The organism is Pseudarthrobacter sp. C1 (assembly GCF_034720455.1).
Classification (GTDB): Bacteria; Actinomycetota; Actinomycetes; order Actinomycetales; family Micrococcaceae; genus Arthrobacter.
The window spans coordinates 103780-212171 of sequence record NZ_JAYESK010000008.1; the positions used below are offsets into that span (position 1 = coordinate 103780).

Below are 108392 nucleotides of genomic sequence, written 5' to 3' on the forward strand. Positions count from 1 at the left end.
CCCCGGGCAGGACGCCCACGAGCATGATGTCCCGCACGATCTCCACAGGGGCGAGGCCCGCAGGAATGTTCTCCACCCGCAGAATTCAGGTCCAGTCGCTTGCCTTGCTCTTGGCAGCGGCGCTGCTCCCGGCCTGTTCCCCGGGCCAGGGCGGCAGCACCCCGACCGGCGGACCCTCCGCATCTCCCTCTTCCTCCGCCACCAGTTCCCCGCAGCCGTCCGGCAGCCCGTCTGCCGACGCCGAGACCTCCGTCCCTGCCCCGGCTCCCGAGCCTTCGCCGGCGCCGTCAGGACCGGGCAAGGGTAACGCCGAACTTGCCATCATCATCGTTCCAGCCGAGGGGGAACCGGAGATCAGCTACACCCTGGTCTGCGCCGACGGTGTCCCGGCTGCTGAAAGCGTCCACCCGGCCGCTGATGCGGCCTGCGCTGCGCTGAAGGAAAACGCCGGGCTGTTAAGCCCCTCCGCTCCGGCAACGGACCAGGCCTGCACTGAACAGTACGGCGGCCCGCAGAAAGCCACCGTGACTGGTGTTGTGGACGGCGTGCCGGTGGACGCTGCCTTCTCCCGCACCAACGGATGCGAAATCAGCGCCTGGGACGCTGCGAAGGATGTCCTGGGTGCCGCCGGTGGAGCTTAAGCTTATGGCGCCGGATGTTTGGCGACCGCTGGAGGAGGCCCACCACCAGCGCGTCAGCCGCTACGCCGACCCCTACCTTGCCCGCAGGTCTGCGGGCAAGAAGCACCCGGTGGAAGACTTCCTGTTCACCTACTACACCCAGAAACCGGGCCAGCTGCGGCGCTGGCACCCCGGCGCCGGGTACGTCCTGGCGGGCAGGGCAGCGGCCGCACGTACGGCCTGGAAGCACTACAGGACGCTCGACGACGGCGAGCTTGCCTTCCTGGGGCTGCCGGAAGGAAGCACCGCGGTCACCTTTGACCGGGACGCTTTTCTTGCCGAACGCAGCGAGGCTGTTGCCTTTGCCGGCATCATCGTGCGGGGGACCGCCGCACGACCGGCCCAGTTCGGCTGCTTTGGCCTGCACGAATGGGCGATGGTCTACCGCCAGGACAAGTTCGACCTGCGCCATGAATACCTCCAGCTGCGGCTGGGTTCGGCAGGCACTGACAAGGTGGTGGAGGACAACAGGATCCGCTGCACGCACTTCGATGCCTTCCGCTTTTATACGCCGGACGCCGTTCCGCTGAATGAGTTTGCGCCGAGCCGGGACAGCCAGCGCCACCAGGAACAGCCGGGCTGCCTCCACGCCAACATGGACCTGTACAAGTGGGCCTACAAGCTGCTGCCGGCCCTGTCCAGCGAACTGGTGATGGAATGCTTCGAGCTGTCCTGGCGGATCCGCGCCATGGACATGCAGGCTTCTCCCTACGACCTGGCGGAGTGGGGCTATCCGGCCATTCCCATCGAGACGCCCCAGGGGAAGGCAGCCTACGTGGAGCACCAGCGCTCCTTCGCCACCGAGGCAGCAGCCCTACGCGAGAGGCTGGCCGTTGCGCTGGACGCACTGTCGCCGACCGTTCCCGGCGTGACCGCATGATCGATCTCACTGTCAGGCTCAAGGAGGATCCAGCCGCCGTCGAGCACGCATTTCGGCTCATAGCCGACGACGGACGTAACCAGCCCGGGAGCACGCTGCCGGACCCCGAAGCTGCCCTCGCAGCCGTGGAGAAGTACGGCGAGGACATCTTTTTTCCCAAGCCCGGACCACCACGCTTGTGCACCCAGCAGTACGGCGGGCCGCAGATCGCCGTGGTCACTGGAATTTTCCATGGCCGCCCTGTCAGTTCCATTTTCAGGCGGACGGACGGCTGCGAAATCGCGCGCTGGAACGCGATGGCACCGCTGCTGGGCAGTGCCGGCGGGGCATGGGGCAACACCTAGGACCCCGATGCGGCACGGCCCTTCACACAAAGCAGGATCCCCGGACGGTTCGACCGCCCGGGGATCCTGTTTTTCCTTACAAGAAGGGGAGGTTCCTATGACGCTGGTACTGCGTCCGCGACCGCGACCTGCGGAGCCCCTGCCGGGGCAGTGGGCGCGGCGCCCACCTGGACGTTGACCCACGTCCTGATGCCGTTCCCGCCCAGGCTGAGCCGCGAAACGTAGGCACCTGCGGACAGGCCGGTCCAGGAAAGCGTGGCGGAGGTGGCGGTGCCGTTCGGGGCCACGATCGGATTCGGGTCCACCGCGAGGTTGCCGGCATCGCCCGCGAAGGTCACTGCCTGGACGGAAGCGGTAGCCGGTCCATTGTCCGGCGTGGAGTACAGGTTGGCCACCACGTAGTACGTGCCCGCACGGGGCGATTCAAGGTCCAAAAACTCGCTGGCCGAAGCTGTCGCCACCTGGGTGGCCGTCAGGCCGCCCGAAGCATTCGGTGCGTAGACCACCATGTCCCAGTCGACGTCGTCCGATTGCGCCTGGACGCCCAGGCGGGCGAAAGAGGCTCCCTCCGGGACTGCCACCTGAAGCAGCGCGTTGTGGGCGTCGTTCCGGGGGGCGTACGCGCCGGGAGTCTTGGAAATGGCCGTTTGGCTCAGCGGAGCAAGCCCTTCCACCCCGACGTTGATCGGGCTGTCCGAACCGGACACCAGTTCCATCGTGCCGGTCCCGCTGCCGGAAGCGGAGCTGAAAGAGAAGGACGGGGCGATCTGCGCATCAACAGGCCGGATTGCGATGGGAGAGCTCACGGTACGCGGGCCCTTCCAGGTCAGGGTGCCGTTGCTGAACTTGCCCACCGGAGCGCTGACGTTCCGGATGGTCAGCGTGACATCGCGGGTCTGGCCGGCCTTGGCGAAGTTCAGTGCGTTCGGCTCAACCTGGACGTTGAATCCCGGCATGTTGACTTCCGGGCGGTAGATTCCTGGAACCAGGGCAGTGAGCTGTCGCTTGACCTGTACTTCCCCAACCAGGCTGCCGAGCGCGATCGACGGAACGTTCAGGTCGCGGGCCGCAATGGAGCCGGCCTGCGGAGCACCGGTGTCCACGCCCTGGCCGTTAAGGAAGCCGAGCCAGTCCTTGATGCCTGAGTTGTAGACCAGGCCCGGATCCAGGACCCGGGTGGAGTCGATGTGGCCGGCGCCGCCCTGGAACGGATCCGTATTGGGCGTACCGTCGGCTTTCACCAGCGGGTAAGCGGTGGTCATCATGGCCGATTTGACCATCGCGGGCGTCCATTTGGGCTGCTTGCTGAGCACCAGGGCGCCGAATCCGGCGATGTGCGGCGCAGCCATGGAGGTTCCGGACATAAAGCCGAACTGGTCACCGTTGTTGCCGATAGTGGAGACGCCGGCAAGGACGTTCACGCCGGGAGCCGCAATGTCCGGCTTCAGCAGGTCACCGCCGGCGGCGAGGGTAGGTCCACGGGAGGAGAACCCGGCGATCTGGGGCGCAGGCGCCGCCGGCAGGCCCGTGAGGTCGCCCTTGACGAGGCTGACTGTCAAGGCGGGGTTGGACTCCAGCTTGGCTTTCAGTTCCAGGCTCTTGGGTGCGTTGACATGAACGGTGGGGAGCACATGGTTGTCCGCATCCTCGGAGCTGCTGGTGAGGTTCACCAGGATCATGCCGACGCCGCCCTTGTCCTGGACTTCCTGGCTCTTGGCCGTCCGGTCCACCACGCCGCGGTCGCAGACCACCACTTTGCCTGCAACCTTGGCCGCATCGAGGGAGCCCGGGGCGCACAGGTTGGCGTTGGTGGCTCCGGCTGCTGCCGCGGCCGAGGCGACGATAACCGCTTTGTCCGCAACCTCGGATTTCATGATCGAAGCTCCGCGGTAGAGCGAGCCGTCCGAGACCTTGACGGTGCCCAGCAGGTCACTGGGGAATGTGGATGCGGCAACCGTGGTCAGCCAGGGTGAGGCGTGGTTGACCGTGGACATCGTGGGCCCGGAGTTACCGGCTGATGCGGACACGAAGACGCCTGCAGCGGCAGCATTGAGGAACGCCAACGCGACGGGATCGGTAGTGTTGTTGTTGTTGCCGGAAATGGAGTAGTTCAGGACATCCACGCCGTCCTTGATTGCGGCCTCCACCGCCTCCACAGAAGCGGAGGAATAGCAGCCGCCGGTGTCCGGGTTGGTGTCCTCCCAGCAGACTTTGTATACCGAGACCTTCGCGGCGGGGGCAACGCCGGAGCTCCTGCCGAAGTTTGCGCCGTCAATCACCTGCTCCACATTCGCGTTACCCGCAGCGGTGGTGGCCGTGTGGGTTCCGTGGCTTCCGACGTCGACCGGGGAGATGAGTTCCTCCGGGGCCCGGTTCTGCGGGGCTACGTATTGCAGGAACGAATCGGCGAAGTACCTCGCGCCAACGACCTTGGAGTTGCACAGGGAGCCGTCGAACGACGCTCCGGTGCCCTGGCCCTTTTGGCATTCACCCTCGAAGGTGGTGCCGTCAGCCTTGAGCATGGCGATCCGGCCTTCCGCGGTGCGGTACGGTACGCCCACCTGGGCCGGGCCGCTCAGGGGCTGGACCGGTTCGCCGTGGAGGAACGGGTTGTCCGGTGCATAGCCCGAGTCGATGACGCCAACCACCACGCCCTTGCCGGCGTTGGCTTCGCCGCCGAACTGCTTGGCCCAGACGCCGTCGGGGCCCGTCAGCTTGAGGAAGTCGGTGGTGGTGTAGTCAGGAGCGTTTTCCACGTCGGGCGCAACCACCATCACGCGCTCATCCTTGGAAAGTTCCATGGCCTGGGCGGCAGTAAGCTCGGCGGTGAAGCCGTTCAGGGCGGCCGTGTACTGCTTTCCCGGGGTCACCCCCTGGCTTGCCGCCACCTCCCGCTGCTGCTTGCGCAGGTGTGCGTTGTAGGCCCTGTAGCTGGCGCTGCCGGAGTCCAGCTTCCGCCCGTTATCGGGCTTAGTTGCGCCCAACCCGGGCGTGCCGCCCTCGTAGGCGGCGGCCGCTGCTTCCGCCAGGACCACAATGTAGCGGCCGTCCTTGAATTCGGCAGGTGCAGTTTCCTTGGCAGCGACTGCCTGATCCAGCCCGGCAGGCGCCGCGGTGGCGGGACTGATGGCCATCGAGGTGAGGAGAAGCGGCAAGCCCACGGCAAGCGCCGCTGCCTTCCGGAATCCCCCGCCCCGAATGGGGCTCTTTCCAGTAGATCTCACGTGCAAACCTTTCACGATGTACCGGCCCAGCCACGGTTGGGGGCCCGAAACGACTGACTTGGCACACGGAATTACAGATCTTGTCATTCCATGAGACCAGTCGATTCAAAGAGTACAGAGTGATAGCTGAATATGACATAGGACACAAAACCAATATTTTGGCCAGTCACACGGGAGACAGGAGACTGCGGCGGAGCATCAAAAAGGGCGCCCCGAAGACGCCCTTACAAGTTCTCAGATGGCAAACGCCTCCCGCTACTGGCGCGGGGTGCGGACCACCTCGCTGATCCACTGCCTGGTCTTTTCATCCACGGGACCTGCCACCCGGTTCTCCCGGGCGAACCGGTCAGCCTTGATCTTCTGGAGCACCATCCGGCCCAGCCCGGCGAACACTGCTGCGGCAACCACTGGCAACAGCAGGGATTTCGAATTCTCAGCCATCCAGCAATCCTAGTGACGCAGGACGCACAACTCCAGAACTCCCGCCGATACCTGTAGTCACGCCGAAATCAACCCCGGAACCACCGTCAATCGCCCGAATACAGGGTGGGGCGCTGCGGCCGGTAGAATGGGCTAGCAAGCTCGCGGAGCGCCCGTCCACAAGGTCTAGGAAACAGTGCCTGGCACAGCATGTCCCAGACACCCCGGTACGGCGTGAGACGGCACCACTCCGCTGCGCCCTTACCCAAGCTCACGCACAGGAGTTACCGGATGCCCCGGATCGTTGTTGACGTCATGCCCAAGCCCGAGATTCTGGACCCGCAGGGGAAGGCGATCGTCGGCGCTCTCCCCCGTCTGGGCTTCACCAGCTTCAGCGCTGTCCGCCAGGGCAAGCGGTTCGAACTGACCGTCGACGGCGAGGTGACCGAGGAAATCCTGGCCCAGGCACGCAATGCCGCAGAGACCCTCCTGTCCAACCCCGTCATCGAGGACGTCGTCAACGTCGAGGTCGTCGAGGCCTGACATGACTGAACTTCCCCTGATCGGCGGCGCAACCGCCGTCGCCGCAGATGCGCGCCTCGCGGACGCGAAGATCGGCGTCGTCACCTTCCCGGGAACGCTCGATGACCGCGACGCTGCCCGCGCAATCCGCCTGGCCGGCGGCACCGCCGTCGAACTCTGGCATGGCGACTCCCAGCTTGGTGACGTGGACGCCGTGGTGATTCCCGGCGGTTTCTCTTACGGCGACTACCTCCGCGCCGGCGCCATTGCCCGCTTCGCGCCGCTGATGTCCAAAATCATCGACGCCGCCAACTCCGACGCCAAGCTGCCGGTCCTCGGCATCTGCAACGGCTTCCAGATCCTCACCGAGTCGCACCTGCTGCCCGGCTCGATGATCAAGAACGACCACCTGAAGTTCCTCTGCCGCGACCAGGTGCTGCGCGTCGAGAACAGCAACACGGCGTGGACCCTGGACTACCAGGCGGGCCAGGAAATCACCATCCCGCTCAAGAACCAGGATGGCCAGTACATCGCGGACGAAAAGACCCTGGACGCCCTTGAGGCTGAGGGCCGCGTGGTGTTCCGCTATGTGGGCTTCAACCCGAACGGCTCACGCCGCGACATCGCCGGCATCTCCAACGCCGCCGGCAACGTGGTGGGCCTCATGCCGCACCCCGAGCACGCCGTGGAGGTCGGCTTCGGCCCCGAGACTGTTGTGTCCCGTGAGACGGGTATCGCCGGGTCCGACACCGACGGCCTCGGTTTCTTCACCTCCGTCCTGAACAAGATTGTGGGAGGCGACAAGTGACCACGGAAACCACCAAGAAGTTCAATATCGACACGGTCGAGCACGCCGCGAAGACGCCGGACACGGAGCTGCCCTGGGCCGAGCTGGGCCTGAAGCAGAACGAGTTCGACGAGATCGTCAAGGTCCTGGGCCGCCGCCCCACCGGCGCGGAACTGGCCATGTACTCCGTCATGTGGAGCGAGCACTGCTCCTACAAGTCCTCCAAGAACCACCTGCGCCAGTTCGGCCAGAAGGTCACCGAGGAAATGAAGAAGGACATGCTGGTGGGCATCGGCGAAAACGCCGGCGTGACCAACCTGGGGGACGGCTGGGCCGTGACCTTCAAGATCGAATCGCACAACTCGCCGTCGTTCGTTGAGCCCTACCAGGGCGCAGCCACCGGCATTGGCGGCATTGTCCGCGACATCATCTCCATGGGTGCCCGCCCCGTGGCCGTCATGGACCCGCTGCGCTTCGGCGCCATCGACCACCCGGACACCGCCCGCGTCATGCATGGTGCAGTGGCCGGCATCGGCGGCTACGGCAACTCCCTGGGCCTGCCCAACATCGGCGGCGAAATGGTGTTCGACTCCGTCTACCAGGGCAACCCGCTGGTCAACGCCCTGGCCGTCGGCGTCATGCGGCACGAGGACATCCGCCTGGCCAACGCCTCCGGCAAGGGCAACAAAGTGGTCCTGTTCGGTGCGCGCACCGGCGGCGACGGCATCGGCGGCGCCTCGGTGCTGGCCTCCGAGTCCTTCGACGACACCAAGCCCTCCAAGCGCCCCGCGGTGCAGGTGGGCGACCCATTCGCCGAGAAGGTCCTCATCGAATGCTGCCTGGAACTCTTCAAGGGGTCGCTGGTGGAAGGCATCCAGGACCTTGGCGCCGCGGGCATCTCCTGCGCGACGTCGGAACTGGCCTCCAACGGAGACGGCGGCATGCAGGTTGAGCTGACCTCCGTCCTGCTGCGCGACCCCACGCTGACCCCGGGCGAGATCCTGATGTCCGAGTCGCAGGAACGCATGATGGCCGTGGTCACGCCCGAGAACGTGAAGGCGTTCGAGGCCGTGATGGACAAGTGGGCCGTGGAGTACTCCTGGCTGGGCGAGGTGACCGATACCGGCCGCCTGATCATCACCTGGGAAGGCGAGGTGATCGTCGACGTCGATCCCCGCACCGTGGCGCACGACGGCCCGGTCTACGACCGCCCGTTCGCCCGCCCCGAGTGGCAGGACGCCGTGCAGGCGGACACCTTCACCGGTTCCGTTCAGGACGCAGGACGCCCGGCTGCCCCCGCTGAGCTGGCCGCGGCCGTCACCGAACTGGTGGCGTCCCCGAACATGTGCTCCAAGTCCTGGATCACCAACCAGTACGACCGCTACGTGGGCGGCAACACCGCCATGGCATTCCCCGACGACGCCGGCGTGGTGCGCGTGGACGAGGAGACCGGCCTGGGCGTTGCCCTGGCCACCGACGCCAACGGCCGCTACACCTACCTCGATCCGTACCACGGCGCGCAGCTGGCGCTGGCTGAGGCCTACCGCAACGTTGCCACCGCGGGTGCCGTCCCGATGGCTGTCAGTGACTGCCTGAACTTCGGTTCCCCCGAGGACCCGGATGTCATGTGGCAGCTCGCCGAGGCCATCCGCGGCCTGTCCGACGCCTGCATGGTGCTGGGCATCCCGGTGACCGGCGGCAACGTCTCCCTGTACAACCAGACGGGCACCACGCCCATCCATCCCTCCCCGGTGGTGGCAGTGCTGGGCAAGCTCGACGACGTTGCGCGCCGCACGCCGTCGGGCTGGCGTGAGGATGGCCAGGCGATCTACCTGCTGGGCACCACCGGCGCGGAACTTGACGGTTCCGAGTGGGCCAACATGCGCGGACACCTGGGCGGCCAGCCGCCCAAGGTGGACCTCGAGGCCGAACGCGCCCTGGGCGAGATCCTGATCAACGCGTCCCGCGACGGCATGATCGACTCCGCGCACGACCTCTCCGAGGGCGGCCTCGCAGCTGCCCTGGTGGAGTCCTCGCTGCGCTACGGCGTGGGTGCCCGGATTGCCCTGCAGGACGTCATGGACCGGGACGGCGTGGACCTGTTCACGGCGCTCTTCTCCGAGTCCCAGGGCCGCGCCGTTGTGGGCGTCCCGCGCTCCGAGGAAGTCCGCTTCACTGACATGTGCACCGCCCGCGGCTTCGCCCACACGCGTATCGGCGTGGTGGATGCGGCCAGCGGCACCCTGGAGATCAACGGCGTGGAGTCCCTGTCCCTGGACGCCCTCCGTGAAGCCCACGAGGGGACCCTGCCGAAGTACTTCGGCTGACCCTCCCCTCCGATCGATTGCTCCGTATTTGTCGTTTTGAACCCTCAGAACGACAAATACGGAGCAGTCGTTTTTAATCGCCTCGACGCCAGCCGGCCTGGATCAACGCCGTCCGGATCTTGGCGACCGCAGGTTTCGCATCGTTGAACATGTGGCGCTTCGAGATCCTTACCTCGGTCCAGCCCAGGGCTGCGTAGCGCTCGGACCGGTCGATGTCCCGCACAATCTGTCCCTCTTCGCCGTGGTGTTCGCCCTCGTATTCGATCCCGATCCGGTACTTCCGGTAGGAGAGATCCGGCTCGTGGTGCCTCATGCCGTCCTCCGAGATGACGGGAACGTTCAGCTCGGGTTCGGGCAGCCCGGCCCGTGCCACGGCCAGCCGAAGCACGGTTTCCTGGGGCGAATCCGAGCCCACCCGGATGAGCTCTATGGCTTCTTTGGCCTTGCGGAGTCCCCGCTTGCCTTTGTGCCGGTTGATCATCCGCTGAAGATCGCCGATGGAACACAACGGCATGTCCCGGCCCTCGAGCTCCGGCCTGGGCACCCGCACACAGCTGTCCCCCATGACCACGAGTTCGTCCACCGTCAGCATCTCCGCCATGTCCAGCCAGGTGCGCTCCGGAGTGGTCACGGGAATTCCATCGACTACCGTCACCTCGTCGCTGTAAAGCTTCATTCTGTGCACGATGACATGCGGCCTGTTAAGGTGGGCCGCACCCTCCGGCCTGATGACGTGAAACATTTCCGGATTCCCTTTCTGCCGGCGTCGCGGCAGGACCAGGATCTCCGCCGCAGTGAGGTGCGAGGCGGCACATCGCACATTGACCTCAAGGAAGGGCCGCACCCTGGCACTCAAGGGGAGCGCCGCCGTCGTGCGTTCCATGCGGATGCCCCTGCCACGGCGCACCAACGACCCGTGACGCCAGCGCCGCGGGGATACTCCTGCGAGCGCCGCATCTGCAAGGGTGAAGGGGCCGGTCCGGAGTTCGTCCGGCAACGGGCGGGGCGTCTTCATCGGTCCATGAGACCAGAATCGGGGAAAGGCCGCAGAAGTTATCCACACCCCTCATCGACTGCTGAGTACTTGTCGTTTTCGCGCGTGAAAACGACAAGTACTCAGCAGCCGATGGGGTTAGTCCTCGCTGTGGTGGTCACGCTGCCGGGCACTGAGCAGTTCCAACTCGGGCCGGGCTGCCACGAAGCGTTCGACGGCGTCCAGCACCTCAATGAGGTGGGCGCGGTCTGCTGCCACCAGGCCGACGCCCACCTGGGAGCGCCGGTACTGGTCGTGATCACCCACCTCGGCAACCGAGACGTCGAAACGCCTCCTGATCTCGGCAAGCAGCGGCCTGATCACGGAGCGCTTTTCCTTAAGGCTTTGGACGTCGCCCAGGAGGATGTCGAATTCGATCCAGCCGATCCACATGCCTTCATGCTATCGAGTGCTCCGTAACTGCCGTTTAGGAGGGCCAGAACGGCAGGTACGGAGCAATCGATGGAGATTAGATGGCGAGCTCGCCCATCTGGTCCCAGCCCTCGCCGTCGAGCTGGCGGCTGATGATCCGGGGTGTTTCGGCAAGCGCCTGGGGCATGTCCGCCATGGCCTGCTTGAAGTGCGGGCTGTTGACGTGGTCTCCGGCGGCGTCGTCCTTGAAGGCTTCCACCAGGACGAACTCGTTGGGGTCCTCCACGCTGCGGGACCAGTCGAACCACAGGTTGCCCGGCTCCTCCCTGGTGGCTTGGGTAAAGTCGGCAACCAGGTCGAGCCACCGCCCGGACCATTCAGGCTTGACCTTGAACTTAACGACAATGAAGATCACGTTGGTGTTCCTTCCGCGGCGAGAGTGCGTGCCCCTTCAATGTACCGGGACGTGACATAGCGCTGCGCCGCGCGCGTGACGATGCCGCCGGCCGCGTAGAACCAGTTGGCAGGTTTGCTGAACGCCCGGATCCGCAGAAACACCTCCCCGCGGGCGCTGATTTCCACCTCGAAGGATTCCTCGCCCCTTGCCGGATGCCCGGGCAGCGTTCCGTACCCGAATCCGGCGGACTGCGGCATGTCCTCCCCGGCCGGTTCCCGGACCCACACCACCTGGCATGACGCGTCCAGCCGGAAGGGCCCGGCGCCGAAGCCGCTCACCACCCGCGCCCCGGGCACCGCCACGGGGGAATCGGCACGGACGCGGAGCCCTGCCCTCCGCTGCAGCTCCCAGCCCAGGATGCCGTCCGCAATGCGCCGGTACACGGCAAGGCCCGTGCCCACCCTGACCTCCTTCAGCACGGTGGGGTAGCCCGCAGGCGCGGTGCCCTGCTCCGTGCTTCCGATGCCGGGATAGTTGAGCGCTCCGGCCGCCCCGCCCTTACTGCCCATCCGCGCCGTCCAGGCGGGCCCAGCCCAGCTGCTCCTGCTGCTTCCTGGTGAGGCCTGCCACCACCAGGTCATAGGAGTCCTCCACCATGTCCCTGATCATGCCGTCCGGCAATGCCCCGTCCAGCTGCACCCCGTTCCAGTGGGTCTTGTTCATGTGCCAGGCCCCGTTAATTTCAGGGTGCGCGGCGCGGAGCTGAACCGCCAGGCCCGGCTCGCACTTGAGGTTCACGTACCCGTCCTTCGTGTCCATTGAGGAGAGCGCGAAAACCTTGCCCCCGTTCCGGCCGTTGCCGGCAACATCGGCGCGGACTTTGAAGACGGCGGTCTCAGGCCCGAACGGATAATCCTCGTACGCGCCGGGGAAGGAGAGGCAGATTTTCCTCAGGGCGTCCGGGTCCATGGAGGAAGCCTATAAAGCCATCGCGTCCGGTGCTAGTCTGCGAAGATGTCACACGATCAGGGGGCCATACCTGTTCTGGACCTGGCGACGGCGCGGCAGGCCGACGGGTCATTCCACCCGGACTTCATCGAGCAGCTGCGTTATGCCACCCATAACGTGGGCTTCTTCCAGATCACCGGCTACGGTGCGGCCAGCGGGCAGGCTGAACACCTCCTGGACGTCATCAGGCGGTTCTTTGACTTGCCGCTGGAAGAACGCATGAAGCTGGACAACCGGCTTTCGCCACATTTCCGCGGCTACACGCGGATGGGCACCGAAGTGACCCAGGGAAGGGCTGACGCCCGGGAGCAGATCGACTACTCGCCCGAACGGACGCCGGTAGCGGAGTATCCGGTGGACCAGCCGTACTGGCTCCTGCAGGGCCCCAACCTCTGGCCTGACGAATCCTTTCCAGAACTCCGGCCCGCCGCCATGGCGTGGGCGGAATTGATGTCCCGGGTGGGGATGGAACTGCTCAGGGCGATCGCCGTTTCCCTGCAGCTTCCGGAGGACTACTTCGACGAGCCGTTCCAGGGGTCGCCGGCATGGATGGGCAAGCTGGTGCACTACGTGGGAGGAGTGGTGGAGGCCGCCGGCGACCAGGGCGTGGGCTCGCACGCGGACTACGGGTTCGTCACCCTGTTGCTCCAGGACGGCGTGGGCGGGTTGGAGGTCCTGCCGCCCGGAGCCACCGAATGGGTTCCAGTGGAGCCGGTACCCGGAGCGTTGGTGGTGAATCTTGGCGAGATGCTTGAGGTGGCCACGGAAGGGTATCTGGCGGCCACCATCCATCGCGTGCAGGCTCCTCCGCCAGGGGTGGACCGCTATTCCGTGCCCTTTTTCTGGTCGCCGCGGCTTGATGCCGTGATCGATCCTGTCCCGCTGCCACCAGAGCTGAAGGCGGCGGCGAGGGGAATCACCGATGATCCGGCCAATCCCCTGCTGTCGTCATTCGGCCTCAACATGCTCAAGGGCAGGATGCGCGCGCACCCGGACGTCACCGAGCGGCACTATCCGGAGTTCTTGAAGCGCTGAAGTCCCTGCGTGTCAGAGGTTGAACTTCCAGGCCTGCTGGGCCGGGCAGCTGTCCATCACGACGTCCAGTCCCGCCGCCTTGGCCCGCTCCGCCGCAGCCTCGTCGATGACGCCCAGCTGCATCCACACTGCTTTTGCTCCCACCGCGATCGCCTGGTCCACCACGGCCCCCACCTTTTGGGAGTTAACAAAGCAGTCGACGACGTCGATGGGCTGCTTTGACGCCGGAATGTCCAGGAGGCTGCGGTACCCGGTTTCGCCGTGGACGGCGTCTCCGGGGAGGTTGACCGGGATGATTTCCATGCCCAGGCGGTCCCTGATGAACAGCGCGGTATCGAAGGCGGCCCGCCACTCGTTGGTGCTGAGGCCAACGATGGCCCAGCGCCCTTTGGTGCGCATCAGGCGTTCAATGACTGCGGGATCGTTAGTGTGGCCCATGGGCCCAGCCTACGCGGAGAAGCAGGCGGCAAGGCCAACACCCCGCCAACCCGGGACCGCTTAGCGAATGAACTTTTCCAGCCACTTGGCCCCCGGCAGGACGTTTGCGACAGTGGAATCAGCGCCTCGCTGTGCTGCTGCCAGCTGCCCGGATTCGGCAAGAATTCCGGATGCAGGGCCAACCCCGCGCCCGGATTCTTCTTCGCCTGCATCCGGTGCGTTGCCAGGGCCGGTGCCCGGGTCCGCCCTGTCCGGCGAAGCAGCATTTGACCCGCCGTTTTGAGCGGCCTCGCCGCCGTTCTTCCCCGATTCCTTCTTCGCCAGGCCCGGTCCGTTAACGCCGGAAGGTACCCCCGAACCGTTCCGGACCTGCCCGGGCGATTGAGGCGAGGAAACCTGCCCGGATCGCTGTGACTGCAGGGTCAACGGAGAATCCTCGGCCAGCGGGGCTTCGTTGCCTGCCAGCCCGGCGTCACGCTGCGCAGGGACGTCGGTTCCGTCATCGCGATTGGCCTTCTGAAGGAACCCTGAGGTGGTGGCCTGGGGCGTGCGGATGGTCCAGGACGGCGCCCAGTCCTTGAGCATCTGCTGTATCGAGAGGCTGCCGGAAGGGGCGGAGCCGGCCGGGCTGGCCGCAACAGTACCCACACCCATGCCCATTCCAGCCACGAGCGCCAACCCGACGATCGTCGGACGGTGTGAACGGAGCCGGCGGCGCCTGCCGAGCTCGTCACCCGGGCCGTCCGCTGTGTCATCGCGGCGCCGGTCGGGGGCATCATCCAGTGCCGCATGAACGGGCGCGCCCAGCAGCGCTGCCAGCCGTCCCGATGGAACCGGCACAGGCAGGTCCGCCAACTGGCCTATGGCGAGGAGCGCGCGGCGAAGTTCCGCGTCCTGTGCCAGGCCTGCGTCGAGGAGCATCTCCTCCGCAACGGCGGCGAGGTGACGCGCTTGTGGTTTCATGGCTTCAGGTACTCCTTCACTTCCGCAAGGTCCCGCAGCTTGAGGAGCGCCCGGCGCTGGAGCTGCTTCACGGACCCCTCGCTCCTGCCCATGGCGTCCGCTGCCTGCTCGACAGTAAGTCCGGCCACAAGGCGGAGGGACAGTACGTCGCGCTGGTCCTGCGGCAAGGAATCAAGCAGTCCAAGGACTTCCAGCGGCGAAATACGCTCAAGGGCTTCTGATTCAGCCGACGAATCTTCCCGCTGGTCCAGCTCCGGCTCAAACGGCAGTTTGGCGGGCATCCGGCTTTGGCGCCGGTGGTCGTCCACCATCCTGGCGTGGGCCACCGAAAAAATGAATGTGCGGAGTCCTGCGGCTCCCCCGTGCACAGAGTCGAGGCGCGGCAGGATGGAAAGGAACACTTCCTGCATGGCCGCCTCCGGATCTTCGACACCCCGGGCTGTCAGGTAGCCCAGGACCTGTGATGCATACGTCCGGTAGACAAGGCTGAAGACGGCTGCCCTGGCGGGCCCGTCCCGCAGGTCCTCGTCTGTCAGGGCATCAGTCACGGACGTAGTGCTTTCAGTCAAAAAGGGGTTCGTGTGAGCGGAGAAGCTGTCCGGCCTGCATAAGGCCCGGTTCCCCGCACAACTTTACCCCTCAGTAATCACCGTCCCGGACCGCCACGCGTACTCCGCCGGTCCCACACGGCAACTGCCCCTGCCCTCGGAAAGTGAAAGAGCCGGCCTGGAACGTGATGGGGGACAAGTTCCAGACCGGCGCTACATAGGGGTAATCGCCCGGAAGGGCGGAAGGGTTACGCGTTTCCGAAAAAACTTTTGGAACTTTTTTGACGGCGGCCCGGCTGGAGGTTCAGCGGGCTGCTGCCGTGGTCCAGCGCGGCGGGTTTGCCTGCCGGCGGGACCCCTGAACGATGGCAAAAGGGTGCGTCCTGGCCGGGACACGCTGGTCTTCGCAGTCGGGCTGCGGCTTTGCGGGGACCGGTGCCGGCGCCGCGGCGGGGGCGGGCCTGGTGACCGCCCCGGCAGGGCAAAGATCGGTGACCAGTCCGGTGCCCGCGCATTCGCGGACGGCGGAGATTCCGGCCGCGAGGGCGGACTTGTCCTCAAAGGGCCCGGATACGGCCATCACCGTTCCATCCGGGGCCAGAAGCCTGAACCTGAAAAACAACTCTGAGTCAACAAAAGCTTCGAACTTTCCGGCCATGATAAATCCTCCCGGTTTGCGGGATCCTGTCCAGCGACGTCTTTGTCACGAACCGGTCCATGCACATCGCTGCGCCTGTGCCCGCGGGTTTGGTCGAACGAATTGGTGATCGCATCACGTGGTGCTGATAAGTCTGTCGTCCAGGTGCCCCGCCCCACAAGAGCTACCGCGTAAACCCTGTGTAAATTGCCGGACTTTTGGAAAAACAAAAGCGGCGGGCACCCGTGTGGGTGGCCCGCCGCCGTCGTAATTCCTGCCCCGGTCAGTCGTTGATGAGGTCGTTCACCACGATGGTCTGGTCCCGGTCCGGTCCCACGCCGATTGCGGAGAAGCGCGTGCCGGACAGCTTTTCAAGGGCGAGCACGTAGTTGCGCGCGTTTTCCGGCAGGTCAGCCAACGTACGGGCGCCGGTGATGTCCTCGGTCCAGCCCTCGAAGTACTCGAAGATGGGCTTGGCGTGGTGGAATTCGGTCTGCGTCATGGGCATTTCATCGTGCCGGACGCCGTCCACGTCGTAGGCCACGCACACAGGGATCTGCTCGATGCCTGTGAGCACGTCCAGCTTGGTGACAAAGTAGTCCGTGAAGCCGTTGACGCGGGAGGCGTGGCGGGCCAGGACGGCGTCGTACCAGCCGCAGCGGCGGGGACGGCCGGTGTTGACGCCGAACTCGCCGCCTGTCTTCTGCAGGTACATGCCCATCTCGTCAAAGAGTTCCGTGGGGAACGGGCCGGCGCCAACGCGGGTGGTGTACGCCTTGATGATGCCGATGGAGCGGGAGATGCGGGTGGGCCCGATGCCCGAGCCAACGGAGGCGCCTCCTGCCGTGGGGTTGGAGGAGGTGACGAACGGGTACGTCCCGTGGTCCACGTCCAGGAACGTCGCCTGGCCGCCTTCCATCAGGACAACCTTGCCCTCGTCCAACGCCGAGTTCAGGACCAGCGTGCTGTCGATGACCAGCGGGCGGAGCCGTTCGGCGAAGGACAGGAAGTACTCCACGGTCTCGTCCACCACCACGCCGCGGCGGTTGTAGACCTTGACCAGGAGTTCATTCTTTTGGCGCAGCGACCCTTCCACCTTCTGGCGGAGGATGGACTCGTCGAAGACGTCCTGCACGCGGATGCCCAGGCGGGCCACCTTGTCCATGTAGGCCGGGCCAATGCCGCGGCCGGTGGTGCCGATGGCACGGCTGCCGAGGAAGCGTTCGGTGACCTTGTCCAGCACCTGGTGGTACGGGGCCACCAGGTGGGCGTTGGCCGAGACGCGGAGCTTGGAGGTATCGGCGCCGCGGGCCTGCAGGCCGTCAATTTCCTGGAAGAGGGCCTCGAGGTTGACCACGCAGCCATTACCGATAATGGGGACAGCGTTGGGGCTGAGAATGCCTGCCGGCAACAGCTTGAGTTCGTACTTTTCACCGCCTACGACGACGGTGTGCCCGGCGTTGTTGCCGCCGTTTGGCTTGACGACGTAATCAACACGGCCGCCCAGGAGATCGGTGGCCTTGCCTTTTCCTTCGTCGCCCCACTGGGCTCCTACGATCACAATTGCTGGCATGGGATCCTCCCCCATTCGTTCGGGCTGCCCGGTTGGCCACAGAGTGGCGGTCCTGCGCAGCGCCGTTCATGAGAATGCCCCGAACGTACCGGCCTTCGCTGGTCCGCGGGGCGGCGCAGCGACGCAAGAGTTCCGGGGCTCTTACCACCCAAGTTTAGCCGATGAGGGACTTTGTCCACTCGTTGGCCGCCGCGGTCCTTCCTGCAGGATAAAAGGCTCCTGCGGGAGGACCGCGGCGGACTGTCAGCGTGGGCTGCTACTCGTCGTCAGCTTCCTCTCCCGGGCGGGAGGCCTGGGTGGCGAGGCTGTCCCAGAAGGAGGTGTCGGCGTCGGCAATTGAACCGTCAGCAATGGCGGCGGCGGTGGCGGTCAGCGTGGTCACGGTCTGCTTGATCAGGTAGCCGTTGCTCCGGAGCCCCAGGGCGTAGCCGTCCAGGTAGTGGTCGGACATGCCGCGCATCTCGAACAGGAGCGTTGCGATCCCGTATTCCACTGCGATGCCGTTGCGGCTGATGGTTTCAGCGCTGCCGCCCACGTACTTGCCCAGGTGGCCCCAGCCGGTGGAATCAACGTTGTGGAACACCACGGCGCCCAACTGCTTGGACTTTTCCACCACGGCCGGATCAGCGTTGGGGGTGGTGGGGTACAGGATGGACCCCGACACCAGTTCACCGTCCCGCTGGCTGCGGGTGCCCTGGTGGTGCAGGTCGATCATGTAGTCCACGTTGTACTTGCGCATCACGTTGTTGTGCAGCGCCTGGGTCTCAGGCTGGACCTTGGCCACGTGGTCCCGGTTGAGGTCAACCTCCTCCGCGTTGTAGCGGGTCATGTTCCGGTCGCCCTTGGCCAGGTAGTCGTCCAGCGGGAAGTTCACATCGCCCATGGCGCCGTCCGCGTTCAGCATGGGCACGATGAGGATGTTCACTCCGTCCAGGACATCCTGCGATTTGCCGGTGCCAAGGTGCTTGACGAACTCCAGCGCACCTTCGGTGGTGAGCTGCTCGTTGCCGTGCTGCTGGGTCAGGTAGAGGATGGTGGGCTTGGCCGGGTCCGAAATGTACTTGACCAGGTGGATGTCCCGGCCTTTCACCGTTTGGCCGATGACTTCCAGCTCCATGGCGGACTGGCGGGCGTCCTGGTCTTTGAGGAACGAGACCATCTGGTCGTAGGTGGCAAGCTTCGATGTGGTGATCTGGCCGTTGCCGTCATAGTTGGGGCCCTCTCCGACGGCGAGCGCGGGTGCGGGCGCAGCTAGGGCCGCCAGGGCCAGGGCTCCCGATACTGCCAGGGTCCTGAAAGTTGCCAGGGTATTTCTCACGGTGCGGTACCTCTTCCGGTGCAGGTGGAGTGCGACCAGCCCGCCATGTCCCCCGTCACGGGCTGTGACAAAAGCCAACCAACCTGGATGAATCCTGTCAATGGATGTGACTGGATCCTGCAGGCAGTTATTACGTTCCGAAAAGAACGGCGTCCGGAGCCATCCCGGGCGGCTTTGGCCAACTGCCAATGAGTATTGGCTCGAAGCGACCGGCGTTTCGTTTGCCTGGGCTTGCTAAACTGGTAAAGGCCGACCAGGAATCGGCCCACCCCAATTAACCGCCGTTGATGAGCTGTGCCACCGTGCGCCCATTTTCGCCGGCGGAAGCACCATCAATCCCCGCAGGAGATCAAGCACTTCATGACAGCCCTGGCACCCGAATCCTTCCATGAGCAACTCCTGAGCCGCCGCTACGAACCCAACGTTGCTGCCGTCAACGAACTGTGCGATTCCCTGCAGGATGCCAAGCCCGGCACCGTGGTGCCCTACGTCGATCCCATGCACGATGTGGACGAGTGCCGCATCATCAGCCTGTACTCGAACATCGGCGAGGCAGACAAGTCCGGTTTCATCACCCCCGGGGACGAGGACGCCGCCACCCGGATGCTGGGTATCCAGTGGAAGCTGGGCCTGCGTCCCGAGTTCGTGATGCCGTGGAACGTCCACCCGTGGCACATCCCGGGCGAGGCAAACGGCAAATTCACCCCGGACCAGATCTCGGCAGGCCTTAAGCCGCTGCTGAAGTTCCTGGCGGTGGTTCCCCGCGCGTCGGTCATCGTTGCCCACGGCACGGAAGCCAACCGCCTGGCCAACCTGCTCCTGAAAACCGAAGTCCCGCTGCTCTGGCGCCGCGGCCTGAAGACGTACAAGGTGCGCTCCCTCAGCGGCCGCGCCTTCGCCGGTTCACCTGCCCGCCAGGAGGAGTACCTCGAGGACATGCGGGTCGCCTACGCGGACGCGATGGCGCGGACAGGGCTGCAAAAGGCAAGCTAATCCGGCTCCGGACCCTTAAGCCGAACGACGGCGGGCGGCCACTTTTCTCGAAAAGGTGACCGCCCGCCGTCGTTCGTTAAACCAACGCGGGGTCGCTAAACGCCGTCTCCGAGTCCCGGAAAGGGCGGTAAGTGACCCCGCGTCGCTGTTGCTAGGAGGCTTCGATGGCCGCCTTGGCCGCCGGGTCGGAATCGTTGAGGAACTTCTCGATCCGTTCCGGCTCCTCCGCTTCGCCAATCGCAGCCGAGGCGCGGCCGAGCGAGTACAGTGCCCGCAGGAAACCCCGGTTGGGTTCGTGCTCCCAGGGAATGGGACCGACGCCCCGCCAGCCGTTGCGGCGCAGCGAGTCCAGGCCGCGGTGGTAGCCCACGCGCGAGTAGGCGTAGGAATCGATGGTCCGTCCTTCTGCCCAGGCCTCTTCCGCCAGCACTGCCCACAACAGCGAGGATGTGGGGTGCTTGGCCACCAGGTCCAGGGCTTCCTGGCCCGCTTCGAGCTGCTGGTAGACCTCAGTCTCGGCAGGCAGGAGCGTGGGCTCGGGGCCCATCAAATTCCTACGGAACTCATCGGACATTCCTAGAAGGTCTTTCCGGCGGAACCGAGCTGCTTGGTGGCTTCCACAACGCGGGCCGCCAGTCCTGCTTCGGCGGCTGCGCCCCAGACGCGGGGATCGTAGGTCTTCTTGTTGCCCACTTCGCCGTCAACCTTCAGGACGCCGTCGTAGTTCTTGAACATGTGGTGTGCCACGGGACGCGTGTAGGCGTACTGGGTATCGGTGTCGATGTTCATCTTGATGGTGCCGTAGGAGACGGCGTCCGCGATTTCCTGGTCCGAGGAGCCGGAACCGCCGTGGAAGACGAGGTCGAACGGGTTGTCCTTGCCGATCTTGGCGCCCACCTGGGCCTGGATGTCCTTGAGGATCTCCGGGCGGAGCTTGACGCCGCCGGGCTTGTAGACGCCGTGGACGTTGCCGAAGGTCAGTGCGGTGATGTAGCGGCCGTTCTCGCCGGCGCCCAATGCCTCAACGGTGGCCAGAGCGTCCTCGACGGTGGTGTAGAGCTTTTCGTTGATCTCGTTCTCAACACCGTCCTCTTCGCCGCCCACGGTGCCGATCTCCACCTCGAGGATCATCTTGGCGGCAGCAGTGCGCTCCAGCAGCTCGCGGGCGATGCGCAGGTTCTCCTGCAGGGTTTCGGCGGAGCCGTCCCACATGTGCGAGTTGAACAGCGGGTTACGCCCGGCCTTGACCTCAGCCTCGGAAGCGGCCAGCAGGGGCAGGACAAAGCCGTCCAGCTTGTCCTTCGGGCAGTGGTCGGTGTGCAGCGCGATGTTCACGCCGTAGTTCTTCGCCACCTCGCGGGCGAACGCCGCGAAGCCCAGCGAACCGGCAACCATGTCCTTGGTGGACGCGCCGGACCAGTAAGCCGCACCGCCGGTGGAAACCTGGACGATGCCGTCGGACTCAGCTTCGGCGAAGCCGCGGAGGGCGGCGTTCAGCGTCTGCGAGGACGTCACGTTCACGGCCGGGAATGCGAAGCCGCCCGCCTTTGCGCGGTCGATCATCTCGGAGTAGATCTCTGGGGTTGCAATGGGCATGCTGACTCCTATGCTGAGGTTCGTCTTTGGGTTGGTAACCCTGGAGTACCGCTTACGGCTAGCACCATCCTAGTCATTTCCGTGCAGCCTGTGCTCCCGGTTACGCCCGCATCCCAAACCCGCAAGCCCGGCGCAAGCTACACGTGCTGGTTGAACACGTGCCGGCGCACCCAGGCGTGCATGGCGATGGCCGCGGCAGAGGCTGCGTTGATGGACCGGGTGGAGCCGAACTGCTCGATGGACAGGGTGGCCACGGCAGCCTCGTGGACCTCCGGCGTCAGCCCGGGTCCTTCCTGGCCGAACACCAGGACGCAGTCCCTGGGCAATTCATACGTCTCCAGCGGCACGGAGTCCGGGAAAATGTCGATCCCGATAATCGCCAGCCCCTCCCCCTGCGCCCAGGCCACGAAGTCCGCCACAGTGGGGTGGTGCCGGACGTGCTGGTAGCGGTCGGTGACCATGGCGCCCCGCCGGTTCCACCGCCGTCGTCCGATGATGTGCACTTCCTTGGCGAGGAACGCGTTGGCCGTCCGCACCACGGTGCCGATGTTGAGGTCGTGCTGCCAGTTCTCGATGGCGACGTGGAAGTTGTGGCGCCTGGAGTCCAGTTCCGCCACAATCGCCTCGTGCTTCCAGTAGCGGTACTTGTCCAGGACGTTGCGGCGGTCGCCGTCGGCGAGGAGATCGGGGTCCCAGTGGTCGCCTTCGGGCAGGACGCCTTCCCAGGGCCCGACGCCGACCTCCGCCTTTTCAGGGGCAGCCTCCTCAGGTTCGGGCTGCTGGGGGTCGGACGTCATGCCGGGCGTTTGGTTCACCCCTCAACACTAGACTGGACCTTTCGGGCTTTCATCACAGGCATCACACGCGGAGGTAGGCATGGCAGACGAGGACAAGGTCAAAGGATCACCGGCGGTATACCGCAGCGGCCAGGAGATTGAATGCTGGCTGACGGACATGGACGGCGTGCTGGTCCACGAGAACCAGCCGATCCCCGGCGCCGCTGAGCTTATCCAGCGCTGGGTGGACACCTCCAAGCGCTTCCTGGTGCTGACCAATAACTCCATCTTCACCCCGCGCGACCTTGCTGCGCGCCTGCGCTCCTCCGGCCTGGAAATCCCCGAGGAGAACATCTGGACCTCCGCCCTGGCCACCGCGCAGTTCCTCAAGGACCAGGTGCGGGGCTCGGAATCCGGAAACCGCGCCTACACCATCGGCGAGGCAGGACTGACGACGGCGCTGCACGAGGCAGGCTTTATCCTCACGGACCAGAACCCGGACTTCGTGGTGCTCGGCGAGACGCGCACGTACTCTTTTGAAGCCATCACCATGGCCATCCGCCTGATCCTCGCGGGCGCCCGGTTCATCGCCACCAACCCGGACGCAACCGGCCCTTCCAAAGACGGACCCATGCCTGCCACCGGAGCCATCGCGGCCCTGATCACCAAGGCCACCGGACGTGAGCCGTACATCGTGGGCAAGCCGAACCCCATGATGTTCCGTTCGGCGATGAACCAGATCGACGCCCACTCCGAGACCACCGCCATGATCGGGGACCGGATGGACACGGACATCATCGCGGGCATGGAGGCGGGGCTCCACACCGTCCTGGTCCTCAGCGGCATCACCCACAAGGACGACATCGCTGCCTACCCCTTCCGGCCGAACCAGATCCTGAACTCCGTGGCGGACCTGAAGAACCAGATCTAGAACACCGTCACCCGGGAGCCGCCGCGCGGCAGCGGGAAGTGCTCATCCAGCAGTTCTTCCAGGATGGGCCGGTAGACGCCGGGGTTCCAGCCCGGGCTCGCATGGGCCGGCCTGGCGCCCTCTGTCTGCAGGGAGCTTGACACCATGTTCGCCTTGAAAGCTACGGCCCAGGCCTCCACGGCGGTCTGGTACCGGACGGTGCGGTCGCTGGGGTTGCCGATGTAGGCCATCTTGGCGCCGCCCAGTTTGTCCGCGAACCGGCTGCCCTCGAAGTGGTAGATGTACGCCGACTCGGACTGGATGAGCACGCTGGACGGGGCGATCGGCGACAGCTGCTCCAGGGTCTGGTCAAGGATCTGGCGCCAGCTCCGTTCGTCCTTATGGATGACCCGCTCCCCCAGCTCGTAGCCGCCGCGGAGGGTGGACGGGAACCGGAAACCGCGCTCATAAAGGAACACGACGCCGTCGAACCAGCTCTGGTCCAGGACGTCGTGCTTGCTGTAGGGGCTGGAATCGAGAACGATGAACTGCACCTCCACGCCATGGATCTCCCGCAGGCGCGCGGCCACCTGGGTGGCCACCATCCCGCCGAAGCTGTGGCCGTAGAAGAACAACTTGGTGAGCTTCTGCGCCCGGACATATTCGATGACCGCAATCACGATCTCGTCAATGTCCAGGCCCTGGTTGGAATACCCGACGGCGGCAAGCCGTGCGCGCTTGTTCAGCGCGCCGCGGAGGGAGTTGAGGATCCACTGGGCTTCTTCCCAGCTCGTCTTATAGCCGGGAAAAAGGAACCAACTGGCATCGCGGTAGTAGAGATCGGCGAAGCCGTCATCAACGGGCAGGATCCTATTGGTCCGGCGCTGTGACTGCACCTGGCGGGTCAGCAGCATGTCCGCAGCGAGCAGTCCCGACGCACCGGCTCCCGACAGGAACCCGCGCCGGGAAAACTGTTTAAGGGCAGCACCTTCCGCCAGCAGCCGGGCCCCCGGAACCCCGGGCCGGTCCTGCGGACTTACCTCCCCCTCATACGGCACGCCTCTACCGTAGGCACACCTGAAGTTACCGCCGCAAGACGGCGCCCGTAACCATTGAGTGACGCCATGCAGCCAGCGGCGCTCAGCTGGCCGCCTGCCCCTCCGAGGCTGGAAGTGCTGCGCCGGAATCCTCCTGGCGTCGCCGCAGCTCTTCTCCGATGTCGTTGTAGCGGCCCAGCAGGTCCGAACCCGGGAACGCTTTCGGGCTGTCCAGCAGGGCAAAGATGGAGTCACTCGCGGTCAGCAGTTCCGCTTCCGAATACTCTTCCAAGGGCCGGCCGCACAACTCTTCCAGGCGGCTGACGGGAACCAGCGGAAGCTCCTCGGCAAGGTCCTCGGCGTCCCCGCACTCGTCGGCCAGCCCTTCGATGAGTGCAAGCCCGGGTCCATCTGGATCGTTGCCCCCGGCCCGATCCCCGGTGCCACGGGAGACATCCAGGGAAACGCCGTCGCCGTAGATTCCAGGCAGCGTACCGGTGTCAATGGCATTCAGGTCGCTCCGCAGGCCGGCGAGGGCGGCGGACTCCACCAGCTCAGCCCCGGAAAGGTCAACGTGGATGTGGGAGCGGATGCCCATCCGCCTGATCCGTCGAATAATGTGGGCAAGTTCGGGCCGGGAGCCTTGATTCAGGCTTCCCCGGACACCGATCCGGACAATGTCGCCGGGGACATCGAGGTTAACAAAGGCATTTAGGGCGCGGTCCATAGGTACTCCAAAAGAGGTGTCTATGGCCGACGGCTCAACCTCGGTAAGCGTAACCTCCCCCGAAGCCCCGCACAACCCGTCAGTAACAAGGAAGGGAGCCTGCTATGCGCTCTGGTCCGCCTGGACTTTCCCCGGTTCCTGGAAGTGGGTCCGGGTGCCGGCACCGCCAACCGAATCAACCAAGGACTTGGCAATGTCCCTCAGCTTGGTGTTCGTGTTGCTGGACGCCTCTGTCAGGATGGCGACTGCAGCCTCCTGGCTGCACCTGTTCTGGGCCATCACGATACCGATCGCGATGTCGATGATGGTGCGGGACTCCAGGGTGGCCCGGAGGTTTGCCGCGCTGTCGGTGTGAAGCGAGAAGCGCACGGCCAGCCGCAGCGCCTGGGAGATCTCCCGGGTGAATTCACGGGCCCTGGCAGTGGCACGCTCATCGAACTTGTGCGGGGCATCGGAGTACAGGTTCAGGGCCGCCTTCGCTTCCCCCTGCAGGTTGAAAGGCAGGGACAGCACGGACCGCAGGCCGTGGGAAGCCACGGCTGTTGCGTAGTCAGGGCCCCAGCGGTTCTCCTCGAACAGGTCCGGAACGTGGACTTCGCGCTCCTCCTGGGCGGCGGTAAGGCACGGTCCCTGCGAGAGCGAATACTGGATCTGGTCCACTTCCCGGGCCGAATCGCTGCTCCAGCCGATGGTGGCAGCCTTGCGGTCGCGGAGCAGCGTGATGCCGCAGAGCGCGTCGTCGCCGTCGCCGGCCATCTGGTGCGCGGAAAAGCGGGCGAGCTCGTTGAGGAAGTCCTCGAAGTCGGCACTCTCCAGGATCAGGTTCTGGACCTGGTCGGTGGTGCTCAAAGGCTGTTCAGGGGGGAGCATGGTGCACGTTCTCCGTACGGGATAGAGGGTTACCGCAAATGATAGAGCAGCCCCACGGCCCGGTCCACACCGCGGGCGGCCCAAGGCCGGCCCGCGAGGCGAACGTAACGGGAAAGGCTAGGAAAGCCCCAGCTCATCCTTACCGAAGGCGAACAGGTAAGGCACACCGGTTTCCGCTTCGATCTTTTCCTTGGCGCCCGTATCACGGTCCACGATGACGGCCACAGCCACCACGTTGCCGCCAGCCTTCCGGACGCCCTCCACGGCCGTCAGGGCCGAGCCGCCGGTAGTGGATGTGTCCTCCAGGACCAGCACTTTCCGCCCTTCAACCGACGGGCCCTCCACCTGCCGGCCCATGCCATAGGACTTCTGCGCCTTGCGGACCACAAACGCGTCGATGGTCCGACCTGCGTCCGCTGCAGCGTGCATGACCGCGGTACCCACCGGGTCCGCGCCCATGGTGAGTCCGCCGGCGCACTCAAAGTCGATCCCGGCGTCGTCCGCCAGGGCCAGCATCACCTGGCCCACCAGCTTGGAGGCCTCGTGGTGCAGCGTGATGCGGCGCAGGTCGATGTAGTAGTCAGCCTCGGCTCCGCTGGAGAGGATCACCTTGCCGCGGACCACGGCGAGTTCCTTGATCAGTTCCAGCAGGCGGGCGCGGGCGGCTGCAGTATCCACTGCAGTGTCACTGGGGGAAGTCATGGACTCCAGTTTAGTGGGGGCGGCCCGGTGTGGATGCTTGAGCGTTGTTGACACGGCTGGCTAGGCTGGTCCCCATGCGCGAACTCCAGGCCAGCATCATCAAAGAAATGGGCGTACAGCCCCGGATCGATCCTGCCGGGGAGGTACGCAAGCGCGTCACGTTCCTGAAGGATTACCTGAAGGCCACCCATACCAAGGGCTTCGTTCTGGGCATTTCCGGGGGGCTGGACTCTTCCCTGGCGGGCAAGCTGGCCCAGCTGGCAGTCGAGGAGCTGGAGGCCGAGGGGGTGGAAGCCAACTTCGTGGCGGTTCGCCTGCCCTACGGCGTCCAGCATGACGAGGAAGACGCCCAGGCTGCCCTCGACTTCATCAAGCCCAAGACGGAGTGGACGTTCAACATCTCCGCGGCGGTTGACGGTTTCGAGGATGAGTTCGAAAAGACCGTTGGAACGGAAATTTCCGACTTCCACAAGGGCAACACCAAGGCGCGGACCCGCATGATTGCCCAGTACGCCCTGGCCGGAGAACACAATTACCTGGTCATTGGCACGGACCACGGCGCCGAGTCCGTAACGGGCTTCTTCACCAAGTACGGCGACGGCGGCGCGGACATCCTGCCGCTGTTCGGCCTGAACAAGCGGCAGAACCGTGCCCTGCTGGCCAAGCTCGGCGCCCCGGCCCGAGTATGGGAAAAGGTGCCCACCGCGGACCTCCTGGACGACAGGCCGGGCCGCACCGATGAGGACGAGCTGGGCCTGAGCTATGACCAGATCGACGACTATCTGGAAGGCCGGGATGTTCCCGAGTCCGTGGCCAAGTCGATTGAAGAAAAGTACCTGCGCACCCGGCACAAGCGCACGGTCCCCGTGACCATCTTTGACACCTGGTGGAAGAGCGAGGGTCCGGAGGAGCCGCGGGCCGGGCTGTAGCCCGCCGCAGCCTCCCCCACCGTCAGGGGAGGCACGACGGCGCGCCGCACCGGGAGGGTTGGTGCGCCGTCGTGCTTTGCCCTGGAAGGCAGGAGGGACTCAGCGGGGCAGGCGGGCCTTCTCGCCGCCCAACTGCTGCGTGATCCGGTGGGCCTCCGCCATCAGCAGGCCGCCCAGTTCTTCCTGCCGGTCGGGCTTGAACCGCGGCTCGATTCCGGTGAGTGAGAGGGCCCAGGCGGGCCGGCCGGCCTGATCGAACACCGCCGCGCCCATGCCCCAGCTGCCTTCCAGGACCAGCCCGGGATTCACCGAGTAGCCCGCCAGCCGGGTCCGGGCAAGGTTGGCCCGGACCAGTTCCTCCGTGTGGGCGGCGGCGAAACTGCCGGCGTGTTCCACCCAGTGGCTGAACAGCTCCTCCTGCTCGGCCTCGGGCAGGAAGGCCATGATTGCTGTGCCCGCGGAGGCCACGCCGAGGGGGAACCGCACGCCCTCGTGCAGCACGAAGGACCGGACCGGAAAGCTGCCTTCCTCACGCAGCAGGCACACCGTTTCGGAACCACGCCGGATGGAGAAGAACGCACTCTCGCCGGTGGCTTCGGCAAGCCGGCGGAGGCTGGGCCTGGCGATGTCCTCCAGCGGAAACCTAGCCGACGCCACTGATCCCATCAGGAGGATCTCGGGCCCTAAAACCCAGTTGCCGCTTCCGGCATCGTGGTCGAGCAGCCCCTCGGAAGCCAGGGAGGAGAGGAGCCGGTGGACCGTGGGCCTCGTGAGGCCTGATTCCTGCACCAGCGCGGCCAGGGACATCCCCTCCGCGCTGCGCCCGACCAGCCGCAGCAATCCGGCGATGCGGCTTACCACTTGGGCTCCCTGCACGGGAAGTTGGCTCATTTCACTCCTTCGATGTCCATAATGTGGATTGTGATCAGCGTACCGTCCACACTATAGAACGGGCTAGTTTCGGCATCCTGCGACCGCCTTGACACCCCCAAAGACTCCCCGTACTGTCCCTTTCCAGACCTACTGTCCACAAAGTGGATGACTGCAGGACACTCAATGAGGAGACGCCATGACCAAACTCCAGCCAACTGCCGCCGCCGCACTGGAAGGGGGCCTGCGGGACGGCATAACCCTGGCTGTGGGCGGATTCGGCCTCAGCGGCATACCCGCAGACCTGATTGAAGCGGTGCGCGATTCCGGGGTGAAGGACCTGACGGTGGTCTCGAACAACATGGGTGTGGACGGCAAGGGCCTGGGCATCCTGATCGAGGCCGGCCAGGTCCGCAAGGTCATCGCAAGCTATGTGGGCGAAAACAAGCTCTTTGCGGAGCAGTCCCTGGCCGGACGGCTTGAGGTTGAGTTCACGCCGCAGGGAACCCTGGCCGAGCGCCTGCGGGCAGGCGGCGCCGGCATCCCTGCTTTCTACACCAGGACCGGCGTGGGCACCCTGGTTGCCGAAGGCAAGCCGCACGAGGTGTTCGACGGCGAAACGTACGTCCAGGAGCGGGCCATCCGGGCCGACGTCGCGCTTGTCCACGCGCACACCGCGGACACGGACGGTAACCTCACGTACCGCTACACCGCCCGCAACTTCAACCCCGTCATTGCAACGGCAGGGCTGCTGACCATCGCGGAGGCGGAAGTCATCGTCGAACCAGGGGCACTGGACCCCAACCACATCGTCACGCCCGGCGTGTACGTCCAGCGGCTTGTCCAGGCCAGCAGCCGGATCAAGGACATCGAGCAGCGGACCGTCCGGCCGCGCGTCATGTCCGTGGATGCCGAACCACTGGCCGTCTGAAAACCGAACCCACCGAGGAGTACACCATCATGGCTTGGACCAGGGATGAAATGGCTGCCATCGCAGCCGAAGAACTGAACGACGGCGACTACGTCAACCTGGGCATCGGCATCCCCACGCTGGTGGCCAACAACCTGCCCGAGGGCGTGCGGGTGGTGCTGCAGAGCGAAAACGGGCTGCTGGGCATGGGACCGTTCCCGTACGAGGGCGAGGAGGACGCCGACCTCATCAATGCGGGCAAGCAGACTGTCACCGTATTGCCAGGCGGGAGCATTTTCGATTCCGCCACCTCCTTCGGCATGATCCGCGGCGGCCACGTGAAGGTCGCCATCCTCGGCGCCATGCAGGTTTCCGGCAGCGGCGATCTCGCCAACTGGACCATCCCCGGCAAGATGGTCAAGGGCATGGGCGGGGCCATGGACCTGGTGGCCGGTACGCCGCGGGTGGTGGTCCTCACCGAACACAACGCCAAGGACGGTTCGGCCAAGATCGTGCGGGAGTGCACGCTTCCGCTGACCGGCCTCGGCGTGGTGGACCGGATCATCAGCGACCTCGCAGTGTTTGACCTTGTGAAGAACGGGCAGGCACCAGGGGGCGGCCGGCAGCTCACGCTGACCCGCCTCGCGCCAGGGGTCACCGTGGAGGAGATCCGCGAAAAGACGGAAGCGGAGTTCGCTGTCGCACTGGAAGAAGCAGCCCTGGAAGGAGCCTCAGCATGAGCCTCAAGGAACAGTTCGGCAAGGATGTCCTGCTCACGGGCTGGGGCCACAGCCGATTCGGCAAACTGACGGACGAGACCCTGGAATCCCTGATCGTCCAGGTGTCCGCCGAGGCCATCAGCAATGCCGGCATCGAGCCCGGCCAGATCGACGAGATTTACCTCGGGCAGTTCAACTCCGGCATGATGCCGCTGGCGTTCCCGTCGTCGCTGGCGCTGCAGGTCTCCCCCGACCTGGCGAACGTCGCCGCCACGCGTGTGGAGAACGCCTGCGCCTCTGGTTCCGCTGCCTTCCAGCAGGGCACCAAGTCGCTGCTGGCGGGCACGGCCAAGACCGTGCTGGTGATCGGCGCGGAGAAGATGACCCATGCGGGCGCCGAAGTTGTGGGGGCGGGTCTGCTGGGCGCCGACTATGACATGGCCGGCAAGGCGTCCACCACTGGATTCACCGGGCTCTTTGCCGAGGTGGCCAAGCACTACGGGAAGCGGTACGGCGACGGGAACCTGGGCGACGTCCTGGGCAGTATCGCCGCCAAGAACCACCGCAACGGCGTGGACAATCCCTATGCCCAGCTCCGCAAGGACCTCGGCGAGGACTTCTGCCGCACCGTCTCGGACAAGAACCCCATGGTGGCCGATCCCCTGCGCCGCACGGACTGTTCCCCCGTCTCGGACGGTGCCGCCGCCGTCGTGCTGTCAACCTCCGCAACCGGCGGTGCCACTGCGCCCGTGCGGCTCGCAGGCTTTGGCCACGCGAACGATTTCTTCCCCGCGGCCCGCCGTGACCCCGTGGCCTTCGAGGCCACCCGCGCCTCGTGGCAGCGCGCGCTGGCGATGGCCGGCGTCGGGCTGGCGGACCTGGACTTCGCCGAAGTCCATGACTGCTTCACCATCGCCGAACTGCTGATGTACGAGGCCATGGGCCTGACGGAGCCCGGCCAGGGCGCCCGGGCCATCGAAGAAGGCTGGGTGTACAGGGACGGCAAGCTGCCCGTCAACGTCTCTGGCGGCCTCAAGGCGAAGGGCCACCCCGTGGGTGCAACCGGAGTCTCCCAGCACGTCATCGCCGCCATGCAGCTCACGGGGACCGCGGGCGACATGCAGCTCGCGGCCCCCCGCCGGGCTGCCGTCCAGAACATGGGCGGCGTGGGCATCGCCAACTACGTCAGCGTGCTCGAGGCCGCCTAAACTCCTAGCCGCGGTGACGGAGCAGGTTGGCGATCTCCGTGAAGCCCAGGCGTTCGGCATTCTGGAGGGGGGTCCTGCCCTCCGGATCGCGGATTTCCGGGTCGGCGCCGGCTGCAAGGAGAAGCCTGACCACCTCCTGCTGGCGGGGACTGCCGCTGTTCAGCAGGATGGCCTCCTGCATGGCGGTCCAGCCCAGGTTGTTGACGTGGTTGACAGGCACGCCGGCGTCGATCAGGATCCGGACAGTGTCCACGTGGCCGTGCTCGCTGGCCGGGATCAGTGCGGTGCCGCCGTAACGGTTGGTGCTGGCGACGTCGGCTCCGGCCGCCAGCGTCAATCTGAGCACCTCGTCGAATCCTTCGGCCCCCGCGTACAGGAAAGCCGAGTCCTGGAGTGCGTCCTTGGCGTTGACGTTCCCGCCGCGGCGAATCAGCTCCCTGACCAACGGGACGTCGTTGGCCTTGGCAGCAGTGACGAGGTCCTGGTCGAGTTGCGCCTGTTCCCCGGCGGACAGGGCCGGCGGGGGAGGCGCGGCGGGCGCCGTTGCAGGAGGCCCCCCTTTCGTGCTTTCAGGGGACGACGGCGGAGCAGCCTGCGGCGGCCGGGCCTCCTTCGGCCCCGCCTGGCACGCCGTCATGGACAAGGCCAGGGAAAGGACCAGGCCAAGCGCCCCGGACCTCAAAACCGGCATCATTCCGCGCCGCCCAGCCTACTGGCCGGCAGCAGCAGCAGCGATGGCATCAGCGCCGGCTGCAGCACAGGCTTCATCCAGGGCACCGTCCGGAGCGCCGCCGACGCCGATGCCGGCCACCGAAACACCGTTAACCTTCAGCGGGAGGCCGCCGGCCAGGAAGAGCGTGCCCGGAAGGTCCGCGATGCTGGGGCCCGTTCCGTTGATCCGCTTGGCGAGCTCGCTGGTGGGGGTCCCGAAGGCTGCCGCCGTGTAGGCCTTCTCCCGGGCGGCCTCAATCGTGTGTTCGGCCGCATTGTCGCCCCGCAGGAGTGCCTGTACGGTCCCGAAGCGGTCCACCACCGCCACAGTCACGAACGGCAGGTTGTCCGCCTGGCACTTAGCCAGCGCGGCCTGGACAGCCTTGGCCGAGGCGCCCACCGAAATGCGGTTCTGCTGCACCACGTTGGCGGGCACAGGCTGGATGTCAACGGCGGGGACGGCCGACGGGGCAGGCCCGGCGCCCGCATTCGCGGCAGCCGTCACCCCGGCGGTCAGGGCAAGGGCGCCGGCGGCTGCCGCGGCGACTACTTTTGTGGACTTTTTCATGGTGTTTCCTTTGGTCGGCCATCGCTTGAAGCGGGTACGTTTTCCATCCTTCCGCCCCGGATGCCTCCTGCCATCGGGCCTTCGGCTGCTTACCGCTGCTCCATAAAGCCAGCCGTATCAGCCAAAAGGCGGAGAGACGCCGCAGGGACCCGGGCAATAACATGGTGGATACCGTTCCTTCCATCCCGAACCGGAATCCCCATGCCCACCCGAGCGTCCGTTCCATCCCCGGCCGAGGCCTCCGCAGAGAGCCAACCACCCTCCCTGGTCCGGTCCAGCACCCCGTCCGCTGTACCGTCCGCAGGCGGCCTGCCGGGCCGGGCGTCCCTGGCCGGCATCGGCTTGGCCGTTCATCTTGGCTTCGCGCTGCTGCTGGTGGCGTCGCTGGTCCGCTACGTGATGCGGCACAGCCCGGCGGACAACCTGATGGTCCTCGGACTGGCCGCCGTCGCCTGCCTGTTGTACGCCGTCGTGGCCGTGCTGGCCCGGCGCGGGCACCCCGGGGCTCCATGGATGTTCGCCCTGGTGGCAGTCTGGGCAGTCCTGGTGGTTGCAGCTCCGAGCTTTGCCTGGTGCTCGTTTGCGCTCTTCTTCCTCAGCCGCTACGCCCTGGCCGGCGCCGCGGCGTACGCCGCGGCTGGAATCACGGCCGCTGCCACCGCTGCCGGCCTGTTCCGGATGAGCGGCGGCACGGACCTGGCCATGCTCCTCGGCCCGCTGGCCGTGGGCGCCATGCTGACGCTCATCTATGACCGGATCCAGCACGACGCCGAGGAGCAGCGCCGCCTTCACGCCGAGGTTTCACTGGCCCAGGAACAGCTGGCGGCGAGCGAGCGGCGCGCGGGCACCATCGCCGAGCGGGAACGGGTCTCCCGGGAAATCCACGACACCGTCACCCAGGGGTTGGCCAGCAGCCTGCTCCTTCTCGAGGCCGCAGGGCGGGCCTGGCCAAGTGACGCGGCGCGGCGGGATCTCCGCGAAGCCACTGCGCTGCTGCGGGGCAACCTGTCCGAAACCCGCAGCCTGGTGCACGAGCTCGCGTCCCCGGGCCTGGACGCGTCCCCGCTGCCCGAAGCCCTGCTCCTCGCGGCACGGCAATATGTTCCGGAGGCCAGGCTCCTCGTCACCGGGGAGCCACGTCCTGTGTCCCCGGAGGTCCGCCACGCGCTGCTGCGGGTAGTGCAGAGCGCCGCCTCCAACATCCGGCTGCACGCCTCCGCGGGCGCAGCCGCCGTGACCCTCGGCTTCCTTCCGGAGGCGGTCACCCTGGACATTTACGACGACGGCGCAGGCTTCGACCCGGCGGCGGCAGCACCGCCGTCGGACGCCGGCGGTTATGGGCTGCGGGCCATGCGGCAACGGGTGGAGCAGCTGGGCGGCGTTCTTTCGGTGCAAAGCGCGCCCGGGGAAGGGACCATCGTGGCCGCCCAGTTGCCTTTGCCCTCCGCCGGACAGGGCACTGCGGACACTGCAGGGGCCCCGGCATGAGAACGATCACCGTCCTGCTGGTGGACGACCACCTGGTGGTGAGGAGCGGGCTGCGGGCCCTCCTGGGGACGCAGCCCGACCTGCAGGTGATCGGAGAGGCAGCATCCGGGGAAGAAGCGGTGGAGCGGGTGCAGGAGCACTCCCCTGCCGTGGTGGTCATGGACCTCGCCATGGGCTCCGGCATGGACGGGATCGAGGCCATCAGGAAGATCCGCCAACGCAACAGGGGCCAGGCGATCCTCGTGTTCACCACGTACGACTCCGACGCGGATATTGTGCGGGCAGTCGATGCCGGCGCCATGGGATACCTGCTGAAGGATGCAGCTCCGGAGGAAATCTTCGCTGCCATCCGGGGAGCGGTCCAGGGCAAGAGCGTCATGAGCCCGCCCGTGGCGTCGCGGCTGTTCCAGCAACTGCGCAATCCGGAGGAAATCCTCACTCCCCGGGAGGCCGAACTGCTGAGCCTCCTCACGGAGGGACTGAGCAACCGCGAACTCGGCCGGCGCCTTTTTATCTCGGAAGCCACGGTGAAGACGCACCTGGCCCACATCTACGCCAAGCTCGGGGTGGACACCAGAGCGGCCGCAATTGCCACCGCCATCCGACGCGAAGGCATGCGTTGACCTCGCCAAATGTTGCCCAACCCTTGCAAGCGCGGCTTCCGCCCCGTACGTTGGGGACTGCGGGGGACGTTCTCCGCGCACTTCGGGCTTATTGCCCGGGGAGAGAATCAGAGTCACACGAAGGAATGCAGCCATGGCAACAGGCACAGTTAAATGGTTCAACGCCGAAAAGGGTTTTGGCTTCATTGCCCCCGATGACGGGTCCGCTGACGTTTTCGCCCACTACTCGGCAATCGCCAGCAGCGGATACCGTTCACTCGATGAGAACCAGAAGGTTGAATTCGATGTGACCCAGGGCCCCAAGGGCCCGCAGGCAGAGAACATCCGCCCGCTCTAAGGCTTAGGTGACCTCCGGCTCTGCCGGGGAAACCCTGTACCAGGCAGCGGCCCCTTCAGCATCATGCTGGAGGGGCCGCTGTTTTGCTCCCCCACGTCAGCCCCGTCGCTTCTCCCCCGATTCCGGCTGGGGTTTGGGACAATTGGAGGGTGACGGGACAGGACCAGGGCCAGGATCCCTGGGAGGAGTTCGACAGGCTGGGACCGGCCGTGCCTGACCGCGTTCCCGGGCACCCCGGCGGGGAACCCCTCGGCTTCGGTTTCCGCACCGGCGTGCGCAGCGCACGCGTCGCCATCGGATTTGCCGTCTACACCCTCGCGCTGGGGACCATCCTGGCCCTGACCGGATGCATCTTTTTCGCCGCCCGCGGGCAATGGCTGCTCGTGGGACTGATGCTCGCCATCGAGGCAGTCTTCATTTTCGCGTTCAGGAGGCTTGTGGCGCAGGCCCGGAACCGGTCAGCCCGGCACCGTCCGCGCGGCCATGGTTTTCCCGAACAACCTGCTTGACCTTGACGCAGCGTCAACCCCTACGCTCGAAGCATGGATGCAGCGGAAGGTAAGGCCGGCACGGACTGGGCCATCCAGGACATCGCCAGGATGGCCGGAACCACCAGCCGTACGCTGCGCCATTACGGCGACATTGGGCTGCTGAAGCCCAGCCGCGTGGGCAGCAACGGCTACCGGTACTACGACGCCGCCGCCCTCCTGCAACTGCAGCGGATCCTCCTCCTGCGGGAGCTTGGGCTGGGCCTGCCGGCCATTGCCGAAGTCTTCCGCCGGCAGACAGACGCGGTCGAAGCGCTCAGCCACCACCTGGAGTGGCTGGGCCAGGAACAGGATCGGCTTTCGCGGCAGATGGCGTCCGTCCGGCAAACAATCGAAACGATTAAAAGAGGAGGCGGGATGGTGGCGGAAAAGATGTTCGACGGCTTTGACCACACACAGTACAAGGACGAGGTGGAGGAGCGCTGGGGCAAGGATGCCTACGCAAAGAGCGATGCCTGGTGGCGGGGCATGGATGCAGCGGGGAAACAGGAGTGGAAGTCCGCTGCTGAAAAGCTCGGCGGCGACTGGATCGCCGCGGCAGGTTCAGGGGCCGCCCCGGATGGCGCTGAGGCCCAGGACTTGGCCCGGCGGCAGGTCGAATGGCTGTCAGCCATTCCCGGGACACCCGCAGCCGGGCAAGGCGGGGACCTCAAGGGGTACGTGACCGGACTGGCGGAAATGTACGTGGCCGATGCCAGGTTCGCCGCCAATTACGGGGGTGAAGAAGGGGCGGCGTTTGTTCGTGACGCACTGCTGGTGTACGCCGACAGGAACCTCCAGGACCCGGCCCCGCCAACAGGAGGGGCCCGCTAGACGAAGGCCGACTTCCCGGTGACGGCACGCCCCACAATGAGGGAATTGATCTCGTAGCTGCCCTCGTAGGTGTAGAGGATTTCAGCGTCACCGAAGAGCTTGCCCATCTCATAGTCGGCACTGATTCCGTTGCCGCCCAGCAAGGACCGTCCCATGGCCACCGATGCCCGGGCAAGCCTGGTGGTGGTGGCCTTCGCCATGGCGGCCTGCGCCATCTCCAGCTTCCCCTCCTCCTGGATGCGGGCCAACTGCACCATAAGCGCCAGCGAGGCGGTGGCATTGCCCAGGATGTCAGCGAGCTGTTGCTGGACCAGCTGGAACCGCGCCAGCTCCCGGCCGAACTGCCGGCGGCTCAGCGAGTAGGCCCGCGCAACGTCGAACGCGGCAAGCTGGATTCCGGCGGCCTGCCAGCCCACCCAAGCGCGGGAGTCCCGGAGCAGGTCGTTCGCCTTGGCGAAGTCGGTGGCCCCGGGCAGCAGGTTGGAAGCCGGGATGCGGACGTCGCGCAGGGTGATGTCTGCGTTCTGCATGATCCGCAGGCCTATCTTGTTGCAGATCTTGGTGGCTGCATAGCCGGGCCGGTCCGTCTCCACAATGAAGGCCTTGACCTGCTGGTCTGCCATGTCCCGGGCCCACACCAGGGCAAAGTCTGCGATGGTTCCTGCACCGATCCAGCGCTTGGCGCCGTTCAGGATCCATCCATCGCCGTCCAGCCTGGCGGACGTCTCCAGCCCTCCGGAGATGTCGGAACCATGGCCAGGTTCCGTCAGGGCAAAGGCCCCCAGGCTGGTAAAGGCTTCCAGTCCCGGCAGCCAGCGGCGCTTCTGCTCCTGGGAGCCCAACTCGTTGAGGGTGCCCACGATCAGTTCATTGTGGATCCCGGCCAGCGCCGAGAGGGACACATCCGCCCGGGCCATTTCCACGTACATGAGGCCCTTGAAAAGAACCGAACTGCCGTCCACCTGAAGCGCGCCGAGGCCATGCCTGCCCAGTTCCACCAGCAGGCCGAAGGGGAACTCTTCGCGGTTCCAATACTGGATGGACTGTTGGCGCACCCGTGCCTGCAGGAATTCGCGGACGCTGAGGAACCTCTCGCGTTCGTGGTACGGCAGGAGGTCCGCCACGTACATCAGGTCCGCGTCAGGAAAAGGCAGCGCGTCGGCGGGACCTTGCGGCTGCACTGGCATAAGTCCCCTCCGCTCACGTAACCGTTGGATGTCCTAGTATATTCACAAGGCCAGGAAAAGTGAGCCACGTCACCACGAGGAAAGGTGTTCCATGCCTGCCCCGCTCTCCCGCGATCCCATTGCCGAAGCCCAGCGGAACTGGGAAGAACACGGCTGGGGAGATGTGGCCGCTCCGATGGCGGCCATAACGGCCATCATGCGCACCCAGCAGATCCTGCTGGCCAGGATCGAGTCCATCCTCAAACCGTTCGGCCTCACGTTTGCCCGCTATGAACTCCTGGCGCTGCTGAGCTTCGCCAGGAAGGGTTCGCTTCCCATGAACAAGGCGAGCGCCCTGTTGCAGGTCCATCCCACGTCCATCACCAATGCAGTGGACAGGCTGGAACGCGCCGGCCTGGTGGCCCGCTTCCCGCACCCCACGGACGGCCGGACCACGCTGATCGAACTCACCACCGAGGGGCGCACCCTGGCCAAGCGTTCGACGGCGGCCCTCAACGCCGAGGTGTTCAGCGCCCCCGGCTTTGATCCCGGCGACGTGGAGCACTTGATCCGGATCCTCCGGGCCTTCCGCCGGAACGCCGGCGATTTTGAGGATTGAGGATCATGCGGGTCTAGGGGAAATTCTGGTCAGCGTCGATACTTTTCCCGCTTGAACCGCCGGACCACGAGGGCGGCCACGGCAATCGCCAGGGCAGCGTAGACCGCGTAGTTCAGGAACTTGGAGTACTGCTCGATGAGCTGGTACTGGGTGCCCAGGAGGTACCCCAGGCCAATCAGTGCCCCGTTCCACAGACCGCTGCCGGCCAGGGTGAACAGGCTGAAGGTGCCCATGGGCATGCGCGATGCCCCTGCCGGGAGCGAGATCAGGCTGCGGATGCCGGGGAGCAGCCTGCCGAAAAAGATCGATGACCTGCCGTGGCGGCGGAACCAGCCTGCCGCGTGTTCAAAATCCTCCCGGTCCACCAACGGAAGCCTGGACAACCCCCGGATGGAGCGCTCCAGGCCCAGCCTGGCGCCAAGCCAATAGAGGAACAAGGCACCGAGGTAGGCCCCAAGCGTGCTTGCCACGAACACCATTACCAGGTTCAGGGACCCCTGCTTGGCAAGGTAGCCGGCCAGAGGCAGGATCACCTCACTGGGGATGGGCGGCACCACAGTTTCGGCGAGGGTAAAAGCACCTACGCCCCACTCGCCAAGCTGCTCTATGGCGCGGGCGGCGACGCCTACCAGGCCGGTGAGGTTATCCGTCGAGCCGCCTGCATCCCCCGCCAATGCCCACATGCCACTCCCCCATCCGGTTCAAGGTTGCCCTGCCTTGTTTACCTTAGGCACCTGTGAACAGGCTGGGACCTATCCTTACCGGTGCCTGAACTCCGGCTGGCGCTTCTCGCTGAATGCCGCCATGCCTTCCTTCTGGTCCTCTGTGGCGAAGAGGGAGTGGAACAGCCTGCGCTCGAACAGGACACCCTGGGCCAGCCCGGTTTCGAAGGCGGCGTTCACGGCTTCCTTCGCCACCATGGCCGCGGGCTTGGACTTTGACGCGATCACATCAGCGGCCTTGAGGGCCTCCTCCACGACATCCTCGGCAGGCACCACCCGGGACACCAGGCCGCAGCGGTCCGCCTCCTCCGCTCCAATGAACCGTCCCGTAAGGATCAGGTCCATTGCCTTGGCCTTGCCCACCGCACGGGTCAGCCGCTGCGAACCGCCCATGCCCGGCAGGACGCCCAGGTTGATCTCCGGCTGGCCGAACTTGGCGTTGTCCCCGGCGATGATGAGGTCGCACATCATGGCCAGCTCGCATCCGCCCCCCAGTGCGAATCCAGAGACCGCGGCAATGGTGGGAATGCGGAGCCTGGTGAAATCCTCCCAGCCGCGGAACCAGTCGGCTGCATACATATCGATGTAGCTTTGGTCCGCCATCTCCTTGATGTCCGCCCCGGCAGCAAAGGCCTTGCCGGAACCCGTGATGACCACGGCTCCCACGCCCGGATCTGCGTCCATGATCCTCACGGCGGACACGAGTTCCTCCATGGTGTCCTTGTTGAGGGCATTAAGCGCGTGCGGCCGGTTCAGCGTCACCAGCCCTACCCGGCCCCGCTGTTCCACGAGGATGTTCGTGTATTCCGTCACTCCGGGCTCCCGTCGTCCTGCGCGGCACTGCGTGCTGCGCTTGGTGGTGCACCGCCTGACGCGTCCTGCAGTGCACTGGTTCTTGAGTTGTCTGGTTCCGCGCCGTCCGGGCGCCCGGACACGTTGCGGATGTCCGTGATGATGCCCGAGAAGTCCCTGCCGGCGCCCTCCCCCGCGGCAAACGTATCGTAGATTTCTGCTGCAAGCGGGCCCATCCGCGCCGCCACCCCGGTGCTTTTGAGCGCGTTGAGGGCGAGGTTGAGGTCCTTTGCCATGAGGGCTCCGGCAAAACCGGGCTGGTAGTCGCGGTTGGCAGGGCTCGTGGGAACGGGGCCGGGGACCGGGCAGTTGGTGGTGAGCGCCCAGCACTGCCCGGACGCTGCAGACGCCACATCAAACAGCGCCTGGTGGCTCAGGCCCAGCTTCTCCCCCAGGACGAAAGCTTCGCTGACGGCGATCATGGAAACACCGAGGATCAGGTTGTTGCAGATCTTGGCAGCCTGGCCCGCGCCGTGCCCCCCGCAGTGCACCGCGCGCTTGCCCATGACGTCGAGCAGCGGACGGACGTGCTCGACGTCCTCGTCCTCCCCGCCGACCATGAAGGTCAGGGTGCCGGCTTCCGCGCCCACCACGCCGCCCGAGACCGGAGCGTCCACTGACCGGTGGCCGGCGCCCACAGCGAGGGCTGCCGCTTCGCGGGCCTCGTCGACGTTGATTGTGGAGCAGTCCAGGAACATGGTTCCGGGCTTCGCCGCCGCCAGCAGCCCCCGTTCTCCGGCGTTGCCGCGGTAGGCATCCAATACATGCCGGCCGCTGGGGAACATGGTGAGGACCACATCCGCGCCGGATACTGCTTCCTCCGCGCTCGCCGCAGTGGGGACGCCGGCGTCCTGGGCGGCTTCAAGGGCTGCCGGCACCACGTCGAAGCCGGTCACGGGGTAGCCGGCCTTCACCAGGTTCACGGCCATGGGCCCGCCCATATGGCCGAGGCCCAGGAACGCCACAGTGTACTTTTCAGGCATGGTCAGGCTCCTTTAGCTGCAGGTCCACGCTGTTAAGGTCCAATTCCCTGCTGCCCAGCGGCTCGAAAAAGCGGGCCACCAGGCCCGGTTCCACCTCGGCCAGGGTGGGCGGCTTCCAGCGGGGGTTCCGGTCCTTGTCCACCACCTGCGCCCGGATGCCCTCCCGGAAGTCCGGCGCAGACAGGAACCGGAGGCCCACGCGGTATTCCTGGGCCAGCGCCTCATCCAGTGTCCTGCCCCTAATCCTGCGCAGGGAGGCCAGCGTGACCTTGACCGACGTGGGCGACTTCGCCTCGATGGTATCGGCGGCCTGCAGGGCTTCGGCGCTCTTGCCCCCTTGGTAGCGGCGCAGGCGCCGCACAATCTCCTCGGCGTCGTCCGAGGCATAGCAGCTGTCGATCCAGTCCCGCTGCCCCTCCAGCACGGAGGGCGGGGCTTCCACCCGGTAACGCCCGACGGCGGCGTCCGCCGTCTCGTCCTCCAGCGCCGCCACCAGGGCAGGCAGCTTTTCGGACGGGACAAAGTGGCTGGCCAGGCCAAGGAACAGGGCGTCCGCTGCGGTCAGATGCGCGCCCGTCAGGGCGGCATGGGTTCCGGCTTCCCCGGGGGCGCGGGACAGGAGGAAGGTCCCGCCCACGTCGGGGGCAAAGCCGATGGTTGTTTCCGGCATCCCCGTCCGGGTGCGCTCGGTAACCACCCGGACGGACCCGTGCGCGGAAATGCCAACGCCCCCGCCCAACACCAGCCCGTCCATCAATGCCACATAGGGCTTGGGATACCGGGCAATGAGGGAATTGACCTGATACTCAGTCTCCCAGAAATGCGCCGTCCTGCCACCGCCCGCCAGCATGTCTTCGTAGATTGCCACGATGTCGCCGCCGGCACAGAGGCCACGGCTGCCGGCGCCCTGCACCAGGACCGTGGCAACGCCGTCGTCGTCCGCCCACAGGGTGAGCTGCTCCAAAAGCGCGCCAACCATCCCCGCCGTAAGCGCATTCACCGCCTTGGGCCGGTTGAGGGTCACCACCCCCAGCCGGCCGCGGCGCTCGAACAGCACCTCGGCGTTGCTGCCTGCAGCTCCGGAGGGGCTCCCGGCACCGTCTGCTGCGCTGTTTGCCATGCTGGCCGCCATCAGCTTCCTTCCGGCATCACGAAGCTGGCTCCGTTGCGTATTCCTGACGGCCACCGCGTGGTCACCGTCTTGGTCTTGGTGTAGAAGCGGAACGCGTCCGCGCCGTGTTGGTTGAGGTCGCCGAATCCTGACGCCTTCCAGCCACCGAACGTGTAATACGCGATGGGCACGGGGATGGGCACATTGACGCCCACCATGCCCACGTCCACCCGGGTGGCGAAATCCCTGGCGGCGTCACCGTCGCGGGTGAAAATCGCGACGCCGTTGCCGAACTCGTTGTCAGTGCACAGCCGCAGGGCTTCATCATAATCAGCCGCCCTGACAACGCTGAGGACGGGACCGAAGATCTCATTGCGGTAGATCGCCATGTCCTTGCTGACGTGGTCGAAAAGGGTGGGCCCTATCCAGAAGCCGTCTTCATGTCCCTGCACGCTGAAGCCCCGGCCGTCGGCCAGCAGCGTGGCGCCTTCATCCACCCCTGCCTGGATGTAGCCCTCGATGCGCTCCTTGGCGGCAGCCGTGACCACCGGGCCAAAGTCCGTGTCCTTGTCCAGGCTTGGGCCCACCCTGAGCGCCTTGATCCGTTCCTGGAGCCTGGCCACCAACCGGTTGGCTGTCTCCTCCCCTACCGGCACGGCCACCGAAACAGCCATGCAGCGCTCGCCGGCTGAGCCGTATCCCGCTCCGATGAGGGCGTCGGCCGCCTGGTCCAGGTCCGCATCAGGCATGACCACCATGTGGTTCTTGGCACCGCCAAAGCACTGCGCCCGCTTGCCGTGGGCCGCAGCCGTGGCGTAGATGTACTGGGCCACGGGGGTGGAGCCCACGAACCCCACGGCTTTTACCCGGGGATCCTCGAGCAGGGCGTCCACTGCTTCCTTGTCTCCGTTCACCACATTGAACACCCCGTCCGGAACGCCCGCCTCGGCGTACAGCTCGGCCAGGCGGAGGGGCACGGAGGGATCGCGTTCGGAGGGTTTCAGGATGAAGGCGTTGCCGGCCGCCAGGGCGGAGCCGGACTTCCACAGCGGAATCATCGCTGGAAAGTTGAACGGCGTGATGCCCGCCACCACGCCAAGGGGCTGGCGCAGTGAGTGGATGTCAATCCCCGGGCCCGCATCGGTGGAGAACTCGCCCTTGAGCAAGTGCGGCGCGCCGGCAGCGAACTCCACCACTTCCAGGCCGCGCTGGATGTCGCCTTTCGAATCGGCGAGGGTCTTCCCATGTTCGGAGGAGAGCAGCCGGGCGAGCCCATCGATGTCCTGGTTGACCAGGTCCACGAACCGCAGCATGATCCTGCCGCGCCGCTGCGGGTTCATGGCCGCCCACTCCACCTGCGCCTTTTCCGCGACAGCTACTGCGTTCTGCACCTCGTCCCGGCCGGCGAGCGGCACCCGGGCCTGGACCTCGCCGGTGCATGGATCAAAGACGTCGCCAAATCGGCCTGACAGGCCGGCAGCATGGTGGCCGCCGACAAAGTGGGAGAGTTCGCGGACCATGACTGCAGGCTCCTTCGCATGTGATCCAGGTCATTCCTGTTTGCGAATATACTCGGACTTCCTACTAATTTCCATACGCGCCGCCCTGGCCCGTGGCAGTGTGGCGGTCTGCGCCGTCGTGCGGCACAGTGGTGCCCGATTCCGGCGGATTGGACTCAACGCGCGGGCGTGTCCGCCCCGTTGTGCCCCGTTTCGGAGCCCTGCCCCGGTCCGCATCTCCGGCGCTCAAGGTAGGTTAGGAACTGTGAAGATTGCTACCTGGAACGTGAACTCCCTCCGTGCCCGCGCCGACCGCGTCGAAGCCTGGCTTCAGCGCAGCGACTGCGATGTCCTGGCCATCCAGGAGACCAAGTGCAAGGATGAAAACTTTCCGTGGGAACTCTTTGAGCGGATGGGCTACGAGGTTGCCCACTTCGGCGTCAACCAGTGGAACGGGGTGGCCATCGCTTCCCGCGTGGGGCTGGACGACGTGGAGCGCACCTTCCTGGACCAGCCCTCGTTCGGCAAGGCCGGCAAGGACCCCGTGCAGGAGGCCCGGGCCATGGCCGCCACCTGCGCCGGTATCCGCATCTGGAGCCTCTACGTCCCCAATGGCCGTTCCCTGGACGACGAACACATGCCGTACAAGCTCAAGTGGCTGGAGAGCCTGAAGACGCACGCCCAGGAACTGGTCACGCAGAACCCCGAAGCCCAGGTGGCCCTGATGGGCGATTGGAACATCGCCCCGTTCGACGAGGACGTCTGGGACATCGACCTCTTCGTCAACAACCGGTACACCCACGTCAGCCCGCCCGAGCGAGCCGCCTTCCACGCCTTCGAGTCGGCAGGCTTCACCGACGTAGTGCGCCCCTACACCCCGGGCCCGGGCGTATACACGTACTGGGACTACACCCAGCTGCGCTTTCCCAAAAAGGAGGGCATGCGGATCGACTTCGTGCTGGCCAGCCCGGCCCTGGCGGCGCGCGTGACCGGCGCTTCGATCGACCGCGAGGAGCGCAAGGGCAAGGGCGCCTCGGACCACGCCCCCGTGCTGGTGGAACTGGCGGACTGATGTCAGCATCCTGGACCCACGTTGGGAGGCCGAGATGACCGGAAACCTCTACCGGGGCCAGGCCGGCCTGCCATTCTCGTCCACCCTGCGTGTCTACGAGCCGCTGGAAGCCTTCCCCGAGGAGCAGCGCCAGGCAATCCAGGCGGAGGGCGCGCGCTCGGCCTCCCGCGCCGCCGTCGAAAATGCGGAACTCCTGGCCTCGCTGGGACGCATCACGCGCTCCGGCGGCGACCCCTTCCCCACGGGACGCACGGACCTGGTCCGTGTCACCACTGCCCCGGCATCATCCGCGGGAACCCCCGGCGAAACATCCGACGACGACAATGCTGACGCGGAGCCGGTGCTGCTGTACTGCCCCAGCCAGTTGGTGCTCAGGGCCGGCCTGGCGGCCAACGCCCTGATGCAGGGCATCCACGGTCCGCTGGCCGAACTGCTGATCCCCGAGGAGCAGCGGGACAAGCATCAGGAACGGATAGACCAGGTCAAAGCCCGCGACGGATCCGTCCGGGTGCACACCCGTGCATCCACTTGGGGGATCCCCTTCAGCTGGTTCTCCCTGTTCATGGAATCGGACCACAAGGACGTGGTGGAGGCCGGCGGCCGGATCGTCACCGTCCGGGTGTGGGCGCCCATTACCGACGCCTTGGAGCGGGCACGCTACGCCGTGGCGAACCTTGCCCTGGCCGCACCGGACCTGGACATGCTGGACGACCTCGCCCAGCTCACCGAATGGCTGGAACTGTTCCACGTCAATTCGATGGTGGAGCTTGACTATGGGGCTGTTGCCGACAAGGTGTACCCGGACGATTCGCCCATGGATATCCGGCTGGGCATTGAGTGCCTCGCCGAGGGGGACATGACCGGCGCCGCTGCAGCCTACCGGCGCCTGGCGTCCCGCTGGATCCCCATCCGCCAGCTGGCGCGCGCTTCCTGACGCCATCCGCGCAGGCCAGTCGTTCAGGACTGGGGCGGCGCCGTGGTCCTTCGGACAATCAGTTCATGGGGCGCGACGGCGGACCGCACGGAGCCGATCTGCCCGTCCAGTTCGTCCAGCAGCATCTTGGTGGCTAGCTCTGCCTGCTCATCGGGCCGCTGGCCAACAGTGGTCAGTCCCATGGCGTCGGCGAAATCGTGGTTATCGATGCCCACCACGGAGAGTTCCTCCGGGACGCGCACGCCGATGCGGGCCGCTTCAAAAATGACGCCCATGGCCATCTCGTCCGAGGCGCAGAAGATGGCAGTCGGCTTTTTCCCCGGCTTGGACCAGAGCCGGCGCAAGGCTTCCTGGCCGCTGCGGACCGTGAAGTCACCCCATTCATCCCACTCGCGGCGGGTGGGGAGGCCGGCGGCCGTCATGACGTCCTTGAACGCAAGGATACGGACCCGGGGAACATCAAAGTTCAGGTCTGTCTCGTCGTCCCCGTGCAGCAGGGCAATATCCCGGTGGCCCAGGTCGATCAGGTGGCGGACGGCAGCAGATGCAGCGGCATAGTCGTCAATGCCGATATAGGCGCACTCTTCGACATGGCCGCCCACCACCACCAGCGGAATGTCGATCTTCTGCAGATGGTCCAGCTCTTCGTGGGTCAGCGCCATACACAACACCAGCAGGGCATCGATCTGCTTATAGACCATGGTCTTGCTGAAAAGCCGCTCCCGGTTGCTCCCGTGTCCACCGAGGTTGAACAGCGAAAGGTTGTAGTTGCGGGCGTGCAGTTCGCGGTCCGCGCCCTCGATGGCCTTGGAAAAGAACCAGCGGCTCACGAACGGGGCAAGCACCCCGATGGTCCTGGTGCGTCCCGTGGCCAGGCCGGACGCGGAGGAGGAGGCAACGTAGCCCAGGTCTCCTGCGACGTCGAGGATCTTTTGCCGCGTTGCCGGGGACACCCGGGGCAGTCCCCGGACCGCCCGGGACACGGTGGCGGTGGACACTCCTGCGGCGGCCGCTACGTCTTCAATGCTGACCCCGCTGTGGCCTCCCCGTTGAGACCTTTCAGTTGTGCGTGCCACGGTGTCCCCTCATGTACTCCCTGCAGGTGTCCGCCCTGCTTAATGCGATACCGCCGTGCCAATCGTATTTTGGACACAGTCGTGCATCGCAGTGTTACCGCGCCGGGTGGACGCCGGCAGCGGATCCAGCTGTATCATCTCCGTTCCGGCAGGCGCCGCCGCAGCCGCACCATTCCGTACAGCGCCAAAAGCATTGCCAGCAGGCCCAGTGCCCAGCCAAGGGCGGGCTGCGCAGTCACCTCCATCCAGACGGTGACCACAAGAAGGACCAGTGCCCAGAAGCCGAGGAACCCGATGATGATGTCAAAATCCTCGCCGGACCTCAGGAGCCGGCGGCCACCCCCCGCCCCCGGGGTGCGGGGGCGGGAAGCGTCGCGTGTCACTTGACCGCACCAGCCGTCAGGCCGGCAACGATCTTGCGCTGGAAGACAAGCACCAGGATCACCAGAGGAATGGTGACAATGGTGCCCGCGGCCATGATGGCGGTGTAGGGGATCTGGTTGGGCTGCGCGCCGGCGAAGCTGGCGATGGCAACCGTGACGGGCTTCGTTGCCTCATTCGACAACTGGCTGGCGATGAGGAATTCATTCCAGGAGGAGATGAAGGCCAGGATCGCCGTGGTGAAGATGGCCGGGGCGGCCAGCGGCATGATCACTTTCCGGAACGCCTGGCCCTGCGTGCAGCCGTCAACGCGGGCTGATTCCTCAAGCTCCCACGGCATCTCGCGGAAGAAGGAGGTCAGTGTGTAGACGGTGAGCGGCAGGACGAAGGAGATGTTCGGGATGATCAGGGCCTGGTAGGTGCCCATCCAGCCGATGTTGGTGAAAAGCTGGAACAGCGGGGTGATCAGGGCAACACCGGGGAACATGGAGGCGCCCAGGATGAACCCCAGCACGAGGTACTTGAACCGGAAGTTCAGGCGTGCCAGTGCATAGGCGGCGAAGACGCCGATCACCAGCGAGATCACCGTGACCGTCACACCGATAATGATGCTGTTGCCAAGGGCCCGGCCGAACTGGTTGCCGAAGGACGTATCGAACGCAGTGGTGAAGTTGTCCATGGTCACGTGCGTCGGCCAAGGCGTTGTGTCGTAGGTGAAACCGACCTCGCGGAACGCCGTCACCACCATCCAGTAAGCCGGTGCAAGGCACCAGATCAGGATCACGACGGCGCTGATGTACGTACGGGCGCTCGCCCACTTTTCCCGGGTCTGGGCGGCCTTGCGGCCCTTGTCCTGCTGCGCCCGCAATGCCGTGGAGGCAGTTGTGGTTGTCATTTCTTCCCCTTACCGGTGGCTCCGCTTTGTTCCACGACGTTCGCACCGAGGAAGCGGACGAAGATGAATGCGACCAGGAAAATGATGATGAACGTAATGGTGGACAAGGCAGCTGCCGAGTTGAACCCTTGCCTGATCTGGTTGATCACCAGGATGGACAGTGTGGTGGTGTTATTGGCACCGCCGGTCAGGATGTAGGGAAGGTCGAACATACGCAGGGCATCCAGGGTGCGGAACAGGATGGCCACCATCAGCGCGGGCTTCACCAGCGGAAGCGTGATGAGGCGGAAGCGCTGCCAGGCACTTGCGCCATCGACCTTTGCGGCCTCGTAGACCTCTGCCGGGATCATCTGCAGGCCGGCCAGGATCAGCAGCGCCATGAACGGCGTGGTTTTCCAGGTGTCTGCGATGATCACTGCCCACTTGGCCGGCCACTCGCTGCCTGTCCACAGGATGGAAACGTTGAACAGCTTGTTGATGATGCCGTTGAAGTCGAACATGAAGAGCCACAGCTGGGCCGTGACAGCGGTGGGGATGGCCCACGGAACGAGGACGGCTGCGCGGACCAGGCCGCGGCCCTTGAACGTCCGCGCCATGATCATGGCCATCCAGAAGCCAAGCACTGTCTCAAAGGCCACGGTGATGACCGTAAAGAGGAAGGTGGTTCCGGTGGCGGTCCAGAACTGGCCGCCAAGGGTGCCCGGCGGGCAAGCGACGGTACCACCGTTCGGGGCGGCACACTGCTGCCCCAGCCAGTTGACGTAGTTTTGGATACCCGCTGGGCCCCCGGCCGTGAACAGCCCGGTGACCGGGTCCAGCCCCGCATCCTTCTGGAAGGACATCACAATGGCGCTGATGATGGGGTAAACAATGACGATGCCCAGGGCAATGATCGTGGGAGCCAACAGCCAGGAGGCCCATTTGCCCTGGCTGAGGATCGCGTTGTCTTCGCCTACACCTTTGGGACCGTGGTGTACATCGGGGGCGCCCGACGCCGGCTTTACCGGCGTCGGGCCCAATTCGGTTGCCATGGCTAAACTACGATCCTGCGCCAGCGGACTCGATGGACTTCTGCATGTCAGACAGCGCGTCCTTGGCCGGCTTCTCACCCTTCAGTGCAGCGTAGGCGTTTTCCTGGATCGCCTGCGTAACAGCCGGGTAGAACGGGGTTACCGGACGGGGAACAGCGTTCTCGATGGAGGTCTTCAGCACCGGCAGGTACGGAAGCTTGGCAACCAGTTCCTTGTCTTCATACAGTGCACCGAAGACCGGAGCCAGCGAACCCTTCGTGGCGAAGAACTTCTGCTGCTCTTCCGCGATCAGGAACTTCACGAAGTCCAGGGAAGTTGCCTTGTGGTCCGAGTAGACGCTGATGGCTGCGCTGTGGCCGCCGAGGGAGGAGGCACCGGGGCCGTCCTTGCCCGGCAGGGCAGCCATGCCCAGCACGTCCTTCACCTTGGAGGAACCTTCAGTGGTGGCCAGGTTGTAGACGTAGGGCCAGTTGCGGAGGAAGAGCAGCTTGCCTTCCTGGAAAGCGCGGCGGCTTTCCTCTTCCTGGTAGGTGATGGCCTCGGCCGGGATGTTCCCGTTCTTGAAGGCCTCAACCAGGTTGTTCAGGCCCTTTTCTGCCTCAGGGGTGTTCAGGTTCGGCTTGCCCTGGTCATTAAGGACGGATCCGCCGGCCGAGTTGATGGCCTCGGAAGCATTGACCGTGAGGCCTTCATACTGCTTGAACTGTCCCGAGTAGCAGCCCATGTTGTTCTGCTTTGCGATGGAGCACATCCCCATCATCTCGTCCCACGTCTTGGGTGCTTCCGGCACAAGGTCCTTGCGGTAGTACAGGATGCCGCCATCGGAAGACACCGGGGCTGCGTACAGAGTGCCCTTGTACGAACCGGCTTCGACCGTGGGTTCAAGCATTCCCTTGGTTTCTACGGCCATCTTGTCCTTGAGGGGCTGCAGCCACCCCTTGGCTGCGAACTCGGCGGTCCACACGACATCCACGCTTGCCACATCGTAGTCAGCGTTCTTGGCCTGGAAGTTCTGTACCAGGTCGTCATGCTGCTGGTCGGCCTGGTCCGTCTGCTCCTTGAACGTGACCTTCTCGTCCGGGTGGGCAGCATTCCACTTTTCGATCAGGGGACGCACCACATTGCTGTTGTCTTTGCCTTGGACGTACGTAATGGGACCCCGGCTGTCTAGGTTCTTTTCGGCGTCGGTACCGCCGCCGCCAGTGGTCCCGCCGCCGCCTCCGCCGCCGCAAGCGGTCAGGGACAGGGCCAGGACACCGGCGGTTGCAGCCGGCAGTAGGAATCTAGGGGTTTTCATTGGCTTGAAGCTCCTCGCTGAGTGACAAGTAAGTCGGCAGTGCGCTTGCTAGGTGAGGTTGATGTGGTGACCATCACACTAGTAAGGTTGCTCGTGGTTATGCAAGCGTTTACATCAAAAAGTTATCTGAGAGGAACCAAATGTCCAACCCGGCCGTTCCTGCCTCCGACGCTTCCCATGAATGGTGGACTGACGCCGTCGTCTACCAGATCTACCCCCGGTCTTTCGCGGACGGCAACGGCGACGGCATGGGCGATTTGCGCGGGGTGATGGACCGCTTGCCCTACCTGGAACGGCTGGGCGTGGATGCAATCTGGCTGTCCCCCTTCTACAAGTCACCGCAGGCCGACGGCGGCTATGACGTGGCCGATTACCGCCAGGTTGACCCCCTGTTCGGGTCCCTGGCGGACTTCGATGCGATGTTGCATGAAACTCACCGGCGGGGCATGAAGGTCATCGTTGACCTGGTCCCCAACCACACCTCTGACGAACACGCGTGGTTCCGGGAGGCCCTCGCTGCGCCGCCGGGATCCCCTGAACGCGACCGTTACATCTTTCGCCCCGGAAAGGACGAAGTACCCGGATCCGGCGACGGCAACCGGGCACCGAACAACTGGAAATCGATTTTCGGAGGACCGGCCTGGACCCGGATCACCGAAGCGGACGGCTCCCCGGGCGAGTGGTACCTCCACCTGTTCGACACGAAGCAGCCGGACCTGAACTGGGACAACCAGGAAGTGCAGGAGGAGATGCGCTCCGTACTCCGCTTCTGGCTGGACCGCGGAGCGGACGGTTTCCGGGTGGACGTTGCGCACGGCATGGTCAAGGAGGCCGGCCTGCCCGACTGGGACGGGGTGGCGGCAATGGTTGAAGGCACCTCGGCTGAGGGCAAAGTGGAGGTGCACAGGGAACCGTCGCTGCCAGGCGATGCGCCCGGCGCACATACCAATGCCGAAGAACCCCACCGCGCCGTATCTCCCGTTTATCCGCCGTCGCCCTTCTTCGACCAGGACGGCGTGCACGCGATTTACCGTGACTGGCACCGCGTCCTGTCGGAGTACGGCAGCGACCGGATGATGGTGGCCGAAGCCTGGGTGGAACCCGCGGAACGGCTGGCGCTTTACGTCCGGCCGGACGAAATGCAGCAGGCCTTCAACTTCGACTTCCTGATGGCCGGGTGGGATGCAGAACGAATGTCAGAGGCGATCGACGCATCCTTAAAGGCCGCCGCAGCCGTGGGGGCACCGTGCACCTGGGTGCTGAGCAACCACGACACCGTCCGCCATTCCACCCGGTTCGGCCTCAAGGATCCCACCACCTTTCCCAAGGGCATCGCAGCGGACGATGAGCAGCCGGATGCCGCCCTTGGACTGGCCCGGGCCCGGGCGGCCACCCTGGTGGAGCTGGCGCTGCCGGGTTCCGCCTACCTGTACCAGGGCGAGGAACTGGGGCTCCCTGAGCACACCACGCTCCCCCCGGAGGCCCGCCAGGACCCTACCTTTTTCCGGACGCAGGGGGCAGAAACCGGCCGCGACGGCTGCCGGGTCCCGCTGCCCTGGGTGGCGGAACTACCTGGTTATGGCTTCTCACAGTCCTTCCAGGGCGAAGCGGCCCCGCCCTGGCTTCCGCAGCCCGAAAGCTTCGGTCCGCTCGCAGCGGACCAGCAGGAAATCGAGGAAGGCTCCACGCTGGAGCTGTACCGGGCTGCACTGGCGTTCCGGTCCGCCCGGAACCTGGGCAAGGGTTCCCTTGAATGGGCCGAGGTCCACGCTCCGGAAAGCGGCCTGCTGGGCTTCCACAACGGAGATGTGCTGGTCCTGGCCAACATGGGCTTTGCCTCCGCGCCCATCCCTGAGGGCTATTCCGTGGAGCTGTCCAGCGGCACGGAGCCGGCCTCGGAATGGGGCCAAATGGATGAGGTGCCCGTGGACTGCGCCGTCTACCTCACCCGGAACTAGTCTTTCAGCGGACGCGCTCGGCCCTGCCGAAGCGCGTCCGCGCCCCGGCGCCGATGTGGATGAGGACAGGAATCTTCCTGCCCACCACGGCTTCAAGGGAATCCAGCAGTTCCGCCACCTCAGCTGCGAGCAGGTGCGGTGCCACGCCCTGCCGGGGTAGGAGCCGCACTTTCAAGGCCGGGGACCCCTTGACGTCATAGGTGACCACAGTGGAACCGGCCAGGTCCGGCCGGCCGGCGAGGGCCTGCTTGAGGGCTTGCTCAGCCACTCCCCCGCTGATCCGGACGTCTCCGGGAACGTCGCCGGGATCGTACTCGGCAGCCAGCAGGTTGGAACGGCCCTTGCCCTGCTGCGCGATCCAGGCAACCATAAGGCCGATCAGCAGGAGGAGGGCCAAGGCCACCACAATCCACAGCCAGCTCTCCGAACGGCCAGGGAGACGGGTGGCGTTGAAGGCGCTGTTGGCTGTGTCCCAAAGGCCCGCGGACCAGGAGTGCCACCACGGCCCGACCGCCGGCACCGCTGCCAGCAGCATCAACAGCACTCCTATGGCCAGCAACTTAAGGCCCAGGACAGCGAGCAGGATCCTGTTGAGGAGGCTCGGCGTGCTGTTCATGCCCCGATCACCCCGGACGGCGCCACGTTAATGCGAACCCCGGGTGCGGGATCGAGCCCCATTGCGTTGAGCTCGTCCTGGACCGCGGCGAGCACGCTTTCCTCCCGGACGGGCACGCCGGACGTTGGCCGGACATTCACCACAACCTGCCGCTGCGAGACCACCACCATCACCTGCTCGGGTGTCACGTTGGCGGCCAGGCGGGCCCGCCGGGCCAACGAGGAGGCGATGACCTCATCATCCACCACCACAGCCGGTCCGGCCCCGGCACGTCCGCCGGGCACCAGAAGGTGCCTGGCACGCCGTCCGGGCAGTACTCCGTTGAGGAAGAAGACCAGGCCAACCATCGCCAGCACGGCACCGATCGCGCCCAGCAGCAGCGGGGAAATCCCTGCGGGCAGGGCAACGATGCGCTGTGCCGCCGCTTGGGGATCGATGAGCCACGGAGGCTCGCCAATAACGTGCACGGCAGCTTCCAGGAGTCCGTACGCGGCCAGCACCATGACGACGACGGCGGCGACAGTTGCCATCGCTGCCCGTGATGAATGGGTTTCCCGCCGCAAAATCCGGACCATGTCCGGCCCGTTTGCCCTGCGGACGCGTGACTGCGGGTTCGAAGCTTCAGCGCTGCTCCCCTGCCGGGTTCGGTTCACTGGACCCGCCCCCCTTGGCTGATCCTGACGCCGCTGATCCTGATATCCACCCGGCTCAGCTGTGCGCCGCTGAGCTCGGCCACGGTAGCAAGGATGTGGGCTTTGGCGCTGACGCCACGGTCCCAGATGGAGCCTCCGAAGGCCTCCACCCGGTTGGGGTCGAGGGCTGCCGCCCGCAGCGGCGGTGCGCTGATCGGCGCGACGAGGGACAGTGCCAGCAGGCCGTCGTCGTCAGCCCAGTCCGCCCTGACGTCCTGGGCGTCGACGCCCAGGGCCTGGGCGGCGGCCGCCTTCGCGAGGCTTGTCAGGGCCTGCGTACTGATCCGGTTGTGGCCGTTGAGCACCTGCGCCCGCACGGCCGGCGCGGGCGAACTCATGAGGATGAGCGCCGGCCGATGATGGCATCCAGCACGCCGCGCAGGTCCAGCTTGCCCTCCGCGGCACGGCCCAGCAGCGCCCCGACCGCCATGAAGAGCAGGGATATAAGGAAGCCCCACAGGCCGAACTGCAGGGACATGAAGGCGACGAACGCGCCCATCGCCATACCGGCTACGGTGAGGTTCACAGCAGTGCCTCCCTTTCGGTAGGGCCGGGGGTAGTTGGCTTTACGGGCGGCGGCACGTAGACGTCAGTGACCTCCACGTTGACCTCGATGACCTGGAGTCCCACCAGTTCCTCCACTGCGCGGTAGACGGAGGCCCGGACCTGGTCTGCGAGGGAGTGGAGGGGAGTCCCGTAGCTTGCCACCAGGCTGATGTCCACGGCCACCTGGGTTTCGCCGACTTCCGCATGCACCCCGGCAGCATGGTCCGAACTGCCGACGGCGTCCCGGATGGCGCCCAGTGCGCGTGACGGTCCGGACCCCAGGGAATAGACCCCGGGGACGGCACGGGCGGCGATCCCCGCCACCTTGGCCACTGCTGTTTCGGAGATCACGGTGCGGCCCAGCGCGGACGCCGGGGCCGGCACGGCGCGGCCCTGGACGGCCGCCTCGGGTTGTGGGTTCTGGTATTCCATCAGGCACTCCCCCTTCTGTTGCTCCCAACCCTATCCCTTGCCCGGGGCTTACGGCAGAAGGCAGGCCCCGCGGGGGCCCGCGGACGGGGCCGGGAACATCAGGTCAAGGGTGGAACATCGCGGCAAGCGTTAAGGGGCAGCCGTTAAGCAGAAAAGCACCAGTTCCGAAGAACTGATGCTTCCCAGTGGTGGCTCCGACCGGCGTCGATCCGGTGACCTTTCGATTTTCAGTCGAACGCTCTACCAACTGAGCTACAGAGCCTAGGTGACTAGTCACCATGAGAGCCGGAATTGCTTCCAACAATCAGAGCGACCCTGACGGGACTTGAACCCGCGACCTCCGCCGTGACAGGGCGGCGCGCTAACCAACTGCGCTACAGGGCCTTGCGTTTCTTGCTTCCGCAGTATCTCTACCGCTTTTTTCAAGGCTTCCAGCCTACCAGACATTTTCTGCCTGCCTGACCAGTTCCTTGCGTACCCCCAACGGGATTCGAACCCGTGCCGCCGCCGTGAAAGGGCGGTGTCCTAGGCCGCTAGACGATGGGGGCCAGAACCCGTTCGGAACAAAATAAAAGGCGTCAAGCGAGGCTTTCCGTCTTTGTCCTTTGCGTTTCTCCGAACTGGACTCTAAAACTATAGGGCCTAGGCAGGAATTATCCAAAATCGGCCAAAACACCGCCGCCGGGCGGGCTGGACGGGCCAAGATGGACGGATGGATCCCGTAGCAGCGCTCAACGAGATTGCCTTCTGGCTGGAGCGCGAACGCGCCGCCACCTTCAAGGTCCAGGCGTTCCGCAAGGCGGCAGCGGCCATCAGCCCGGTGCCGCCGGAGGAAGTGGCCGAGCGTGCGCGCAACGGCCGGCTGAAGTCGATGAAGGGCATCGGCGACCGGACGTACCAGGTGATCCGGCAGGCGGTAGAGGGAGAGGTCCCGGACTATCTCGCCGACCTCCGCGAGAAGGGCGCCCGGCCGCTGGCTTCCGCCGGGGCCTCCATCCGGGACGCCCTGCGGGGCGACCTGCACAGCCACAGTGAATGGTCCGACGGCGGCTCCCCGATCGAGCTGATGGTGGCGGCCGCCGGGGTGCTGGGCAGGGAATACCTTGCCCTGACGGACCACTCCCCCAACCTCACTATCGCGAACGGGCTCTCGGCGGAGCGCCTCCTGCAGCAACTGGACGTGGTGGACGCGATCAACGACGGCATCCGCACCGCGGTCGATGAGGCCCGGGCGGCGGACCCAGTGCGGTTGCTGGCCGGCATCGAGGTGGACATCCTGGAGTCCGGGGACCTGGACCAGGAACCGGAGCTGCTGGACCGCCTGGACATCGTGGTGGCCAGCGTCCATTCAAAGCTCCGCGCGGACAGCCGGACCATGACCCGGCGGATGCTCGGCGGCATCCAGGATCCGCACACCAACATCCTTGGCCACTGCACGGGGCGCCTCGTCGAGGGGTCCCGGGGGACGCGGCCGCCGTCGGACTTCGATGCCAAGGAGGTGTTCGCCGCCTGCGCTGAACACAACGTGGCAGTCGAGATCAACTCACGGCCGGAACGGCAGGATCCGCCGGACGCGCTGATCCAGCTGGCGCTCGAGGCCGGCTGCTTGTTCTCGATCGACAGCGATGCCCACGCGCCGGGCCAGCTGGATTTCCTGCAGTACGGCGCGGAGCGTGCCGAGCGGAACGGGGTCCCCGCCGACCGCATCATCACCACCTGGCCGGTGGAACGCCTGCTGGAATGGGCGGGCTCACGGTAGGCCCGGCCGAGCGGGTCCTACTTGACGGCGTCCGCGAGCTTCTGCCGGAAATCGGCCTTGGTGGTGAGCGTGAGCTTTTCGCCGTCCAGGAAAAAGGTGGGCGTTCCAGTCACGCCGAGCGCCTTGCCGTCCGCAACGTCGGCCAGGATGCGCTCCTCCGTCCCGGGGTCGGCGACGGCGGCATCGAAGCGGGAAAGGTCCAGCCCCAACTGCTCGGCGTAGGTGCGGAAGAGGGGGGCCTGGGACTGCTGGTTCCCGGCCCACTGGGACTGGGTTTCGAACAGCCTGTCGGCCATCTGCTGGTACTGCCCCTGCTGGCCGGCGGCCTCGGCAGCAAGGGCCGCCTGCCCCGAATTCGGGTGGGCCGACAGGGGGAAGTGCCGGTGGACGAACGTGATCCTGTCGCCGAACTCTGCCTTGAATTCCTCCACCACCGGATGGATGGAGCCACAGGACGGGCATTCGAAATCAAGGAATTCCACGAGCTGCGCCTTCTCCACCGCCGGGCTGGTCAACCGGTGGCTGTCCGTCCGGACCAGCTGTTGGGAGCCGCCTGGCTGGGAGGCGGATTCCGGTGACTTCCCCAGCGTCAGTACCGAGTACCAGGCAGCACAGCCCGCCACGATCAGCGCGAGGACGATCCAGGTCACCTTCCTGGCAAGGCGTGCAGAATCGCGGGGTGGAGCCGGGCTTGAGACCATAAACCGCATCCTAGCCGAGGCGCCGTGTCGCGGGGCTGCACGGCTGCCCGCCTTTTTGGCAGGAAGTTGCCCAGACATGGCCGATTTCCGCCAGCCAGTGCTGCCTGCCCGCGGCTAGATTTGCTTCATGCCTTCAACCAGCCCCGCCAGCCCTGCCGCCACTGCACCTCCCCAAGCCGCCGCCGCCCGGGTGAAGGCTCTCGGAGTGGCCGCCATGGTGGTGACCGTAGTCCTTTGGGCATCGGCCTTTGTGGGTATCCGGGCGATAGGCCCACACTTTTCCCCCGGCTCCCTGACACTCGGCCGGCTGGTGATTGCCGCCGTCGTACTGGCCCTGCTGGTCCTCCCCCAACTGCTGAAGAGCAGGCTGCTGCCCCGGGGAAGGGAGTGGTGGCCCATCCTCGCCTACGGAGTGATGTGGTTCGGTGGGTACAACGTGGCGCTGAACGCCGCAGAGCACATCCTTGATGCCGGCACCAGCGCCCTGCTGATCAACGTCAACCCCATCCTGGTGGCCATCATGGCCGGCATTTTCCTCAAGGAAGGCTTCCCGCGGTGGCTGCTCATCGGGAGCCTGGTTGCCTTCGCCGGGGTGGCGTTGATCGCCTTCGGCTCCGGCCAGGCTTCCGCGCCGGGGGAACGCACGACGGCGGACGTGGCAGGCGTGCTGCTATGCCTCCTTGCCGCCGTGCTCGCCGCAGTCAGCGTCATCATCCAGAAGCCGGTGCTGCGGAAGTTTCCTGCAGCACAAGCCACCTGGTTCGGGATCCTTGTGGGCGCGGTGTGTTGCCTGCCCTTTACCGGCCAGCTCATAGCCGAGGTCCAGGCCGCGCCGCCGCAGGCAACCTGGGGCCTCGCCTACCTTGGCGTCTTTCCAACAGCGATCGCCTTCACCACCTGGGCGTACGCGCTCTCACTGGTGGATGCGGGGAAGCTGGCCGCCACCACGTACCTGGTGCCCGGAACCACCATCCTGATTTCCTGGCTGCTGCTCGGTGAAATTCCCGGCGTCCTGGGCCTGGTTGGCGGACTGGTCTGCCTGGTTGGCGTGGGTCTGACCCGGCGCAGGAGCAAGGCTGCACGCGGGGCCGGGCCGTCCGCTTCCCGCTAGAATCCAGGTATGCCAGCCAGCCTGCCGCCGGGACTGCCGACCGTTCCTGAAGGCCCCAGCGAGCCCCTTCGCTTCACCATGCCCGAGGACGAGTTCGAGGCCGCCGTCCAGGACGCCCTGGACAGCATCCCGGAGAAGCTGGCGGCCGCCATGGACAACGTGGCGGTCTTCATCGAGGACGACTACGTGCCAAAACCCGGAGAGGACCCGGACACGGTCCTGCTGGGGCTCTACGAAGGCGTGCCGCTGACCGAACGTGATTCCTGGTGGGACGCCGGCTCGCTTCCGGACAGGATCACCATCTACCGCGAACCCATCCTGGAGATCTGCTCCTCACGGGAGGACGTCATCCACGAAGTTGCGGTGACAGTGGTGCACGAAATCGCCCACCACTTCGGGATAGATGACCACCGGCTGCACGAGCTCGGCTGGGGCTAGCCTTGTAGGCATGGGACACGACCACAGCCACACCCACGGAATCACCGCGACCGGCCGGCACCGGAAACGGCTGGTGGCTGTCCTGGTGATCACGCTCGCCGTGGTCCTGGTCCAGGTGGTGGGCGCCGTCCTTTCCGGATCGTTGTCCCTGCTGGCCGATGCGGGCCATATGCTCTCTGACGCGGCGGGCGTGACAATCGCCCTGCTGGCCGCGTGGATAGCGGGACGGCCTGCCAGCGACCAGAGAACCTATGGCTACCAGCGAGCAGAGGTGCTTGCCGCACTGGCCAACGCATTGATCCTGGTGGTGATCTCCGTTGTCATCTTCACCGAAGCGGTGCGCCGGATCGGCGCGGCGCCGGAAGTGCAGACCAACATCATGCTTTTCGCCGCCATCCTCGGCGCGGCAGCAAACGTGGCCTCCCTCCTGATCCTGCACGGCGCCCACCAGGAGAGCCTCAACGTGCGCGGCGCCTACCTGGAAGTGCTGGGTGACCTGCTGGGATCCTTCGCTGTCATTGCTGCCGCCGTGGTGATCATGGTGACCGGCTTCCAGGCCGCGGACACCATCGCTTCCGTGGTGATCGCCCTGCTGATCCTGCCTCGGGCCTGGTCCCTGCTCCGCGACGTGGTGGATGTGCTTCTGGAGGCCAGCCCCAAGGGGGTGGAAGTACAGATGATCCGTGAGCACATCCTTTCCGTCGAAGGCGTCACGGACGTGCACGACATCCACATCTGGACCATCACATCCGGCGTTCCGGTCTTTTCCGCGCATGTGGTGGTGGAGGACGGGGTGCTCAACGCACGCGGCGCGGACCAGCTTCTGGACAAGCTGGTCACCTGCCTGGGCTCGCACTTCGACACGGACCACTGCACCTTCCAGCTGGAACCCGCCACGCATTCCGAGCACGAGGCCCATCAGCACGCCTAGCCAAGCCATGCCGCCGGGTTAACCGGAACGTCCGACGCGACACGCCGTTCCGCGGGTCCGGTCAAATGACACTGATGTGTTTTATGTTAGTGATGTGACTCTTGTTGCCAAAGTGCAAGGGGTCGCGTAACCTCGGACTGCTGGCGGGCATCAGAGGGGCACTGTTGTGCCTCCACCAGGACCTCCAGCCCTACCGCTTCGAGGTTCCTGCAGATGGTTTCAAACAATTCCTTTCGCAAGTCGCTGCGCACTACCCTGGGCAAGTCCGCCGTGGTTTGTGCCGCCGTCGTGATGGTGGGGACTGCGGCAGCGCCCGCAGGCGCGCTGCCCGCCCCGCAACGGCCCTCTTTTTCCATCCCGGCCTCGCCGGAAGTCCCCTCGGCGGACGACATCGCCGCAGCGAAATCAAACGAGGCCGCCGCCGCGGACCAGGTGGCAGTGATCGAACGGATCCTTGGCTCCGCCGCTGAGTCCCGGCAGGCCGCTTTTGCCGTGGCGATGCAGGCCAACAACGCTTACAGCGAAGCCCTTGTGGAGCTGCAGCAGCGCAGCTCCACAGCGGCAGCGGCGTCAGCCAGGGCTGCGACGGCGCAGGGGCAGCAGGACAAAACCCGCAGGCAGGTGGGGCAGCTGGCCGGCGACCTCTACCGCAACGGCGGCCTGAACCCCACGCTTGGCACGCTGGCCAGCGGCGGCGGAGAAACCCTTCAGCAGGCAGCCACCCTCCAGGCGCTCTCGGCCAGCCGGAGCCGGGCCTTTGAGGCTGCAGACGCCGCCGCCGAAGCAACACGTTCCCTGACCGCGGCAGCAGAAGAAGCCACAAAGGCCGCGGACGAGGCAGCCCGAACAGCCGAAACCCGGAAGTCCCAGGCTGACGAAGCCAACGCAGCCTCCGCCAAGGCAGTGGCGGACGCCAAGGCACAGCGCACTGTCCTGGTGGACCAGCTGGCCCAACTCCGGAACACCACTGTGGCACTGGAATCGGCCCGGGTGGACGCCCTGGACCGGCAACGGGAAGAGGCCCGGCTGGCGGCACTGGCGGCTTCGGCCGAAAAAGCGGCGGCAGAGGCGGCAGCCCCGGAGCAGCGGACCACCGCGGGCGACCGGCCTGCCGCTGCAGCACCGGCGGCACCGGCACTTCCCGCTCCCGCGGCTCCCCCGCCCGCGGCGGCTCCAGCGCCAGCGCCGGCGCCCGCCCCGCCCGCCCCGCCCGCTGCGCCGGCTCCAGCGCCTGCGCCCGCCCCGCCTGCTGCACCGGCGCCCGCCCCGGCTCCAGCCCCCGCGGTGCCCGCCCCCGCCCCGGCACCCGCCCCGTCCCTTGGCGGAGGAACCTATGAGGCGGCCATCTCGGCCGCCCTGGGGAAGGTAGGCGCGCCCTACTATTACCAATGGGGCGGAACCGGCCCCTACGGTTTTGACTGCTCAGGCCTGGTGCAGGCGGCGTTCGCCGCCGCCGGAAAGAACCTTCCGCGCACGGCCGCGCAGCAGTACGCATCCGCCTCCACGCACGTACCCCTCTCCCAGGCACGGCGCGGGGACCTGCTGGTGTGGGGCTCGCCGTCGAACTTCTACCATGTAGCCATTTACCTGGGGAACGGGCAGGTGGTCCACGCGCTGAACCCGCAGGAGGGCATCGGGGTGACCCAGCTCAGCGCCATGGCCGGGATGCAGCTCTACCCGTACGCCGCGCGCTACTAGGCCGGCCGCCACCAAAGGCGCGCAGTTCAGCTCAGGACGTCCTTGGTGACGAACCGGCCGTAGGCGAGCGCGCCGAACACGGCCACGTATCCCGCCTGCAGCAGTGCGTTGCTGGCGAACGAGTCCCACAGTACGGGCTGGCGGAGCAGGTCCCCGAAGCCCAGCCAGTAGTGGCTGAAGAGCCACGGGTGCAGCCATTCGAGCTGTGGCAGTTGGTCGAGGACCTGGGACACCACGGAGATCACCACCGTGGCGGCCATGGCACCCACCGGAACCACGGTGAGGGTGGACAGGAACAACCCAATCGCGGACAGCCCGGCCAGGGAGACAGCCAGGTATGCGGCGATCAGGAGGAGGCGGAGCGCGGCCTCCGAAGGCTGGATGACGTCCCCTGACAGCAGGGTCACCGGCCCCACAGGGAAAAGCGCTGCCCCGATGGCGGCCCCGGCAAGGGCCACCGTGACCGGCGCAGTGAGGCAGAAGGCCAGCGCGCCGGCGTATTTCACCAGGAGCAGCCGGACACGGCCCGTCGGGGCAACCAGCAGGTACCTGAGCGTTCCCAGGTTTGCCTCGCCTGCGATGGTGTCGCCCGCCACCACCCCGACCGTGAGCGGCAGGAAAAGCGGGACGGACACCAGCATGGCGGTGAACGCCACGAACAGGCCGTTCTGCGTAATGCGGTCCAGGAAGGCCGAACCCCGCCCTGGGGGAACCGCCGAGGAGACCCGGACGGCCACCGCAATCAGGACCGGGATGGCGGCCAGTGCCAGCAGCAGGGCCCAGGTTCGCCGGCGCCGGAACAGCACCGCGATTTCCGAGCCGAGGAGAGACCAGCCGGCTCCGCGCGGGGGCGCCGGGGCCCCGGCGGACGTTTCCAGGTCCTGGTCCGGCACGTCCTGGTCCGGCACGCTACTGGGCAACATCGAACCCCTCCCCGGTCAAGGCGACAAACCGGTCCTCGAGGCTCTCCCGTTCCACCGCAAAGCCGCGGACCCGGACGCCCGCCTGCACCAGCGCGGCCACCAGCTCCTCCGGGGCAGGGTGTGCCGCTCCGATGCCGTTGCGGGCAAGGTCGGCCGTCAGCACCTGCCCGTCCGGCTGGGGCGGTCCTTCCTCCGGGGCCAGCCCCAGCCGGACCAGGACGGTGGATGCCTGGCCCGCGTCCGGGGTCACCAGGCGCATGCGCGAACTGCCTGACCGGCGCAGGTCCGAAAGGGGACCCTGGGCAACGAGCCTGCCCGCACTCATGACGGCGGCATGGGTACAGATCTGTTCCACCTCGGCCAGCAGGTGGCTGGAGACGAAAACGGTGGTTCCGTCAGCTGCCAGGGACCGTACCAGGTTCCGCACTTCCCGTGTGCCCTGTGGGTCCAGGCCGTTGGTGGGCTCATCCAGCACCAGCAGTTCGCGGGGCGACAGCAGGGCGTTGGCGATCCCCAGCCGTTGTTTCATGCCCAGCGAATAGGCATGGACACGCTTGCCGGCGGCATGGCTGAGCCCTACCCGTTTCAGCGCCGTGCCCACCCTTGCCTTTCGCGTTGCGGGGTCGGCGTGCCGGCCTGCGGCATCGAGCCGGTGCAGGTTCGCCGTTCCGGACAGGAACGGGTAGAAGGCCGGCCCCTCCACGAGCGCCCCAACGCGCGGCAGGACATCCTGGAAACTGCCCGGCATCTCCTTTCCGAGCAGTTTGACCGTGCCGGCGGAAGCGGCCGCGAGGCCCAGCAGCATCCGTATGGTGGTTGTCTTTCCGGAGCCATTGGGCCCCAGGAAGCCAAAGACGGCACCAGGCGGCACGGCAAGATCCAGGCTGTCCACGGCTACCTGCTGGCCGAAATGCTTTGTCAATCCCCGTGTTTCGATGGTCAGGCCGTACGCCCAGGGTCCACGAAGCCCTGATGCGCCCGTCACGGGGCCGAGGATGCGGCTTGCAGTGTGCCCGCCGGAACCATGCCCGCATAGATGCGGCCGTCGTCGGTGAGCAGGACGGTGAACAGTGCAGTGGAGAGCACCCGCCCGCCAGGAACAACGACGGCGGCCTGGGCCAGCACCGGATTCTGCGCCAGCACCTGGCTAAGGGTTGTTCCGGCTTCGGTTCCTGCCGGAAGTTTCACCACGGTCTCCCAGCCCGACCCCGTCAGGTAGGGCCGGGCCTTGCCCTGGACATCGGCGGCGAGCTGGTCCGGGGTGAGGCGCATTCCGGGGTTGCCGGGCAACCCGGAGCTGAGTGGCCAGCGCGTGGGATGCGGGGGCTGCAGTTCCTTCACCGTGCTGCCCGGCGGCGGGACGAAGCTGAAGAGGGCGTCATCAGGGGCTTCCAGGGAGAGGCTGGTGAATCCGGCGCTGAACGCCGGCGCCTCCGCGCCGCGCGCGGTGACCTTCACGGAGAGCGGCATGCCGTTCTCCCCGTCGACGGCGATGGCTACCTTGCCAACAAGTGTTCCCTCCGTGCGCGGCTCGAGGACGAGGTTGTATGCGCGCCGGCCTGCAACGTTGAGGTCAGGGCCGATTGTCACGGCAGTTGAGCTGTCCGCCGCGGCAAGGAATTTCCCTGCCAGTTCCTGGGGTGTTTTCGGAACGGGCATCCCGTCCGGGACATGATCAGTGGGGGAAGTGCCAGGAAGCTGATGGCCAGGGTCCATCATCGGCAGGTCGCTGGCATGGGCCGGCAGTGCCAGGTGCGCCGCAGTATTGTCCTTGGACGAGTAGAACCAGACGTCACTGCCGCGCCGGATGATGTCCCGTTCCGCGAGCCGGTCCACTACCTGGACGCGTGCTTTGTCCTTGCCGTCCACGAAGACCCGTGCAGTGTGGCGGCCGGTAAGGAACTCGATCGCGGACGCTGCCCCGCCGGCCGAGGCGGGCCCGCCGGCCGAGGCGGGCCCGGACGCGGGACCGGTTGCCGGCAACTCCGGCAGCCCCAGGTCCGAGGACTGTTCCAGTGTGCCCGAAAAAGTGTGCGCGGTGTGGGAACCGAGCAGGGCGATCACTTCGGCCGGGGTCTTCTCAGGAAGGGGATCGCCGGCCCGTGCCGGGAAGGATCCCACCAGCACCCCAGCCGCGATCACTGCAGGGACGGCCGCGGCAGGAACCCAGCGCAGAACGGACCGGTTCATGCCGCGTCCCGCGACCTCGCCGCGTCCGGGTAGCGCATACCGGCCGCTCATTGTCCGGCCGTCTCCGTCCTTGGAGCCCATAATCCAAGGGTACGCCTCAGGAACGCTCCCTACACGTGCCGGGCGGCCCGCAGGGGGCTAGGCGGGCACGACGGTTCCAGCGCCGCCGTCGACCGTTATTCTTTGTCCGGTGGCGAGCCGCGAGGTGGCCTCCGCAACCCCCACCACGGCGGGAATGCCGTACTCCCGGGCCACCACGGCACCGTGCGAGTTGGGCCCGCCCATTTCCATCACCAGGCCGCCGGCAGTCAGGAACAAGGGGGTCCATCCGGGGTCGGTGGACGGCGCCACCAGGATCTCCCCGGGTTCAAGGCGGGCACCCATGGGGTCCAAAATTACCCGGGCGGGACCGGTGGCCGAGCCCGCTGATGCGGGGCTGCCGGACAGCGCGCCGTTCCCGGCCCCGGCGGCCGCTCCGGCAGCCGCAGCATGGAGTACTTCGGGCTCGGTTCCGTCCGAAAGCAGGACCCTGGGGACGTGCCGCCGGCCAAGTTCGCCGGCGTAGGCGGCGCGCCGTTCCAGGACGAGTCCGGGCAGCTTTCGCGGCTGGCTGGCTGCATTCGCGTCCCCGCTGTCCAGGGCACGCCGGACTTCCTCGAAATCGAGGAAGAAGACATCGTCCGGGTGCTCCAACTGGCCGGCGGATGCCAGCACAGCTCCCACGTGGGCCACCTGCCTGCGTACTTCGGCGAGGCCCAGGACCAGCTGGTACTTGGGCAGTTCCCGCAGCCCGGCGAAGAGCCTGGTGCGGCGCAGTGCGGCAGCAACCAGCAGCGCGCGCACCCTGCCGCGGCTCCGGGCCTCGGCAACCAGGCGCTCCACCTGGGCCTCTGCCTCGGCGCTCGCCCTGCTGAACTGCACGTCCGGCGCCATGCCGGGATCAGTGAGGCGCAGGTAGTTGGCAAGGACACCCAGGATGTGCGTGGGATCATCCGACCACCGGGGCATGCCCACATCGATTTCGGCCACGGCCCGCTGCCCGTAGCGGTCGAGGAACCGCACCAGGCCCGCGTGCAGGACGACAGGGAGGTTGCCCGCCCTGAACTCCGCCGCCAGTTCGGATGGCTGCCCTTCCGCCAAGGCCGTGCGTGACTCGCGGTCGTCCCTGATTGCTGATGCAAGCCGCCACAGGTCCAGGTCCATCTCCGTGGTCACGTTCCGCGGCAGGCCCCGAAGCACCTTCTCCAGGTCCTTCCAGCGGTCCCGGCCGCCGAGGAGCTTTCCGGCCAGCCACAGCATGGCGAATCCCAACGCGGCCAAGGGCAGGATGGCGGGAACCACCGCAAAGAGCCGGCCGCCCAGGAGCCGCTCCGCATGGTCGAGCCGCTGAAGGGGTCCCGCCCCGGCCTCCAATTCGAGATCCTCGGCGAATTGCCGGGTGAAGCGGTCCAGCCGGCGCAGCGCCGCCTTGGGCCGGAACAGTCCCCGGAGCACGGCCTCGGGGACGCGGGCCCGCACCGCTGCCGGCAGGACATGGCGCAGGAGTCCGAGCGGGGTCTTGCGCGTTACCGAAAACCGGGGGTCCGCAAAGACCTGTCGCAGCACCATGGCGGACCTGGCTTCCATGACGTCGAAGACCCGTGGAAGGAGCCGCCGCCCCACGCTGCTCCTGACCGGCGTTGTGAGATCGAAGTAGAGGCGCTGGGCTGCCTCCGCATACGGTGGTGGACCGCGCCGGGGGTCCGGGACTGCGAACCCTGCGGCTTTGGCCACGGAGGAGGCAACGAGCCGCAGTGAAGCCAGGCCCATGGGAGTGAGGGGGCGGGTGAGGCCCTGGGCGAGGCTGAAGCACAAGTACACCCTGGTTCCTCCACCTCCGGACTGGCGTTCCGGCACCGGGAAAAGTGTGGTGATGGGCCTCGACTGCGTCAGCCAGAGCGCCCCGCCGGTGTCGATGGCCCATTCGGTGTCCTGCGGCGAACCGAAGTGCCTTTCAGCCTGCATGCCCAGGGCTGCAAGCCCAATGGCCTGTTCGTCGGTAAGGCTGGCTGCGTCCGCTTGGCCCGGCATGTCCCGTACCTCGGTTCCGCCGCCGGGAAGGGGCCGGGCGATGAGGCGTTTATCCCCCAGTTTCCGCTCGAGGACCCGGGACATTTCGGTGTCCACAACATAGTGGTCCGGATTGACCGCTCCGGAAACCACCGCTTCGCCGAGCCCCGGGGCAGCATCGATGACAGCTTCCCGGCGCCTGCCGGTCAGTGGATTGGCCGTGAACATCACTCCGGCGGCCCGGGCGTCAACCATCCGCTGGACCACGACGGCGAGGGCTACTTCGTGCGGCTTGATCCCCAGCGCGGCCCGGTAGGCCACTGCCCGGTCTGTCCAGAGGGATGCCCAACAGTCCCGCACGGCCTCAAGGACGGCGCCGATGTCTATGACATTCAGGTAGGTGTCCTGCTGGCCGGCGAAGCTCGCGAACGGAAGGTCCTCTGCCGTGGCGGAGGACCTTACCGCCACCGGAACCGCTTTTCCCAGCGCCTCATATGCCTGCTCGACGGCGGCAACGATCCGCGGCGGAACCGGGGTGGCGCGGATGGACTCGCGTGCTTTGCCGGCCATCCCGGCAAGTTCCGTGGTCCCGCCGGGCGTTCCCGGGGGAAGGACAGCCTGGAGCCTGCCCAGCTCTGCGAGCGCGCCGTCCTGCACGGTCCTGGTGGCCTCCCGGTAGGCCGCTGTGGTCAGGCAGAACCCGTCCGGCACGGGCAACCCGGCTGCTATCAGCTCACCGAGGTTGGCTGCCTTGCCTCCGACCTGTGGAAGCATGCTCCCGTCCACCTGGCTGAGGCGAAGGATCAAGGCAGGGGCGGTGTCCCCGGACTGTTGGCCGGGTCCCTGCCCGGCCGTTCCTGATGGGTCGGCAGCCATCGCGAAGCTCCTGGCAGCAGGATCTCGTCAGGATGAGCCGAGAACCGGTCCGAACTTGGCACGGTCCGCCAGGCGGCGGTCCTCTCGGTCCGGCACCACCATGACGGGGCCCTTGGCATGGTGGAGTATGCCGTCGGACGTTGAGCCCAGGAGCATCCCCGTGAAGCCGCCCCGGCCGCGGGTACCCACAACCACAAGTTCCACATGCCGGCTCTCCTCGACGAGGACGTCAACCGGCGAGCCGTCCTTCAGCTCTGATTCGGCATGGAGATTGGGGAAGTGGCTGCGCAGCCAGGCCATGCCGGCGTCCAGGGTCACCTGGATGTCGGCAAAGAGGGCCTTGCGGTCCATGGGGGCCGGCACCCATGCCAGCGAGCCGCTGTACTGCGGGACGGCGCAGACGACGCGCAGCGTGGCGCCCATGCGTTCTGCCTCCTCTGCCGCCTCCAGGACGGCCACCCGTGCCTGCTCCGAGCCGTCAACACCCACCACCACCACGTTCTCCACGCGCTGGTGCCCGGCTTTGGCCTGCTCGGCTTTGATGCGCCTGTCCTCGGTGGTCTCGCCCAGCCGGTCCGCGCAGATCAGCGGGACCGTCACGGTGGGGCATTTGGCGTGGGCGGGCAGGGCGCTGCTCACCGAGCCGAGGAGCCTGCCCACGAATCCGCCCCGTCCGCGGGTGCCAAACACCAGGAGCTCGGCAGTCCTGGACATCTCCAGCAGCACGCCGGAGGCATCGCCGTTCTCCACGGACGCGGTGACATCGATGTCGTAGGTGGAGATCTTGTCCAGGGCCTGCTTGGCCACCGCCTCGGCGCCCTCGCGGATCACCGAATCGTCCACGGTTGCATAGCCGCCGTCGAGGCCCGACGCGGCGAAGATCGGTACGGAGTACGCGGTGACGATATGCAGCGGACGGCGCCGGCGCCGGGCCTCGCGCGCGGCCCATACAAGCGCGCACTGGCCGTGGTCCGACCCGTCCACGCCAACAACGATTCCCTCGGGAGCAGCAGTGCTGCCGCCGTCCTGAGGGTCCGGATGCAACTCTGGTGCGCCCATGGGGCCGCCTCCTCGCGATACTGCCTGATGTTGCGGCTATTCTGCCAGAAACCGGACCGTTCCCCGCGCACCCTTACCCCGGCCTGAGCTGGGAAGAAAGGCCTGCTTCCGCTTCCCACTATTCTCCGTCGCCCCTGCCATAGCAAGCCTGTCCATGGCCCGGAAGGTCCGGTTATCCACAGGAACTCCAGGGCGTCCGGGAAAGCGCCTTCAACCGGCAGGAAAGTGTTTTCGGCTTGGGCTATCCACCGCAGGAAATGTTCTGTAGTCTTCAGGACATTGTTGGTCCGGGACGCCTACTGCCTCTTTCCGTCAGGGTGCCCGCCAACGTACTGCGGCCGGACTTTGGGGGTAACGGGACGCGCGCGGGCGAGGACGCCTGCACCTGCCGAAACTTCGAAGGAGGGAACCTGTAGTGTCAAGCATGCCTGGGAATGCCGGGACCGAGCAGACCACCACTGTGATCATTGGCACGGGCCTGTCCGGCCTTGCCGTGGCCGCCGAACTGTGCCGCCGCGGGGTGGACTCGATAGTGGTGGACGGACTGGACATCCTTGGCGCCGCACAGCCGGCCAACACAGCTTCGCTTCAACGCTGCGACGCGGCGGACTCCGTCACCCTTCGTGAACGGAACGAGATCCTGCGGCACCTGCGCAATTACGCCGCCAGCCACGCCGTGGACGTGCGGCACACTACCCGCGCCGTCCAGTTGACCATGCTGGCCGGGACTGCGACGGGAACCGCCGCTCCGCGGTGGGAAGTCCACACCCCTTCGGGCATCCTGGTGGCGGACCATATTGTCCTTACCCGCTGCGCGCACAGCCAGTTGCGGCGCATGATCAACGATTTCGGGATCGCCGTGGGCCGCAACCTCACCGCTGCCATGCGGGCAATCGGCATTTATCTGGTGGGCGTGGGCGAGCTCATCACGCCGTCGCCCAAAGAGGTCCTGCGCCAGGCCAAGACCGTGGGCCAGGCGATTTCCGCCAAAGTGCATCCGGACCGCGTTGCCTTTCCGGGCACCGGGAGCTTCGCGGCCCTGCCCTGCTAGCGCCCGCCAAGGCCCCCGCCGGCGCCCGTCAGCCCTCCTCGTCCGTGCCCGCCGTGAGCCTGCGCCGGGCGAGGACGGCAAGGGTGGCCAGCAGCCCCGCCGCGACGGCGGCGAAAATGACGATGCTCCACTGGAACGGCTCCCCCGCGTCCGCCGGGTCCGCTGGTTCGGCGGTGGTTCCGGGCCTGGCGGTCCCCATGGCGGGGGCGTTGCCAGCGGCCGGAGCGGTGGCAGGAACTGTACCGGCCGCCGTCGGACTTGCCGCCGGTGACGTGCCCGGCGCGGCGGAAGCGGCCGTAAAAACAAACGTCCCCTCGATGGGGTGCGAGTCCGAACTGACCACGCGCCATGCAACGGTGTACTGCCCGGCCGCGGCTCCCGCCCTGACCTTCCGGGACGCCACGTTGTCCACGATCTCCACGGGACCTTCTGCCCACTCGGCGCCGGCGGCGTCCTTGACGGAGATGGACGCGCCAATCCCAAGCGGGTTCTTGTTGAACGTGACCGAAACCTGTTCCGGAGGCGCGGTGACCGAGGCGCCCTGGGCGGGGCTGGTGGACTCGGCTGCATCATGCGCGGCGGCGGGACCGGCAACGCCCAGCACGGCGGCGGCGGAAACGAGGAATCCGAGCCCAAAGGTCAGGATTCGGCGGCGGACGGGACGCATGCTGGGGGGCTCCTTGTGTTGGCTTCCTTACAGACTAGGCGAAATTGCCTGCCGCCCGGCCGCCGCCCCCATAGGATTCAGGTATCCCCACAGACTCCCCCGGAGGACAAATGCTTAAGCAAGGCTCTGCCCTGGACCGGTACTTCATGGTCACCGAACGCGGTTCCAACCTTTCCCGCGAGATCCGCGGCGGCTTCGCCACATTCTTCGCCATGAGCTACATCGTGGTGCTGAACCCCCTGATCCTCTCCGGCCCGGACTCCAGCGGCACCACGTTGGGGTTCACCGCAGTCGCCGCCGTGACGGCCTTCGTGGCGGGCCTCCTCACCATCCTGATGGGCGCCTGGGCAAAGCACCCCTTCGCGCTGGCCACGGGCCTGGGCGTCAACGCCTTCGTCGCCGTCACCGTTGCCACCAATCCGGGACTGACCTGGCCGGACATGATGGGCCTGGTGGTCCTGTCCGGCGTGACCATGCTCATCCTGGTCCTCACCGGGTTCCGCACCGCCGTCTTCAAGGCAGTACCGGACGGACTCAAGACGGCCATCGTGGTGGGCATCGGGCTGTTCATCGCGCTCATCGGGCTGGTCAATGCGGGCTTCGTCCGCCGCATCCCCGACGTGGCCGGCACCACCGTGCCCGTTGGACTTGGCTTCGACGGCAAGCTCCTGGGCTGGCCCACGGCAGTGTTCGTGTTCGGCCTGGTCCTGACCATCGCCCTGGTGGTCCGGAAGGTCAAGGGCGCCATCCTGATCGGCATTATCACCTCCACCGTCATCTCCGTGCTCCTGGAGATGACCCTGCACATCGGACCAAGCTTCGACGGCAAGACCTTCAACCCGCAGGGCTGGTCCCTGGTGGCGCCCAAATTCACGGGATGGGCCGCCCCGGACCTGTCCCTGATTGGCAAGGCGAACCCCTTGGGAGCCTTTGAGCACCTCGGCTTCGTGGCAGCCACGCTGCTGGCGTTCGTGATCCTGCTCAGCATCTTCTTCGACGCCATGGGAACCATGGTGGGCCTGGCCAACGAGGCAGGCACCGTGGATGAACACGGCAACATCCCCGACGTGGACCGCGTCCTCCAGGTGGACGCCCTCGGCGCCATCGTGGGCGGCGGCGCCTCGGTGTCCTCCAACCAGATCTACGTGGAAGCCGGCGCCGGCATTGGCGAAGGCGCGCGGACGGGCATTGCCTCGATCGTTACCGGACTCCTGTTCCTGGTGGCGATGTTCTTCACCCCCCTGATCAACCTGGTGCCCTTCGAGGCCGTGGCCCCGGCTCTGGTGGTGGTGGGCTTCATGATGGTGTCCCAGGTGGGGAAGATCGACTGGCAGGACTGGGGCATTGCGATCCCGGCGTTCCTGACCTTCACGCTGATGCCGTTCACCTACTCCATCGCCAACGGCCTGGGCGCCGGGTTTATCGCCTTCGTGCTGATCCGCACCGTGCAGGGACGCGTCAAGGAGATCCACCCGCTGATGTGGGCCGTGGCGGCTGCCTTCCTGCTGTTCTTCGCCGTCGGCCCCATCGAGGCCGCCCTGGGGATGTAGCGCGGCTGCCCGGGCAGGAACCCACACCCCCCGCACGGCGCTGCGCCGACCTACACGGGGGTGTTGGGGGCCAGCCCCTCATCACCGGACACTGCGCGGGCCTTCTTCTCGCGGAGCCTGTCCAGCCTGTTCATCAGCGGTGAGGTGGTGGCGCCGTGGACCACGATCGACAGCGCCACCACCAGCCCCACGAACGCCCAGAGCCATTCCGCCTGGTCAGCGAACTTTCCTTTGCCCAGCGCATAGGACAGGTAGTACAGCGAGCCGATCCCCCGGATCCCGAAGAAGGAGAGCGCAATCCGCTCCCGCGGGCCGGTCTTGCCGCCCAGCAGCCCCACCCAGCCCGCCAGGGGGCGGATCACCAGCAGGAATGCCAGTGCCACCAGCACCTCGGCCCAGCCGATCCCTTCCAGCAGCCCGCGGGCGATCGCACCGCCCAGCAGGACCAGGATCACCACCGTCAGGAGCCGCTCCAGTTGCTCCACGTAGGAGTGCAGCACCCGGTGGTAGCCATGGGTGTGCTCGGCGGCCCGGATGGTCACAGCGCAGACAAAGACGGCGATGAAGCCATAGCCCTCCACCATCTCCGTGGCACCGTAGGTCAGGAACGTGGCGGCGAGGGCCACGAAGCCCTCGGAATGGTTGGACAGCCGCAGGCTGTCTGCGCTGGCAGAAAAGAAAATCCGTGCCAGCAACTTTCCGGTCAGGAAGCCCAGCAGCAGTCCGACGGCCAGCCGCCACAGGACGTCCACGCCGAACCACTCCGGGAACCACGCCAACGGGGATGACCCAACGATGCTGATGGCGATTGCCAGGTAGACAAAGGGAAAGGCCAGCCCGTCGTTGAGTCCTGCTTCCGAGGTGAGGCCAAAGCGCACCTCGTCCTCTTTGTCGGTTCCGTCGTCGTGGTCCGCGGGCTCACCCACCTGCACTTCGGAGGCGAGGACGGGGTCCGTGGGTGCAAGGCTTGAGGCCACCAGCAGTGCTGCACCGAGGCCCAGGCCCAGGAACCACAGCCCCAGCAGCGTGAGCCCAATGATGCAAAGAGGCATCGCGATTCCCAGCAGCCGCCAGGTGGTGGCCCAGCGTTGGCGGCCCACCGGCCGGTCCAGCGCCAGTCCGGCGCCCATCAGCGAGATGATCACGCACACTTCCGAGAGATGAAGGGCAAAGTCGCTGTGCGCCAAGGGGTCCGGGTCGGGAAGGGTGGGGATCAGGGCGAAAGCAGCCATACCCGCTCCGAGGAAGACCATCGGCATGGAAAAGGGCATGTTGCGCAGCAGCTTGGGGAGCACTGCGGCCACGAACACTGCGACGCCGGCGGCGGCAAACAGGATGTTGGGGGCTTCAAACATAAAGCTGTTCTCCGGCCTGTTTTTTGCGCCCGTTCGGCGCAGGCAAGGTGGTTCGGTCCCCGGGGAGGGACTGATCCACAATAGCCCCTGCTGCCGGCAGGCGCTGATGATCTTCGATTCCAGACAGGTCGACGGCGGCGCTGCTGGTTTTAGCTGTCCAATTACGGTGAGCTTGGGATATGACCCCTCCGATACCTGCCGTTGATGTCCCGCCCCAGCCCTGGACGGGCAGGTTCGACGGCGACGACGCCAGCCACCGCCGCTGGTGGCAGGCGATGGTTCCCTACGACGGCGGGGCGGAGGCGGGTGCGAGCGGCGAAGGCGCGGTCCACACGCCAAAACCGGCCGTCCTGCTTGGCTTCGCCAGCGATGAGGGCGTGCGCCGGAACAAGGGCCGCACCGGCGCGGCGGCCGCGCCGGCAGCCATCCGGCAGGCCCTGGGCCCCCTGGCGTTCCACCTCGACCGGACCGTGGCCGACGCAGGGGATGTTGTGGTGTCCGGCGGCGCCCTTGAAGCCGGCCAGGAACGCGCCGGCAGGGCTGTCGCTGCTTTGCTCGACGCCGGGCAACTCCCCGCGGTGCTGGGCGGCGGCCATGAAACCGCGTATGCCAGTTACCTGGGGGTCAGCTCGTCCGCCGCGGTGCAGGGCGGCCAGCGGCTTGGCATCCTGAACCTGGACGCCCATTTCGACCTGCGGGACGAGCCCGCACCCAGCTCGGGAACGCCGTTCCTCCAAATGGCCCGCGCGGAAGCCGCCGCCGGGCGCGACTTCCGCTACGCCGTCGTCGGAATTTCCGAACCCAACAACACGCGCGCCCTCTTCGATACTGCCCGGGAGCTGGGCGTCCAGTACCTGCCGGACGAGGACTGCGGGGCAGAGCGCGTCCGGGACTTCGTGGCGGGGTTCCTGGCCGGCATCGACGTGCTGTACCTGACCATCGACCTTGACGTGCTGCCGGCCGCGGTGGCGCCGGGCGTGAGTGCACCCGCAGCGTTCGGCGTGCCGCTGCCCGTCATCAGCGCAGTGTGCCGGCAGGTGGCGGGGTCGGGGAAGCTGCTGCATCTCGACATCGCCGAGCTGAACCCGGAATTTGATATCGATGGCAGGACCGCCCGGGTTGCCGCGCGGCTGCTGGACACCCTGCTGCGCTGAACCCGGCGCATCCCCGGGGCCGGGCTACCTGCCTTTCAGGACGTAACGCCGCTCCGGACGGCCCACGCCGTACTTGAGCCTGACTTCCAGCGTCCCCTCGTCGTGCAGGTATTCCAGGTAGCGGCGGGCGCTGACGCGGGAGGTTCCCAGCTGCTCCGCGACCTCGGCCGCGGAAAGGTCACCTTCGGCGGCGTTGAGGGTGGCCTCCACGAGCTTGAGCGTTTCGATGCTGCAGCCCTTGGGAAGCGGCCGCTCCGTGCGGTCCAGGCCGAAGACGCGGTTGACGTCCGACTGCTCGGCCACATCCTTGGCCGAGTCCAGGCCATGGTAGGCGCTCCGGTAGTGCTCCAGCCGCTCCTGGAGGTCCGACTGGGAAAACGGCTTGATGAGGTAGTGCACAATGCCCCCGCGGAGGGCCTTGCGGACGGTCTCCACTTCCCGGGCGGCGCTGATCACCAGCACGTCGAGCTCGGGGGCCACCTCCCGCAGCCGGTGCATGAGCTCCAGCCCGTTGATGTCCGGCAGGTGGATGTCCAGCAGCACCAGGTCCGGCTGCAGCCGTTCCGTTTCGAGCAATGCCCGTGCACCGGTGTGGGCCACGCCCACCACGGCGAAGCCCGGCGTCCGCTGGATGAAGCCGGCGTGGACCTTCGCCACCATGAAGTCGTCATCGACGATCAGCACGTTGATCATGGCTTCACTGCCCCTTTCCTCAGCCGTGCGGTGAAGACTGCTCCGTTGTCGTTGGCCACCGTGAGGTCCCCGCCGGAGCGCCGGCAGACCACCCTCGAGAGGGCCAGCCCGAATCCGCGGCCCTCGGCCGGGCCCGCCTCCTTGGTGGAAAACCCCTGGCGGAAGATGTCCTCCACGGCGTCGCCCGGAACGCCCGGTCCGGTGTCCCGCACCGTGACGATGACGTGGTCCTTGCCGTCCTCCACCAGCACCCTGACGGCGGCCTCCGGAAGTCCCGTCACGGCGTCGAACGCGTTGTCCACCAGGTTCCCCACCACCGTGGTGAGGTCGCGGGACAGTTCGTCGCTGACCGGTCCCAGGGCGGACGCCGGGTCAAGCTGCAGCGCCACTCCGCGTTCCGTGGCGAGGCTGGACTTGGCAATCAGCAGTGCGGCGAGCGCAGGGTCCTGGATCCGGCTGGTCACTTCGTCGTTCAGCCTGGTCCGGTCCACTGTGGCGCCGTTGACGAACTGCACCACGGAATCGTATTCGCCGATCTGGATCAGGCCGGAGATGACGTGCAGCTGGTTGGCGAACTCGTGGGCCTGGGCACGCAGCGTGTCCGTGGCGGTCCGGGTGGCACCGAGCTCACGTTCGAGGGAGGACAGCTCCGTCCGGTCCCGGAGGGTAGTGACCGAGCCGATGTCCCGGCCGCGGGACCGGATGGGAACACGGTTGAGCACCACCAGCCGCTCCCCCACCAGGACCAGCTGGTCCGGGTCCGGCTGCTCACGGGTCAGGACCACCTTGAGCGCCGGGTCCACGGGAAGGGATCCGAGCTTCCTGCCCACGCAGTCCGGCGGCAGCCCAAGGAGTTCCCGCGCACTGTCGTTCGCTACCGTGATGCGCTCATTGGGGTCCAGCGCCACCACGCCTTCCTTCAGGCCGTGCAGCATCGCCTCCCGGTTTTCCACCAGCCCGGTGATCTCGCTGGGCTCCATGCCCAAGGTCTGCCGCTTGACCCGGCGGGAGAGCAGCAGGGACCCCGCCACTCCCAGGACGCTGGCTACGCCGAGGTACGTCAGGAGGTTGGGGACGGCGTCGCCCAGCCGTTCAAGGGTGGACGGATAGTTGCGGCCGATGGCGGCAATCCCGATCATCTTTCCAGCATCATCGAGGACCGGAACGTGCGCGGACAGGACGGCGTTGCCGCCTTGGTCCACCACACCGGTCCAGGCGCGCCCTTCCATGACCCTGCTGGCGCCCAGTTCCAGCGGCTCCCCCAGCAGGCTCGGATCCGACGCCGCAACCACCGTGCGGTCCAGCTTCGCGAGCGTGACATGGGACGAGCCCGAGACGGTGCGAACCGACTCGGCTACAGCGGGAAGCGCTGAACCGACACGCGGCTCGGCGTCCGGCAGCAGCGCCCGCACCGCAGGATTGTTGCCGAGCGCTTCCGCGGCCGAGAGGGCCCTGCGGCCTTCAGTCCGTTCAAAGGCGGCAGCGGACTGGGCAAGCGAGATGGCCACCACCGCCACCAGCACGGCCAGGACAATCAGCAACTGCAGCACAAGGTACTGCCCGGCGAGGGACATTCCTCTTCGTCGAGTCACTGCGGGGGTTCCTTTTGTTTCTTGATGCCTGTTCCTGGTGCCGTGCGTGTTCCCGGCGCCGTGCCTGTTCCTGGCGCGCGGGCCGGCCCTGCGGCAGTAACGGGAACTATATCCCACCGGCGCCCTGGCTTCGGCGGGAGGCGCCGGCGGGGGCCGTGTACGGCGCCGAGGTGGTTGTCCGGTGGGGCGCCGGAAACGTGAACGCAATGAACTTAACTTTCTCTGCGTACACAAGAGTGAGGTCCGTCACGGCGGGCCCTAGCATCGGAAGCACAGATCAGGTCCGCTGATCATCCTGTAGAGAATTGCATTACTGAGAAGAGGAACACCATGCGCCAGATCCGCGCATTGCGAGTCGCCGCCGTCGCTGCCGGCATCGCCCTGATGGCCACCGGCTGCGGTGCCACCGGCAAGAGCTCCACCGGTTCGGAAAGCTCCGGCGCTGCTGCCGGGCCCATCACCGGACTGCAGATCATGGTCCCCAACACCCCGGGCGGCGGCTACGACACTACTGCACGCGCCGCAGCCAAGGTCCTCGACGACGAGAAGATCTCCACCAACACAGAGGTCTTCAACCTCGCCGGTGCCGGCGGCACCGTGGGCCTGGCCCGCGTTGTCAACGAAAAGGGCAACGGCGACCTCGCCATGCTCATGGGCCTTGGCGTGGTGGGCGCCAGCTACACCAACAAGTCCGAGTCCAAGCTGACCGACACCACCCCGCTTGCACGGCTCATCGAAGAGCCCGGCGCCATCATGGTCAGCAAGGATTCCCCGTACAAGACCATCGACGACCTGGTGAAGGCCTGGAAGGCTGACCCGGGCTCCATCTCCGTAGGCGGCGGCTCCTCACCGGGCGGCCCGGACCACCTGCTGCCCATGCAGCTTGCAGGCGCCGTGGGCATTGACGCCACCAAGGTGAACTTCGTTTCCTACGACGGCGGCGGGGACCTCCTGCCCGCCATCCTGGGCAACAAGCTTGGCTTTGCAGCCTCCGGCGCCGGCGAATACCTGCAGCAGATCCAGTCCGGTGAAGTCCGGGTCCTGGCCACCAGCGGCGAAAAGCGGCTCGAGGGCGTCGACGCCCCGACGCTGAAGGAATCAGGCATCGACCTGGTGTTCACCAACTGGCGCGGCATCGTGGCCCCTCCGGGCATCAGCGACAAGGACAAGGCATCCCTGATCGCCGCCCTTGAGAAGATGCACGCGACCGAGGGCTGGAAGGAAGCGCTGAAGACCCACAGCTGGACGGACGCCTTCATCACCGGCGAGAAGTTCGAAACGTTCCTTACCGAGCAGGACAAGCGGGTGGCGGACGTCCTCACCAAGCTTGGGTTGGCGTGACCTCGCTGACCACAGGCCTTAAGGGCCGCGCCGAGCTGGGAGTTTCCCTCCTGCTCGGCGCGGCCGGCGTCCTTGTCTTCCTGGACGCCAACGGCCTGGTGACCCCGTACTCCCAGTCGGACCCCGTGGGTCCCAAAACAGTTCCGTACATCGTGGCCGGCCTGCTGGTGGCATGCGCTGTCCTGCTGGCCATCAACGTGATGCGGGGCGGCCAGGGCGAGGCGGAAGGCGGCGAGGATGTTGACCTCACCCACCCCGCCGACTGGAAAACCATCCTGCCCCTGGCAGGAGCCTTCATCCTGAACATCCTGCTCATCGACTGGGCCGGCTGGGTCATCTCCGGCACCGTCCTGTTCTGGGGCAGCGTTTTGGCACTGGGCAGCCGGCACTACATCCGCGACGGGCTCATCTCCGTAGCCCTGTCCCTGCTGACCTTCTACGGCTTCTACCTCGGCCTCGGCATCGCCCTGCCCGCCGGACTCCTGGAAGGAATCCTCTGATGGACGTCTGGTCCTCACTGATGGACGGTTTCGCCACCGCCCTCACCCCCATGAATTTCCTCTACGCCGTGATCGGCGTGATCCTGGGCACCGCCGTCGGCGTCCTCCCCGGGCTCGGCCCGGCCATGACCGTGGCCCTGCTCCTGCCCGTCACCTACGCCCTTGAGCCCACCAGCGCCTTCATCATGTTCGCCGGCATCTACTACGGCGGCATGTACGGCGGTTCCACCACGTCGATCCTCCTCAACACCCCCGGCGAATCGTCCTCCGTGGTCACCGCCATCGAGGGCAACAAGATGGCCAAGGCGGGCCGGGCGGCGCAGGCGCTTGCGACGGCGGCGATCGGCTCGTTCGTTGCGGGCACCATCGGCACCGCGCTGCTGGCCGTCTGCGCACCGATCGTGGTGAAGTTCGCCGTGAGCCTGGGTGCGCCCAGCTACTTCGCCATCATGGTTTTGGCCCTGCTGGCCGTCACCGCGGTCCTGGGTTCGTCGCGGCTCCGCGGCTTCGCCTCGCTGGCACTTGGCCTGGCCATCGGCCTGGTGGGCATGGACTCGGTCACCGGCCAGCGCCGCCTGACCTTCGGCCAGCCGCTGCTCGCGGACGGCCTGGACATCGTGGTGGTGGCCGTGGCCATCTTTGCCGTGGGCGAAGCCCTGTGGGTTGCCGCCCACCTGCGCCGCACTCCGCTGCATGTGATCCCGGTGGGCCGGCCCTGGATGGGCAAGAAGGACTGGAGCCGTTCCTGGAAGCCGTGGCTGCGCGGGACCGCCTTCGGCTTCCCGTTCGGCGCCCTCCCCGCCGGCGGCGCCGAGATTCCCACGTTCCTTTCCTACGTCACCGAGAAGCGCCTCACCAAGCACCCGGAAGAGTTCGGCAAGGGCGCCATCGAGGGCGTCGCCGGGCCGGAAGCAGCCAACAACGCTGCCGCCGCCGGCACCCTGACGCCCATGCTGGCCCTGGGCCTGCCCACCAACGCCACGGCCGCCGTCATGCTCGCAGCCTTCACCTCGTACGGCATCCAGCCGGGTCCGCAGCTGTTTTCCAGCCAGGGACCGCTGGTGTGGGCGCTGATCGCAAGCCTCTTCATCGGCAACCTGCTGCTACTGCTGATCAACCTGCCGCTGGCACCCCTGTGGGCCAAGCTCCTGCAGCTCCCCCGGCCGTACCTGTACGCGGGCATCCTCTTCTTTGCCACGCTCGGCGCCTACTCGGTGAACCTGCAGGCGTTCGACCTGGTGATCCTGCTGGTGCTCGGCGCCCTCGGGTTCATGATGCGCCGGTTCGGGCTGCCGGTGCTGCCGCTCATCCTCGGCGTGATCCTGGGGCCGCGCATCGAAGGCCAGCTCCGCAAGACCCTGCAGCTCAGCGCAGGCGACCCGGCAGGGCTCTTCAGCGAGCCGATCGCCGTCGTGATTTACGTCATTGTGGGGCTGATCCTGCTCTGGCCGCTGCTCTACAAACTGGTGCGGCGGAACCGCCCGGCGGGCCGTTCACTGGTTCCCGCCAATTCCGGCGCAGCAGACACCAGCGACTAGTCCCCGCCGGCACCCTAACCCCGCATCCTGCAAACACAAGGAGATACCATGACGATCGTGGTGGGATACGTCCCAACCCCCGAGGGTGAAGCTGCCCTGACCCAGGCCATTGCCGAAGCCCGGAAGGGCAACACCACGCTGCTGGTCATCAACTCGTCCAAAGGCGACGCGCTGGTGGACAACCGGTATGCCCAGGAGCCGGAGATCCAAAGCATCGAGGACCGCCTGGCCATCCAGGGCATCCAGCACGTGATCAAGCAGCCGGTCCGCGGCCACGACGCCGCGGCCGAAGTCCTGGACGCCGCCGAGGAACACAATGCCGAACTGATCGTGATCGGACTGCGCCGGCGGACGCCGGTGGGCAAGCTCATCATGGGCAGCGTGTCGCAGCGGATCCTGCTGGAGGCCGACTGCCCGGTCCTGGCGGTGAAGGCCGGTTAACGCTGCCGCGGTGATGCGTTCCCAGCGGTGAAAACGGGGGCAAGCGGGACAGCCAAAGAGCAGTCATCTGACATTTTGCGGGAGCAGCCGGTAGAATGGCAGGGCCCTTAGGCATGAAACACAGAAAGTACTCCCAATGACTACAGCCACCCTGGAACGCGTCCCCGCCGTTTCCTCCCGCGCCGACGCCTCGGCAGCCAGGTCCATCGACCTGGAGTTTTCCAACGCGCGCGAAGTCCACGCCGGCCTGGAAGAGGCAGTGTCCGAGCTGATCGAGGTCGCCGCGCAGGAAGCCTCCTGCGGCATCCTGGTCACCCGGCTGCATCCGGGCCGCTACACCGTAGCCCTGGACGAATCGGTACCGTTCGGCGAAACCTACGAGGCCATCGCCGCCTGACCGGCAATCCTGCCGGGGCATGCCCCGGACAAAAGAAATCCCCGCCCTGCGCAAGCAGTAGGCGGGGATTTCTGTTGTTGTGCTTCCTGGGGCCGCTAGCCGCGGCGCACCTGCACGCCGTCGGATTTGAGGAAGAGCTGCTTCTCCGACGGACCGGCCGGCACCAGCCACAGAACGTTTCCGCTCTGGGACACCTCCTCCACCTCCCCGGCGGCAACCACGTGCGCATGCTTGATGATCTCCACGTGGTCCCCGGCCTTGAGGGTCCTCCAGTCGGAAACAGCGGCGGAATGGGCGTTTCGCCTTGATAAGACTGCCCCACGAGCTTTCATTTGAACTTCTACCCCTTTGTATACGTTCTGCGCCACAGCCTCTTTGATGTGACTTTCACTACATCTTCAGTTCTACTACACTCGGCGCCCCGCGGTGGAACGTGTCGGATGAAATTCCACCAAGTGGACGCAGAGTGCGCACGCCCTGAAGATTCTTCGGATTCAGGCGAGGATGCCGACGGCGGATTCGGCCGCCCTGCGCACCTCGCCCGAGGCCACCAGCCTGTCGGCAGCCTCGAGCTCGGGTGACAGGAAGCGGTCCGTCCCCGGCCCGTCCACCACGCCGCGCAAAGCGGAGACGACGGCGACGCCCGCCGGCCCCGGCGTCAGGACCCCACCGGAGAGCCGGCTGCGGATGTCCAGGGCGCGTGCCGACGTCACCAGCTCGATGGCGAGGACCCGGCGCAGGTTCTCCACCGCCTTCCGCAGCTTGCGTGCGGCGTGCCAGCCCATCGAGACGTGGTCTTCCTGCATGGCGGAACTGGGGATGGAATCCACGGAGGCGGGAACAGCAAGCCGCTTGTTGTCCGAGACCAGGCCGGCCTGGGTGTACTGGGCAATCATCAGCCCTGAGTCCACGCCGGGGTCGGCCGCAAGGAAGGCCGGCAGGCCGTGGGAGCGGGCCGGATCCAGCATCCTGTCCGTCCGGCGTTCCGCGATGGAGCTCAGGTCCGCGACGGCGATGGCCAGGAAGTCCAACACGTAGGCCACCGGCGCACCATGGAAGTTGCCGTTGGAGCTGACCGTTCCGTCAGGCAGCACCACAGGGTTGTCGATGGCGGCCGCCAGTTCGCGGGACGCCACCAGGGCCGCGTGGTCCACTGTGTCCCTTACGGCGCCGGCAACCTGCGGGGCGCAGCGGAGCGAGTAGGCGTCCTGGACCCTGTTGTCGCCAACCTTGTGGGAAGCGACGATGGGGGAACCGGACAGGACACGCAGCATGTTGTCGGCGCTGGCGGCCTGCCCCGGATGCGGACGAAGCGCGGCGTGCAGCTCCGGCAGGAACACCTGGTCGGTGCCCAGCAGTGCCTCGACGCTCATCGCCGCGGTGATGTCCGCCGTCGTCAGCAGCTGGCGAAGGTCCGCGATGGCCATGAGGAGCATGCCCAGCATGCCTTCGGTGCCGTTGACCAGGGCCAGGCCTTCCTTTTCGGCGAGGGTGACCGGTTCGATGCCGTGTTCTGCAAGTAGTACCGCGACAGGCTGTTCGCCGCGGCCGCCGTACGTCACGCCGTCGGGTCCTTCCGCCTCGCCCTCGCCCATGAGCACCAGGGCGCAGTGGGACAGCGGTGCGAGGTCGCCCGAGCAGCCGAGCGAGCCGAACTCGCGGACCAGCGGCGTGATGCCGGCGTTGAGCACGTCCACCATGGTCTGCAGGACCACGGGCCGGACGCCGGTGCGGCCGGACGCCAGGGTCTTGGCTCGCAGGAACATGATGCCGCGCACCACTTCGCGCTCCACTGCCGGCCCCATGCCGGCTGCGTGGCTGCGGATCAGGCTCTTCTGCAGCTGGGTGCGCAGCTCATTCGGGATGTGCCGGTTGGCCAGGGCACCAAAGCCGGTGGAAATTCCGTAGGCCGGGACGTCGCTGGCTGCGAGCTCGTCGATGTGGGCGCGGACTTTTGCCACCGTGTCCAGGGCGTCCGGGGAGATGGTCACCTTCGCGTTGTGGCGCGCGACGGCGAGCACGTCCTCGGGCGTAACGCCGCTGGACCCGAGGGTGACGGTCAGCGGTTCGTGGGTTATTGCGGTCATGGTTCCTACTTCTGCGGGTGATCGATTGCTCCGTACCTGTCGTATTGCGGGCTCTAAACGACAGGTACGGAGCAATCGATGTGGGGTTGGTTAGTGTGTCTCGTTCATGGGGATGCGGACGCCGCGTTCCCTGGCGACGTCGACGGCGCGGTCGTAGCCGGCGTCGGCGTGGCGGATGACGCCCATGCCGGGGTCGTTGGTGAGGAGGCGTTCGAGCTTCTGCGCGGCGAGGTCGGTGCCGTCGGCGACGGAGACCTGGCCGGCATGGATCGAGCGGCCGATGCCTACCCCTCCGCCGTGGTGGATTGAGACCCAGGTGGCGCCGGAAGCGGTGTTGAGCAGGGCATTGAGCAGCGGCCAGTCAGCGATCGCGTCGGAACCGTCGGCCATGGACTCGGTCTCGCGGTACGGCGAGGCGACGGAGCCGGAGTCGAGGTGGTCGCGGCCGATGACGATGGGGGCCTTGACCTTGCCGTCCTTCACGAGCTGGTTGAAGAGCAGGCCGGCCTTGGCGCGGTCGCCGTAGCCGAGCCAGCAGATCCGGGCCGGCAGGCCTTCGAACTCGACGCGCTCCGCGGCGGCGTCGATCCAGCGGTGCAGGTGCTTGTTCTCCGGGAACAGTTCCTTGATGGCTTCGTCCGTGACGCGGATGTCTTCGGGGTCGCCGGACAGGGCAACCCAGCGGAACGGGCCGAGGCCCTCGCAGAACAGCGGGCGGATGTAGGCCGGGACGAAGCCGGGGAATTCGAAGGCGCGGGTGTACCCGCCCTTGCGGGCTTCGTCGCGGATGGAGTTGCCGTAGTCGAAGACCTCGGCGCCTGCGTCCTGGAACTCGACCATGGCCTGGACGTGCTTGGCCATCGAGGTCTGGGCTTTCTTGGTGAATCCCTCCGGGTCAGCCGCGGCTTCGCGGTGCCATTCCTCAACGGTGATGCCCTCTGGGAGGTAGCTCAACGGGTCGTGCGCCGAGGTCTGGTCGGTGACGATGTCGACGGTGAGCTCGCCGGCGTTGTGGCGGCGCAGGATTTCGGGGAACACTTCGGCGGCGTTGCCCACGTAGCCCACGGACCAGCCGCGGCGCTCTTCCTTGGCCGCCAGGACCTTGGCGATGGCGGCGTCGAGGTCTGTTTCCACCTCGTCGAGGTAGCGCTTGCCGGCGCGGCGGCGCAGGCGGGTCTCATCGACGTCGACAATCAGGCAGGCGCCCTCGTTCAGGGTGACGGCGAGCGGCTGGGCGCCGCCCATGCCGCCGCAGCCGCCGGTCAAGGTCAGGGTCCCGGCGAGGGTGCCGTTCTCATCCCCGGCGAGTTTCCGGGCAACGGCTGCGAAGGTCTCGAACGTGCCCTGCAGGATGCCCTGGGTGCCGATGTAGATCCAGGACCCGGCGGTCATCTGGCCGTACATCATCAGGCCCTCGGCCTCGAGCCGGCGGAATTCGGGCCAGTTGGCCCAGTCACCCACCAGGTTGGAGTTGGCCAGCAGGACGCGGGGGGCCCACTCGTTGGTGCGGAAGACACCCACCGGCTTGCCGGACTGGACCAGGAGGGTCTCGTCCTTTTCCATGGTTTCCAGGGTGCGGGTGATGGCGTCGAACGCTGCCCAGGACCGGACGGCCCGGCCCGTGCCGCCGTAGACCACCAGGTCATCGGGGCGTTCGGCCACTTCGGGGTCCAGGTTGTTCATCAGCATGCGCAGCGGGGCCTCCGTCTGCCAGGACTTGGCGGTGAGCACGGTGCCGCGGGCAGCTTTGACCGGGCGGGCACCGGTGGTGAAATCGGCGGGTGCCATGGTGGCTCCTTCGTGTGTAGGGCGAGTGTGGTGTTCGCGGTGATGCGAAGAGGTTCTGTATCAACTAAAGCCCGTCCGTGACGGCCCGGACAGGGCTTTCGAGGGGGTGCTGTCCGGGATTCCAGACCTGTTCCCCTCCCGGCGCCGGGCTACTTTGCGGGGCGGCCGTGGAGCCGGACCGAGAGTTCGTCGGCCACCTTCTGGACGCGCGCGGCCAGCACCGGCCACTGCTCCGCCGGCACCTTGTCCTCGAGGAACGTCACGGCGACTGCCGCCGTCGGCCATCCCAGGTGGTCCGTGACCGCGGCGGCGATGGAGCCGAAACCGGGCGTGACCTCGCCGTGTTCGGTGGCGTAGCCGCGCTGCCTGACCTGGTCCAGGTGGGAGGACAGTGCCGAGTACTTCATGATGGCGCCTTCCACCTCATGCCTGGCGGTAAAGGCCGCGGCATTGGGGTACAGCGCTCGCACCTGGGACTTGGGCAGCGCCGCAAGGATGGCACGGCCGCTGGCGGTGAGGTGGCTGGGAAGCCGGACGCCGACGTCCGTCACCAGGGAGGGGCGGTTTTTGGCCCTCTCCTCCACGATGTACAGCACGTCCCGGCCATGAAGCACGGCCAGGTGGGAACTCTCGCCAACCGCATCCACGAGGGAGGCAAGCAGCGGACGGCCCAGCCTCGACAGTGGCTCCTGCCTGGAGTAAGCGGAACTGAGTTCAAAGGCGCTGATGCCCAACCCGTAGCGCTGTTCCTCATGCAGGTGGAGCACAAAACCGTTCGCCTCCATTACGCCCAGCAGGTGGTAGACACTGGAGCGCGGCAGGCCCAGGGATGAAGCGATCTGCGACGCCGCCATCGGCCCCCGCCGCGAAGCCAGCAGTTTGAGGATGCGCAGCGTGTTTTCGGCGGCAGGGACCTTGGACGTCACCTTTGAGGCCGCCCTTGGCGCAGCTTTCATCCCGCTGCCGGCCTGCGGCCCTGGTTCGGTAATTAACACCGGTCCTCCTCATCGCCCCTCGGTAAAGCCCGGCGATATCCGGGATCCCGTACTTAAGCTTGCGCCACCGGGGGGCTCGTCACACGGAGGAACGCGCCCAATATGTCTGGTATACCGGACAGTTGCCGCCCGTCCATCAACCTTGCTGCCCTGCGCTGGGCCTTAGGCCGTCCACGACCCCGAACGAAGCCGCTGGAGCCGTTGCAGTTGGGTAGAGTCCCGTCATGGATGAAAAAGAGACCCTTCACCACTACCTCCGGGTCAGGCGTGACAACCTGCTCGGCAAGCTGGATGGCCTGAGTGAATACGACGTCCGCCGGCCACTGACGCCAACCGGCACCAACCTGCTCGGCCTGGTCAAACATGTGGCCAGCGTGGAGGTGGACTATTTCGGCGTGGTGTTCGGCCGCCCCAGCGGGAGGCACCTCCCATGGCTGGACGACGGCGCCGCACCGGATTCGGACATGTGGGCGACCGCTGACGAGTCCCGAGCGGACATCATCGAACTGCACCACTTCGCCGCGGCACACAGCGACGCGACCATCGAAGCATTGCCCGCTGACGCCCCCGGAGCAGTTCCATGGTGGCCTGAGGAGCGGCGCAACGTCACCCTGCACCAGATCCTGGTCCATATGGTTGCCGAACGTGCCCATCACCTGGGCCATGCAGACATCCTGCGAGAACTCATCGACGGCAGGGCGGGGCAGCGTCCAGGGGATCCGAACCTCACCAGGCGCAGCCCGGAGGAATGGGCCGCCCACTGCGCAGCCATCGAAACCGCGGCGAGGCAGGCATGAGCACGCGGGATGTTCCTGCCCAGGCCGGGGGCCTGCCCCCTGTTGGCCGGCCCGCCAACAGTGCCCTGATGCGGGCGGGCGTCACTTCACTGGCCGAGGCCGCCTCGTTGGGCCGCCTGGAGCTGCTGGCAATGCACGGCATCGGCCCGAAGGCCGTCCGGATCCTTGAGGCGGCCGCCGCCGAGCGCGGGCTCACCTTCGAGCCCTGAAGTGTGGCCATTCCCCGGCGATGAAGGCGCTGGAGGGACCGGATCCGGGGTACCCGGATATCCTGCGTAGAGCGTGACCTTCACAGCCTCGATCCTGGCTTGAATGCGTACATACTCTGCGAGCTGGGCCAAGTTAAAGCCCTTCCTGGCAACCGCATCCACGGTACGACCATAGGCCGATGGCGGACTATTTTCTGCTGCGGCATCCCGCACCAAGGCACCATAGAGTGCCCGGAGGATTGCCTCGAGAGCTTTTCTGTGTTCCGTTTCCCAGTCTGCTTTGCTTCCCATGCCTCCAGCGTCCCGGAGGGGCCTGCGAGGATCATCCAGTATCCATGCGTATGTGGATAACCCGTCCATGGCCCGCGCCATCCGAAACCGAAAGGCAGCGACCCGTCCAATCTGGAATGAAAGACACCGAGGCCCCGTGAGGCTCATCACGTCGCCCGGCAAAGTGGTCTGCTGGTTAGCGGTTCCCCTCCCAATGACGAGAAGGTTATTCGCATGCAACAAGCACCAAGCCCAACCCGGAACGAAAGTCCGGCCGCACAGCACACCGCAAGATCCGCCGTCGGAAGCGTCCTCAATCGGGGCCTGAACGTGCGCCACATCCGGTTCATGGCGCTGGGCTCGGCGATCGGCACGGGCCTTTTCTACGGTTCGGCCTCGGCCATCCAAAAAGCCGGCCCTGCCGTCCTGCTGGCCTACATCATCGGCGGCGCGGCGGTGTTCATGGTGATGCGGGCCCTCGGCGAGATGGCCGTGCGGCATCCCGTCTCCGGCTCGTTCGGCCAGTACGCCAGCCGCTACCTAGGCCCGCTGGCCGGCTTTGTGACCGGCTGGACCTACGTCTTCGAAATGGCGATCGTGGCCATCGCCGACGTCACCGCATTCAGTATCTACATGGGCTTCTGGTTCCCCCTGGTTGAACGCTGGATCTGGATCCTGGCCATCATCCTTTTCCTCGCCGGGCTCAACCTGCTCAGCGTCAAGGTCTTCGGCGAGCTGGAGTTCTGGTTCTCGCTGGTCAAGGTGGCGGCCATCATCGCCATGATCGCCGGCGGTGCGGCCATCATCGTTTTCGGCTTCCAGGCCGGAGGCTCAACTGTTGCGCCGGGCCTCGGGAACCTTGTAGAGCACGGGGGATTCTTCCCGTTCGGCTTTGAGGGGCTGCTCGCATCCTTCGCCGTCGTGATGTTTGCGTTCGGTGGTATCGAGACGCTCGGCATCACAGCCGGAGAGGCGGCCAACCCCAAACAGGTCATCCCCAAGGCCGTCAATACTGTTCCGGTGCGCGTCCTGCTGTTCTACGTCCTGACGCTGACGGTACTCATGAGCCTCTTCCCTTGGGACGGGATTGGCAGCAATGGCAGCCCCTTCGTCCAGATCTTCAGCGGGCTGGGCATCCCGGCGGCACCGCACATCCTCAACGCCGTGGTGATCACCGCGGCGCTGTCCGCCATCAACAGCGACATCTTCGGCGCCGGTCGCATCCTCTTCGGCCTGTCCCGCCAAGGCCACGCTCCCTCCGCCTTCGGCAAAGTGTCCAGGCACGGCGTCCCTTGGATGACGGTGGTGATCATGGCCGCGATCCTCCTGGTGGGCGTGGTCCTCAACGCCGTCATCCCGGAAAACGTTTTTGTCCTCATTGCCTCCATCGCCACCTTCGCCACCGTCTGGGTGTGGGTGATGATCCTCGCCTCGCACGTCGCCATGAAGCGGGAAATCGCGCGGGCTGGCCTGCCGCCGTCGGAATTCCCTTCGCCGTGGTGGCCCGCCGCCTCCCTTCTCACCATCGCCTTTATGGCGCTGGTGATCGCCGTCCTGGGTGCGTTCGAGGACTCGCGCATCGCGCTCTACGTAGGCGGGACCTGGCTGGCGCTGCTGGTCCTGGCGTACCGGCTGTGGGTAAGGGGTGACGGACGACGGCGGGCGAAGCTTGTGGACGAAACCTCGCCGCTCCCGGTGGTCACCACAGGCCCCTAAAGCAAAGAACCTCCAGGCCCAACGCCCACCCGACGCTCTCTCACTTAATGCCGGTTATGACCCAACGCTCGCTCACTCGCTTGAGGAAAGTGAGAGGGCGTTGGCCCAAAGTGCGCGTTAAGTGAGAGAGCGTTGACCCAAATAGCGCGTTAAGTGAGAGAGCGTCGGGGCTGCGCGGGGGATGGGGTCAGGCAGCCGCAGCGGCCGCGCGCACAGCCTCGGACAGCGACGTTGCCGGGCGGCCGATCAGCCTGCGCAGATCCCCGGTGCTGACAAGGAGGTCGCCCCGGGCAATGCCGAGATCGGAATCGGCCAGGATGTCCGCGAATGCTTCCGGCACTCCGAACCCGGCCAGCATTCCGGCGTATTCCGGCGCGGGAAGGTCCTGGTAGATGATGGCCTTGCCGGTGGCAGCGGTGATTTCGGCTGCAAGGTCCGCCATGCTGAAGGCGTTGTCACCGCCCAGTTCGTAGATCCTGCCCGCCTGGTCTTCGGCGACGAGCACAGCAGCAGCGGCGTGGGCATAATCAACGCGGGACGCTGCGCTGACCCTGCCGTCTCCGGCGCTGCCGGCCAGGCCACCCTGTGCCAGCGTGCCGGGCAGCTGGTCCGTGTAGTTCTCCAGGTACCAGCCGTTGCGCAGGAGGACGAAAGGAACGCCGGACTCCCGCAAAATAGCTTCCGTGGCCTGGTGCTCAGCCGCCAGCCTCATGCCGGTGGTGTCGGCATTGGCGATGCTGGTGTAGGCCAGCAGCTCAACGCCCTCTGCCTTAGCCGCCTCGATCACTGTGCGGTGCTGCTCCACCCGCTGGCCCACCTCGCTGCCGGAGATGAGGAGCACCTTCCGGGCGCCTTTCAGGGCTGCCGCCACTGAACGGGCATCTGCGTAGTCCATGGCCTTAACCCGAACGCCCCTCTCGGCGAAGCCGGCCAGCTTTTCCACGGAACGGCCCGCAGCCACGATGTCCTCCGCGGGAACGTTGCGCTCCAGCAGTGCTTCGACGACGTGGCGGCCCAGCTGGCCCGTTGCTCCGGTGATGACGATGCTCATGAAAATTCCTTCCGATGGGGTGTCTGCCATGGTTCACAACCACACCCACTCCGGAATACTTCCCGAAAGAGAGTACGCACTTTAAGGTAAGGTACTGACATGAAAGTTAGTACCGCCAGGACCGCCGTGCAGGCGGCGCCCCTTCCCGTGGCCCTTGCCGACGGCGTCTTCCCGGCGGGTTGTCCCAGCAGGACAGTGCTGGACCACATCACCAGCAAGTGGGGCGTCCTTATCCTGCTCGCCCTGTCCGAGGGTGAGCAGCGGTGGAGCGACCTGCGGCGCCGGGCCGAGGGAATCAGCGAGAAGATGCTGGCCCAGACGCTTAAGACGCTGGAGCGGGACGGCCTGGTCCGCCGGGAGGCGCAGCCGGTCATTCCGCCGCGGGTGGACTACAGCCTCACCGAACGCGGCTACGAATTGAGTGCCCTGCTGGTTCCGCTGGTGGCGTGGGCCTTCGAGAACGCGGACGACATCGTCAACGGCCAACGTTGAACCAGGGGATCCGAAGGCAAGTGTCGGCGCCGCCAGGAAATGAGTACTTGTTACTGGTGTGACTGATGTGAATAGCGCCTAGCTTAGGCGTAAGGTGCTTAGCCGGAATGGGAGGGCCGCCCTCTGCTGGGAGCGTTCCGGCAACCTGCACCGCGGGTGAGCGGCCTCTGCCGCTTTCGAGGAGTGGTACGCATGGTCAAAACCGTTGTCCGGGACCCGTCCAGCCTGGGCCAGCCCGTCAGCCTGGGCCACGTGCTGGTGCAGGCATGGAACCGGATTACAAGGTCCTTCGCCCCCCGGTCTCCCTACAAAATCGGTGATGCCGTAGTGGCGGACGACCCCTTCAAGGGGCGCCGCGAGGGATTGGTGGTGTTCCTGCAGGGCACTTCCGTGGGTGTGGACACCGTCCACGGCGTGTTCTTCTACGACCACCGGCAGCTCAAAAAGCTGGACTAGCCCCGCGGGCCGGCCCAGCTTTTTGGGTGCCAAACAGAGCCCTGCTAGCGCGCCGACCAGCCGCCATCCATGGTGTAGCTGGCGCCGGTCACCATTCCGGCGTGGTCGGACGCCAGCCAAGCGACCAGGGAGGCCACTTCTTCCGGCTCCACGAGACGCTTGATGGCGGACTCGGTCAGCATGATTTTCGCCAGCACCTCGGCTTCGGGGATGCCGTGGACCTTGGCCTGGTCTGCTATCTGCGACTCCACCAGGGGCGTGCGCACGTAGCCCGGGTTGATGCAGTTGGAGGTGACGCCGTGTGCCCCGCCCTCGAGCGCCGTCACCTTGCTCAGCCCTTCCAGCCCGTGCTTGGCCGAAACGTATGCGCTCTTGAACGGGGACGCCCGGATTCCATGTACCGAAGAAAGATTGATGATCCGGCCGAAGTTGTTGGCATACATGTGCGGCAGTGCCGCACGGATCAGCAGGAACGGCGCCTCAAGCATGAGGGTGACGAGACGGCGGAAGTCGGCCGGCTCAAACTCCTCGATGGGGCTGATGCGCTGGATTCCTGCGTTGTTCACCAGGATGTCGCAGTCCAGGCTGAGGGCCGAGAGGGCATCCACGTCCAGCAGGTCCACGGCCCAGGAGGTGCCCCCCACCTCGTCCGCGAGTGCTGCCGCAGCCTCCTCATCTACGTCCGCGATCACCACTTTGGCCCCCCGCGCGGCGAGGGCGCGGACACTGGCAGCGCCGATGCCGCCTGCTCCACCGGTAACCAGTGCCTTGCGGCCGTTCAGCGTGTTTTCCATTAACCCAGCCTTCCAGTTCAAAAATTGTCAACGAACCGGCCTGCTCCGGCAGCACCGGAGCAGGCCAAACCCAAGCAGCTCAGCGCGTGGCGGCTGCTACCGCCAGGCCTTCGCGTTCGGCGTCGGCCCTGTCCACGTCCTCAAGGGCTATGCCCTTGGTTTCCTTGAGGCTCAACACCGCCACGATGGTGACGGCGCATGCCACCAGCAGGTAGATGGCGGTGGGAACCCATGAGCCGGTGTCCTTAAGCCACTGGGTGGCCAGGAGCGGGGCCAGCGAGCCGGCGACGATCGAGGTGACCTGCGAGCCCAGCGACACCCCTGCGTAGCGCATCCGGGTTGGGAAGAGCTCGGCCATGATGGCGGGCTGCCCGGCATACATGAACGCGTGCAGGCACAGGCCGATGGTCACCGCGAGCACAATGATCACCGCATTCTTCGTGTCGAACATGGGGAAGGCGAAGAAGGGCCAGGTGGCGCCGGCGATGGCACCGATGAGGTAGACCGGCTTCCGGCCCCAACTGTCCACAAGCCGTCCCACCTGCGGGATCACCAGGAAGTGGATGACGTGGGCAATCAGCAGGGCGAACAGGAGCGAGGAAGTGTCGTATTTGTGGACGCTCTTGAGGTAGACGATCGCGAAGCTGACCACCAGGTAGTACATGATGTTCTCCGCGAAGCGCAGCCCCATGGCCTGCAGGATGCCCTTGGGGTACTTGCGGACCACCTCAAAGACGCCGTAGCTGACGGCCTGCTCCTGCTCCACCAGTTCCTTGGCCTTCAGGAAGATGGGCGCTTCAGTGACGTGGGTGCGGATGTAGTAGCCGACGAAGACGATCACGGCCGAGAGCCAGAAGGCCACCCGCCAGCCCCAGCCCAGGAATGCCTCCTGGCTGAGGGTGGAGGACATGATGTACAGCACCAGGGTGGCCAGCAGGTTGCCCACCGGAACGGCGGACTGGGGCCAGCTGGACCAGAAACCGCGGGACTTGTTGGGGCTGTGCTCGGCGACGAGAAGCACGGCGCCACCCCATTCGCCGCCCAGCGCGAAGCCCTGGATAAAACGGAGGAACACCAGCAGCGCCGGTGCGAGGTACCCGATCTCGGCGAAGCCCGGGAGGCAGCCCATCAGGAAGGTGGACACACCGATGATCACGATGGTGAGCTGCAGGGTGGGCTTGCGGCCCAGCTTGTCGCCGATCTGGCCAAAGACGATGCCGCCGAGCGGGCGGGCGACGAAGCCCACGGCGTAGGTGATGAAGGCCTGGATGATGCCGTCCAGCTCGTTGCCGGTTGCAGGGAAGAAGTACTTGCCGAACACGAGGGTTGCTGCGGTGGCGTATAGGAAGAACTCGTACCATTCCACGACGGTGCCAACCATGGAGGCTGCGACGATCTTCTTGAGGCCGGCGCCCTTAGGGGCGGCCTCGGCCGATGATGCAGAGCGCTGTCCTACGCTCATATGTTTTCTCCTTAGTGTCCACGTCGACACGCGCTGTGATCCACAGCACTCAATGGGCTCAGATGAGTATTGCCGCAGAAACTTTCCGATTCAATGGCCAAACAGGCACCCTTTGTGTGCAGAATTGCAGATATGGAAACTAATCCGGACGACTTGCTGGTCCTGCTGGCCGTCTCACGGTCAGCGAAATTCACGACGGCGGCACAATCCTTGGGACTGAACCACACCACCGTGTCCCGCCGGATAGCCGCTCTGGAGAAGTCGCTGGGCGGCAGGGTGCTGGCACGGGCAGCGGGCGGCTGGGAACTGACCGACCTGGGCACCCGGGCGGTGCAGGTAGCTGAACAGGTGGAGGCGGCGATGGGTTCGCTGGGACCTGCCGGCAAGGAACCGGACCCTATTACCGGCGTCGTACGCATGACCGCGACGGACGGGTTCAGCGCCTACATCGCTGCTCCTGCCGTGGCGCGGCTGCGGCGGAACCACCCGGGGCTGTGTGTAGAGGTGGTGACCATGACCAGGCGGGCGCTGCAGCAGCGCTCGGGGCTGGACATTGAAGTAGTGGTCGGCGAACCGCAGGTGCACCGGGCCGAAGCGGTGCGGCTGGGCGAGTACATGCTGGGGATGTACGCCTCGCGGGCCTACCTCGCCGAGCACGGAACCCCGGCCAGCGTGGCCGAACTCAACGAGCACCCGCTGGTCTATTTCGTGGATTCGATGCTGCAGGTGGACGACCTCGACGCGCCGCGCCGGCTGGTGCCCGGGATGCGCGACGGCGTGACGTCCACCAACGTCTTTGTCCACGTGGAGGCAACCCGGGCCGGAGCCGGGATCGGATTCCTGCCCTGCTTCATGGGCGACCTCCACGACGACCTGGTCCGCCTCCTGCCCACCGAAATCGCCGAACTGCTCCCCTACTGGATGGTGCTTCGGCCGGACTCGCTGCGCAGGCCTGCGGTGGCGGCAGTAGTCCAGGCGCTCCGGGAACAGGTGGCCGCGCACCGGGAAAAGCTGCTGGGCCGGGGCAAACCCTCCTCCATTGCTCCGTAGCTGCCGTTTTCAGGCCTCAAAACGGCGTTTACGGAGCACTGGACGGGGCGGGCGGGTCGTGGCGGACCGGGGCTCCGGCCGCGAAGGCCCTGACCTGCGCGTCATCCCACAGGTGCGCCGGGACGGCACCGCCCAGGAGCCGCCGGGCCAGCTTCGGATCGTCGCCGAGCGGTGTATCGCTGCCGGCCATCACCATGTTGCCGTAGCGCCGGCCCTTGAGCATGGCCGGGTCCGCGATGATGACGGTGTGCTTGAAGGAGGCCGCGATGGTGGCGGCATCCTCCCGGGCGTTTTTCAGGTCCGGGGCGTCGCCGGAGTTCACCACATACAGCCCGCCGGGCGCCAGGACGCGCTTAATGTGCTGGTTGAACTCGGCAGTGGTCAGGGGGCGCGGGGTCACGGCCCCGGCGAAAACATCCCGGATGATGAAGTCGCGGGTATCCGCCGTCAAGGTTTCGGTGACTTCCCGGGCCTCCCCAACGCGGATCCGCAGCAGCGGCGCCTTGGGCAGGTCGAACCAGCCGCGCACGTACCCGGCCAGCTTGCCGTCCAGCTCCACCACCACCTGCCGGGCGTCCGGGTAGACGGCATGGAAATAGCGGGCCAGCGAGCAGGCGCCGCCGCCCAGGTGCAGGCCGCGCAGCTTTGGGGCCTCACGTTTCTGCACGCCGCCGGAGGAAGCGCCCGACGGCGGCCAGCGGGACTCGATCAGCGCGGCCATCCAGCGCATGTACTCGAAGTCCAGGAACAGCGGGTCCGCCAGGTCGATGTGCGAGCTCATGACGCCGTTGATCTTCAGGAGCCAGCCGGTGGAGTTGTCCTGGTCCGCGATCAGCTCGCAGTCCCCGGTGTCGATGTAGTAGACACCCTCCACCGGACCGTTCGGACGGGTCCCCTTCGGCACTTCCACCACGCCCGCCGCCGGACGGCTGCCGCGGCCCCCCGGTTTTCCGCGTTTCGCCATTACCCGTGCCCCGCTTCAGTCCGACCAACCAGTTCGAACCTCCAACCCTAGTTGGTCTGCACGGCCCCTTCACCTTCGCGGATCCGGTTCACCACGGCAGTGGTGGAGCGCTCCGCCACGTAATCCAGGATGGCCACCCGGCCCCCGTACTCCTCCACGGCCGGGGTTTCGGCCAGCATCTCCGGAGTGTAGTCCCCGCCCTTGGCGTACACCTCGGGCCGGAGCTGCCGGATCAGCGGGGCCGCCGTGGGGGTATCGAAGACGGTCACGTAGTCGACGCAGCTCAAGGCCGCCACCACCGCTGCCCGGTCCGCCACCCCGTTGATGGGCCGTCCCGCGCCCTTGAGCCGCCGGACGGAGCCGTCACTGTTGAGCGCCACCACCAGGATGTCGCCCAGCTGCTTGGCCTGGTTGAGGTACCGGGTGTGGCCGCTGTGCAGCACATCGAAGCAGCCGTTGGTCAGCACGATCCGCTGGCCCTCGGCCCGGTGCAGTTCCAACTGCCGTTCCAGTTCATCCGCACCCAGGGCGGTGTCCGCGAACGCCTTCAGGTAGCGGCTGAGCTGTGCCGTGCTGCAGACCGACGTGCCTGGCTGGTGCACCACCACGTCCGCAGCGGACTGGGCCAGGTCCAGGCCCGCCGTCAACGGCAGGCCCGCTGAACGGGCCAGGGTCAGGGCGGCCACAAAAGTGTCGCCGGCTCCCGACGCCTGCTTCTCCGCCGCCGGACGGGCCCACGTCCGGTGCGTGACGCCGTCGGGCCTTAGCAGGACGGTGCCGTCACGGTCCAGCGTGACCACCACCGCCCTTGCGCCCGTAGCCTGCAGCAGCGCATCCGCGTGCCTGCCCACCTCGGCCACCCTGTCCTGCCCCTCGGGCAGCCGCACGTCCAGCATCCGCGCCGTTTCCTGCGCGTTGGGCGTCACCAGGTCCGGACGGAGCGGCGCCCAGGGTCGGGGATCGTGCGAATCAACCACCAGCAGTGGGCGCCCTTCGCCATCCCCGCGCCCTTTGCCCGCCAGGGCCTCTTCCAGGCCACGGCGGACAGGGTCCGCCAGGACGCCGGTGCCGTAATCGCAGACCAACACCGAGTCCTGGTGTTCGACGGCGGCCCGCACCGACGCGGCCAGCTCCGCCAGCGCTTCGACGGGCACAGACTTGGCCGCGTCGTCGATGCGCAGCATCACCTGGCCGCCGCTGCTGATCCGGATCTTGGTGGTGGTGACCATGTCCGGGTGGTCCAGCAGGTAGGTGACGTCGATCCCCGCCGCCACCAGCTGGTTCCGGAGGTCCGCGCCGGCGTCGTCCGTTCCGATGATGCCGGCAACGGACACCCTCGCCCCGAGGGCGGCCAGGTTCATTGCAGTGTTGGCCGCCCCGCCGGGCACTGACTCGCGGGACTGGATGTCCACGACCGGTGCGGGTGCCTCACGGCACAGCCGTTCGATGCTGCCGCTCCACCAGCCGTCCAGCATCACGTCACCGAGCACCAGGATGGCCGGCTGTTCCGCCGCCAGCCGCCCGGGCAGCCACTCGGCGAGTGCCCGCTGCTGCGAGAGGTCCCCGGTTTCCGGCAACGTGCTCACGACCGGTCCTTGCGGGGGTCCGTGGCCGGCGGCGCTGCTATGTGCACTACTTTCACCCGGCTGAATTCATCCAGCAGTTCCGGGCCGTAGCCGAAACCGGCGCCGCTGATGCCGCGGGGCTGGGCCGCGCCGCCGGGGGCACCGCCGAACACCTCGTTGATCTTCACCGTGCCCACGGGAAGGGCGGCCACCGCCTGCTGGATGTGGGCGATATTGCCGGACAAAACCGTGGCAGCGAGGCCGTACCTGCCGCTGCACGCGAGCCGCAGGCCGTCGTCGAACGTTTCCACCACCTGCACCGGGGCAACCGGCCCGAACGTTTCTTCCCTCATGACCTCCATCGCCTCGGTGCATCCGGTCAGCACCGTGGCTGGGTAGAAGGAGCCCGCTCCGTCCGGAAGGGCGCCGCCCTCCACAGCGTGGGCGCCCCGCTGCAGCGCGTCGGCCACGTGGGCGTGGACGGCATCCCGCATCCGCCCGTCCACCAGCGGGGCCAACGTGCTGTTGCCGTTGCGGAGTGCTGCCTCCGCCTCCAGGGCGGCACAAAACTCGGTGGCGATGTCCTCGTGGACGTAGATCCGTTCAACCGCCACGCAAATCTGGCCGCTGTTGCTGAAGGCACCGATTGCTGCCTGCTCCGCCGCCCACACAGGATCGACGTCGCGGTCCACCAGCAGGGGATCGTTCCCCCCGTTTTCCCGGATGACATGCGCGCCGGTCAGGGCCCCGGCCGTGGCAATGCGGGCACCGGCGGCGCTGGAGCCCACGTGCGCGATGACGTCCACTTCCGCCTGTGTCAGCAGCGCGCCAACGCCTGCCCCGCCCGAAATTGTCTGGAAGGCGCCCGGCGGGAACGCCGGCGCCAGGACCTCCCCCAGGGCTTCGCCGAGCCGCGGGCAGCGTTCGCTCGGTTTGTGGATCACTGTGTTGCCGGTGACCAGCGCCGCGCCGATCAGGCCGCACGCCACGGCCACGGGATCATTCCACGGCGTGACGAGCGCTGCCACTCCCCGCGGCTCCGCCACCGTGTAATCCGAGGCCAGTGCATTGCCGCGAAGGCTGAGTCCGCGGTGGACGGGACCGAGTTCGGCATACTGCTCCAGGGTGGAAACTCCGGCAGCGATCCCCGCCAGCGACTCGTCCACCGGCCGGCCCGTTTCGCTGGCATTCAGTCCAGCCAGTTCCCGGGCGGCAGCCTCGAGCGCGCGTGCTGCCGCCTTGAGCGCGGCCCCCCGCTCAGCCGGGGCCGTGGAAGCCCAGTCCGGCGAAGCGCTGCGTGCTACCTCCACCGCCCTGGCCACGGCGTCCGGTTCGGCCTCGGGCACGGTCCAGAGGACCTCGCCGGTGCGCGGGTTGCGGATGGTGATTCCGGCGGGCGCGGCTGATTTTTGGTCCGTTGTTGTTTCGATGGCAGTGGTAGGCATGGTGTCCCTCCCGTCGTTTCCGGTCTGGTGGTCTGTTGCCTTTAAGGCCAGGAGCCCTCTTCCTCGTGGCAGATCAGCATTTCGCGGACCTCGCAGCCGGTGGGCTGGTTCAGCGCGAACAGGATGGCCTGCGCCGTATTGGCGGGGTCGTTGAGGCGGGAATCGTCCTGGGGCTTGTACTGCTCGGTGCGGTCATCGAAGAAGCGCGTCTTCATGCCGCCGGGGATCATGGTGGTCACGCCAATCTCTCCGCCGGTCTCGGCGGCGAGCGCGTGGCTGAAGCCCACCACGCCGAACTTCGAGGCGCAGTAGGCCGACGCGTCGGCCACGGCGCGCTTGCCCAGGGTGGAGGCAACGGTCACCACCCGGCCGTGGGTCGCCTTGAGGTAGGGCAGCGCAGCCCGGACGACGGACACCGTACCCATCAGGTTGACGCCGATCACCTTCTCCCACTCGGTGGCTTCGACGTCGGCCAGCTTGCCGCAGCGGTCGATGCCGGCTGCGGTGACTACGNACGGACACCGTACCCATCAGGTTGACGCCGATCACCTTCTCCCACTCGGTGGCTTCGACGTCGGCCAGCTTGCCGCAGCGGTCGATGCCGGCTGCGGTGACTACGGCTTCCAGTCCCCCCAGCGATTCCGCGGCTTCCTTGACGGCGGCTTCCACGGCCGCACGGTCCGCGACGTCCACTTCAAAGGCCTTCACGCCGGAGACGTTGCTGATGTCCCGGTCCAGCACCACGGGCGTGCCGCCCGCCTTGAGGACGGCGTCGACGACGGCGGCCCCCAGTCCGGAGGCACCTCCCGTTACCAGCACGCGGCCTGGGGTGTTCGGGGCAGGCACATTCACTTCTGCAGTCATGGTGTTCCTTTCGCTGGGGAATACAAAGTTTGGGGCGGGTGGGCGGGTGGGCGGCCGGTCAGCTCACCTTGGCGAGGGCGTGGGCCAGTCCGGTGGTGGAACGGGCGGGGTGGTAGGGAACGGTTAGGCAGCGCCCGCCCCACTTCTCCACGAGGTCGGCCTCCGGGAGGCGGGCGCCCTTGTAGTCGCGGCCCTTGACCCAGATGTCGGGGCGAAGGCGCTCCAGGGCCGCTTCCGGGGTGTCTTCATCGAAGATCATCACGGCGTCCACGCATTCCATGGCCAGCAGCAGCTCGGCCCTGTCCTGTTGGCCGATGATGGGCCGCTCCGGGCCCTTGAGCCGGCGCACCGAATCATCGGAGTTGAGGCAGACGATCAGGCAGTCCCCCAGTTCGCGCGCGGCCGCAAGGGACCTGACATGGCCTGCGTGCAGGAGGTCGAAGCAGCCGCCGGTCGCCACTACCTTGCCGCCGTTGTCCCGCACCACCCGGGCCAGCAGGAGCGGTTCGCTGATCCGCCGCTTGCCGCCCACAGGGGTCGGGGGCCTCAGCGGTGCCGCAATCGGGGCGTCGGAGCCGGCCTCGGAAGCGGCTTCGGCGTCGCGGCCGGAACCGGGGTCCGGCAAGGCGGACACTCCCCCGTTGGCCAGGAAGTCGGCGGCGTCATGGACTGCGAGCCTGGCGGCCTCCCCGAGGTCCCTGCCCGCCAGGAGGTGCACAGCCAGGCTGGCCGCGAGCCGGTCGCCCGCACCGCAGGGATCGCCCGCTTCCACCCGGGGCGCCGGCACGGCATCCGGGGAATTACCGCCCGCCCGCAGCAGCACCGCGCCATGCTCGCCCTTGGTGACCAGGACGGCGCGGCTTTGCCAGTGCTCCAGCAGGATTCTGCCGGCCTGGACGGCCGGGTCCTCCGGCTGGCGCTCCGGCGAATGCCCTTCCAGCCCGTGGACATCCCGGCGAGGGCCGCCGGGCACCGGGGCCTGCCGGCGTTCCCCCGCCAATGCCTGGGCCGCTTTGCTGGCCTCTGCGAGGTTGGGGGTCACCACGGCGACGCCCGGCACGGGATCCGGGCCGGCGGGATGCGGATCCCAGATGATGGGGATGGTGCCGGCCAGCCGGGCCAGGAGGTCGCGGAGCTGCGGATTTGCCGCCAGGCCCCTGCCGTAGTCGGCCACGACAATCGCGCCAGCCATCTCGACGGCGCGGAGCATGGCCGGGCTGGCGTCCGGGATGGGGACCTCCCCGCAGCCCTGGTCGAAGCGGACCACCGGGTGCGATCCTGCCCTGACCCGGGTCTTGACCGGCGAGGCATAACCGCTGGGACCGGAAACGAGCCGCACTCCGGTGAGGTGCGATTCCAGCTGTCGGCCGGCGTCGTCATCGCCCAGGACCGTCACCAGCGTCACGGGCCAGCCGTCCTGGGCGAGCATCCGCGCCACCAGGCCCGCACCGCCGGCACGCCGCTTCACGCCGGAAACGTCCACTACGGGAACGGGCGCATCGGGGCTGAGCCGGGTGGCGTCGCCGGACAGGTCCACGTCCAGCATGACGTCGCCCACCACGACGATCCTCATGGCCGGCCTCCCCGCATTGACAGGGCGGCATCGGCGCCGCTGCGCCGGCCCACTTCCAGGTCAAAGGCGCGGCACATCGCATGCAGGGCGATCAGGTGCCCTTCCTGGGCATTGGCGTTGAGGGCGTCGACCATCACGGCTTCATCGCAGGCATCGGCCAGCGGATTGGGGCCGACGCCGGTCAGCGCCCAGGTGGTGATGTTCAGCCGGGCGGCAACTTCCGCCGCGCGCAGCAGGTTGGCGCTCTTGCCGCTGGTGGACAGCAGCATGAGCACGTCACCGGACCGGCCGTGCGCGCGCACCTGCCGCGCGAAGACGTCGTCGAAGCCGTAGTCGTTGGCGATCGCGGTTACTGCCGAGGATTCGGCATGCAGCGAGATCGCGGAGAAAGGGACGCGTTCGCCGTCGAACCTGCCCACGAGTTCGGCAGTCAGGTGTTGCGCTTCAGCCGCTGAACCGCCGTTTCCGGCTGCGAGCAGCCGCTGCCCGCGCAGCAGGCGCTGGGCCAGCTCCACGCCCCAGGCGGCAAGGCGGCTGGACTGGCTCCGCAGCGAATCCAGCGCCGGCATCACGTTGTCCAGGTGCGTCAACACGATGTCCGAGCTGACCGGGTCCACAAAGCCGGATCCGGGCAGCGCCGCGGGCAGGGCCGGCGGGGCGGCCAACATCCGGAGGTCGGTTTCACGAAGGGACCATTCCGCCGTCACAGTGCCGCTCCTTCCATCGGGGCAAGGCTGGCGGGAGCCCCTGCCATGGCCAGCTGATAGGCCTTTTCGGTCTCGGCGGCCACCCGGTCCCAGGAGTACCTGGTGCGGGCCCGGAGCTTGCCCGCATTTCCGAGCTCCGCCCGCAGCGTGGGGTTGTCCAGCAGCATGGCAAGGGCGGACGCGATGGCCTCGGGATCCCGCGGCGGCACGTGCAGCCCGGTCCCGTGGTCCACCACGGTGTCACGGAGGCCGCCCACGGCCGCGGCCACCACCGGGACGCCGCAGGCCATGGCCTCCAGCGGAACAATGCCGAAGGGCTCATACCAGGGGGCGCACACCACGGCATCGGCACTGCGGAAAATCCCCGGCATCGCCCCCCGCGGCACCTGGCCCTGCAGCCTCACCTGCTCCGAGACCCCCAATTCGGCCGCAAGGTTCATCAGGCGGCGCACTTTGGGATCGGCATGGAGCGCCCCGGAGTCCCCGCCGCCGCCCACTATCAGGAGCTCGACGTCGTCGAACCCCGCCTCGCGCAGGCACGGCAGCGCCTTGATCACCAAATCCACGCCCTTGCGCGGCACCAGGCGGCCCACCGACAGGATGCGGTGCCGGCGCGCGCGGGCATCCACGGGTCCCTCAGCGGAGAAAAAGCCCAGGTCCACACCGCAGGGGGCGATCGAGATCTTGGCGGTGCTGATGCCCATGGCCTTGAGCTCAAACACCTCGTCCGAGCAGGTGGCAATGATCCGGTCCGCGGACCGGCCCACGCCTGGTTCAAGCCAGCGGCGTTCCTGCGGGCTGGTGTCCTCTGCGCCCTGGTGCCGCCGCTTGACGGTGCCGAGGGCATGGAAGGTCTGGATGACGGGAATGCGGTACCCGGCATCCGGGCGCCTGGCTGCGTCCAGGGCGGCCAGGCCGGACATCCAGAAGTGGCCGTGCACCACATCCGGCGGCCGCTGGCTCCAGTCCCCGGCCACGCCGTCGGCCAGCTCGCCCATGAAGGGCAGCAGTTCGTCCTTGGGAACATGGCGCGGCGGTCCCGCATCCACGTGGACCACCTCAAGCCGGCTGCCCACCCGGACCCTGGCGGGAAGCCCCGTTGCATCCCTGCGGGTATAGACGGTGACGTGGTGGCCCCGCCTGGCAAGGGCTTCGGACAGCGCCGCGACGTGCACGTTCTGCCCGCCGGCGTCCACTCCGCCGAGTGCCGCCAGGGGACTGGCGTGTTCGGAAATCATCGAGATTCTCATGGGGTCTTCCTCTCCCGCGCCGGAACAAGGATCCGCTCGTCCGGGCGTTCGTTGTGGCGGTGGCTGGACTTGATGACAACGAGGTCCGCCAGGACCTCATCCCAGCGGTCCTGGAACCTGCCCAGGCCGTAGCGTTCCAGTGCAGCCTCGCGGGCGGCGACGCCCCGCCGTCGTGCTTCCTCCGGATTGGCCACCAGCCGCTGCGCGCAGCGGAGCAGTTCGTCGATGTCGGCAGAGACGGCGCCGGCTTCCGGCGGCACCGCGCGGGGCGCTTCGGTGGTGGCCAGGGCAACGACCGGCATGCCCAGGTGCATGGCCTCCAGGAGGGACAGCCCCAGGGAGGTCCAGCGCATCGGGTGGACGTACACCCGGCACCTGGCCAGTTCACGGTGCAGTTCCCGGGTCTTCAGGTCGCCCCTCGGGGTCAGCCGGGACTCTGCTATCCCGGTGGCGGCGGCCAGGCCGTCGGTCTTCATGCCAAAGACCTGCAGCGGCGCCACCGACGCGAAGGCGGGCAGCAGGTCCGTTCCGGTAACGCGGCCGCGCCGGATGGGTTCATTCACCACCACCCCCAGTTCGGGCAGTTCCCCTGTGTAGAGCTGTCCGGGGTCCGGGATTCCGTGCTCGACCACCGTTGCAGCCGCAGAGCCGTTGTCCCAGGCCAGCCTGTTGAAGTGCGTCACGTGGACCAACGGGATACTGCGCTGGTCCGCAAGCGGGTGGCGGGTATTGGGGAAATCGCCCTTGGGGGTGTTGTGCTCCACGTACACGGCAGGCAGGTCCGCGCCTGGCCGGCGGCCCAGCAGCCGGACAACTTCGTCGATTTCTTCCGGGCGTTGAAGGACGACGGCGTCAACCTCCTCCGGGTCCAGCGCTGCGAGGTCCACCTCCCGCACAGATGCCGGCCAGTCCCTGCCGGCACGGCCAAGCCCCCAGGGTCCGCCGCCCGGCAGGACGGGAAGGAGGTACTCATGACGGCCGCGCACAAAGGCGTCCGTCCAGGAACCGTGGACATGCCAGAGCAGGATCTTCATCTGTTGCGGGCCTTTCTACGGGTGCTGACGTGGGTACTGAAAGAGCTCACTCCGCCCATCAGGCGCTCCACCGCCGCCACCACGTCCTCGGGGGAAACGGAGTCCAGGCAGGGGTGGCCCGGGACCGGGCAGACGCGGGCGCGGGTCATCCGGCAGGCTGCGTTCTGGTCCCCCAGGAGTTCCAGCGGAACCCCGTACGGCGCCCAGCGGATGGCCGGAACCACCGGCGAAAAGAGGCAGGCAACGGGTGTGCCCACGGCGGCCGCGAGATGCGCCGGACCGGTGTTGCCGGTGACCACCGCCTCCGCCCCTGCCATGACACCGGCCAGTGTGTGCAGGTCCGTTCGGCCGCCAAGGTCCAATGCTGAGGGCCCGGCCACCGTGGCGGTCAGCGACGTTTCCCCCGGACCGCCCGTCACCACCACGCGGTGCCCTGCGCCTTGGAGGAGTTCGACGGCGGCCGCGTGGTGCAGCGGCGGCCAGGCCCTCGCGGGAACGGCCGCGCCGGGGTGGACCACCACATAAGGCTCCCCGCCCACCAGGTCCCGGACATCCGGCACGGACGCCAGGTGCAGCTTGCCGTCGTCGCCGGCCGGGAGCCTGAAGCCGGCGGCCTCGGCGATGCCCAGGGCGCGTTCCGCCTCGGGCTGGTCCTCGGGGAAGTCCTCCCCCGGTTTGAGCCGGACGTCCAGGAGGGATCCCGCGTAGTCGGTGGAAGCCCCCGTGATGCGCGCAACGCCCGCCAGCCGCAGCAAAAGCGCCAGCGGCAGGGGCGATTGATGGAAGGAGGTGAGGATGACGGCTTCGGTAATCCTGGAGTTCCGGACATACTCAATCAGCCTGTCGGCGTGCGGTCCGGTCATCTTTGGGGCGGGATTCATGATCCACGGGCTGTCCCAGCTGTAGACCTCAGCGGCTCCCGGCAGCACGCCGGCCGCCGCCTCCCCCTGCCTGCCGCACAGCAAGACGACGTGGTTGGGCCTGCTGCCGTCCGGGATCCTGCCGTTGGCTACGGCCCTGACTGCAGGACCGGCCAGCAGGACGTCGCCCATGCTGTCCAGGCGCGCCACCAGGACGCGCCCCATTACCGCCCCTCCTGCAGCAGGAGCACGGCGCCCGCAAGGTCCTGCGCCACCAGGCGGGCTTCAGCCACTTCACCGGCAAGGGTCACGTGCGTCGGGACCAGCACTCCAGTGGCGCCGGCTGCCTCCGCGGCCCGGACGTCGGCGCCGATGTCACCGATCAGCGCGGCCTCAGCCTCCCGGATGCCGAGTTTCCGGCATGCGCTGTGGACCATGCCCGGCGCCGGCTTCCGGCAAGGGCAGCCATCCTGCTCGGCATGGGGACAGACTTCCCACACGTCGAAGGGGCCCAGCAGTTCGTCCACCCTTGCATTGACACTGGCCACTTCGGCGGCAGTGATCATGCCGCGGGCAATGCCTGACTGGTTGCTGACGACGCCGGTGGCAATGCCCTCGGACCGCAGGGCGTCGAGCACGGCTTTGGCGCCGGGCATTGGCCGGACAAGGTCGGGGTTCCCGTTGTAGGGGACGTCGACCACCAGCGTTCCGTCCCGGTCGAAAAGGACAGCCCTGAGCCTGGATGTTGCGGTTCTTCCCATGCCCTCCCTGTTCCCCTCTGCCTCTGCCCCTAAACGGGGCCGGACGGTTTTCTCACCTGCCGGCCGCTTTTGGCGCCAAGCCACTGAGCAGGCAAGATAGCGCTGCGATTGCCTGCTGCGGCTTCTCCCGTGCGGTCGCGGGGAGGGCCGGCTTCGGTGCTCCGGCGGGAGCGTGGCTGCTACTTCTTCCTGGCCTGGGCGGTGCCCCTGCGGGCCGGGTTCCGGCCCGGCCAGGCAGGATTGCCCGGCCCGTGGAGGGCCCGCAAGCACGCTTCGGAGGCCGTTGCCCTACCTGCGCCATGGCTTCCGGTTCCGTGGACTGTTTTCCCTCGGACTGCGTCCAGTTCCCGCGGGTGCAAGCTTCCCTCAAGCCTTCGCTGGAGCACCACCAGGACTTTGGCAAGGCGCCGTGAGACCTGCATCTGGGACATGCCCAGCCGCTTCCCCAGCTGCACCTGGGTCTCCTCGCAGAAGTAACGGCGGTAGAGGAGCTCCCGGTCCGCTGTGTCCAGGTCCTGGATCGCGTCGCGCAGGCAGGCGAGCTCCTCCAGGCGTTCCAGCGGCGTTTCGGGGCATGCCAGCACTTCACCGATGGATGGCGCGTCCGAATGCGGGTTGACGGCGTCCAGGGAGTCCGGGTGCATGCTGCTGGACGCCGAGATGGCCTCCTGCACTGCGGCCGGATCCTCATCGAGCGCCCCTGCAAGTTCGGCCACACTGGGGTTCCGTCCCAGCGACTGGGTCAGCTCCGGCTCGGCCCGGAACATCCGGGAACGCAGGTCCTGGATGTGCCTGGGCGGCCGGACCACCCAGGTGCGGTCGCGGAGGTACCGTTTGAGTTCCCCGGTGATGGTGGGGGCAGCGTAGGCGGGGAAGCTCTCGCCCTTTGACTGGTCAAAGCCGCGGGCCGCCTTGACCAGCCCCAGATAGGCCACCTGGTTCAGGTCGGCCCGCTCGCGTCCGCGGGCCTCGAAGCGGGCGGCCAGGGCCTCGGCCAGGTCCAGGTAGCCAAGCACAAGATCGTTTTCGAAGGTCTGGCGCAGCCGTCCCATTTTGGCCCGGGACGGGCTATTTCCCATGAATTCGGGCTGATGTTGGTGGGCGGCCGTAGTATCCGCGGCAAGTGCGGGAAGGTATTCGGGCATTGTCGTTGGTTCCCTCGGGTCGGGGGTCCGAAAGCCTGCGGCAAGACTCAGAAGAAGGAAATCATAAGGTTGCTTATAAAACAATCCCTCCCGGTTATAGGCTCGCCCTGTAAGCGGTACTAGCCGGCCACGCCAAGGAGTCCCTGCCAATGCACATCGCCATCACCGGAGCCAGCGGAAACGCGGGAACGGCCCTGCTGCGCAAGCTGCAGGCGGAGTTGTCCCAAAAACCGGGAAGCCTGCAGTTGACGGGGATCAGCAGGCGCCGCCCTGACACCAGCCGGGCACCCTATTCAGGGGTGGAGTGGCACACCCTTGACGTGGGCCTGGCGAGCGACCGGCCCCTGCTGGACGCGGCACTGGCAGGAGTGGACGCCGTAGTTCACCTGGCATGGCAGATCCAGCCCAACCGGGACCTTGAGCAGCTGTACCGGACCAACGTCACCGGCACCAGGAACGTCCTTGCGGCAGCCGGGAAGGCCGGCGTGAAACAGGTGGTCTGCGCGTCGTCCGTGGGCGCCTACAGCAAGGCTCCCAAGGATCGCCGGACGGATGAGTCGTGGCCTGCCCGCGGCATGCCGGGTTCACACTACAGCCGGCACAAGGCGGAGCAGGAAGAAGCCCTGGACGCTTTCATGTCGGCGGAGCCGGGCATCTCCGTAGCCAGGCTCCGCCCGGCCCTGATCTTCCAGCGCGACGCCGGAAGCGAGATCGGAAGATATTTCCTGGGGCCGCTCATCCCAAGGCTTCTGCCGGGGAGGCTGCGGGTACCTCTCCTGCCAGTCCCGGAGGACCTCATCTTCCAGGCGGTCCACGCCGACGATGTGGCTGATGCCTACTGGCGCGTCATCGACCAGCGCGCCTCCGGGGCATTCAACGTTGCAGCCGAACCCGTCCTGACACCCCAGGAACTTGCCCGCATCCTGCGGGCCCGACGGATCCTGCCCATCCCCACGGGACTGCTCCACGCCATCGTTGGTGCGGCATGGAGGCTGCGGCTCCAGCCCACCGACTCCGGGTGGATTGAGATGGCGGCCGGAGCCCCCGTCATGGACACTGGCCGGGCACGGCGGATACTTGGCTGGGAACCCCGGCTCTCATCCACCGAGGCAGTCACCGAGGTACTGGCGGGCATGGGAACGGGGGAAGGAGTTGCTCCCTCCCCCGCCCTGAAACCGAGGAACGTTCCTTCGCCCGCGGACTAGATGCCCGGGCGGGGATTCTGCCTGTCCCCGTGGGCACCCCCGGCAGGATTGGGGCCCTCGTTGCGCCGGCCGTCCCGGTCAACGTCGGCGCGGTCAACATCGGTGCGGTCAACGTCAGTGCGGTCCGCGTCGGAGCGCTCAGCGTCGGAGCGGGCTTCATCACGTAATGCCGGGCCCCCGGCAGTGTCAGCCCGGCCGCCTGCGGCGCCCTCACGGTTGGCACCCTCGCGGTTGGCGCTCTCGCGGCTGGCGTGGCGGACATCTTCACGGTCGGCGTACTCACGGCCTGCATGGCCGGCACCGTCGCGGTGGGCACGGTCGCGCCGGTCGCCCCTGCCGTCGGGGTCCAAGGTGACGTCAGGGTCAAGCTCGTCGGCTTTGCGTGTCCGTTCGTTCACGTCGTCGCGGAGCGACTTGGCCTCCGTGGCCTGCTGGTCCGCCTGCTGGCGCAACCGCGCCGCATCCACCTGCGCCTGCTCCGCATCCGCCCTGGCCCGGATCGCCTTCGCTTCGCGCTCGCGGGCATCGAGCTCCTTGGCCTCGGCCTCGCGGCGGATTTCGGCCGCCTTCTCCCGATGTGCGTCATCCCGCTTCTGCTGCATCGCCTTGCGGCGCCGCCCGCTTGCCAGCAACAGCAGAACCACCAGCACCACCACAGCGACGGCAACCAATACCCAAATCCATGGAGCTGTTTCCAACCTACCCACCACTTTCCACTTCGATGTACCCGGCAGGCGATCGCCATACCGGCCGACTCTTTTGGAACCTAATGCAACTCGCTTAGCAAGGGTACTTACCTTTTATTAGTAATCATGCTTATTATTTTACGGCCAGTATTGCTGGTTCTTGATCAACAACCGGCCTTCTTGGAAAGAGAGAGCGAAGATGACAGAGAACCAATGGCCCGAGGACCCCGCCTACACGGCTCCGCCGGCCTCCACAGGAATTCCGGGTGAGCGGTCCGCCGCCACCTTTCCATCCGCCGCCACTCCCCCTTATGGCCAAACCCAGACCGGCGACATCTCCGGGGCGTCCCGCAAGGATGCGGCAAAGGAAGAAGCAGCAGACGTAGCGCGCACGGCCAAGGATTCCGCCCAGGGCGTTGCCCAGACCGCGAAGGAGGAAGCCGCGCATGTGGCTTCCGAGGCGAAGTCCAGTGCGCAGGATCTTTTGCACCAGGCGAAGTCGGGCCTGACAAGCCAGGCGGGAACCCAGCAGCAGAAGGCCGCGGAAGGCATCCGCTCCATTTCCAGCCAGCTGCAGAGCATGGCCGAGGCACCTGACCAGCAGGGCGTGGCCAGCGACCTGATCCGCCAGGCTGCCAGCACTACCGAAACGGTAGCCTCCTGGCTTGAGACCAAGCAGCCGGGAGACCTTCTCGGCGAAGTCGAGAGGTTCGCCCGCAACCGCCCCGGCACGTTCCTGCTGATCGCTGCAGGCGCGGGTGTCCTGGCCGGACGCCTCACCCGCGGACTGACCGCAGGGGCCCCCGAAAGCTCGTACGGCACGGGCACCACCACGGCCGGCTTTGCCGGCCAGTACCCGGGCGCCGGGTATTCCGGTACGCAGTACGGGGACCAGTACACCGAGTCGTATGCACCGGCAGGCGGGACAGTGCCGCCTCCTCCGGTCCAGCTTCCCGGGCCGGCCACCACCACCGCAGGGTACGACGGCGGCGCTCCCGGCAGCAGCTACGGGGAGCCAACGCGTCCGGCCAGCGCACTGGACAGCCCGCAGCTGGTTGAAGAACCGTGGTCCGGAAACCGGGTTGCCGACGATCCGCTTGGCAACCGAGACCTCGCCGACGATCCTATGGCAGGTGATCCCCTCACCCGGGACCGCTCCAGGGATGGCCAGTCTGGCGGGCTGTGATGAGTAGTTCTATTCCGGAGATGCCCCCGAGTGAGGCGCACCTGAAGGCTGATAACGCCTCGCTGGGTGAGCTGCTCGGGGACGTGACCCGCGACCTGTCCACGCTGATGCGCCAGGAAGTGGAACTCGCCAAAGCCGAACTCAAACAATCCGCCACCAAGGCCGGCAAGGGCTCGGGCATGCTCGCCGGCGCAGGCGTGGCCGGGCACTTCGTGCTCGTCTTCCTGTCCCTGGCCCTGATGT

111 protein-coding genes, 3 tRNA genes and 1 pseudogene are annotated in these 108392 nt (G+C 66.7%); 44 read left to right on the forward strand and 71 right to left on the reverse strand.

Going from position 1 to position 108392, the window contains the following annotated elements; genetic code table 11:
- Positions 1–65 precede the first annotated feature (65 nt).
- The 3 genes from U7114_RS14310 to U7114_RS14320 are packed head-to-tail and all read left to right on the forward strand — an operon-like array spanning position 66 to position 1904.
- Positions 66–641: an SSI family serine proteinase inhibitor gene (locus tag U7114_RS14310; protein WP_416235559.1), complete on the forward strand. Its 576-nt coding sequence runs from the start codon at positions 66–68 to the stop codon at positions 639–641.
- Positions 642–645: 4 nt separating this feature from the next.
- Positions 646–1560, forward strand: a complete 915-nt coding sequence (locus U7114_RS14315; protein WP_323057721.1) for a 3-methyladenine DNA glycosylase — start codon at positions 646–648, stop codon at positions 1558–1560.
- Positions 1557–1904 (forward strand): serine protease inhibitor, encoded by a 348-nt coding sequence (locus tag U7114_RS14320; protein WP_323057722.1) that lies wholly within the window; start codon positions 1557–1559, stop codon positions 1902–1904. Before U7114_RS14315 ends, U7114_RS14320 begins: the two co-directional genes overlap by 4 nt.
- 95 nt (positions 1905–1999) lie before the next feature.
- Here U7114_RS14320 and U7114_RS14325 read toward each other — a convergent pair whose 3' ends face one another.
- A complete protein-coding gene (locus U7114_RS14325; RefSeq protein WP_416235560.1) occupies positions 2000–5104 on the reverse strand; it encodes a S8 family serine peptidase in 3105 nt (1034 codons plus the stop codon).
- Positions 5105–5383: 279 nt separating this feature from the next.
- Positions 5384–5569 carry a hypothetical protein gene (locus tag U7114_RS14330; protein WP_323057724.1) on the reverse strand — a complete coding sequence of 62 codons (186 nt, stop codon included), beginning with the start codon at positions 5567–5569 and terminating at the stop codon, positions 5384–5386.
- Positions 5570–5839: 270 nt separating this feature from the next.
- Here U7114_RS14330 and purS point away from each other — a divergent pair, with 270 nt between their 5' ends.
- The 3 genes from purS to purL are packed head-to-tail and all read left to right on the forward strand — an operon-like array spanning position 5840 to position 9184.
- Positions 5840–6091 (forward strand): phosphoribosylformylglycinamidine synthase subunit PurS, encoded by a 252-nt coding sequence (purS, locus tag U7114_RS14335; RefSeq protein ID WP_157239345.1) that lies wholly within the window; start codon positions 5840–5842, stop codon positions 6089–6091.
- A gap of 1 nt (position 6092) precedes the next feature.
- Entirely contained in the window at positions 6093–6878 is a 786-nt protein-coding gene (gene purQ / locus U7114_RS14340; RefSeq protein WP_323057725.1) for a phosphoribosylformylglycinamidine synthase subunit PurQ, read from the forward strand.
- Positions 6875–9184, forward strand: coding sequence for a phosphoribosylformylglycinamidine synthase subunit PurL (gene purL, locus U7114_RS14345; protein WP_323057726.1), 2310 nt, complete (start codon positions 6875–6877; stop codon positions 9182–9184). Before purQ ends, purL begins: the two co-directional genes overlap by 4 nt.
- Before the next feature lie 73 nt (positions 9185–9257).
- On the opposite strand, the gene U7114_RS14350 is transcribed toward purL, so the two are convergent.
- The 5 genes from U7114_RS14350 to U7114_RS14370 all read right to left on the reverse strand — a co-directional run bounded on the left by U7114_RS14350 (position 9258) and on the right by U7114_RS14370 (position 11955).
- Entirely contained in the window at positions 9258–10067 is an 810-nt protein-coding gene (locus U7114_RS14350; protein WP_323057727.1) for a hypothetical protein, read from the reverse strand.
- A gap of 249 nt (positions 10068–10316) precedes the next feature.
- Positions 10317–10610 (reverse strand): DUF503 domain-containing protein, encoded by a 294-nt coding sequence (locus tag U7114_RS14355; RefSeq protein WP_321215245.1) that lies wholly within the window; start codon positions 10608–10610, stop codon positions 10317–10319.
- A gap of 76 nt (positions 10611–10686) precedes the next feature.
- A complete protein-coding gene (locus tag U7114_RS14360) occupies positions 10687–11004 on the reverse strand; it encodes a putative quinol monooxygenase (protein ID WP_321215244.1) in 318 nt (105 codons plus the stop codon).
- Complete coding sequence (locus tag U7114_RS14365) at positions 11001–11555, reverse strand: DUF1990 domain-containing protein (protein WP_323057728.1); 555 nt, start codon at positions 11553–11555, stop codon at positions 11001–11003. Before U7114_RS14365 ends, U7114_RS14360 begins: the two co-directional genes overlap by 4 nt.
- Positions 11545–11955 (reverse strand): MmcQ/YjbR family DNA-binding protein, encoded by a 411-nt coding sequence (locus tag U7114_RS14370; protein WP_157239354.1) that lies wholly within the window; start codon positions 11953–11955, stop codon positions 11545–11547. The genes U7114_RS14365 and U7114_RS14370 overlap by 11 nt, the downstream gene beginning before the upstream one ends.
- Before the next feature lie 45 nt (positions 11956–12000).
- On the opposite strand from U7114_RS14370, the gene U7114_RS14375 reads away from it, so the two are divergent.
- Positions 12001–13029: an isopenicillin N synthase family dioxygenase gene (locus U7114_RS14375; protein ID WP_323057729.1), complete on the forward strand. Its 1029-nt coding sequence runs from the start codon at positions 12001–12003 to the stop codon at positions 13027–13029.
- Between the two features lie 12 nt (positions 13030–13041).
- Here the strand turns inward: U7114_RS14375 and U7114_RS14380 are convergent, their stop codons facing one another.
- The 6 genes from U7114_RS14380 to U7114_RS14405 all read right to left on the reverse strand — a co-directional run bounded on the left by U7114_RS14380 (position 13042) and on the right by U7114_RS14405 (position 18506).
- The gene (locus tag U7114_RS14380) at positions 13042–13467 is read right to left on the reverse strand and encodes a CoA-binding protein (RefSeq protein ID WP_157239357.1); all 426 of its coding nucleotides are present in this window, start codon (positions 13465–13467) and stop codon (positions 13042–13044) included.
- A gap of 60 nt (positions 13468–13527) precedes the next feature.
- Positions 13528–14430, reverse strand: coding sequence for a hypothetical protein (locus U7114_RS14385; RefSeq protein WP_323057730.1), 903 nt, complete (start codon positions 14428–14430; stop codon positions 13528–13530).
- Positions 14427–14978 (reverse strand): sigma-70 family RNA polymerase sigma factor, encoded by a 552-nt coding sequence (locus U7114_RS14390; RefSeq protein ID WP_323057795.1) that lies wholly within the window; start codon positions 14976–14978, stop codon positions 14427–14429. Before U7114_RS14390 ends, U7114_RS14385 begins: the two co-directional genes overlap by 4 nt.
- Positions 14979–15282: 304 nt before the next feature.
- Positions 15283–15636: a YegP family protein gene (locus U7114_RS14395; protein ID WP_157239376.1), complete on the reverse strand. Its 354-nt coding sequence runs from the start codon at positions 15634–15636 to the stop codon at positions 15283–15285.
- 262 nt (positions 15637–15898) lie between these two features.
- On the reverse strand, positions 15899–17188 hold the full coding sequence (locus U7114_RS14400; RefSeq protein WP_323057731.1) for an adenylosuccinate synthase: 1290 nt from the start codon (positions 17186–17188) through the stop codon (positions 15899–15901).
- A gap of 256 nt (positions 17189–17444) precedes the next feature.
- Entirely contained in the window at positions 17445–18506 is a 1062-nt protein-coding gene (locus U7114_RS14405; protein WP_321215239.1) for a M14 family zinc carboxypeptidase, read from the reverse strand.
- Positions 18507–18866: 360 nt separating this feature from the next.
- Between U7114_RS14405 and U7114_RS14410 the strand changes: the two genes are divergently transcribed.
- Entirely contained in the window at positions 18867–19499 is a 633-nt protein-coding gene (locus U7114_RS14410) for a uracil-DNA glycosylase (protein WP_157239380.1), read from the forward strand.
- A gap of 151 nt (positions 19500–19650) precedes the next feature.
- On the opposite strand, the gene U7114_RS14415 is transcribed toward U7114_RS14410, so the two are convergent.
- The 3 genes from U7114_RS14415 to U7114_RS14425 form a co-directional block, all read right to left on the reverse strand.
- Positions 19651–20073 carry a DUF3151 domain-containing protein gene (locus U7114_RS14415; protein WP_323057732.1) on the reverse strand — a complete coding sequence of 141 codons (423 nt, stop codon included), beginning with the start codon at positions 20071–20073 and terminating at the stop codon, positions 19651–19653.
- A gap of 2 nt (positions 20074–20075) precedes the next feature.
- The gene (fbaA, locus tag U7114_RS14420; RefSeq protein WP_321215237.1) at positions 20076–21095 is read right to left on the reverse strand and encodes a class II fructose-bisphosphate aldolase; all 1020 of its coding nucleotides are present in this window, start codon (positions 21093–21095) and stop codon (positions 20076–20078) included.
- Between the two features lie 137 nt (positions 21096–21232).
- On the reverse strand, positions 21233–21892 hold the full coding sequence (locus tag U7114_RS14425) for a TrmH family RNA methyltransferase (protein ID WP_323057796.1): 660 nt from the start codon (positions 21890–21892) through the stop codon (positions 21233–21235).
- A 79-nt stretch (positions 21893–21971) separates the two neighbouring features.
- Between U7114_RS14425 and U7114_RS14430 the strand changes: the two genes are divergently transcribed.
- Positions 21972–22802, forward strand: coding sequence for an HAD-IIA family hydrolase (locus U7114_RS14430; RefSeq protein WP_157239385.1), 831 nt, complete (start codon positions 21972–21974; stop codon positions 22800–22802).
- Here U7114_RS14430 and U7114_RS14435 read toward each other — a convergent pair.
- From U7114_RS14435 to pyrE, 4 genes are all read right to left on the reverse strand, one after another.
- Positions 22799–23839, reverse strand: a complete 1041-nt coding sequence (locus tag U7114_RS14435; protein WP_323057733.1) for an alpha/beta fold hydrolase — start codon at positions 23837–23839, stop codon at positions 22799–22801. The two genes, U7114_RS14430 and U7114_RS14435, sit on opposite strands and share 4 nt — an antisense overlap.
- Positions 23840–23921: 82 nt before the next feature.
- The gene (locus tag U7114_RS14440) at positions 23922–24545 is read right to left on the reverse strand and encodes a hypothetical protein (RefSeq protein ID WP_323057734.1); all 624 of its coding nucleotides are present in this window, start codon (positions 24543–24545) and stop codon (positions 23922–23924) included.
- A gap of 102 nt (positions 24546–24647) precedes the next feature.
- Positions 24648–25415 carry a GAF and ANTAR domain-containing protein gene (locus U7114_RS14445; protein WP_157239389.1) on the reverse strand — a complete coding sequence of 256 codons (768 nt, stop codon included), beginning with the start codon at positions 25413–25415 and terminating at the stop codon, positions 24648–24650.
- Positions 25416–25532: 117 nt separating this feature from the next.
- Positions 25533–26117 carry an orotate phosphoribosyltransferase gene (gene pyrE / locus U7114_RS14450; RefSeq protein ID WP_323057735.1) on the reverse strand — a complete coding sequence of 195 codons (585 nt, stop codon included), beginning with the start codon at positions 26115–26117 and terminating at the stop codon, positions 25533–25535.
- 74 nt (positions 26118–26191) lie between these two features.
- Here pyrE and nadE point away from each other — a divergent pair, with 74 nt between their 5' ends.
- Entirely contained in the window at positions 26192–27046 is an 855-nt protein-coding gene (gene nadE / locus U7114_RS14455; RefSeq protein WP_323057736.1) for an ammonia-dependent NAD(+) synthetase, read from the forward strand.
- A gap of 99 nt (positions 27047–27145) precedes the next feature.
- Here nadE and U7114_RS14460 read toward each other — a convergent pair whose 3' ends face one another.
- The gene (locus U7114_RS14460) at positions 27146–27937 is read right to left on the reverse strand and encodes an IclR family transcriptional regulator (RefSeq protein WP_323057737.1); all 792 of its coding nucleotides are present in this window, start codon (positions 27935–27937) and stop codon (positions 27146–27148) included.
- A gap of 178 nt (positions 27938–28115) precedes the next feature.
- Here U7114_RS14460 and U7114_RS14465 point away from each other — a divergent pair, with 178 nt between their 5' ends.
- Genes U7114_RS14465 through U7114_RS14475 form a run of 3 tightly spaced genes read left to right on the forward strand, consistent with a single transcriptional unit; the run spans position 28116 to position 30753 of the window.
- Complete coding sequence (locus tag U7114_RS14465; RefSeq protein WP_323057738.1) at positions 28116–28847, forward strand: CoA transferase subunit A; 732 nt, start codon at positions 28116–28118, stop codon at positions 28845–28847.
- A 29-nt stretch (positions 28848–28876) separates the two neighbouring features.
- A complete protein-coding gene (locus U7114_RS14470) occupies positions 28877–29566 on the forward strand; it encodes a CoA transferase subunit B (protein ID WP_157239398.1) in 690 nt (229 codons plus the stop codon).
- Complete coding sequence (locus tag U7114_RS14475; RefSeq protein WP_323057739.1) at positions 29563–30753, forward strand: acetyl-CoA acetyltransferase; 1191 nt, start codon at positions 29563–29565, stop codon at positions 30751–30753. The genes U7114_RS14470 and U7114_RS14475 overlap by 4 nt, the downstream gene beginning before the upstream one ends.
- 4 nt (positions 30754–30757) lie before the next feature.
- Here the strand turns inward: U7114_RS14475 and U7114_RS14480 are convergent, their stop codons facing one another.
- Positions 30758–31447, reverse strand: coding sequence for an ankyrin repeat domain-containing protein (locus U7114_RS14480; RefSeq protein WP_323057740.1), 690 nt, complete (start codon positions 31445–31447; stop codon positions 30758–30760).
- A 15-nt stretch (positions 31448–31462) separates the two neighbouring features.
- On the reverse strand, positions 31463–32032 hold the full coding sequence (locus U7114_RS14485) for a heme-binding protein (RefSeq protein ID WP_323057741.1): 570 nt from the start codon (positions 32030–32032) through the stop codon (positions 31463–31465).
- Positions 32033–32233: 201 nt separating this feature from the next.
- Between U7114_RS14485 and U7114_RS14490 the strand changes: the two genes are divergently transcribed.
- The 5 genes from U7114_RS14490 to U7114_RS14510 all read left to right on the forward strand — a co-directional run bounded on the left by U7114_RS14490 (position 32234) and on the right by U7114_RS14510 (position 35841).
- A complete protein-coding gene (locus U7114_RS14490; RefSeq protein WP_323057742.1) occupies positions 32234–33520 on the forward strand; it encodes a sensor histidine kinase in 1287 nt (428 codons plus the stop codon).
- Positions 33517–34143, forward strand: a complete 627-nt coding sequence (locus U7114_RS14495; RefSeq protein ID WP_323057743.1) for a response regulator transcription factor — start codon at positions 33517–33519, stop codon at positions 34141–34143. Before U7114_RS14490 ends, U7114_RS14495 begins: the two co-directional genes overlap by 4 nt.
- 133 nt (positions 34144–34276) lie before the next feature.
- The gene (locus U7114_RS14500) at positions 34277–34480 is read left to right on the forward strand and encodes a cold-shock protein (RefSeq protein WP_013599688.1); all 204 of its coding nucleotides are present in this window, start codon (positions 34277–34279) and stop codon (positions 34478–34480) included.
- Between the two features lie 149 nt (positions 34481–34629).
- The gene (locus tag U7114_RS14505; RefSeq protein WP_323057744.1) at positions 34630–34989 is read left to right on the forward strand and encodes a hypothetical protein; all 360 of its coding nucleotides are present in this window, start codon (positions 34630–34632) and stop codon (positions 34987–34989) included.
- Positions 34990–35022: 33 nt separating this feature from the next.
- Complete coding sequence (locus tag U7114_RS14510; RefSeq protein WP_323057745.1) at positions 35023–35841, forward strand: MerR family transcriptional regulator; 819 nt, start codon at positions 35023–35025, stop codon at positions 35839–35841.
- Here the strand turns inward: U7114_RS14510 and U7114_RS14515 are convergent.
- On the reverse strand, positions 35838–37028 hold the full coding sequence (locus U7114_RS14515; protein ID WP_323057746.1) for an acyl-CoA dehydrogenase family protein: 1191 nt from the start codon (positions 37026–37028) through the stop codon (positions 35838–35840). The two genes, U7114_RS14510 and U7114_RS14515, sit on opposite strands and share 4 nt — an antisense overlap.
- A gap of 91 nt (positions 37029–37119) precedes the next feature.
- Between U7114_RS14515 and U7114_RS14520 the strand changes: the two genes are divergently transcribed.
- Entirely contained in the window at positions 37120–37626 is a 507-nt protein-coding gene (locus U7114_RS14520; RefSeq protein ID WP_321215222.1) for a MarR family transcriptional regulator, read from the forward strand.
- Positions 37627–37655: 29 nt separating this feature from the next.
- Here the strand turns inward: U7114_RS14520 and U7114_RS14525 are convergent, their stop codons facing one another.
- The 5 genes from U7114_RS14525 to U7114_RS14545 all read right to left on the reverse strand — a co-directional run bounded on the left by U7114_RS14525 (position 37656) and on the right by U7114_RS14545 (position 42814).
- A complete protein-coding gene (locus U7114_RS14525) occupies positions 37656–38309 on the reverse strand; it encodes a DedA family protein (protein WP_323057747.1) in 654 nt (217 codons plus the stop codon).
- A gap of 75 nt (positions 38310–38384) precedes the next feature.
- Positions 38385–39161 carry an enoyl-CoA hydratase gene (locus U7114_RS14530; RefSeq protein WP_321215221.1) on the reverse strand — a complete coding sequence of 259 codons (777 nt, stop codon included), beginning with the start codon at positions 39159–39161 and terminating at the stop codon, positions 38385–38387.
- Positions 39158–40183 carry a 3-hydroxyisobutyrate dehydrogenase gene (gene mmsB, locus U7114_RS14535; RefSeq protein WP_323057748.1) on the reverse strand — a complete coding sequence of 342 codons (1026 nt, stop codon included), beginning with the start codon at positions 40181–40183 and terminating at the stop codon, positions 39158–39160. Before mmsB ends, U7114_RS14530 begins: the two co-directional genes overlap by 4 nt.
- A complete protein-coding gene (locus U7114_RS14540; protein WP_323057749.1) occupies positions 40176–41303 on the reverse strand; it encodes an enoyl-CoA hydratase/isomerase family protein in 1128 nt (375 codons plus the stop codon). Before U7114_RS14540 ends, mmsB begins: the two co-directional genes overlap by 8 nt.
- A gap of 11 nt (positions 41304–41314) precedes the next feature.
- On the reverse strand, positions 41315–42814 hold the full coding sequence (locus tag U7114_RS14545; protein ID WP_323057750.1) for a CoA-acylating methylmalonate-semialdehyde dehydrogenase: 1500 nt from the start codon (positions 42812–42814) through the stop codon (positions 41315–41317).
- Positions 42815–43058: 244 nt separating this feature from the next.
- On the opposite strand from U7114_RS14545, the gene U7114_RS14550 reads away from it, so the two are divergent.
- A complete protein-coding gene (locus tag U7114_RS14550; RefSeq protein WP_321215217.1) occupies positions 43059–43865 on the forward strand; it encodes an exodeoxyribonuclease III in 807 nt (268 codons plus the stop codon).
- Between the two features lie 34 nt (positions 43866–43899).
- Positions 43900–44799, forward strand: coding sequence for a hypothetical protein (locus U7114_RS14555; protein WP_321215216.1), 900 nt, complete (start codon positions 43900–43902; stop codon positions 44797–44799).
- A 23-nt stretch (positions 44800–44822) separates the two neighbouring features.
- Here the strand turns inward: U7114_RS14555 and U7114_RS14560 are convergent, their stop codons facing one another.
- The 5 genes from U7114_RS14560 to U7114_RS14580 all read right to left on the reverse strand — a co-directional run bounded on the left by U7114_RS14560 (position 44823) and on the right by U7114_RS14580 (position 49479).
- Positions 44823–45875, reverse strand: coding sequence for a LacI family DNA-binding transcriptional regulator (locus U7114_RS14560; protein WP_321215215.1), 1053 nt, complete (start codon positions 45873–45875; stop codon positions 44823–44825).
- A gap of 134 nt (positions 45876–46009) precedes the next feature.
- Positions 46010–46258, reverse strand: a complete 249-nt coding sequence (locus tag U7114_RS14565; protein WP_323057751.1) for a hypothetical protein — start codon at positions 46256–46258, stop codon at positions 46010–46012.
- Complete coding sequence (locus U7114_RS14570) at positions 46255–47151, reverse strand: carbohydrate ABC transporter permease (RefSeq protein WP_157239419.1); 897 nt, start codon at positions 47149–47151, stop codon at positions 46255–46257. Before U7114_RS14570 ends, U7114_RS14565 begins: the two co-directional genes overlap by 4 nt.
- Positions 47148–48182 carry a carbohydrate ABC transporter permease gene (locus U7114_RS14575; protein WP_157239420.1) on the reverse strand — a complete coding sequence of 345 codons (1035 nt, stop codon included), beginning with the start codon at positions 48180–48182 and terminating at the stop codon, positions 47148–47150. The genes U7114_RS14570 and U7114_RS14575 overlap by 4 nt, the downstream gene beginning before the upstream one ends.
- A gap of 7 nt (positions 48183–48189) precedes the next feature.
- Positions 48190–49479, reverse strand: a complete 1290-nt coding sequence (locus tag U7114_RS14580) for an ABC transporter substrate-binding protein (RefSeq protein WP_157239421.1) — start codon at positions 49477–49479, stop codon at positions 48190–48192.
- A gap of 140 nt (positions 49480–49619) precedes the next feature.
- Between U7114_RS14580 and U7114_RS14585 the strand changes: the two genes are divergently transcribed.
- Complete coding sequence (locus tag U7114_RS14585) at positions 49620–51437, forward strand: glycoside hydrolase family 13 protein (RefSeq protein ID WP_323057752.1); 1818 nt, start codon at positions 49620–49622, stop codon at positions 51435–51437.
- A 4-nt stretch (positions 51438–51441) separates the two neighbouring features.
- On the opposite strand, the gene U7114_RS14590 is transcribed toward U7114_RS14585, so the two are convergent.
- From U7114_RS14590 to U7114_RS14625, 8 genes are all read right to left on the reverse strand, one after another.
- A complete protein-coding gene (locus U7114_RS14590) occupies positions 51442–52053 on the reverse strand; it encodes a hypothetical protein (protein ID WP_323057753.1) in 612 nt (203 codons plus the stop codon).
- Entirely contained in the window at positions 52050–52628 is a 579-nt protein-coding gene (locus U7114_RS14595; protein WP_323057797.1) for a hypothetical protein, read from the reverse strand. Before U7114_RS14595 ends, U7114_RS14590 begins: the two co-directional genes overlap by 4 nt.
- A 74-nt stretch (positions 52629–52702) precedes the next feature.
- Positions 52703–53083, reverse strand: coding sequence for a hypothetical protein (locus tag U7114_RS14600; protein ID WP_157239424.1), 381 nt, complete (start codon positions 53081–53083; stop codon positions 52703–52705).
- Positions 53080–53271, reverse strand: coding sequence for a hypothetical protein (locus U7114_RS14605; protein WP_104996645.1), 192 nt, complete (start codon positions 53269–53271; stop codon positions 53080–53082). Before U7114_RS14605 ends, U7114_RS14600 begins: the two co-directional genes overlap by 4 nt.
- Complete coding sequence (locus tag U7114_RS14610) at positions 53268–53723, reverse strand: Asp23/Gls24 family envelope stress response protein (protein ID WP_323057754.1); 456 nt, start codon at positions 53721–53723, stop codon at positions 53268–53270. The genes U7114_RS14605 and U7114_RS14610 overlap by 4 nt, the downstream gene beginning before the upstream one ends.
- Before the next feature lie 186 nt (positions 53724–53909).
- Positions 53910–53985, reverse strand: a tRNA-Phe gene (locus tag U7114_RS14615).
- 48 nt (positions 53986–54033) lie between these two features.
- Positions 54034–54107: transfer RNA gene (locus U7114_RS14620), tRNA-Asp, on the reverse strand.
- A gap of 91 nt (positions 54108–54198) precedes the next feature.
- Positions 54199–54271: transfer RNA gene (locus U7114_RS14625), tRNA-Glu, on the reverse strand.
- Positions 54272–54435: 164 nt separating this feature from the next.
- Here U7114_RS14625 and U7114_RS14630 point away from each other — a divergent pair.
- Positions 54436–55482, forward strand: coding sequence for a PHP domain-containing protein (locus U7114_RS14630; RefSeq protein WP_323057755.1), 1047 nt, complete (start codon positions 54436–54438; stop codon positions 55480–55482).
- Positions 55483–55499: 17 nt separating this feature from the next.
- Here the strand turns inward: U7114_RS14630 and U7114_RS14635 are convergent, their stop codons facing one another.
- Positions 55500–56183 (reverse strand): DsbA family protein, encoded by a 684-nt coding sequence (locus U7114_RS14635; RefSeq protein ID WP_323057756.1) that lies wholly within the window; start codon positions 56181–56183, stop codon positions 55500–55502.
- A 127-nt stretch (positions 56184–56310) separates the two neighbouring features.
- On the opposite strand from U7114_RS14635, the gene U7114_RS14640 reads away from it, so the two are divergent.
- From U7114_RS14640 to U7114_RS14655, 4 genes are all read left to right on the forward strand, one after another.
- Positions 56311–57294, forward strand: a complete 984-nt coding sequence (locus U7114_RS14640; RefSeq protein ID WP_323057757.1) for a DMT family transporter — start codon at positions 56311–56313, stop codon at positions 57292–57294.
- Between the two features lie 9 nt (positions 57295–57303).
- Positions 57304–57732, forward strand: a complete 429-nt coding sequence (locus tag U7114_RS14645) for a metallopeptidase family protein (protein ID WP_157239432.1) — start codon at positions 57304–57306, stop codon at positions 57730–57732.
- Between the two features lie 10 nt (positions 57733–57742).
- Entirely contained in the window at positions 57743–58663 is a 921-nt protein-coding gene (locus tag U7114_RS14650) for a cation diffusion facilitator family transporter (RefSeq protein ID WP_157239434.1), read from the forward strand.
- Positions 58664–58876: 213 nt separating this feature from the next.
- The gene (locus U7114_RS14655) at positions 58877–60361 is read left to right on the forward strand and encodes a C40 family peptidase (protein WP_323057758.1); all 1485 of its coding nucleotides are present in this window, start codon (positions 58877–58879) and stop codon (positions 60359–60361) included.
- 26 nt (positions 60362–60387) lie between these two features.
- On the opposite strand, the gene U7114_RS14660 is transcribed toward U7114_RS14655, so the two are convergent.
- Genes U7114_RS14660 through U7114_RS14680 form a run of 5 tightly spaced genes read right to left on the reverse strand, consistent with a single transcriptional unit; the run spans position 60388 to position 67458 of the window.
- Positions 60388–61284 carry an ABC transporter permease gene (locus U7114_RS14660; protein WP_323057759.1) on the reverse strand — a complete coding sequence of 299 codons (897 nt, stop codon included), beginning with the start codon at positions 61282–61284 and terminating at the stop codon, positions 60388–60390.
- Positions 61271–62206 (reverse strand): ABC transporter ATP-binding protein, encoded by a 936-nt coding sequence (locus tag U7114_RS14665; RefSeq protein ID WP_416235558.1) that lies wholly within the window; start codon positions 62204–62206, stop codon positions 61271–61273. The genes U7114_RS14660 and U7114_RS14665 overlap by 14 nt, the downstream gene beginning before the upstream one ends.
- Before the next feature lie 59 nt (positions 62207–62265).
- Positions 62266–63555: a hypothetical protein gene (locus U7114_RS14670; RefSeq protein ID WP_323057760.1), complete on the reverse strand. Its 1290-nt coding sequence runs from the start codon at positions 63553–63555 to the stop codon at positions 62266–62268.
- 57 nt (positions 63556–63612) lie between these two features.
- A complete protein-coding gene (locus U7114_RS14675) occupies positions 63613–66399 on the reverse strand; it encodes a PEP/pyruvate-binding domain-containing protein (RefSeq protein WP_323057761.1) in 2787 nt (928 codons plus the stop codon).
- A gap of 27 nt (positions 66400–66426) precedes the next feature.
- The gene (locus U7114_RS14680; protein WP_157239440.1) at positions 66427–67458 is read right to left on the reverse strand and encodes a universal stress protein; all 1032 of its coding nucleotides are present in this window, start codon (positions 67456–67458) and stop codon (positions 66427–66429) included.
- Positions 67459–67882: 424 nt separating this feature from the next.
- On the opposite strand from U7114_RS14680, the gene U7114_RS14685 reads away from it, so the two are divergent.
- The gene (locus tag U7114_RS14685) at positions 67883–68509 is read left to right on the forward strand and encodes an FAD-dependent monooxygenase (protein ID WP_321216333.1); all 627 of its coding nucleotides are present in this window, start codon (positions 67883–67885) and stop codon (positions 68507–68509) included.
- Positions 68510–68537: 28 nt separating this feature from the next.
- Here U7114_RS14685 and U7114_RS14690 read toward each other — a convergent pair whose 3' ends face one another.
- Positions 68538–69176 carry a copper resistance CopC family protein gene (locus U7114_RS14690; RefSeq protein WP_323057762.1) on the reverse strand — a complete coding sequence of 213 codons (639 nt, stop codon included), beginning with the start codon at positions 69174–69176 and terminating at the stop codon, positions 68538–68540.
- A 110-nt stretch (positions 69177–69286) separates the two neighbouring features.
- Between U7114_RS14690 and U7114_RS14695 the strand changes: the two genes are divergently transcribed.
- On the forward strand, positions 69287–70726 hold the full coding sequence (locus U7114_RS14695) for an NCS2 family permease (protein WP_157239444.1): 1440 nt from the start codon (positions 69287–69289) through the stop codon (positions 70724–70726).
- Positions 70727–70776: 50 nt separating this feature from the next.
- Here the strand turns inward: U7114_RS14695 and U7114_RS14700 are convergent, their stop codons facing one another.
- A complete protein-coding gene (locus U7114_RS14700) occupies positions 70777–72081 on the reverse strand; it encodes a cation:proton antiporter (RefSeq protein ID WP_323057763.1) in 1305 nt (434 codons plus the stop codon).
- A gap of 179 nt (positions 72082–72260) precedes the next feature.
- On the opposite strand from U7114_RS14700, the gene hutG reads away from it, so the two are divergent.
- On the forward strand, positions 72261–73235 hold the full coding sequence (hutG, locus tag U7114_RS14705; RefSeq protein WP_323057764.1) for a formimidoylglutamase: 975 nt from the start codon (positions 72261–72263) through the stop codon (positions 73233–73235).
- A 24-nt stretch (positions 73236–73259) separates the two neighbouring features.
- On the opposite strand, the gene U7114_RS14710 is transcribed toward hutG, so the two are convergent.
- Complete coding sequence (locus U7114_RS14710; protein WP_323057765.1) at positions 73260–73928, reverse strand: response regulator; 669 nt, start codon at positions 73926–73928, stop codon at positions 73260–73262.
- Complete coding sequence (locus U7114_RS14715) at positions 73925–75502, reverse strand: sensor histidine kinase (RefSeq protein ID WP_323057799.1); 1578 nt, start codon at positions 75500–75502, stop codon at positions 73925–73927. The genes U7114_RS14710 and U7114_RS14715 overlap by 4 nt, the downstream gene beginning before the upstream one ends.
- A 348-nt stretch (positions 75503–75850) precedes the next feature.
- Between U7114_RS14715 and U7114_RS14720 the strand changes: the two genes are divergently transcribed.
- The 5 genes from U7114_RS14720 (at position 75851) to U7114_RS14740 (ending at position 79737) form a co-directional block, all read left to right on the forward strand.
- Entirely contained in the window at positions 75851–76861 is a 1011-nt protein-coding gene (locus U7114_RS14720) for a Bug family tripartite tricarboxylate transporter substrate binding protein (protein ID WP_323057766.1), read from the forward strand.
- On the forward strand, positions 76858–77361 hold the full coding sequence (locus tag U7114_RS14725; RefSeq protein WP_321215197.1) for a tripartite tricarboxylate transporter TctB family protein: 504 nt from the start codon (positions 76858–76860) through the stop codon (positions 77359–77361). The genes U7114_RS14720 and U7114_RS14725 overlap by 4 nt, the downstream gene beginning before the upstream one ends.
- Complete coding sequence (locus U7114_RS14730; protein WP_157239452.1) at positions 77361–78899, forward strand: tripartite tricarboxylate transporter permease; 1539 nt, start codon at positions 77361–77363, stop codon at positions 78897–78899. The genes U7114_RS14725 and U7114_RS14730 overlap by 1 nt, the downstream gene beginning before the upstream one ends.
- A gap of 48 nt (positions 78900–78947) precedes the next feature.
- Positions 78948–79340, forward strand: coding sequence for a universal stress protein (locus U7114_RS14735; protein WP_157239454.1), 393 nt, complete (start codon positions 78948–78950; stop codon positions 79338–79340).
- A gap of 136 nt (positions 79341–79476) precedes the next feature.
- On the forward strand, positions 79477–79737 hold the full coding sequence (locus tag U7114_RS14740) for a hypothetical protein (RefSeq protein WP_323057767.1): 261 nt from the start codon (positions 79477–79479) through the stop codon (positions 79735–79737).
- A 95-nt stretch (positions 79738–79832) separates the two neighbouring features.
- Here the strand turns inward: U7114_RS14740 and U7114_RS14745 are convergent, their stop codons facing one another.
- The 4 genes from U7114_RS14745 to U7114_RS14760 form a co-directional block, all read right to left on the reverse strand.
- Positions 79833–80069 carry a hypothetical protein gene (locus tag U7114_RS14745; RefSeq protein ID WP_157239457.1) on the reverse strand — a complete coding sequence of 79 codons (237 nt, stop codon included), beginning with the start codon at positions 80067–80069 and terminating at the stop codon, positions 79833–79835.
- 162 nt (positions 80070–80231) lie between these two features.
- Entirely contained in the window at positions 80232–81824 is a 1593-nt protein-coding gene (gene hutH, locus U7114_RS14750) for a histidine ammonia-lyase (protein ID WP_323057768.1), read from the reverse strand.
- A 90-nt stretch (positions 81825–81914) separates the two neighbouring features.
- Positions 81915–83612, reverse strand: a complete 1698-nt coding sequence (locus U7114_RS14755) for a urocanate hydratase (RefSeq protein ID WP_323057769.1) — start codon at positions 83610–83612, stop codon at positions 81915–81917.
- Between the two features lie 149 nt (positions 83613–83761).
- Complete coding sequence (locus tag U7114_RS14760; RefSeq protein ID WP_157242748.1) at positions 83762–84568, reverse strand: IclR family transcriptional regulator; 807 nt, start codon at positions 84566–84568, stop codon at positions 83762–83764.
- 263 nt (positions 84569–84831) lie between these two features.
- On the opposite strand from U7114_RS14760, the gene U7114_RS14765 reads away from it, so the two are divergent.
- The 3 genes from U7114_RS14765 (at position 84832) to U7114_RS14775 (ending at position 87599) form a co-directional block, all read left to right on the forward strand.
- Complete coding sequence (locus tag U7114_RS14765; RefSeq protein WP_323057770.1) at positions 84832–85404, forward strand: DinB family protein; 573 nt, start codon at positions 84832–84834, stop codon at positions 85402–85404.
- A complete protein-coding gene (locus tag U7114_RS14770; protein WP_323057771.1) occupies positions 85401–85613 on the forward strand; it encodes a hypothetical protein in 213 nt (70 codons plus the stop codon). The genes U7114_RS14765 and U7114_RS14770 overlap by 4 nt, the downstream gene beginning before the upstream one ends.
- Positions 85614–86117: 504 nt before the next feature.
- Positions 86118–87599, forward strand: a complete 1482-nt coding sequence (locus U7114_RS14775; RefSeq protein WP_323057772.1) for an amino acid permease — start codon at positions 86118–86120, stop codon at positions 87597–87599.
- Positions 87600–87786: 187 nt separating this feature from the next.
- On the opposite strand, the gene U7114_RS14780 is transcribed toward U7114_RS14775, so the two are convergent.
- Positions 87787–88650 (reverse strand): SDR family oxidoreductase, encoded by an 864-nt coding sequence (locus U7114_RS14780; protein ID WP_323057773.1) that lies wholly within the window; start codon positions 88648–88650, stop codon positions 87787–87789.
- A 99-nt stretch (positions 88651–88749) separates the two neighbouring features.
- On the opposite strand from U7114_RS14780, the gene U7114_RS14785 reads away from it, so the two are divergent.
- Together U7114_RS14785 and U7114_RS14790 are read left to right on the forward strand one after the other, a co-directional pair.
- Positions 88750–89142, forward strand: a complete 393-nt coding sequence (locus tag U7114_RS14785; RefSeq protein WP_323057774.1) for a helix-turn-helix domain-containing protein — start codon at positions 88750–88752, stop codon at positions 89140–89142.
- A gap of 192 nt (positions 89143–89334) precedes the next feature.
- On the forward strand, positions 89335–89598 hold the full coding sequence (locus tag U7114_RS14790; RefSeq protein ID WP_323057775.1) for a hypothetical protein: 264 nt from the start codon (positions 89335–89337) through the stop codon (positions 89596–89598).
- A gap of 44 nt (positions 89599–89642) precedes the next feature.
- Here the strand turns inward: U7114_RS14790 and U7114_RS14795 are convergent, their stop codons facing one another.
- Positions 89643–90392, reverse strand: a complete 750-nt coding sequence (locus U7114_RS14795) for a 3-hydroxybutyrate dehydrogenase (protein ID WP_157239474.1) — start codon at positions 90390–90392, stop codon at positions 89643–89645.
- A 79-nt stretch (positions 90393–90471) separates the two neighbouring features.
- Entirely contained in the window at positions 90472–91854 is a 1383-nt protein-coding gene (locus U7114_RS14800; RefSeq protein WP_323057776.1) for an MFS transporter, read from the reverse strand.
- 132 nt (positions 91855–91986) lie between these two features.
- On the opposite strand from U7114_RS14800, the gene U7114_RS14805 reads away from it, so the two are divergent.
- Positions 91987–92904 (forward strand): LysR family transcriptional regulator, encoded by a 918-nt coding sequence (locus U7114_RS14805; RefSeq protein WP_321215189.1) that lies wholly within the window; start codon positions 91987–91989, stop codon positions 92902–92904.
- A gap of 28 nt (positions 92905–92932) precedes the next feature.
- Here the strand turns inward: U7114_RS14805 and U7114_RS14810 are convergent, their stop codons facing one another.
- The 11 genes and pseudogenes from U7114_RS14810 to U7114_RS14865 form a co-directional block, all read right to left on the reverse strand.
- A complete protein-coding gene (locus tag U7114_RS14810) occupies positions 92933–93868 on the reverse strand; it encodes a fused MFS/spermidine synthase (protein WP_323057777.1) in 936 nt (311 codons plus the stop codon).
- A 47-nt stretch (positions 93869–93915) separates the two neighbouring features.
- Positions 93916–95454, reverse strand: coding sequence for a D-glycero-beta-D-manno-heptose 1-phosphate adenylyltransferase (gene rfaE2 / locus U7114_RS14815; RefSeq protein WP_323057778.1), 1539 nt, complete (start codon positions 95452–95454; stop codon positions 93916–93918).
- Entirely contained in the window at positions 95451–96878 is a 1428-nt protein-coding gene (locus U7114_RS14820; protein WP_323057779.1) for an aldehyde dehydrogenase family protein, read from the reverse strand. The genes rfaE2 and U7114_RS14820 overlap by 4 nt, the downstream gene beginning before the upstream one ends.
- A gap of 41 nt (positions 96879–96919) precedes the next feature.
- Positions 96920–97742: pseudogene (locus U7114_RS19405) on the reverse strand (SDR family oxidoreductase).
- 58 nt (positions 97743–97800) lie between these two features.
- The gene (locus tag U7114_RS14835) at positions 97801–99315 is read right to left on the reverse strand and encodes a PfkB family carbohydrate kinase (protein WP_323057780.1); all 1515 of its coding nucleotides are present in this window, start codon (positions 99313–99315) and stop codon (positions 97801–97803) included.
- Complete coding sequence (locus U7114_RS14840; RefSeq protein ID WP_323057781.1) at positions 99312–100022, reverse strand: SIS domain-containing protein; 711 nt, start codon at positions 100020–100022, stop codon at positions 99312–99314. The genes U7114_RS14835 and U7114_RS14840 overlap by 4 nt, the downstream gene beginning before the upstream one ends.
- Complete coding sequence (locus U7114_RS14845; protein WP_323057782.1) at positions 100019–101272, reverse strand: glycosyltransferase; 1254 nt, start codon at positions 101270–101272, stop codon at positions 100019–100021. The genes U7114_RS14840 and U7114_RS14845 overlap by 4 nt, the downstream gene beginning before the upstream one ends.
- The gene (locus U7114_RS14850; RefSeq protein WP_323057783.1) at positions 101269–102306 is read right to left on the reverse strand and encodes a glycosyltransferase; all 1038 of its coding nucleotides are present in this window, start codon (positions 102304–102306) and stop codon (positions 101269–101271) included. The genes U7114_RS14845 and U7114_RS14850 overlap by 4 nt, the downstream gene beginning before the upstream one ends.
- Positions 102303–103391 (reverse strand): glycosyltransferase family 9 protein, encoded by a 1089-nt coding sequence (locus tag U7114_RS14855; protein ID WP_323057784.1) that lies wholly within the window; start codon positions 103389–103391, stop codon positions 102303–102305. The genes U7114_RS14850 and U7114_RS14855 overlap by 4 nt, the downstream gene beginning before the upstream one ends.
- Entirely contained in the window at positions 103391–103927 is a 537-nt protein-coding gene (locus U7114_RS14860; protein WP_323057785.1) for an HAD-IIIA family hydrolase, read from the reverse strand. The genes U7114_RS14855 and U7114_RS14860 overlap by 1 nt, the downstream gene beginning before the upstream one ends.
- A 179-nt stretch (positions 103928–104106) precedes the next feature.
- Complete coding sequence (locus tag U7114_RS14865; RefSeq protein WP_323057786.1) at positions 104107–105072, reverse strand: sigma-70 family RNA polymerase sigma factor; 966 nt, start codon at positions 105070–105072, stop codon at positions 104107–104109.
- A gap of 149 nt (positions 105073–105221) precedes the next feature.
- Between U7114_RS14865 and U7114_RS14870 the strand changes: the two genes are divergently transcribed.
- Positions 105222–106277, forward strand: coding sequence for an NAD-dependent epimerase/dehydratase family protein (locus U7114_RS14870; protein ID WP_323057787.1), 1056 nt, complete (start codon positions 105222–105224; stop codon positions 106275–106277).
- Here the strand turns inward: U7114_RS14870 and U7114_RS14875 are convergent.
- A complete protein-coding gene (locus U7114_RS14875; RefSeq protein WP_323057788.1) occupies positions 106274–106948 on the reverse strand; it encodes a hypothetical protein in 675 nt (224 codons plus the stop codon). The two genes, U7114_RS14870 and U7114_RS14875, sit on opposite strands and share 4 nt — an antisense overlap.
- Positions 106949–107162: 214 nt before the next feature.
- Between U7114_RS14875 and U7114_RS14880 the strand changes: the two genes are divergently transcribed.
- Together U7114_RS14880 and U7114_RS14885 are read left to right on the forward strand one after the other, a co-directional pair.
- Complete coding sequence (locus U7114_RS14880) at positions 107163–108149, forward strand: hypothetical protein (RefSeq protein WP_323057789.1); 987 nt, start codon at positions 107163–107165, stop codon at positions 108147–108149.
- Positions 108149–108392 (forward strand): phage holin family protein (locus tag U7114_RS14885; protein WP_323057790.1); only part of this gene is annotated, 244 nt, incomplete at its 3' end. The genes U7114_RS14880 and U7114_RS14885, both read left to right, overlap by 1 nt.

What these genes read in the sequence shown, in the direction of transcription:
- U7114_RS14310 (WP_416235559.1), top strand. Translation starts at nt 66, where the DNA reads ATGTTCTCCACCCGCAGAATTCAGGTCCAGTCGCTTGCCTTGCTCTTG.
- U7114_RS14315 (WP_323057721.1), top strand. Translation starts at nt 646, where the DNA reads ATGGCGCCGGATGTTTGGCGACCGCTGGAGGAGGCCCACCACCAGCGC.
- U7114_RS14320 (WP_323057722.1), top strand. Translation starts at nt 1,557, where the DNA reads ATGATCGATCTCACTGTCAGGCTCAAGGAGGATCCAGCCGCCGTCGAG.
- U7114_RS14330 (WP_323057724.1), bottom strand. Translation starts at nt 5,569, where the DNA reads ATGGCTGAGAATTCGAAATCCCTGCTGTTGCCAGTGGTTGCCGCAGCA.
- purS (WP_157239345.1), top strand. Translation starts at nt 5,840, where the DNA reads ATGCCCCGGATCGTTGTTGACGTCATGCCCAAGCCCGAGATTCTGGAC.
- purQ (WP_323057725.1), top strand. Translation starts at nt 6,093, where the DNA reads ATGACTGAACTTCCCCTGATCGGCGGCGCAACCGCCGTCGCCGCAGAT.
- U7114_RS14350 (WP_323057727.1), bottom strand. Translation starts at nt 10,067, where the DNA reads ATGGAACGCACGACGGCGGCGCTCCCCTTGAGTGCCAGGGTGCGGCCC.
- U7114_RS14355 (WP_321215245.1), bottom strand. Translation starts at nt 10,610, where the DNA reads ATGTGGATCGGCTGGATCGAATTCGACATCCTCCTGGGCGACGTCCAA.
- U7114_RS14365 (WP_323057728.1), bottom strand. Translation starts at nt 11,555, where the DNA reads ATGGGCAGTAAGGGCGGGGCGGCCGGAGCGCTCAACTATCCCGGCATC.
- U7114_RS14370 (WP_157239354.1), bottom strand. Translation starts at nt 11,955, where the DNA reads ATGGACCCGGACGCCCTGAGGAAAATCTGCCTCTCCTTCCCCGGCGCG.
- U7114_RS14375 (WP_323057729.1), top strand. Translation starts at nt 12,001, where the DNA reads ATGTCACACGATCAGGGGGCCATACCTGTTCTGGACCTGGCGACGGCG.
- U7114_RS14380 (WP_157239357.1), bottom strand. Translation starts at nt 13,467, where the DNA reads ATGGGCCACACTAACGATCCCGCAGTCATTGAACGCCTGATGCGCACC.
- U7114_RS14385 (WP_323057730.1), bottom strand. Translation starts at nt 14,430, where the DNA reads ATGAAACCACAAGCGCGTCACCTCGCCGCCGTTGCGGAGGAGATGCTC.
- U7114_RS14395 (WP_157239376.1), bottom strand. Translation starts at nt 15,636, where the DNA reads ATGGCCGGAAAGTTCGAAGCTTTTGTTGACTCAGAGTTGTTTTTCAGG.
- U7114_RS14400 (WP_323057731.1), bottom strand. Translation starts at nt 17,188, where the DNA reads ATGCCAGCAATTGTGATCGTAGGAGCCCAGTGGGGCGACGAAGGAAAA.
- U7114_RS14410 (WP_157239380.1), top strand. Translation starts at nt 18,867, where the DNA reads ATGACAGCCCTGGCACCCGAATCCTTCCATGAGCAACTCCTGAGCCGC.
- U7114_RS14415 (WP_323057732.1), bottom strand. Translation starts at nt 20,073, where the DNA reads ATGTCCGATGAGTTCCGTAGGAATTTGATGGGCCCCGAGCCCACGCTC.
- fbaA (WP_321215237.1), bottom strand. Translation starts at nt 21,095, where the DNA reads ATGCCCATTGCAACCCCAGAGATCTACTCCGAGATGATCGACCGCGCA.
- U7114_RS14425 (WP_323057796.1), bottom strand. Translation starts at nt 21,892, where the DNA reads ATGACGTCCGACCCCCAGCAGCCCGAACCTGAGGAGGCTGCCCCTGAA.
- U7114_RS14430 (WP_157239385.1), top strand. Translation starts at nt 21,972, where the DNA reads ATGGCAGACGAGGACAAGGTCAAAGGATCACCGGCGGTATACCGCAGC.
- U7114_RS14440 (WP_323057734.1), bottom strand. Translation starts at nt 24,545, where the DNA reads ATGGACCGCGCCCTAAATGCCTTTGTTAACCTCGATGTCCCCGGCGAC.
- U7114_RS14445 (WP_157239389.1), bottom strand. Translation starts at nt 25,415, where the DNA reads ATGCTCCCCCCTGAACAGCCTTTGAGCACCACCGACCAGGTCCAGAAC.
- pyrE (WP_323057735.1), bottom strand. Translation starts at nt 26,117, where the DNA reads ATGACTTCCCCCAGTGACACTGCAGTGGATACTGCAGCCGCCCGCGCC.
- nadE (WP_323057736.1), top strand. Translation starts at nt 26,192, where the DNA reads ATGCGCGAACTCCAGGCCAGCATCATCAAAGAAATGGGCGTACAGCCC.
- U7114_RS14460 (WP_323057737.1), bottom strand. Translation starts at nt 27,937, where the DNA reads ATGAGCCAACTTCCCGTGCAGGGAGCCCAAGTGGTAAGCCGCATCGCC.
- U7114_RS14465 (WP_323057738.1), top strand. Translation starts at nt 28,116, where the DNA reads ATGACCAAACTCCAGCCAACTGCCGCCGCCGCACTGGAAGGGGGCCTG.
- U7114_RS14470 (WP_157239398.1), top strand. Translation starts at nt 28,877, where the DNA reads ATGGCTTGGACCAGGGATGAAATGGCTGCCATCGCAGCCGAAGAACTG.
- U7114_RS14475 (WP_323057739.1), top strand. Translation starts at nt 29,563, where the DNA reads ATGAGCCTCAAGGAACAGTTCGGCAAGGATGTCCTGCTCACGGGCTGG.
- U7114_RS14480 (WP_323057740.1), bottom strand. Translation starts at nt 31,447, where the DNA reads ATGATGCCGGTTTTGAGGTCCGGGGCGCTTGGCCTGGTCCTTTCCCTG.
- U7114_RS14485 (WP_323057741.1), bottom strand. Translation starts at nt 32,032, where the DNA reads ATGAAAAAGTCCACAAAAGTAGTCGCCGCGGCAGCCGCCGGCGCCCTT.
- U7114_RS14490 (WP_323057742.1), top strand. Translation starts at nt 32,234, where the DNA reads ATGCCCACCCGAGCGTCCGTTCCATCCCCGGCCGAGGCCTCCGCAGAG.
- U7114_RS14495 (WP_323057743.1), top strand. Translation starts at nt 33,517, where the DNA reads ATGAGAACGATCACCGTCCTGCTGGTGGACGACCACCTGGTGGTGAGG.
- U7114_RS14500 (WP_013599688.1), top strand. Translation starts at nt 34,277, where the DNA reads ATGGCAACAGGCACAGTTAAATGGTTCAACGCCGAAAAGGGTTTTGGC.
- U7114_RS14510 (WP_323057745.1), top strand. Translation starts at nt 35,023, where the DNA reads ATGGATGCAGCGGAAGGTAAGGCCGGCACGGACTGGGCCATCCAGGAC.
- U7114_RS14515 (WP_323057746.1), bottom strand. Translation starts at nt 37,028, where the DNA reads ATGCCAGTGCAGCCGCAAGGTCCCGCCGACGCGCTGCCTTTTCCTGAC.
- U7114_RS14520 (WP_321215222.1), top strand. Translation starts at nt 37,120, where the DNA reads ATGCCTGCCCCGCTCTCCCGCGATCCCATTGCCGAAGCCCAGCGGAAC.
- U7114_RS14525 (WP_323057747.1), bottom strand. Translation starts at nt 38,309, where the DNA reads ATGTGGGCATTGGCGGGGGATGCAGGCGGCTCGACGGATAACCTCACC.
- mmsB (WP_323057748.1), bottom strand. Translation starts at nt 40,183, where the DNA reads ATGCCTGAAAAGTACACTGTGGCGTTCCTGGGCCTCGGCCATATGGGC.
- U7114_RS14540 (WP_323057749.1), bottom strand. Translation starts at nt 41,303, where the DNA reads ATGGCAAACAGCGCAGCAGACGGTGCCGGGAGCCCCTCCGGAGCTGCA.
- U7114_RS14545 (WP_323057750.1), bottom strand. Translation starts at nt 42,814, where the DNA reads ATGGTCCGCGAACTCTCCCACTTTGTCGGCGGCCACCATGCTGCCGGC.
- U7114_RS14555 (WP_321215216.1), top strand. Translation starts at nt 43,900, where the DNA reads ATGACCGGAAACCTCTACCGGGGCCAGGCCGGCCTGCCATTCTCGTCC.
- U7114_RS14570 (WP_157239419.1), bottom strand. Translation starts at nt 47,151, where the DNA reads ATGACAACCACAACTGCCTCCACGGCATTGCGGGCGCAGCAGGACAAG.
- U7114_RS14575 (WP_157239420.1), bottom strand. Translation starts at nt 48,182, where the DNA reads ATGGCAACCGAATTGGGCCCGACGCCGGTAAAGCCGGCGTCGGGCGCC.
- U7114_RS14580 (WP_157239421.1), bottom strand. Translation starts at nt 49,479, where the DNA reads ATGAAAACCCCTAGATTCCTACTGCCGGCTGCAACCGCCGGTGTCCTG.
- U7114_RS14585 (WP_323057752.1), top strand. Translation starts at nt 49,620, where the DNA reads ATGTCCAACCCGGCCGTTCCTGCCTCCGACGCTTCCCATGAATGGTGG.
- U7114_RS14590 (WP_323057753.1), bottom strand. Translation starts at nt 52,053, where the DNA reads ATGAACAGCACGCCGAGCCTCCTCAACAGGATCCTGCTCGCTGTCCTG.
- U7114_RS14595 (WP_323057797.1), bottom strand. Translation starts at nt 52,628, where the DNA reads ATGGTCCGGATTTTGCGGCGGGAAACCCATTCATCACGGGCAGCGATG.
- U7114_RS14600 (WP_157239424.1), bottom strand. Translation starts at nt 53,083, where the DNA reads ATGAGTTCGCCCGCGCCGGCCGTGCGGGCGCAGGTGCTCAACGGCCAC.
- U7114_RS14610 (WP_323057754.1), bottom strand. Translation starts at nt 53,723, where the DNA reads ATGGAATACCAGAACCCACAACCCGAGGCGGCCGTCCAGGGCCGCGCC.
- U7114_RS14630 (WP_323057755.1), top strand. Translation starts at nt 54,436, where the DNA reads ATGGATCCCGTAGCAGCGCTCAACGAGATTGCCTTCTGGCTGGAGCGC.
- U7114_RS14635 (WP_323057756.1), bottom strand. Translation starts at nt 56,183, where the DNA reads ATGGTCTCAAGCCCGGCTCCACCCCGCGATTCTGCACGCCTTGCCAGG.
- U7114_RS14640 (WP_323057757.1), top strand. Translation starts at nt 56,311, where the DNA reads ATGCCTTCAACCAGCCCCGCCAGCCCTGCCGCCACTGCACCTCCCCAA.
- U7114_RS14645 (WP_157239432.1), top strand. Translation starts at nt 57,304, where the DNA reads ATGCCAGCCAGCCTGCCGCCGGGACTGCCGACCGTTCCTGAAGGCCCC.
- U7114_RS14650 (WP_157239434.1), top strand. Translation starts at nt 57,743, where the DNA reads ATGGGACACGACCACAGCCACACCCACGGAATCACCGCGACCGGCCGG.
- U7114_RS14655 (WP_323057758.1), top strand. Translation starts at nt 58,877, where the DNA reads ATGGTTTCAAACAATTCCTTTCGCAAGTCGCTGCGCACTACCCTGGGC.
- U7114_RS14660 (WP_323057759.1), bottom strand. Translation starts at nt 61,284, where the DNA reads ATGTTGCCCAGTAGCGTGCCGGACCAGGACGTGCCGGACCAGGACCTG.
- U7114_RS14670 (WP_323057760.1), bottom strand. Translation starts at nt 63,555, where the DNA reads ATGGGCTCCAAGGACGGAGACGGCCGGACAATGAGCGGCCGGTATGCG.
- U7114_RS14675 (WP_323057761.1), bottom strand. Translation starts at nt 66,399, where the DNA reads ATGGCTGCCGACCCATCAGGAACGGCCGGGCAGGGACCCGGCCAACAG.
- U7114_RS14680 (WP_157239440.1), bottom strand. Translation starts at nt 67,458, where the DNA reads ATGGGCGCACCAGAGTTGCATCCGGACCCTCAGGACGGCGGCAGCACT.
- U7114_RS14685 (WP_321216333.1), top strand. Translation starts at nt 67,883, where the DNA reads ATGCCTGGGAATGCCGGGACCGAGCAGACCACCACTGTGATCATTGGC.
- U7114_RS14690 (WP_323057762.1), bottom strand. Translation starts at nt 69,176, where the DNA reads ATGCGTCCCGTCCGCCGCCGAATCCTGACCTTTGGGCTCGGATTCCTC.
- U7114_RS14695 (WP_157239444.1), top strand. Translation starts at nt 69,287, where the DNA reads ATGCTTAAGCAAGGCTCTGCCCTGGACCGGTACTTCATGGTCACCGAA.
- U7114_RS14700 (WP_323057763.1), bottom strand. Translation starts at nt 72,081, where the DNA reads ATGTTTGAAGCCCCCAACATCCTGTTTGCCGCCGCCGGCGTCGCAGTG.
- hutG (WP_323057764.1), top strand. Translation starts at nt 72,261, where the DNA reads ATGACCCCTCCGATACCTGCCGTTGATGTCCCGCCCCAGCCCTGGACG.
- U7114_RS14710 (WP_323057765.1), bottom strand. Translation starts at nt 73,928, where the DNA reads ATGATCAACGTGCTGATCGTCGATGACGACTTCATGGTGGCGAAGGTC.
- U7114_RS14715 (WP_323057799.1), bottom strand. Translation starts at nt 75,502, where the DNA reads ATGTCCCTCGCCGGGCAGTACCTTGTGCTGCAGTTGCTGATTGTCCTG.
- U7114_RS14720 (WP_323057766.1), top strand. Translation starts at nt 75,851, where the DNA reads ATGCGCCAGATCCGCGCATTGCGAGTCGCCGCCGTCGCTGCCGGCATC.
- U7114_RS14730 (WP_157239452.1), top strand. Translation starts at nt 77,361, where the DNA reads ATGGACGTCTGGTCCTCACTGATGGACGGTTTCGCCACCGCCCTCACC.
- U7114_RS14735 (WP_157239454.1), top strand. Translation starts at nt 78,948, where the DNA reads ATGACGATCGTGGTGGGATACGTCCCAACCCCCGAGGGTGAAGCTGCC.
- U7114_RS14740 (WP_323057767.1), top strand. Translation starts at nt 79,477, where the DNA reads ATGACTACAGCCACCCTGGAACGCGTCCCCGCCGTTTCCTCCCGCGCC.
- U7114_RS14745 (WP_157239457.1), bottom strand. Translation starts at nt 80,069, where the DNA reads ATGAAAGCTCGTGGGGCAGTCTTATCAAGGCGAAACGCCCATTCCGCC.
- hutH (WP_323057768.1), bottom strand. Translation starts at nt 81,824, where the DNA reads ATGACCGCAATAACCCACGAACCGCTGACCGTCACCCTCGGGTCCAGC.
- U7114_RS14755 (WP_323057769.1), bottom strand. Translation starts at nt 83,612, where the DNA reads ATGGCACCCGCCGATTTCACCACCGGTGCCCGCCCGGTCAAAGCTGCC.
- U7114_RS14760 (WP_157242748.1), bottom strand. Translation starts at nt 84,568, where the DNA reads ATGAAAGCTGCGCCAAGGGCGGCCTCAAAGGTGACGTCCAAGGTCCCT.
- U7114_RS14765 (WP_323057770.1), top strand. Translation starts at nt 84,832, where the DNA reads ATGGATGAAAAAGAGACCCTTCACCACTACCTCCGGGTCAGGCGTGAC.
- U7114_RS14770 (WP_323057771.1), top strand. Translation starts at nt 85,401, where the DNA reads ATGAGCACGCGGGATGTTCCTGCCCAGGCCGGGGGCCTGCCCCCTGTT.
- U7114_RS14775 (WP_323057772.1), top strand. Translation starts at nt 86,118, where the DNA reads ATGCAACAAGCACCAAGCCCAACCCGGAACGAAAGTCCGGCCGCACAG.
- U7114_RS14780 (WP_323057773.1), bottom strand. Translation starts at nt 88,650, where the DNA reads ATGAGCATCGTCATCACCGGAGCAACGGGCCAGCTGGGCCGCCACGTC.
- U7114_RS14785 (WP_323057774.1), top strand. Translation starts at nt 88,750, where the DNA reads ATGAAAGTTAGTACCGCCAGGACCGCCGTGCAGGCGGCGCCCCTTCCC.
- U7114_RS14790 (WP_323057775.1), top strand. Translation starts at nt 89,335, where the DNA reads ATGGTCAAAACCGTTGTCCGGGACCCGTCCAGCCTGGGCCAGCCCGTC.
- U7114_RS14795 (WP_157239474.1), bottom strand. Translation starts at nt 90,392, where the DNA reads ATGGAAAACACGCTGAACGGCCGCAAGGCACTGGTTACCGGTGGAGCA.
- U7114_RS14800 (WP_323057776.1), bottom strand. Translation starts at nt 91,854, where the DNA reads ATGAGCGTAGGACAGCGCTCTGCATCATCGGCCGAGGCCGCCCCTAAG.
- U7114_RS14805 (WP_321215189.1), top strand. Translation starts at nt 91,987, where the DNA reads ATGGAAACTAATCCGGACGACTTGCTGGTCCTGCTGGCCGTCTCACGG.
- U7114_RS14810 (WP_323057777.1), bottom strand. Translation starts at nt 93,868, where the DNA reads ATGGCGAAACGCGGAAAACCGGGGGGCCGCGGCAGCCGTCCGGCGGCG.
- U7114_RS14820 (WP_323057779.1), bottom strand. Translation starts at nt 96,878, where the DNA reads ATGCCTACCACTGCCATCGAAACAACAACGGACCAAAAATCAGCCGCG.
- U7114_RS14835 (WP_323057780.1), bottom strand. Translation starts at nt 99,315, where the DNA reads ATGAGGATCGTCGTGGTGGGCGACGTCATGCTGGACGTGGACCTGTCC.
- U7114_RS14845 (WP_323057782.1), bottom strand. Translation starts at nt 101,272, where the DNA reads ATGAGAATCTCGATGATTTCCGAACACGCCAGTCCCCTGGCGGCACTC.
- U7114_RS14850 (WP_323057783.1), bottom strand. Translation starts at nt 102,306, where the DNA reads ATGAAGATCCTGCTCTGGCATGTCCACGGTTCCTGGACGGACGCCTTT.
- U7114_RS14855 (WP_323057784.1), bottom strand. Translation starts at nt 103,391, where the DNA reads ATGGGGCGCGTCCTGGTGGCGCGCCTGGACAGCATGGGCGACGTCCTG.
- U7114_RS14860 (WP_323057785.1), bottom strand. Translation starts at nt 103,927, where the DNA reads ATGGGAAGAACCGCAACATCCAGGCTCAGGGCTGTCCTTTTCGACCGG.
- U7114_RS14865 (WP_323057786.1), bottom strand. Translation starts at nt 105,072, where the DNA reads ATGCCCGAATACCTTCCCGCACTTGCCGCGGATACTACGGCCGCCCAC.
- U7114_RS14870 (WP_323057787.1), top strand. Translation starts at nt 105,222, where the DNA reads ATGCACATCGCCATCACCGGAGCCAGCGGAAACGCGGGAACGGCCCTG.
- U7114_RS14880 (WP_323057789.1), top strand. Translation starts at nt 107,163, where the DNA reads ATGACAGAGAACCAATGGCCCGAGGACCCCGCCTACACGGCTCCGCCG.